At 65.3% G+C, this 115,343-nt stretch carries 97 protein-coding genes, 1 tRNA gene and 2 pseudogenes (2 of these 100 running past the window's edge); 35 read left to right on the forward strand and 65 right to left on the reverse strand.

Annotation, left to right across the window (positions count from 1 at the left end):
• Nucleotides 1–837 carry the 3' portion of a virulence factor gene (locus ACCQ16_RS06750; protein WP_218534242.1) on the forward strand. 537 nt of this gene lie to the left of the window's left edge, so only the last 837 of its 1,374 coding nucleotides appear in the window; the start codon falls outside the window, past its left edge; it ends in the stop codon at nt 835–837.
• Between the two features lie 292 nt (nt 838–1,129).
• Here ACCQ16_RS06750 and mprF read toward each other — a convergent pair whose 3' ends face one another.
• The gene (gene mprF, locus ACCQ16_RS06755) at nt 1,130–3,694 is read right to left on the reverse strand and encodes a bifunctional lysylphosphatidylglycerol flippase/synthetase MprF (RefSeq protein WP_014089718.1); all 2,565 of its coding nucleotides are present in this window, start codon (nt 3,692–3,694) and stop codon (nt 1,130–1,132) included.
• Between the two features lie 92 nt (nt 3,695–3,786).
• Here mprF and ACCQ16_RS06760 point away from each other — a divergent pair, with 92 nt between their 5' ends.
• Complete coding sequence (locus tag ACCQ16_RS06760; protein WP_318658815.1) at nt 3,787–4,665, forward strand: DUF998 domain-containing protein; 879 nt, start codon at nt 3,787–3,789, stop codon at nt 4,663–4,665.
• A 10-nt stretch (nt 4,666–4,675) separates the two neighbouring features.
• A complete protein-coding gene (locus ACCQ16_RS06765) occupies nt 4,676–5,023 on the forward strand; it encodes a RidA family protein (protein ID WP_008578235.1) in 348 nt (115 codons plus the stop codon).
• Nucleotides 5,024–5,179: 156 nt separating this feature from the next.
• On the opposite strand, the gene ACCQ16_RS06770 is transcribed toward ACCQ16_RS06765, so the two are convergent.
• From ACCQ16_RS06770 to gloA2, 18 genes are all read right to left on the reverse strand, one after another.
• A complete protein-coding gene (locus ACCQ16_RS06770) occupies nt 5,180–6,250 on the reverse strand; it encodes an SAM-dependent methyltransferase (RefSeq protein WP_029819003.1) in 1,071 nt (356 codons plus the stop codon).
• Nucleotides 6,251–6,267: 17 nt separating this feature from the next.
• Nucleotides 6,268–7,050 carry a DUF1295 domain-containing protein gene (locus ACCQ16_RS06775; RefSeq protein ID WP_277572868.1) on the reverse strand — a complete coding sequence of 261 codons (783 nt, stop codon included), beginning with the start codon at nt 7,048–7,050 and terminating at the stop codon, nt 6,268–6,270.
• Nucleotides 7,047–7,592 (reverse strand): DUF2878 domain-containing protein, encoded by a 546-nt coding sequence (locus tag ACCQ16_RS06780; protein WP_008578238.1) that lies wholly within the window; start codon nt 7,590–7,592, stop codon nt 7,047–7,049. Before ACCQ16_RS06780 ends, ACCQ16_RS06775 begins: the two co-directional genes overlap by 4 nt.
• Nucleotides 7,589–8,884: an SAM-dependent methyltransferase gene (locus ACCQ16_RS06785; protein ID WP_008578239.1), complete on the reverse strand. Its 1,296-nt coding sequence runs from the start codon at nt 8,882–8,884 to the stop codon at nt 7,589–7,591. The genes ACCQ16_RS06780 and ACCQ16_RS06785 overlap by 4 nt, the downstream gene beginning before the upstream one ends.
• Nucleotides 8,881–9,765 (reverse strand): DUF1365 domain-containing protein, encoded by an 885-nt coding sequence (locus ACCQ16_RS06790; protein WP_071117415.1) that lies wholly within the window; start codon nt 9,763–9,765, stop codon nt 8,881–8,883. Before ACCQ16_RS06790 ends, ACCQ16_RS06785 begins: the two co-directional genes overlap by 4 nt.
• Nucleotides 9,765–11,015 (reverse strand): NAD(P)/FAD-dependent oxidoreductase, encoded by a 1,251-nt coding sequence (locus ACCQ16_RS06795; protein ID WP_008578241.1) that lies wholly within the window; start codon nt 11,013–11,015, stop codon nt 9,765–9,767. Before ACCQ16_RS06795 ends, ACCQ16_RS06790 begins: the two co-directional genes overlap by 1 nt.
• Entirely contained in the window at nt 11,012–12,010 is a 999-nt protein-coding gene (locus tag ACCQ16_RS06800) for an acyl-CoA desaturase (RefSeq protein WP_057680918.1), read from the reverse strand. Before ACCQ16_RS06800 ends, ACCQ16_RS06795 begins: the two co-directional genes overlap by 4 nt.
• Before the next feature lie 222 nt (nt 12,011–12,232).
• Nucleotides 12,233–13,066: an anti-sigma factor gene (locus ACCQ16_RS06805; RefSeq protein WP_008578243.1), complete on the reverse strand. Its 834-nt coding sequence runs from the start codon at nt 13,064–13,066 to the stop codon at nt 12,233–12,235.
• Nucleotides 13,063–13,626 (reverse strand): sigma-70 family RNA polymerase sigma factor, encoded by a 564-nt coding sequence (locus ACCQ16_RS06810; protein ID WP_008578244.1) that lies wholly within the window; start codon nt 13,624–13,626, stop codon nt 13,063–13,065. Before ACCQ16_RS06810 ends, ACCQ16_RS06805 begins: the two co-directional genes overlap by 4 nt.
• A gap of 58 nt (nt 13,627–13,684) precedes the next feature.
• Nucleotides 13,685–14,053: a hypothetical protein gene (locus ACCQ16_RS06815; RefSeq protein ID WP_008578245.1), complete on the reverse strand. Its 369-nt coding sequence runs from the start codon at nt 14,051–14,053 to the stop codon at nt 13,685–13,687.
• A gap of 85 nt (nt 14,054–14,138) precedes the next feature.
• On the reverse strand, nt 14,139–14,927 hold the full coding sequence (locus ACCQ16_RS06820; RefSeq protein ID WP_033479578.1) for a hypothetical protein: 789 nt from the start codon (nt 14,925–14,927) through the stop codon (nt 14,139–14,141).
• A gap of 612 nt (nt 14,928–15,539) precedes the next feature.
• A complete protein-coding gene (rnfB, locus tag ACCQ16_RS06825) occupies nt 15,540–15,968 on the reverse strand; it encodes an Rnf electron transport complex subunit RnfB (protein ID WP_008578248.1) in 429 nt (142 codons plus the stop codon).
• Between the two features lies 1 nt (nt 15,969).
• Nucleotides 15,970–16,560: an HAD family hydrolase gene (locus tag ACCQ16_RS06830; protein ID WP_008578249.1), complete on the reverse strand. Its 591-nt coding sequence runs from the start codon at nt 16,558–16,560 to the stop codon at nt 15,970–15,972.
• Between the two features lie 374 nt (nt 16,561–16,934).
• On the reverse strand, nt 16,935–19,019 hold the full coding sequence (gene metG / locus ACCQ16_RS06835; RefSeq protein ID WP_014089726.1) for a methionine--tRNA ligase: 2,085 nt from the start codon (nt 19,017–19,019) through the stop codon (nt 16,935–16,937).
• A gap of 246 nt (nt 19,020–19,265) precedes the next feature.
• Nucleotides 19,266–19,715 (reverse strand): DUF2147 domain-containing protein, encoded by a 450-nt coding sequence (locus tag ACCQ16_RS06840; RefSeq protein WP_003485424.1) that lies wholly within the window; start codon nt 19,713–19,715, stop codon nt 19,266–19,268.
• A gap of 89 nt (nt 19,716–19,804) precedes the next feature.
• On the reverse strand, nt 19,805–20,368 hold the full coding sequence (locus ACCQ16_RS06845; protein ID WP_109290638.1) for a hypothetical protein: 564 nt from the start codon (nt 20,366–20,368) through the stop codon (nt 19,805–19,807).
• Nucleotides 20,358–20,903 carry a hypothetical protein gene (locus tag ACCQ16_RS06850; protein WP_041469517.1) on the reverse strand — a complete coding sequence of 182 codons (546 nt, stop codon included), beginning with the start codon at nt 20,901–20,903 and terminating at the stop codon, nt 20,358–20,360. Before ACCQ16_RS06850 ends, ACCQ16_RS06845 begins: the two co-directional genes overlap by 11 nt.
• A 202-nt stretch (nt 20,904–21,105) precedes the next feature.
• A complete protein-coding gene (gene gloA2, locus ACCQ16_RS06855; RefSeq protein WP_008578253.1) occupies nt 21,106–21,495 on the reverse strand; it encodes an SMU1112c/YaeR family gloxylase I-like metalloprotein in 390 nt (129 codons plus the stop codon).
• Nucleotides 21,496–22,071: 576 nt separating this feature from the next.
• On the opposite strand from gloA2, the gene ACCQ16_RS06860 reads away from it, so the two are divergent.
• From ACCQ16_RS06860 to mmuM, 4 genes and pseudogenes are all read left to right on the forward strand, one after another.
• Nucleotides 22,072–22,752 carry a hypothetical protein gene (locus ACCQ16_RS06860; protein ID WP_277572869.1) on the forward strand — a complete coding sequence of 227 codons (681 nt, stop codon included), beginning with the start codon at nt 22,072–22,074 and terminating at the stop codon, nt 22,750–22,752.
• Nucleotides 22,753–22,808: 56 nt separating this feature from the next.
• Complete coding sequence (locus tag ACCQ16_RS06865; RefSeq protein WP_014089730.1) at nt 22,809–23,234, forward strand: hypothetical protein; 426 nt, start codon at nt 22,809–22,811, stop codon at nt 23,232–23,234.
• Nucleotides 23,235–23,374: 140 nt separating this feature from the next.
• Complete coding sequence (gene mmuP, locus ACCQ16_RS06870) at nt 23,375–24,772, forward strand: S-methylmethionine permease (RefSeq protein WP_136733870.1); 1,398 nt, start codon at nt 23,375–23,377, stop codon at nt 24,770–24,772.
• A pseudogene (mmuM, locus tag ACCQ16_RS06875) lies at nt 24,769–25,734 on the forward strand (homocysteine S-methyltransferase). The gene mmuP and the pseudogene mmuM overlap by 4 nt, the downstream one beginning before the upstream one ends.
• 80 nt (nt 25,735–25,814) lie before the next feature.
• On the opposite strand, the gene ACCQ16_RS06880 reads toward mmuM, so the two are convergent.
• From ACCQ16_RS06880 to ACCQ16_RS06890, 3 genes are all read right to left on the reverse strand, one after another.
• Complete coding sequence (locus ACCQ16_RS06880; RefSeq protein ID WP_008578259.1) at nt 25,815–27,752, reverse strand: DUF885 domain-containing protein; 1,938 nt, start codon at nt 27,750–27,752, stop codon at nt 25,815–25,817.
• 275 nt (nt 27,753–28,027) lie between these two features.
• A complete protein-coding gene (locus ACCQ16_RS06885; RefSeq protein WP_011346879.1) occupies nt 28,028–28,804 on the reverse strand; it encodes a queuosine precursor transporter in 777 nt (258 codons plus the stop codon).
• Between the two features lie 4 nt (nt 28,805–28,808).
• Nucleotides 28,809–29,483: a DUF502 domain-containing protein gene (locus tag ACCQ16_RS06890; RefSeq protein ID WP_011050890.1), complete on the reverse strand. Its 675-nt coding sequence runs from the start codon at nt 29,481–29,483 to the stop codon at nt 28,809–28,811.
• Between the two features lie 436 nt (nt 29,484–29,919).
• Here ACCQ16_RS06890 and ACCQ16_RS06895 point away from each other — a divergent pair, with 436 nt between their 5' ends.
• On the forward strand, nt 29,920–31,296 hold the full coding sequence (locus tag ACCQ16_RS06895) for a hypothetical protein (RefSeq protein WP_218195523.1): 1,377 nt from the start codon (nt 29,920–29,922) through the stop codon (nt 31,294–31,296).
• Between the two features lie 422 nt (nt 31,297–31,718).
• Here ACCQ16_RS06895 and ACCQ16_RS06900 read toward each other — a convergent pair whose 3' ends face one another.
• Nucleotides 31,719–33,272, reverse strand: a complete 1,554-nt coding sequence (locus ACCQ16_RS06900; protein WP_008578263.1) for an alginate export family protein — start codon at nt 33,270–33,272, stop codon at nt 31,719–31,721.
• Between the two features lie 372 nt (nt 33,273–33,644).
• On the opposite strand from ACCQ16_RS06900, the gene ACCQ16_RS06905 reads away from it, so the two are divergent.
• Nucleotides 33,645–34,007 carry a PadR family transcriptional regulator gene (locus tag ACCQ16_RS06905; protein ID WP_008578264.1) on the forward strand — a complete coding sequence of 121 codons (363 nt, stop codon included), beginning with the start codon at nt 33,645–33,647 and terminating at the stop codon, nt 34,005–34,007.
• Nucleotides 34,004–34,921, forward strand: coding sequence for a sensor domain-containing protein (locus ACCQ16_RS06910; protein ID WP_014089737.1), 918 nt, complete (start codon nt 34,004–34,006; stop codon nt 34,919–34,921). The genes ACCQ16_RS06905 and ACCQ16_RS06910 overlap by 4 nt, the downstream gene beginning before the upstream one ends.
• A 128-nt stretch (nt 34,922–35,049) precedes the next feature.
• Here the strand turns inward: ACCQ16_RS06910 and ACCQ16_RS06915 are convergent, their stop codons facing one another.
• Both ACCQ16_RS06915 and ACCQ16_RS06920 read right to left on the reverse strand, forming a co-directional pair.
• Nucleotides 35,050–36,393 carry a polyhydroxyalkanoate depolymerase gene (locus ACCQ16_RS06915; protein ID WP_008578266.1) on the reverse strand — a complete coding sequence of 448 codons (1,344 nt, stop codon included), beginning with the start codon at nt 36,391–36,393 and terminating at the stop codon, nt 35,050–35,052.
• 273 nt (nt 36,394–36,666) lie between these two features.
• A complete protein-coding gene (locus ACCQ16_RS06920) occupies nt 36,667–37,269 on the reverse strand; it encodes a methyltransferase (protein WP_011346883.1) in 603 nt (200 codons plus the stop codon).
• A 73-nt stretch (nt 37,270–37,342) separates the two neighbouring features.
• On the opposite strand from ACCQ16_RS06920, the gene ACCQ16_RS06925 reads away from it, so the two are divergent.
• Nucleotides 37,343–37,789, forward strand: coding sequence for a HemJ family protein (locus tag ACCQ16_RS06925; RefSeq protein ID WP_008578268.1), 447 nt, complete (start codon nt 37,343–37,345; stop codon nt 37,787–37,789).
• Nucleotides 37,790–37,993: 204 nt separating this feature from the next.
• On the opposite strand, the pseudogene ACCQ16_RS06930 reads toward ACCQ16_RS06925, so the two are convergent.
• From ACCQ16_RS06930 to lpxD, 9 genes and pseudogenes are all read right to left on the reverse strand, one after another.
• Nucleotides 37,994–38,508 (reverse strand): annotated as a pseudogene (locus tag ACCQ16_RS06930) (hypothetical protein).
• Nucleotides 38,509–38,532: 24 nt separating this feature from the next.
• On the reverse strand, nt 38,533–39,288 hold the full coding sequence (locus tag ACCQ16_RS06935) for a tetratricopeptide repeat protein (protein ID WP_011346885.1): 756 nt from the start codon (nt 39,286–39,288) through the stop codon (nt 38,533–38,535).
• Nucleotides 39,289–39,345: 57 nt separating this feature from the next.
• The gene (locus tag ACCQ16_RS06940) at nt 39,346–40,305 is read right to left on the reverse strand and encodes an acetyl-CoA carboxylase carboxyltransferase subunit alpha (RefSeq protein ID WP_008578271.1); all 960 of its coding nucleotides are present in this window, start codon (nt 40,303–40,305) and stop codon (nt 39,346–39,348) included.
• Nucleotides 40,306–40,488: 183 nt separating this feature from the next.
• Nucleotides 40,489–44,079 carry a DNA polymerase III subunit alpha gene (gene dnaE, locus ACCQ16_RS06945; protein ID WP_008578273.1) on the reverse strand — a complete coding sequence of 1,197 codons (3,591 nt, stop codon included), beginning with the start codon at nt 44,077–44,079 and terminating at the stop codon, nt 40,489–40,491.
• A 217-nt stretch (nt 44,080–44,296) separates the two neighbouring features.
• Nucleotides 44,297–45,034, reverse strand: a complete 738-nt coding sequence (gene rnhB / locus ACCQ16_RS06950) for a ribonuclease HII (protein WP_277572870.1) — start codon at nt 45,032–45,034, stop codon at nt 44,297–44,299.
• The gene (gene lpxB / locus ACCQ16_RS06955; RefSeq protein ID WP_277572871.1) at nt 45,031–46,317 is read right to left on the reverse strand and encodes a lipid-A-disaccharide synthase; all 1,287 of its coding nucleotides are present in this window, start codon (nt 46,315–46,317) and stop codon (nt 45,031–45,033) included. The genes rnhB and lpxB overlap by 4 nt, the downstream gene beginning before the upstream one ends.
• Before the next feature lie 29 nt (nt 46,318–46,346).
• On the reverse strand, nt 46,347–47,138 hold the full coding sequence (gene lpxA, locus ACCQ16_RS06960) for an acyl-ACP--UDP-N-acetylglucosamine O-acyltransferase (protein ID WP_011346889.1): 792 nt from the start codon (nt 47,136–47,138) through the stop codon (nt 46,347–46,349).
• Between the two features lie 25 nt (nt 47,139–47,163).
• Nucleotides 47,164–47,622: a 3-hydroxyacyl-ACP dehydratase FabZ gene (gene fabZ / locus ACCQ16_RS06965; protein WP_003485378.1), complete on the reverse strand. Its 459-nt coding sequence runs from the start codon at nt 47,620–47,622 to the stop codon at nt 47,164–47,166.
• A complete protein-coding gene (gene lpxD / locus ACCQ16_RS06970; protein ID WP_277572872.1) occupies nt 47,619–48,632 on the reverse strand; it encodes a UDP-3-O-(3-hydroxymyristoyl)glucosamine N-acyltransferase in 1,014 nt (337 codons plus the stop codon). Before lpxD ends, fabZ begins: the two co-directional genes overlap by 4 nt.
• A gap of 128 nt (nt 48,633–48,760) precedes the next feature.
• Between lpxD and ACCQ16_RS06975 the strand changes: the two genes are divergently transcribed.
• Nucleotides 48,761–48,952 (forward strand): hypothetical protein, encoded by a 192-nt coding sequence (locus ACCQ16_RS06975; protein ID WP_277572873.1) that lies wholly within the window; start codon nt 48,761–48,763, stop codon nt 48,950–48,952.
• A gap of 76 nt (nt 48,953–49,028) precedes the next feature.
• On the opposite strand, the gene bamA is transcribed toward ACCQ16_RS06975, so the two are convergent.
• From bamA to ACCQ16_RS07055, 16 genes are all read right to left on the reverse strand, one after another.
• On the reverse strand, nt 49,029–51,395 hold the full coding sequence (gene bamA / locus ACCQ16_RS06980; protein WP_008578281.1) for an outer membrane protein assembly factor BamA: 2,367 nt from the start codon (nt 51,393–51,395) through the stop codon (nt 49,029–49,031).
• A gap of 83 nt (nt 51,396–51,478) precedes the next feature.
• Nucleotides 51,479–52,825 (reverse strand): RIP metalloprotease RseP, encoded by a 1,347-nt coding sequence (gene rseP / locus ACCQ16_RS06985; RefSeq protein WP_014089747.1) that lies wholly within the window; start codon nt 52,823–52,825, stop codon nt 51,479–51,481.
• Nucleotides 52,826–52,851: 26 nt separating this feature from the next.
• Complete coding sequence (locus ACCQ16_RS06990) at nt 52,852–54,042, reverse strand: 1-deoxy-D-xylulose-5-phosphate reductoisomerase (protein WP_029819025.1); 1,191 nt, start codon at nt 54,040–54,042, stop codon at nt 52,852–52,854.
• Between the two features lie 2 nt (nt 54,043–54,044).
• Nucleotides 54,045–54,872, reverse strand: a complete 828-nt coding sequence (locus ACCQ16_RS06995) for a phosphatidate cytidylyltransferase (protein WP_277572874.1) — start codon at nt 54,870–54,872, stop codon at nt 54,045–54,047.
• Nucleotides 54,869–55,627, reverse strand: coding sequence for a polyprenyl diphosphate synthase (uppS, locus tag ACCQ16_RS07000; RefSeq protein WP_011346894.1), 759 nt, complete (start codon nt 55,625–55,627; stop codon nt 54,869–54,871). The genes ACCQ16_RS06995 and uppS overlap by 4 nt, the downstream gene beginning before the upstream one ends.
• A 17-nt stretch (nt 55,628–55,644) precedes the next feature.
• Nucleotides 55,645–56,202 (reverse strand): ribosome recycling factor, encoded by a 558-nt coding sequence (gene frr / locus ACCQ16_RS07005; RefSeq protein WP_005921623.1) that lies wholly within the window; start codon nt 56,200–56,202, stop codon nt 55,645–55,647.
• Between the two features lie 187 nt (nt 56,203–56,389).
• Nucleotides 56,390–57,112, reverse strand: a complete 723-nt coding sequence (pyrH, locus tag ACCQ16_RS07010; protein WP_005911727.1) for a UMP kinase — start codon at nt 57,110–57,112, stop codon at nt 56,390–56,392.
• 106 nt (nt 57,113–57,218) lie between these two features.
• Complete coding sequence (locus tag ACCQ16_RS07015) at nt 57,219–58,742, reverse strand: sensor domain-containing diguanylate cyclase (protein WP_277572875.1); 1,524 nt, start codon at nt 58,740–58,742, stop codon at nt 57,219–57,221.
• Between the two features lie 277 nt (nt 58,743–59,019).
• Nucleotides 59,020–59,898, reverse strand: coding sequence for a translation elongation factor Ts (tsf, locus tag ACCQ16_RS07020; protein ID WP_008578287.1), 879 nt, complete (start codon nt 59,896–59,898; stop codon nt 59,020–59,022).
• Nucleotides 59,899–60,067: 169 nt separating this feature from the next.
• Complete coding sequence (gene rpsB, locus ACCQ16_RS07025; RefSeq protein ID WP_011346896.1) at nt 60,068–60,865, reverse strand: 30S ribosomal protein S2; 798 nt, start codon at nt 60,863–60,865, stop codon at nt 60,068–60,070.
• 383 nt (nt 60,866–61,248) lie between these two features.
• Nucleotides 61,249–61,974, reverse strand: a complete 726-nt coding sequence (locus ACCQ16_RS07030) for a fimbrial biogenesis chaperone (RefSeq protein ID WP_029819029.1) — start codon at nt 61,972–61,974, stop codon at nt 61,249–61,251.
• A 2-nt stretch (nt 61,975–61,976) separates the two neighbouring features.
• Nucleotides 61,977–62,309, reverse strand: a complete 333-nt coding sequence (locus ACCQ16_RS07035) for a hypothetical protein (protein ID WP_029819030.1) — start codon at nt 62,307–62,309, stop codon at nt 61,977–61,979.
• A 48-nt stretch (nt 62,310–62,357) separates the two neighbouring features.
• On the reverse strand, nt 62,358–63,392 hold the full coding sequence (locus tag ACCQ16_RS07040) for a Csu type fimbrial protein (protein ID WP_277572876.1): 1,035 nt from the start codon (nt 63,390–63,392) through the stop codon (nt 62,358–62,360).
• Nucleotides 63,389–65,740, reverse strand: coding sequence for a fimbria/pilus outer membrane usher protein (locus tag ACCQ16_RS07045; RefSeq protein WP_277572877.1), 2,352 nt, complete (start codon nt 65,738–65,740; stop codon nt 63,389–63,391). Before ACCQ16_RS07045 ends, ACCQ16_RS07040 begins: the two co-directional genes overlap by 4 nt.
• Before the next feature lie 16 nt (nt 65,741–65,756).
• Nucleotides 65,757–66,527, reverse strand: a complete 771-nt coding sequence (locus tag ACCQ16_RS07050; protein WP_031421858.1) for a fimbrial biogenesis chaperone — start codon at nt 66,525–66,527, stop codon at nt 65,757–65,759.
• A gap of 8 nt (nt 66,528–66,535) precedes the next feature.
• Complete coding sequence (locus ACCQ16_RS07055) at nt 66,536–67,060, reverse strand: Csu type fimbrial protein (protein WP_005911736.1); 525 nt, start codon at nt 67,058–67,060, stop codon at nt 66,536–66,538.
• Nucleotides 67,061–67,377: 317 nt separating this feature from the next.
• Here ACCQ16_RS07055 and map point away from each other — a divergent pair, with 317 nt between their 5' ends.
• The 6 genes from map to asnB all read left to right on the forward strand — a co-directional run bounded on the left by map (nt 67,378) and on the right by asnB (nt 75,891).
• A complete protein-coding gene (map, locus tag ACCQ16_RS07060) occupies nt 67,378–68,154 on the forward strand; it encodes a type I methionyl aminopeptidase (RefSeq protein WP_008576697.1) in 777 nt (258 codons plus the stop codon).
• Nucleotides 68,151–70,760 (forward strand): [protein-PII] uridylyltransferase, encoded by a 2,610-nt coding sequence (locus ACCQ16_RS07065; protein ID WP_008576698.1) that lies wholly within the window; start codon nt 68,151–68,153, stop codon nt 70,758–70,760. The genes map and ACCQ16_RS07065 overlap by 4 nt, the downstream gene beginning before the upstream one ends.
• A 21-nt stretch (nt 70,761–70,781) precedes the next feature.
• Nucleotides 70,782–71,978 (forward strand): 2,3,4,5-tetrahydropyridine-2,6-dicarboxylate N-succinyltransferase, encoded by a 1,197-nt coding sequence (dapD, locus tag ACCQ16_RS07070; RefSeq protein ID WP_057680905.1) that lies wholly within the window; start codon nt 70,782–70,784, stop codon nt 71,976–71,978.
• A 192-nt stretch (nt 71,979–72,170) separates the two neighbouring features.
• Nucleotides 72,171–72,527 carry an arsenate reductase gene (locus tag ACCQ16_RS07075; protein ID WP_065628509.1) on the forward strand — a complete coding sequence of 119 codons (357 nt, stop codon included), beginning with the start codon at nt 72,171–72,173 and terminating at the stop codon, nt 72,525–72,527.
• A 245-nt stretch (nt 72,528–72,772) separates the two neighbouring features.
• Nucleotides 72,773–73,903: a succinyl-diaminopimelate desuccinylase gene (dapE, locus tag ACCQ16_RS07080; protein ID WP_011346903.1), complete on the forward strand. Its 1,131-nt coding sequence runs from the start codon at nt 72,773–72,775 to the stop codon at nt 73,901–73,903.
• A gap of 293 nt (nt 73,904–74,196) precedes the next feature.
• The gene (gene asnB, locus ACCQ16_RS07085) at nt 74,197–75,891 is read left to right on the forward strand and encodes an asparagine synthase B (protein ID WP_011346904.1); all 1,695 of its coding nucleotides are present in this window, start codon (nt 74,197–74,199) and stop codon (nt 75,889–75,891) included.
• Between the two features lie 67 nt (nt 75,892–75,958).
• Here the strand turns inward: asnB and hpaM are convergent, their stop codons facing one another.
• From hpaM to ACCQ16_RS07100, 3 genes are all read right to left on the reverse strand, one after another.
• Entirely contained in the window at nt 75,959–77,011 is a 1,053-nt protein-coding gene (gene hpaM / locus ACCQ16_RS07090; RefSeq protein ID WP_031421864.1) for a type III secretion-associated outer membrane-bound protein HpaM, read from the reverse strand.
• Nucleotides 77,012–77,452: 441 nt separating this feature from the next.
• Nucleotides 77,453–79,591, reverse strand: coding sequence for a TonB-dependent siderophore receptor (locus ACCQ16_RS07095; RefSeq protein WP_277572878.1), 2,139 nt, complete (start codon nt 79,589–79,591; stop codon nt 77,453–77,455).
• 421 nt (nt 79,592–80,012) lie between these two features.
• Entirely contained in the window at nt 80,013–82,427 is a 2,415-nt protein-coding gene (locus ACCQ16_RS07100) for a penicillin acylase family protein (protein WP_218489345.1), read from the reverse strand.
• Nucleotides 82,428–82,573: 146 nt separating this feature from the next.
• Here ACCQ16_RS07100 and bfr point away from each other — a divergent pair, with 146 nt between their 5' ends.
• Complete coding sequence (gene bfr / locus ACCQ16_RS07105) at nt 82,574–83,059, forward strand: bacterioferritin (protein WP_003485327.1); 486 nt, start codon at nt 82,574–82,576, stop codon at nt 83,057–83,059.
• 265 nt (nt 83,060–83,324) lie between these two features.
• Here the strand turns inward: bfr and ACCQ16_RS07110 are convergent, their stop codons facing one another.
• The 3 genes from ACCQ16_RS07110 to ACCQ16_RS07120 all read right to left on the reverse strand — a co-directional run bounded on the left by ACCQ16_RS07110 (nt 83,325) and on the right by ACCQ16_RS07120 (nt 87,708).
• On the reverse strand, nt 83,325–83,981 hold the full coding sequence (locus ACCQ16_RS07110) for a thiopurine S-methyltransferase (protein ID WP_065628714.1): 657 nt from the start codon (nt 83,979–83,981) through the stop codon (nt 83,325–83,327).
• Between the two features lie 570 nt (nt 83,982–84,551).
• A complete protein-coding gene (gene parC / locus ACCQ16_RS07115) occupies nt 84,552–86,795 on the reverse strand; it encodes a DNA topoisomerase IV subunit A (protein WP_127165958.1) in 2,244 nt (747 codons plus the stop codon).
• A 61-nt stretch (nt 86,796–86,856) separates the two neighbouring features.
• On the reverse strand, nt 86,857–87,708 hold the full coding sequence (locus tag ACCQ16_RS07120) for an AraC family transcriptional regulator (RefSeq protein ID WP_031421870.1): 852 nt from the start codon (nt 87,706–87,708) through the stop codon (nt 86,857–86,859).
• 122 nt (nt 87,709–87,830) lie between these two features.
• Here ACCQ16_RS07120 and ACCQ16_RS07125 point away from each other — a divergent pair, with 122 nt between their 5' ends.
• From ACCQ16_RS07125 to ACCQ16_RS07155, 7 genes are all read left to right on the forward strand, one after another.
• Nucleotides 87,831–88,271: a MarR family winged helix-turn-helix transcriptional regulator gene (locus ACCQ16_RS07125; protein ID WP_014089765.1), complete on the forward strand. Its 441-nt coding sequence runs from the start codon at nt 87,831–87,833 to the stop codon at nt 88,269–88,271.
• Between the two features lie 23 nt (nt 88,272–88,294).
• A complete protein-coding gene (locus ACCQ16_RS07130) occupies nt 88,295–89,785 on the forward strand; it encodes an AdeC/AdeK/OprM family multidrug efflux complex outer membrane factor (protein ID WP_277572939.1) in 1,491 nt (496 codons plus the stop codon).
• 10 nt (nt 89,786–89,795) lie between these two features.
• Nucleotides 89,796–90,989, forward strand: a complete 1,194-nt coding sequence (locus ACCQ16_RS07135; protein WP_071118078.1) for an HlyD family secretion protein — start codon at nt 89,796–89,798, stop codon at nt 90,987–90,989.
• A 6-nt stretch (nt 90,990–90,995) separates the two neighbouring features.
• Nucleotides 90,996–92,576: a DHA2 family efflux MFS transporter permease subunit gene (locus ACCQ16_RS07140; protein ID WP_014089768.1), complete on the forward strand. Its 1,581-nt coding sequence runs from the start codon at nt 90,996–90,998 to the stop codon at nt 92,574–92,576.
• Nucleotides 92,577–92,611: 35 nt separating this feature from the next.
• Nucleotides 92,612–92,950, forward strand: a complete 339-nt coding sequence (locus ACCQ16_RS07145; RefSeq protein ID WP_080721077.1) for a serine hydrolase — start codon at nt 92,612–92,614, stop codon at nt 92,948–92,950.
• A gap of 137 nt (nt 92,951–93,087) precedes the next feature.
• Entirely contained in the window at nt 93,088–93,549 is a 462-nt protein-coding gene (locus ACCQ16_RS07150; RefSeq protein ID WP_277572879.1) for a hypothetical protein, read from the forward strand.
• A 155-nt stretch (nt 93,550–93,704) separates the two neighbouring features.
• Nucleotides 93,705–94,124 (forward strand): STY0301 family protein, encoded by a 420-nt coding sequence (locus ACCQ16_RS07155; RefSeq protein WP_306460197.1) that lies wholly within the window; start codon nt 93,705–93,707, stop codon nt 94,122–94,124.
• A 131-nt stretch (nt 94,125–94,255) separates the two neighbouring features.
• Here the strand turns inward: ACCQ16_RS07155 and ACCQ16_RS07160 are convergent.
• The 3 genes from ACCQ16_RS07160 to ACCQ16_RS07170 form a co-directional block, all read right to left on the reverse strand.
• Nucleotides 94,256–94,342 (reverse strand) — tRNA-Leu (locus tag ACCQ16_RS07160).
• 141 nt (nt 94,343–94,483) lie between these two features.
• Nucleotides 94,484–96,673 (reverse strand): beta-glucosidase family protein, encoded by a 2,190-nt coding sequence (locus ACCQ16_RS07165; RefSeq protein WP_277572940.1) that lies wholly within the window; start codon nt 96,671–96,673, stop codon nt 94,484–94,486.
• Nucleotides 96,674–96,851: 178 nt separating this feature from the next.
• Nucleotides 96,852–98,621: a M14 family metallopeptidase gene (locus ACCQ16_RS07170; protein ID WP_277572880.1), complete on the reverse strand. Its 1,770-nt coding sequence runs from the start codon at nt 98,619–98,621 to the stop codon at nt 96,852–96,854.
• Nucleotides 98,622–98,979: 358 nt separating this feature from the next.
• On the opposite strand from ACCQ16_RS07170, the gene ACCQ16_RS07175 reads away from it, so the two are divergent.
• Both ACCQ16_RS07175 and ACCQ16_RS07180 read left to right on the forward strand, forming a co-directional pair.
• Nucleotides 98,980–100,545 carry a POT-type proton-dependent oligopeptide transporter gene (locus tag ACCQ16_RS07175; protein ID WP_218554181.1) on the forward strand — a complete coding sequence of 522 codons (1,566 nt, stop codon included), beginning with the start codon at nt 98,980–98,982 and terminating at the stop codon, nt 100,543–100,545.
• Between the two features lie 7 nt (nt 100,546–100,552).
• A complete protein-coding gene (locus ACCQ16_RS07180) occupies nt 100,553–101,161 on the forward strand; it encodes a rhomboid family intramembrane serine protease (RefSeq protein WP_003483519.1) in 609 nt (202 codons plus the stop codon).
• A 308-nt stretch (nt 101,162–101,469) separates the two neighbouring features.
• Here the strand turns inward: ACCQ16_RS07180 and ACCQ16_RS07185 are convergent, their stop codons facing one another.
• Nucleotides 101,470–101,658, reverse strand: coding sequence for a hypothetical protein (locus tag ACCQ16_RS07185; RefSeq protein ID WP_005911777.1), 189 nt, complete (start codon nt 101,656–101,658; stop codon nt 101,470–101,472).
• A gap of 227 nt (nt 101,659–101,885) precedes the next feature.
• On the opposite strand from ACCQ16_RS07185, the gene ACCQ16_RS07190 reads away from it, so the two are divergent.
• The 3 genes from ACCQ16_RS07190 to ACCQ16_RS07200 all read left to right on the forward strand — a co-directional run bounded on the left by ACCQ16_RS07190 (nt 101,886) and on the right by ACCQ16_RS07200 (nt 103,619).
• The gene (locus ACCQ16_RS07190; protein ID WP_011346920.1) at nt 101,886–102,155 is read left to right on the forward strand and encodes a GNAT family N-acetyltransferase; all 270 of its coding nucleotides are present in this window, start codon (nt 101,886–101,888) and stop codon (nt 102,153–102,155) included.
• Between the two features lie 51 nt (nt 102,156–102,206).
• Nucleotides 102,207–103,052, forward strand: coding sequence for a DUF3298 and DUF4163 domain-containing protein (locus ACCQ16_RS07195; protein WP_209260960.1), 846 nt, complete (start codon nt 102,207–102,209; stop codon nt 103,050–103,052).
• Between the two features lie 66 nt (nt 103,053–103,118).
• Nucleotides 103,119–103,619: a MarR family winged helix-turn-helix transcriptional regulator gene (locus tag ACCQ16_RS07200; RefSeq protein ID WP_008571407.1), complete on the forward strand. Its 501-nt coding sequence runs from the start codon at nt 103,119–103,121 to the stop codon at nt 103,617–103,619.
• Nucleotides 103,620–103,858: 239 nt separating this feature from the next.
• Here the strand turns inward: ACCQ16_RS07200 and ACCQ16_RS07205 are convergent, their stop codons facing one another.
• Nucleotides 103,859–106,057, reverse strand: coding sequence for a M3 family metallopeptidase (locus ACCQ16_RS07205; RefSeq protein WP_206516325.1), 2,199 nt, complete (start codon nt 106,055–106,057; stop codon nt 103,859–103,861).
• A gap of 373 nt (nt 106,058–106,430) precedes the next feature.
• Here ACCQ16_RS07205 and ACCQ16_RS07210 point away from each other — a divergent pair, with 373 nt between their 5' ends.
• On the forward strand, nt 106,431–106,916 hold the full coding sequence (locus tag ACCQ16_RS07210; RefSeq protein ID WP_057681601.1) for a glutathione peroxidase: 486 nt from the start codon (nt 106,431–106,433) through the stop codon (nt 106,914–106,916).
• 148 nt (nt 106,917–107,064) lie between these two features.
• Here ACCQ16_RS07210 and ACCQ16_RS07215 read toward each other — a convergent pair whose 3' ends face one another.
• On the reverse strand, nt 107,065–107,844 hold the full coding sequence (locus ACCQ16_RS07215) for a ferredoxin--NADP reductase (RefSeq protein ID WP_008571411.1): 780 nt from the start codon (nt 107,842–107,844) through the stop codon (nt 107,065–107,067).
• A gap of 198 nt (nt 107,845–108,042) precedes the next feature.
• Entirely contained in the window at nt 108,043–109,923 is a 1,881-nt protein-coding gene (locus ACCQ16_RS07220) for an ABC transporter ATP-binding protein (protein WP_277572881.1), read from the reverse strand.
• Nucleotides 109,924–110,221: 298 nt separating this feature from the next.
• On the opposite strand from ACCQ16_RS07220, the gene ACCQ16_RS07225 reads away from it, so the two are divergent.
• The 3 genes from ACCQ16_RS07225 to ACCQ16_RS07235 all read left to right on the forward strand — a co-directional run bounded on the left by ACCQ16_RS07225 (nt 110,222) and on the right by ACCQ16_RS07235 (nt 113,442).
• On the forward strand, nt 110,222–111,739 hold the full coding sequence (locus tag ACCQ16_RS07225; protein ID WP_031421890.1) for a fumarate hydratase: 1,518 nt from the start codon (nt 110,222–110,224) through the stop codon (nt 111,737–111,739).
• A 241-nt stretch (nt 111,740–111,980) separates the two neighbouring features.
• Nucleotides 111,981–112,616, forward strand: coding sequence for a glutathione S-transferase family protein (locus tag ACCQ16_RS07230; RefSeq protein ID WP_011346924.1), 636 nt, complete (start codon nt 111,981–111,983; stop codon nt 112,614–112,616).
• 187 nt (nt 112,617–112,803) lie between these two features.
• The gene (locus tag ACCQ16_RS07235; protein WP_029819060.1) at nt 112,804–113,442 is read left to right on the forward strand and encodes a carbonic anhydrase; all 639 of its coding nucleotides are present in this window, start codon (nt 112,804–112,806) and stop codon (nt 113,440–113,442) included.
• Nucleotides 113,443–113,823: 381 nt separating this feature from the next.
• On the opposite strand, the gene ACCQ16_RS07240 is transcribed toward ACCQ16_RS07235, so the two are convergent.
• Together ACCQ16_RS07240 and ACCQ16_RS07245 are read right to left on the reverse strand one after the other, a co-directional pair.
• Nucleotides 113,824–114,957: a phospholipase A gene (locus ACCQ16_RS07240; protein WP_029819061.1), complete on the reverse strand. Its 1,134-nt coding sequence runs from the start codon at nt 114,955–114,957 to the stop codon at nt 113,824–113,826.
• 258 nt (nt 114,958–115,215) lie between these two features.
• A protein-coding gene (locus ACCQ16_RS07245; protein WP_008577289.1) for a DUF456 domain-containing protein crosses the window boundary here: on the reverse strand, nt 115,216–115,343 show its 3' end. It continues 358 nt past the right edge of the window; 128 of the gene's 486 nt are visible here — the last part of the coding sequence; its start codon lies beyond the right edge, outside the window; the stop codon is at nt 115,216–115,218.

A 115,343-nucleotide genomic window follows, 5' to 3' on the forward strand; every position in this document is an offset into this window, starting at 1 on the left:
CCGTTGCAGATTCCCTGGGTGCTTGCCGCCAGCCAGGACAAACGCTGCCCGGCGGTTGCCGAAGAGGGTTTCCTCAAGCAGGTGCCGCAGGCGCGAACCTTCCGGCGCTCTGCCAAAGGCGACATCCTGCCCGGCCTGCGCGCCGCGGTGCGTTCGCTGGGCGAACAGAAGGGCGTGGCGTTGCCGCCGCCGCCGGGCGGTCTGGCGGATCTGCCGGTGGTGGAACTGCCGGCCAAGCCCGATGGCGACAGCGACGACGACACCTTCGTGATCTTCGTGTCCGGCGATGGCGGTTGGGCAGGCCTGGACGAAGAGGTAGCCGATGCACTCGCCGCGCAAGGCATTCCGGTGGTCGGCCTGGATTCGCTGCGTTACTTCTGGACCGAGCGCACCCCGCAAGGCTTTGCCGACGACCTGGATCGCATTGCCCGCATCTATGCGCAGCGCTGGGATCGCCAGCGCGTGGTACTGATCGGCTTTTCGCAGGGCGCCGACGTGCTGCCGGCGGCCATCAATAAACTGCCCGCTGCGACCAAGCAGAACCTGCGTATGACGGCGCTGCTGTCGGTCGGCAAGCTGGCCGACTACGAGTTCCACGTCAGCAACTGGCTGGGCTCGGACGACGAGGGCCTGCCGATCGCGCCGGAAGTACAGCGTCTGCCGGCCGGCACGACGGTGTGCATCTACGGCCAGGACGACGACGATGCGCTTTGCCCGAACCTGCCCGCAAACGTGGCCAAGCGGGTCGCACTGCCAGGCGATCACCATTTCAAGGGCGATTACACGACCCTGGCCAAGACGATCATGGACCAGTTGCACACGCTGTCGAAGCCGTAAGGCCGGACAGTGTTTGATCTGAGTGCGCCGACCGTGTCCTGGTCGGCGGCACGGTGCCGGGTCCGGAATCGCGACACGCTGTGAATCCATCCTTGGAAGCTCGATGGCGGCATCCATGCCGCCCCACATGCGCTGGCCCGCGGAGGTGGCACCGCGCTTTCACGGTCTGCGACCGCTGCTCCGCACACCAGGATTGCCGGAAACGGCGTGCTCCTGCGTTGTCAATCCGCTCCGGTGGGCGCCAGCAAAGGCGGCCGGACCTGCATGTTCGGCGCCAGCGTCGCGCGCGGGCTTACTCCTGCCGCCCAGGATCGGCCGAGATCAGGCGGGTGACATCCAGCAAGGCGGCCGGCAGATGCATGCCGCCGGGGGCGACCAGATAGCGTGGACGCCAGGTCGGGGCGAACTTCGACTTGAAGCGGCGTAGGCCGCTGAATCCGTAGAAACGCTCGCCGTGCCGCGCGACCAGGCTGGCGAAGCGGTTCCAGCGCCCGGCCAGGCGATGTTCGGCCAGGCCCGACAACGGTGCCATGCCCAGCGAGAACCGCGTGTAGCCGTTGGCCTGGCCCCACAGGAACAACTCGATGAACAGGAAGTCCATAGTGCCCTTCGGTGCCTGCGCGCTGTGCCGCATCAGGTCCACCGACAGTTCGCCGCCGGCCGGTGCCCACCACACGTTGGCAAATGCCACGATCTGGCCTTCGACCTCGGCCACCGCCACCGGGAAGCGACGCAGGTAATCCGGATCGAAGCTGCCCAGCGAAAAGCCTTTCTCTTCGCCGGATTTTTCTTCCAGCCATTGTTCCGACACCTCGGCCAGGCGCGGCAATACCTCCTCCACCTGTTCGGGCGGCAGCATGCGGAAGCTCAGGCCGCCGCGCTTGCCGCGGTTCCAGGCCTGGCGCAGGTCGGCGCGGTCGCGGCCTTCCAGGGTGAAACCCTCCAGCGGCACGATCGCCTCTTCGCCCAGCTTGACCAGGGTCAGGCCCATGTCGAGATAGGTCTGCCAGTAACGTTCGCCGACCTGGTAGAACACCGGGCGCAGGCCCATGTGGTCGGCCTCTTCGCGGAAGCGCCAGATCAGCGCGCACGCCACCTCCGGCGGACCGACCGGGTCGCCCATGGAAATCAACGAACCCCCATAGCGCTGCATCATCACAAAGCCACGGCGCTGCTCATCCAACAAAAACGCCTTGTCGCCGGTCAGCGCCAGGCAGGCCTGGGTATCGGTGCTGGTGGCCAGGATCGGTGCCAGCGTCTGCAGCGTCTGCGCATCGGCCGCCGGCATCGGCCTGCGCCCACCACGCAGCAGGCGCGCCATGCCGAACACGATCACGCCCACGCACAGGATCAGCGCGGCGCGCAATGCACGCGGCGCATTGGCCGAGGTGGCGAACTGCCACCACAGATCGTTGCTGTATTCGACATGGCTGTAGACGAAGAACAGCAGCCAGAACGTGGCCACCAGCACCAGGCCCAGGTTGCTCAGCCAGCGCCACGACCAGGCTTCGTCCAGCAGCGCGCCCTGGCGATAGAACTCGCGTCGCGCCGCCCACAGCGCAACCGCTGCCAGCGCCGCCGACAACGACACCGAGATATGGCTGCCGCGCAGCAGCGCCAACGGCGGCAGCAGCAAGCACACGCCCAGCGCCAGCACCCAGGCCGCATGGCTGCGGCGCTGCAGGCCCTGGCCGATCAGCAGCAGCATCATGCCGCCCAGGCTGACCAGCAGGTGCGAGGTTTCGATCAGCGGCAGCGGCGCCACTTCCTGGCGCGCGCGCGGTGTCGGCAGGGTGCCGTCGATCACCAGCGCGGCACCCACTGCAAACACCGCCAACGCCAGAATCTGCGGCAGCCACGGGCGCAGGGTCTTCCACACGGTGCGCGCGGTGCTGGCGCCGACGCGTACCGGCGCGCGCAGCCCGGAGGCGGCCGCCATGGCCACCGAGATCAGCAGTGGCACGATGTAGTACGTGACGCGGTAGGCCAGCGCCGCGGCCAGGACCGCGGCGGGAGTCACGTGCGGCAGCAGCTTGAGCAGGCTCCACTCGAACACGCCCAGGCCGGCCGGCACGGTGGAGATCAGCCCGGCCACCACGGCCACCAGCCAGATGCCGATGAAGCCGAAGTAGCCGGTACCGGGGTCCGGCGGCAGCAGCACGTAGAACGCGGCCGCGGCCAGGCCCAGTTCCACCACGCTCAGTGCGGTGACGCCCAGCACCGTGGTGCGGTCCGGTAACCAGAACCGGTGGGTGCGGATGCCGAACTCGCGGCCCTGTTTGCCGACCAGCGCCAGCATGGCGCCGTAGCCGACCAGCAGGGCGATGCCGGCGATGCGGATGGCCTGCGCGGTGATCGGCAACGCGCGCGCGGCCGCTTCCGGTTCCAGCAGCAATGCCAGACCCAGCAGCACCCAGGCCCCGAAGATGAAGCCCAGGGTGCTCATCAGCACCACCTGGCCAATCTCGGCCAGGGTCAGGCCCACGCTGCCGTAGCCGCGCAGTCGCACGGCGCCGCCGGTGAGTGCGGCAAAGCCCAATGTCTGCCCGACCGCATGCGCCATGAAGGCGGTGATGCCCACCCGTGCCGGATGCAGCTGCTTGCCGGTGCGCTTGAGCCCCACCCAGTCGAAGCCCACCAGGCACGCGTAGCTGCTCAGGCCGAGCAGCAGCGTCAGTGCGATCTGCCCCGCGCCCAGCGCACGGAACGCATGCCGGATCTGGCGGTAGCCGTGGTCGGTGAACTGCGACGACAGCGCATGCAGGGCCATCGCCAGGATCGCCAGGCTGATGATGACCGGCAAGGCGCGACGCCAACCGCTGGCGGACGTTTCGGAAGACGCGGGGGTATCCGTCATGAGGGCAACGGGATCTGCTGAAAGGGAAGGAGGGTGCATGCACGAGGTGTGCCGCGCGCGCGTTTGCAATGCATGGGCCGGTCGGGTTGAGGGTGCATGCAGCGTGGTTGCGAAGGTGCCGACATCCAGTGAACGCGTGGTTCGATCGTACCGACACAGTGTCCGTGCGGGCCGGCCGCGCGCATCATAGGGCAAAGCCGCACACGCGTGCCGAACGAACACGACAGGACAGCCATGACAGTTGGAAGGCAGACAGGCTGCTGATGCGCACTCCACCCGATTCCCCAACGTTTGCGCCGCACGCGCGGGCCATGCCGCCGCGCTGGAGCGGCCACGCCGGCCGCATCGCCGCCGCCGCGGGCATGGTCTTCATCGGGCTGGTGCTGGTGTTGCAATGGCTGCGCCGCGATCTCTGGTGGGTGGATGCGCAACTGAGCGCCTATCTGCACGGTCCGTATGGCCTGTTGCTGCGCACCGCCTACTGCCTGCTGGCCGCCAGCATGGCGTGGCTGGCGCTGGGGCTGTATGCGGCGTTGGCGCCGGCCGCGCGCAGCCGCACCGTGCTGGGCTTGTTCTGGATGGCGGCAGTGGGGCTGTGCATGGTCTCGATCGGAGACAGCTGGATGCCCGAGCTGGCGCCGGAGGCGGCCGCGATGGTGCATGTGTTGTCGGCGGATACGACGTTTCTGTGCGTGATTGCCGCGGTATTGCTGCAGGCGTGGTACTTCCGGGCCGATGTGCGGTGGCGTGCACACTTTCCTTCGGCCTTCCTGCTGGGCTGGGCAGCGTTTGCGGTGTTGCTGTTCCATGTCACCGTGACCAGCGCACCCCTGGGCATCAGCCAGAAGATCGCCATCGTGCTGATCGTGGCCTGGATGGTGCGCGCGGGCACCGTGTTGGCGCGCTGCGAGCGCGACGGGGCTGCACGTCTGCCGCATTCGCGGGACAATGCAGGGGTCAATCAACCCTAGGAAGCCTGAAATGCTGCAGCGATTCGATGCGGGTCCGCGTATGTCCGAAATGACCGTCCATGCCGGCGTGTGTTACCTGGCCGGCCAGATTGCCGAGGACACCAGCCAGGACATCACTGGGCAGACCCGGCAGGTGCTGGGCGAGATCGACAAGCTGCTGGCGCTGGCGGCCAGCGACAAGACCAAGATCCTGCGTGCAGAGATCTTCCTCGCCGACATCGCCGATTTCGATGGCATGAACAAGGCCTGGGACGAGTGGGTGCCGCACGGCTTCACGCCTGCCCGTGCCACCGTTGAAGCCAAGTTGGCGCGGCCGGAGTGGAAAGTGGAAATCGTGGTGACCGCTGCGGCGGGTTGATCGCGCCACTGGGTGCGGCGCTTGAAGCGGTACGCGCGATTTCACGCAGCGCTTCAGCGCAACCAAGTGACTGCTGCGCGGTTATCGCAGTGCACGCAAGCACGCGCGGTGCATGGTGGCCGGCAGTCATGTTCGCAACGGCTGCCGGCGGTGCAATCAACGTTTGACGAAGCGGTAATGCGCCACGCCCCACTCGCGGCCGTGGTCGTAGCCGAACAATTCCGCGCAGGCCAGCCAGAACATCCGCCAGCGCTGCCACCAACGCTGCGCGTCGTCGCCGTAGGTCTGCTTCAACAGCGGCATGATCTGGTCGCGGTGGCGGTCCTGGTTTTCCAGCCAGGCGTTGGCGGTCTTCTCGTAATGCTCGCCCGACAGCAGCCAACGTTGTTCGATCACCACATCCTGCTGGAAGTGCAGCAGGGTATCGGCCGCCGGCATCAGCCCGCCGGTGAAAAAATGCCGGCCCATCCAGTTGTCTTCGCCGGCCACTTCGAACGGGTAGGCCAGGTCGCGGTGGCAAAAAATGTGCACGAACAGCTTGCCGCCCGGTGCCAGCCAGCTGCCGACGCGTGCGAGCAGGTCGCGGTAGTTGCGCATGTGCTCGAACATTTCCACTGACACCACGCGATCGAAGTCGCCCGGTGGCAGGGTCAGCGCGTTGACGTCGGCAGTGATCACCTGCACGTTGCTCAGCCCGCGCACGCGGCACTGCTCCAGGATATGTGCGCGCTGCGGGCGCGAGTTGGACACCGCCGTGATGCTGGCGTTCGGATAGCGCTCGGCCATCCATAGGGTCAACGAGCCCCAGCCGCAGCCCAGTTCCAGGATGCGTTGACCATCGGCCAGTTCGGCGCGCTCGCCGTACAGCGCCAGCATGCGTTCTTCGGCGGCATCCAGATTGGGCGTGGTGGCATCCCAGTAGCAGCTGCTGTACTTGAGCCGGCGGCCCAGGCACAGGGTGAAGAACTGCGGCGGCAATTCGTAATGCTGGCGATTGGCCGCATCGGTTTCGATCGCGATCGCACTGGCCCGCAGGCTGTCGATGAAGGCGCGCTGCCGCTCGCCGTTGGCATCGGCATCGTTGCCTCGCTCATCGCGCAGGCGCTGCGCGCACAGTCGACGGATGCCGTGGCGCAAGACGGCGTCGGGCAGCACACCGGATTCGGCGAGCCGCGTGGCGAAGGCTTCTTCGGGCTGCGCGGAGGGCGGGACGATAACGGTAGACATGCAACTCTCCAGGCAAATCAGGACGAAGGGGGAAGCGGAAAGAACGCGCTGGTGCTGCGCTGGTACCGGGCATAGTCCTCGCCACGCGAGCGCAGCGCCTGCTGCTCGGTGTAAGGAATGCCGGTGAAGCGATACAGAAACACGAACATCACCACCGGCCCGAGCGCGCACAGCGCCACCGGCCACGGGCCGGCACCGACGGCCAGCGCCAGATACGCGAACCAGTGCACGAACTCGAAAAAATAATTGGGGTGGCGCGAATAACGCCACAGCCCGGCGCGACAGGTCTTGCCGCGATTGGCCGGGTTGGCCTTGTGCGCCGACAACTGCCGGTCCGCCAACGCCTCGCCACCGACCGCGATCAACCACACGACGATCGCGATGCCTGTCCATGCGCTCCATTCCGCGTCTGGGTTGCTCGCCGCGGCCAGGAACGGCACCGCGAACAGCACCACCACCCCGGCCTGCGCCAGGAAAAAACCGAGGAACTTGCTCTGGCTGCCGTTCCAATGTTCGCGCAACGCGCGGTACCGGCCGTCTTCATGCGGGTCGCCGAAGACGCGCACGCCCAGATGCAGCGCCAGACGCGCCCCCCACACGCCCCCGAGCACCGCCACCAGCACGCGCGGCAGCAGTGCGCCCTCGGACATCCACGCACAATACGGCGCAGCCACCGCCAGGCAACCCGCCCACAACACATCGACCGGGCCGGCGTTGCCGCTGCGACGCTGCCACAGCCAGCCGATCACCATCACCACGCTTGCGAACACGCCCACATGCAGCAGCGGCCAGGCATTCATTGCAGTTCTCCAGTGGGGTCATCGGGCAATGGTCGCGCCAGCCGGCGTGCATATAGCGACAACACGCCGCAGGCCACGCCCCAGCCGATGCCCACGGCAAGCACGGCATGCAGGTAAGGCGATTGAAATTCCACCGCGTGCCAGCTGCGTTGCGCCAGCCAGTACGAAAACGGCCCGAAGATGGCGCCCAGCAGCACCGCCAGCCACGGCCGCTGCATTGCCGTGGCCAGCGAATGGTTGAGGGTGAGCGCAAAGCCCAGCCACAACGCCAGGATCCACGGCGGCGCCAGCAGGCTGCCCGGCCACGGCGCGGCGTAGCGCACCCAATTGCCCGCTGCCAGCGTGGTGTCCAGCAGCAATCCCAGCGACAAGGCCGCCACCATCAACTGCACGTCGCCGGGCGCGCGTCGCGAAGGCCACAGCTGGTACAGCGCGAAGACCGCCAGCGCCAGCAGCGTTGGCCAGATGCGCGCATGCGCAGCGGAACCGACCGCGACCAGCCACAGCACCTGCAGGCCGAGGTAGTTGCCGAGCTGCTTCATGCGCCGGCAGTGAGGCCAGGCACGAACTGCGGCGGGCGTGCAGCGGGTTTGCTCAGCCACAAATGCACATCGCCGATCGAGCGTTCCAGAAAGCCGGCCTCGCAATAGGCCAGATAGAACTCCCACATGCGGATGAAGCGCTCGTCGTAGCCCAGCGCACGCACCTGCGGCAACTGCGCCATGAAGCGCTGGCGCCACGCGCGCAAGGTCAGCGCATAGCTCGGGCCGATGTCTTCCAGATTGAACAGGCGCAGATCGCTGGCGCGCGCGATCGCGCCGGTCATCGCCGCAACCGAAGGAATGAAGCTGCCCGGGAAGATATGCCGTTTGATGAAGTCCACCGAGTGCAGCGCCTGCTTGTAGCGGTGGTCTTCGATGGTGATGGCCTGGATCAGCGCTTCGCCATCGTCGGCCAGCAGGCTGCCGACCTTGGCGAAGTAGGTGTCCAGATACTGGTGGCCGATGGCTTCGATCATCTCGATCGAGACCACGCGGTCGAAGCGGCCTTCCAGGTCGCGGTAGTCGTGCAACAGCACCGTCACCCGATCGCTCAGGCCTGCCGCGGCGATGCGTTGGTTGGCCAGTTCGAACTGCTCGCGCGAAATGGTGGTGGTGGTGACGCGGCAGCCGTGTTCGCGTGCGGCGTGCAGCGCAAAGCCGCCCCAGCCGGTGCCGATCTCCAGCACATGATGGTGCGGCGCCAGGCGCAGTTTCTGGCAGATGCGTTCGAGCTTGCGGGTCGCCGCGCGCTCCAGTGCCGCCTCCCCCTGCGCCTCTTCGCCGTCGACAAAGATCGCCGACGAGTACATCAGGTTTTCATCCAGGAACAGCTTGAACAGCGGGTTGCCCAGGTCGTAGTGCGCGGCGATATTGCGCCGGCTGCCGCTGCGGGTATTGCGCGCAAACGCATGCAGGCTGCGCATGGCCCAGCCGCCCAGACGTGCGGTGCCGGTCTCCATCGCGTCCAGCCGCTCGCGGTTGCGCAGCAGCAGCCGCATCAACGCCACCAGGTCGTCGCACTGCCACTGCCCGTCCATATACGACTCGCCTGCACCGACACTGCCGTTGAGCGCCGCCTGGCGATAAAAGCCGGGGTCGATCACGCGCAGTTGCATCTGCAAGGCCTGCGCGCCCGTGGCCGTGCCAAGCGTGGTGACGGTGCCGGCTTCATGCAGCTGCAGCTGCCCGTCGCGCAATTGCCCAAGCGTGGCCAGCAGGCGCTTGCGCAGCAGGCGGTCCGTCCAGGAGGCCGCGCGCGGCGCAGCGTGATCGGGCAGGGACGTGGCGTTCATCGGGGTTCTCGCACAGGCGGGTGAGGGTGGTCGTGGACGGGGTTGCCGCGCAGCCACAGGCGCAAGGCCTGCCAGTGGATGGCAATCACCACCCACACCGTCATCAACGGATAAGCCAGCAACGTGCGCGCCAGGTTGCGCGCGGTGAGCGGTTGACGTTGCAGTACCAGGGTGGCGTCGAAGCGGCGCGTGCCGCTGTTGTCGAGGGCACCGCCAGCATCGTCGCCAACGGCGTCCAGCACATCCATGTGCACGCGCAACTGCGCATCCGGCACGCTGAAGCGCCAGTCGTAGCGGTGTTGCATGCCCATGAACGGCGAAACGTGGAAGCGCTTGTCGAAACGCCACGCATGCACGTCGCGATGCGTGCGCGCCTGCGCGACCGGCAGCACGTAGGTGTGGCGCTGCTGCCAGGGGGTGTTGGTGATTTCGGCCACGATCCAGCGCAGGCCGTCGTGGCGATCGAAGCAATAGTAGAAGCTGACCGGGTTGAACACGTGGCCGAAGTAACGCAGATGGGTCAGCAGCCGGATCGCGCCCTCGGGGCGCTCGCCGGTGTGCGTCTGCACGCAGTCGCGCACGGCCTGGTCCAGCGGAATGCGCGCATCGCCCAGATAGTCGCTGCGCCGGAACTGCGCCAGGTTGGCGCGCCCCACCGACCATAACCAGCGTCGTGCGAACACCTGATCCAGCTCGGACAGATCCAGGTACATCAGGAACAGGCGATGGCGAAAGTGCAGCGCCTTGGGCATGAAGCGCCGGTGCCGCACCCAGCCGGTGTAGATCGCGCTGCGCAACGGCGCCTCCACGCGACGGGCGCCGCTGCCCTCGGCAGGGGGCAACGGCACCGCGTCGTGGTGGGCGTCGCGCAGCAGCTGCATCACCAATGCACTCCCAGGCCATGCGCGACGTCCACGCCGCTGCGCAGGCCGTCTTCGTGGAAACCGAAGCCCCATGCGGCCCCGGCGAACCAGGTGTGTTGCACACCCTGGATCTCGGCCTTGCGCGCCTGTGCTGCCACTGCTGCGGCGTTCTGCACCGGGTGGCGATAGCGCATGCGCCGCAGCACCTTGCCCGGGTCGATCTCGTGATTGCGATTGAGGCTGACGATGAACGGCTGCGGTGACGCGATCGACTGCAGTGCGTTCATCCAGTAGCTCACCGTGCAGGCGGCATCCGGGTCGGCCGGCACGTGCGCGTTCCATGCTGCCCAGGCGCGCCGGTCGCGCGGCAGCACGCTGGCATCGGTGTGCAGCACGGTGTCGTTGTCCTGGTAGGTGATGCCACCGAGGATGTGGCGTTCGGCCGGCGTGGCGTCGCTGAGCAAACCCAGCGCATCGTCGGCATGGCAGGCCAGCACCACGTGGTCGAAATGTTCCTCGCAACGCGAGGCCTTCAGCACCACGCCATTGGGCGTGCGGCGGATTGCCTGGACCGGCGTGGACAGGCGCTCGATCACCTGCCAGCGCCGCCGCAGCGCACGCACATAGCTGTTGGACCCGCCCCGCACCACCTGCCACTGCGGGCGCCCGCTCAGTTGCAGCATGTGGTGATTGGCCATGAAGCCGATCAACTGGCCCATGGGGAATTCGAGAATGGTCTGCGAAGGCGAGGACCACAGCGCGGACGCCATCGGCACCAGGTGCTGGTCGCGGAATGCATCCGAGTAGCCGTGCCGCTGCAGATACGCGCCCAGCGTGCTGAAACGCTCGTCGCTGTGCAGCACCGCCGGTGCCTGGCGATAGAAGCGGCGCAGGTCGGCCAGCATGCCCCAGAAGCGCGGGCTGAGCAGGTTGCGGCGCTGGCAGAACAACCCGTTCAAGGTGCCGGCGTTGTATTCGAGCCCGCTGCGCGCGTCGTGGACCGAAAAGCTCATCGTGGTCGGCTGCGCGGCCACGTCCAGCTCGGCGAACATGCGCGTGAGCAGCGGGTAATGCTGCGGGTTGAACACGATGAAACCGCTATCCACCGCGTAACGCTGCCCCTCCAGCTCGATGTCGTGCGTGTGCGTATGCCCGCCCAGATAATCGGCTGCCTCGAAAAGGGTCACCTCGTAGCGCCGCGACAACAGCCACGCCGCGCCGAGGCCGGCGATTCCGCTGCCGACCACGGCAATCCTGCCCTCGCTCATCGTTTCACCCGTTCGGCGCGCTGGGTGAGCAGTTTCGGCATCGGCTTGAGGTCCCACACCAGCCCCACCCACGACATCGCGGTGAGTCCGTACCAGGTCGCGTCGTATTCCCACCATCGCAGTCCCTGGCGCGCCGAGCCGGGAAAGAAATGGTGATTGTTGTGCCAGCCTTCGCCGAAGGTGAGCAACGCCAGCAGCCAGTTGTTGCGGCTGTCGTCGCGGGTGTCGAAGCGCCGGCTGCCGAAACGATGCGCCAGCGAGTTGATGGTGAAGGTGGCATGGAACAACGCCACGGTGGAGATCACAAAGCCCCACACCAGCAACTGCGCACCGCTGGTCTTCAGCGCGGGCGCAGCCACTGCCAGCCAGTCGCCGAGCAGGTACAGCCCCAGCGCCAGCAGCACCGGCATCACGATGTCGAAGCGGTCCAGAAAGCGCAGTTCGGCGAAACGGCGTAGGTCGGGGATCACTTCCCAGTCGGTGCGGAAATTGCGCGGGGTCAGGAACCAGCCGGTATGGCTCCACCAGAAGCCGTGCTGCGCCGGTGAATGCGGATCGCGGCCGGTGTCGGTATGCCGATGGTGGTTGCGATGATGCGCCGCCCACCACAACGGCCCGCGCTGCACGCAGGTGGCCCCGATGGCGGCAAAGACGAATTGCAGTACGCGCGACGTCTTGAACGCGCGGTGCGAGAAGTAGCGGTGATAAAAGCCGGTGAGTGCGAACATGCGCAGCGCGTACAGCGCCACTGCCATGCCCACCGCGAACCAGGATGCACCGACCCAGAACACCGCCAGGCAGGCCAGGTGCAGGGCGATGAAGGGCACGGCACGTAGCCAGTCGATGCGATCGGCACGCGCTTCGTCCAGGGGCTCGTCGGCTTGCGAATCCACCCAGCGACGCAGACTGCCGACGCGTGCGGCCAGGCCGCCACGCGGTGGTGCGGTGGCGGGCTGGGGCGCTGCGGCGTGAGGGTCCAGGCCAGTGCTCGGCACGCGTGATTCTCCATAGGTAGTCGTGACCCAGTACGGACGCTGCCGGCAAACAGATGCACCAGCCCGCTTGATCGTCGCACGCATGGGTGGGGTTCGCTTGGCGTCGCGAATGAATCGCGCAGCTGCGCACACATTGCCCGCGCCAGGGACGTCCGGCGCGGATGAGGCTGTTTTGGAGAGCCCCGCCTGCGAGTGCACGCAAGCGAGGTTAGGCGCGCTGGATCAGGGAGCCATCGCCAGCGTGCTGATGCCGCCCTTGGCCACCACGGTGCCGGTGGCAACGCCACCGGGCGCGCCACCCGGCGGCTCCAGCGTGACGGCCAGAATGGCCTCGTTGCTCAACATGGGCATCAACTGATCGGGAATCTGCGCACGGCGTGCACGTTGATCGTCGAAGGTGCCCATCGAATGCGCCTTGCCGTCGGGGGTGATCAGCCACAGCTCCGGCACCTTGTCGGCGGTGGCGGTGCGGTCCAGCGGCGTCACCGTGATGGTGTGCTTGTCGGCGTCCATCAAGGCCACATAACCCGGGCGACCGTCTTCGGTGGCCAGGGTCGAGGTCATGGCGATCCCGGTCGCGGCAGGCGGATTGGTCGCAGGCGGGGTGACCGGGGTCTGCACCACTTCGCCGGTTGACGGCGGCTGCACCGGTGCCGGCGGCGTGCGCACGTTGAGCAGGGCGAGCACGCAGACCGCGGCAGTGGCCAGGCCGCCGACGCTGGCCCAGCGCCAGAACCGCACGTTGTTCCACAACGGGGCCGCGGGCGCGGTCGTGCTGACCGGCGCTGCAGACGGCACCGCGCGCAAGGGCGTATCGAAGCCCAGCGCCTGGCGTACGCGTACCCACACCTGATCCGGTGGCGTCTGCGCCACGATTTCCTCCAGCAGCGGCGCCAGCAGTTCCTGCCACTGCAGCACTGCCTGGGCGAACTGGCCGTCGGTGGCAATGCGTTGTTCGGCCGCCAGGCGTTCTTCTGCGCTCAACAGGCCAAGCACGTATTCGCCAGCCAGCACGTCGCGTGGCGGTTCCTGGTCGATGGGAAAGGGCGTACTCATCGTTCCAGACATGCCTTGAGTTTGGCCAGACCCCGACGGATCCAGCTCTTGACCGTGCCGATCGGCGTATCGGTGCGCGCGGCGAGTTCTTCGTAGGTGATGCCTTCGAAGAACGCCGTGCGAATCAACTCGCTGCGTGGCGGTTCCAGTTCGGCCAGGCAGTGATCGATGCGCCGGCGCGTGCTGGCGCGCTCGGTGCGATCCAGCGGCGAGGCATCGCTGGATCGCAGTTCGCCGGCATCGTCCAGCGCCACGTTGCGGCGCTGCGGCGCGTTGGCGCGCAGATGGTCGATGGCCTTGTTGCGCGCGATCATCGCCAGCCACGTGAGCCCGCGTGCGCGGTTCGGGTCGAACTGCCCGGCCTTGTGCCAGATCAGCGTGAACACGTCCTGCAGCACCTCTTCGGCTTCGGCACGTTGCGGGATCATCCGCAGGCACACGCCGAACAGCTTGGCGGAGGTCTGCCGATACAGCGCTTCGAAAGCATGCCGGTCGCCGCCCGCGGTGGCGGTCAGCAGGCGTCCGGTCTCATCGTCGTCGTGGCCAGGAATGGCACTCATGCGGTCGGGCGTTGGGTGAGGTGGGGGCGATGCTACCGGACTGGGCCGAGCGTGTCTTTCACTTGCGCTGGAACCACAGCAGCACCGCGGCGAGCAACAACAGGATCTCCACCCCGGCAAGCGCAACAGTGGGTGCGGAGACCGGCCACAAGCGCGAGAGCGAGACGCTGCGGAACAGCACGATGGGAACATAGAACGCCAGGGCGACCACCAGGCCGGTGCGGGCTTGGTCGATCCAGGCGAAGTAGCCGAACAGGAACGCCATGCCCAGCTGCAGCCCGCCGTAGATGACCAGATACTCCGATTGCCCGGCCGGCGAGAGCTGGGTATAGCCCACTGCCGTTGCGGTCTTGGCCGGAGAGAGCGTGCACCACACCGCCAGGACGACGTAGAGCACTGCATTGATCCAGAGATAGGCTTTTGCCACGGCGGTGCTCCTGTAGGGGGAATGGGTGCCCGGGCCGTTGTACGCAAGCGCGCGTGGTCGGACGTGAAGATGGCGCGGGCGTGTTTCATGGGGCGCTGCACGAGGTGGCCAGCGGTTGCTCGCGCGCGTCGCGCAATTCCTCGGCACTGGCCGCCCGCGCGGGGGTGTCCGGAAAGACGATGCGCACGCGCGGATAGCGGCCGTTCGCATCGCGCAGATTGCCGACCCCGCGGAACTCGAGCAGCCGCTTGTCGGCGAGCGAATAACGCACCTCCAGCGATGGCACTGCCGCGCCGTACCAGGCATCCAGGCTGATGCGGAAGCGCCGCTGGCCGGCAGCATCGCCCAGGCGTTCGACCCGGAAGCCCAACTGCCGCTGCAGGCTGGGCAGCACGAAGTCCACCTGTTGCGGCGCACGCGCAATGGCGTCCCACTGCTCGCGCAGGTAGGCGTCGAACCCGGCATCGATCACCCGCGCGCCGCCGCCAGACGGCAGCGTGGTGCGGCGTTCGGGTTTGCCCGGGGCGAGCTGGTACATTTCGCGGACGCCGTCGCGTTGGCGTACGCCTTCGCGATATCCGTCGCGTCCATCGATCAGGCTGAAATCAGGCGAGCTGCCGCCGCCGTCGACCTGTTTGCGCGCAAACGCCCGCCCGTCCGGGCAGCGGTACAGCACCAGCCGCCCGCCATCGTCGAGCAACCAGTGCGACTCGCGATACCGCAACGCGCCGTTGTCGCCATCGAAGGCATCGCCGTCCACCCGCGTCACCGCGCCTGCGCCGAGCGGCAGGCTGCCGAGTACCAGCAGCAACAACGGCCGAATCGGCCGGCAACGGACGGTGAGCGCGGCGAGGGTGGCGGCAAGTGGACGCATCGGCAGATCCTCGATGGGGTGCCTACCAATACGGGCGCGGCCGCAGCACGGATGCGCCGGCTGCGTCAGGACGTTCCTGACGGCGGGGTGGTGGGCGCTGGCGTGGCTGGCTTGGGAGTGGTTGGCGACAGTGCTGCAGCGGCACGGCCTCGTGTGGCAACCGGTGGTCTTGCCGCCATGGGCGAGCGAGAGTGACGGCAAGCGTGGTGGCATATGCCACGGCGCGCGCGTGGTGCAACGTTTCCAACGGTGGGCGCATGCGCGCGCAGCGCGATCAGGTCGCGCAGTCCGCGGTGGCTCGCGGCCACCGCTCCGCAGCGTGGCGCATCGACATGTCGGTGGCACACGTTTGCATGCGCATGCGACTGGCGCGCAGCCAAACGCGGTTGTAACCCGGAGATTCGGACCAATGCCAACCCGCTTGCGGCGGTGCCGATGTTCTTGATGCCTGCCTTCCAACCTGCATGCGGCAGGCCACTGATCGATCGGGGCATCGCCTGCCTGTCGCGCAGTTCGAAATCCGCCTTTCGCAGCTGGTGGTCATGCTGGACTGCGCGCCGATCCATGAACATGCAGGCATCGACTGGACGCGGTATCGCGCTGACCGCAGCCTCAGCCGGTCGGATGCAACTCGATGCAATCCACCGGGCACGCCGGCAGACACAGTTCGCAACCGGTACACAACGGTGCGATCACCGTGTGCATGTGCTTGGCGCCGCCGACGATGGCATCCACCGGGCAGGCCTGGATGCACTTGGTGCAGCCGATGCAGTCGGCTTCCACGATCCAGGCCACCTGCGGCAGTTTGTGTGCGCCGCGACTGCGATCGTAGGGACGTGCAGGCACGCCCAGCACCTGCGCCAAGGCGCGTGCCCCGGCATCGCCGCCGGGCGGGCAGTGATCGATCGTCGCCTGGCCATCTGCCATCGCCTGCGCGTACGGACGACAGCCGTCATACCCGCATTGCCCGCATTGGGTCTGCGGCAGCAGGCGGTCGAGGCGTTCGACCAGATCGGGTGCAGGGGCGGACGTCGCGGCCATTTCAGTGCAGCAGATGCCCGCGATACCAGCGTTGTTGCGCAAGCGCGAGCATCGGTTTGTCTTCGCGGCTGTCGCCATAGGCGTGCACGCAGTCGTACCGATGCAAGTCGTATTGACTGCAAATCCGCGCGACCTTGTGCGGCCCGCAATCGCCGTCGGCATAGCGCCCGCTCAGCACACCTGCAGCGTGTTCCAGCCGATTGCAGATCAGCGACAACCCATGCTGGGTACACCACGGTTGCAGATACAGATCCAGCGACGCCGACACCAGCACCACTTCATGTCCCTGCGCCTGATGCCAGTCGATGCGTTGCATCATCTCGCCGCGCAGCATGCCTGGCAGCGCGGTGCGCGCGTATTCGGCGCCATGCGCGTCCATCTCATCGAGCGAGCGGCCGCTGAAAACCAGCCGCGTCACCCGCGCGCGCAGTGCGGCGGCAGACACCACGCCCATCCGGAACCCCAGCACCCATGGCCCCGCCTGCCATCTGGCCGCCGCAACCTGCGCCGGCGTTGCCACCTTGCGCAGAAAACGGCCATAGCTGTCGCAGGTGGTGATGGTGTGGTCGAAGTCGAACAGGGCCAGGTGCATTGGGGCGTGGATGGTGGATTGGAGTTGGTTGAAGCCGTGCCGGATGTCCCTTCTCCCACCGGGACATTGTCCTCCTTCATGGGGGAGAAGGTGCCCCGCAGGGGCGGGTGAGGGTACGAGCGAAGCCACGTGCAGTGACAACCACACCAGAGCTTCGCCCCGGACCCTCACCCAACCCCTCTCCTGCAGAAGAGGGGCTTGAGAGCGTGCTGTTCGCGCATCCCTCATCAGTTCGTGTTTCCAATACGTTTTGTCAGCCTCTCAAGCTCACATCGGTGTGTGTGGATGTCGGGTATGGCGATTCTCAAGCTCGCAATCAGCAGACCTTGCAGACTCCGCTTTTACGATTCCCGATTTCCGATTCCCCAATCCCATCACCTGACCGGCATGCCCGGCTGTGCGCCGCTGTCGGCATCCAGCAGCGCCAGCGCGCCGCCGTCGAAGCCGGCCGACAAGATCATGCCTTCGCTGATGCCAAAACGCATCTTGCGCGGGGCCAGGTTGGCAATGAACACCACGCTGCGGCCGACCAGTGCGTCCGGCTCGCCGTAGCTGGCGCGAATGCCGGAGAAGATCTGCCGCTTGCCCAATTCACCGGCGTCCAGTTCGAAACGCAGCAACTTGTCCGAGCCTTCCACGAATTCGCACACCAGCACCTTGCCGATGCGCAGGTCGAGCTTGGCGAAGTCATCCATGCTGATGAAGCCGGGATTGGTGCTTTGGGATTCGGGATTCGCAACGGCGGCAGGCTTTGCGTCGGCCCTGCTCGGTGCGGGCTTGGTGGTTGCAGCCGGTGCCGCAGGTGCGGCCATCGTGTCTTTGGAAGCGTCGGTCATGGCGTCGATCAGTTTGGGGTCGATACGGGTAAACAGGGCGGTGTAGGGCTGGATCGTGTGCGCTGTCAGCGGGCGGACCACGTCTTCCCAACTGGTCATCGGCGCCGACAGGAAGGCTTCGGCTTCGGCGCAGGTGCGCGGCAGGATCGGCTTGAGCGCGGCCACCAGGATGCGGAACAGGTTCAGGCCCTGCGTGCAGACCGACTGCAGCTGCGCATCGGCGCCGTCCTGCTTGGCGATCACCCACGGCTTGGTGTCGTCGATGTACTTGTTGGCCTCGTCGGCCAGCGCCATGGTCTGGCGGATCGCGCTGGCCGCGTCGTTGCGCTCGTAGGCCTCGCGGATCGGCGCCAGCGCGGCGACGAAGCGGTCGTACTGGTCGGCATCGGGTAGCGCATCAGCCAGCTTGCCGTCGAAGCGCTTGCCGATGAAGCCCGCGCAGCGGCTGGCCAGGTTGACGAACTTGCCGACCAGGTCCGCATTCACCCGCGCGATGAAATCGCCCAGGTTGAGGTCCAGGTCGTCCACGCCGCCGGAAGACTTGGCCGCGAAGTAGTAACGCAGCGCCTCCGGCTCCAGGCCGACATCCAGGAAGGTCCGCGCCATGACGAAGGTGCCGCGCGACTTGGACATCTTGGCACCGTCCACCGTCAGGTAGCCATTGACGTGCAGGCGGGTCGGCGCGCGGTGGCCAGTGCCGTGCAGCACCGCCGGCCAGAACAGGCCGTGGAAATTGACGATGTCCTTGCCGATGAAGTGATGCAGCTCGGTCTGGGTGCCGGCCACCAGATGCGAGGCGAAGTCCTCGCCCATCTGCGCGCACAGCGTCTTGAAGCTGCACAGGTAGCCGATCGGCGCATCCAGCCACACGTAGAAATACTTGCCAGGCTGTCCGGGAATCTGGAAGCCGAAATACGGCGCATCGCGCGAAATATCCCAGGCGCGCAGGCCGCCCTCGGCATCCAGCCACTCCTTGAGCTTGGCCTTGACCCCGGGCAATGCCACGTCGCCAGCCAGCCACTCACGCAGGAATCCGTCGAAATGGCCCACTTCGAAGAAGAAATGCTCCGAATCGCGCAGTTCCGGGGTGGCACCTGAAATCACCGACTTCGGTTCCTTCAGCTCGGTGGGCGCATAGGTGGCGCCGCACACTTCGCAGTTGTCGCCGTACTGGTCGGGGCTGCCGCAGTTGGGGCAGATGCCCTTGATGTAGCGGTCCGGCAGGAACATGCCCTTGGCCGTATCGTAGAACTGCGCCACCGAGCGGCGGCTGATGTGGCCGGCGGCCTCCAGCTTGGCGTAGAAGGCTTCGGTGAGCTCGCGATTGACCGGCGAATTGGTCGAATCGTAATGGTCGAAGGTCACGCCGAACGCGGCGAAATCGCGCTCGTGGCTGGCCTGGATGTTGGCGATGAAGGCTTCCGGGGTCACCCCGGCCTTCTCTGCAGCCAGCATGATCGGCGTGCCATGGGTGTCGTCGGCACAGACGAACCAGGTCTTGTCGCCGCGCAACCGGCGCGCGCGCACCCAGATATCGGCCTGGATGTAGCCGACCAGATGGCCAAGATGCAGCGGGCCATTGGCGTAGGGCAGGGCAGTAGTGACGAGTGCGGTGCGGGTCATGGCGGGCGTAATGCGGGGGACGCGCGATTATCGCATTAGTCGTGAGCCGGGATTGGGGATTGGGGATTCGTCAAAGCAGGATCAAGCCGCCTGCCTGTCGAGCCGCGCGGCGTTAGCCATCTCTGCAGCAGCGGCAGCCGTTGATCCTGCTTGCAGGCAAGCCCCAAAATGCGCCTGTGCACAAAAAAGGGCGCCCCGAAGGACGCCCGCTCTTGCAAATCCCGAATCACCAATCTCGAATCCCGATTACTCACGCACCCACGTCTGGGTACGGCCCAGCGCTTCGATGCCGACGTAGCCGCGCATCTGCAGCTTCTTGCCGCCGTCGGTGAGGGTGATCTTGGACTTGTAGGTCTTGCCCTTGGCCGGGTCGAGTACCGAACCACCGCTCCACACTGCGGTGCCGTCGGGCTTGAGGCCCCACAGGATGGTCATGCCCTTGATCGGCTTGCCCTTGAGTGCGCCGTCGCACTTGTCGCAGACCGGGTTGGGCCCCTTGGACGACTGCAGGATCTCGACCACCTTGCCGCTCAGCGTGCCATTGGCGGCCTGCTCGATCTGCACCACCGACTTGGGCTTGCCGGTTTCATCGTCGATGGTCGTCCAGCGGCCCACCGGCGAATCGGCCGCATGGGCCATCAGCGAAGCGGCCGCCAGCGGCAGCGCGAGCAACAGGGTCTTGAAGGTCTTGCGCATGGTTCCCCTCCCAGGGTTTGCTAGGGCCGCCGTCGGCGGCCTGATCGCGAATGTATACCGTGGGGTATGGTGCGGGAAAGTCAGGGCGTTCAGTTTGAAACGGGGCAACGCGATGCCGCCACCGTCTGCTCGGCCATGAGGCGTGTTCGTCCCTGCTGGGTGACGATGCGGAACATCTCCACCTCGCACTGCTGCCCTTGCAACAGGAGGGTGGCGACATAATCCTGGCCGGCCTCAGGGACAAAGCTGCGGCTTACGGTACATAGCGGTGCGTTCACTACGCAGCGGTTGTCCATGCAGCCACCTGCCGACAGCGACAGGGTGAGCGGCTCGCCTGCCTTGACCTGCGTTTCAGTCACGTAGCGTCCTCCGCTGACGGCAACGGCAGGTATCCCTATCTTCTGCCCCGTGCCCGTGCCGAACGGACCGGGCCGCGAGCTTGGCGCAATTCCGGCGCCACGGATCGCTCCGCCGACGCATGTGCGGTTTGGATAAAGCACGGGTGCGGGTCGTTCGGTGACCAAGCGGATACGCGCACGCGGCCCATCGCGTGGCTCATCGAAGGTCGACAAGGAAATCGACGCGCTGCGCGTCATCCCACAACCGGCCAGAAGCGCGACCAGTGCCGTGATCAGGATGCGTCTAGTCGGCATGGCACTCGCCTGAAATCGGAACAACTTCCAAATCTGCCGGGGCAAGGCCGGTCTTTTCGTCGATGACGGTAAGCAGGCAGCGTTGATCATCATAGAGCTGGCTAGCGACATAGTGCTCGCCAGGCGCGGGCGTGAATGTCACCAGGTTGGTGCAATTGTTTGTGGTCAGGCTCCGACGACGCGAGTCGAGCGTTTGCACCATTCGTGCACGTAAAAACAGCTGTCTGTCGGGGACAACCGAATACGCCTCGCGAGACTGATTGTTGCTCAACTTCCCGAGCACGCCGTTGACGGGCGGCGTCAGTGCGCCCAGAAATCCGCCATGGCCACCCTTTGCGCAGCTGGCATCGTCGAAAACATCGAAGTATTGGACCGGCTCGATGGGTATCGGGTTGGGCCTGGTGGGCTTGGCCAGCGACAGGGTGGCGAACGGCTCGCCAGGTTTTGGCGCGACATAGCGCTTGGGGAAAAGAAAACCGCAGCCGGCAAGTACGATCGCCACGGCTACAACGATGCGCAAGATGAAATGAAACATGCGTCAGGTCCGGCATGGCGTACGTTGTCTGTGCCGCATCCATGCCTGCGACGCCACCGCGGCGACATGACGCCAGCCTCTTGATAACGGCCGCTCGTCCCTGCGCTTGAGTCACGCGGTCGATACCTTTGCGAGGCGAAGGTCGGCGTATGACTCAACGGGTACGCGTGCCTCGCTGCACTACGGTTCCGTCAGGCATACGCTAGCCGACCTCGTACAACTCCAGCGGCAGCTCGTCCGGATCTGCAAAAAAGGTAAAGCGGCGGCCGGTGTATTCGTCGATGCGGATGTCTTCGGTGGCCACGCCGGATGCATTGAGGTGCGCAACCGCGCTGTCCAGATCTGCGACGCGAAACGCAAGGTGGCGCAGCCCTTGGGCTTCAGGGCGGCTGGGGCGTGCCGGGGCAGCGGGGAACGAGAACAACTCGATCTGTCCGCCATCGGGCAGCGCCAGATCCAGCTTCCACGAATCGCGCGCCTGTCGGTAATGCTCGTCGAGCACGCGCAGGCCCAGGATCTGGCAATAGAACCGTTTGGAACGCGCGTAGTCGCCGGCGATGATCGCCACATGGTGGATGCCGGCGAGCATCATGCCGCGCTCCGGCGCATTGACGTTGACCGGCCGGGCAGTGCCGGCGCGCTCGACGGCGCCTCGCATGCAGATGGCAGGCGCCCGTCCGCGATGCAGGACGCAGCACCGCTATCGCACGCAGCGTGCTGTGGCCTTGGCAGATTTGTGGGCAGGCAGTGCACGGATGCTTGCGCAGATGGAAGGTAATGGTGCGGCATGTCAGAGGACCAGCAGAAACCAATCGGCAGCATAACCGCCCGAGCGTTAGCCGCAGGTCCTGTTTCACCGCGCGCCTACGCATGGCTGTGCCGGTCTGCGCGCGTTTGGCAGGATGGCCGATCGACATCGGGCGGGGTTATGCAATGCGCGTGACGCAGCGCTCCGTGCGTGCACATCGAAGACCACCGCACGGCTGACGCGCGCATGGCGCCAGCACAGACGTGCAGCGCCAACATCCTCCGCGTGGCAGGCCGATCTCAGGGGTTTGCCGATGGGCTGCACTGTCGCCGCCACCGATGCTGGACACCGATGTCGCACCGGCGCGCGTTTGCATGACGCGGCCGCGGCATCGTCCTTCCATGCCAACCGAGCCTGCCCATGTCCATTCTTGCGTTCCAGCCGCAGCATCTCAAATCCATCCCCCAGGGCGTGCATGTGATCCGGCACCCGGCCGGCACGCTGCCCGATCGCGACGCCATCGTCGCGGCCTTGCCGCGCACCGAGCAGGGCACGCCGCAGTTGCATTACGACACGCTGTGGATCGGCGGCGGCCACGGCGATGTCGACAACCAAGGAGCACCGACCAAGTTAAACGACTGCACAGGTGTCGAAAAGGTCACGAGCTTCATCGAGGATCTGGTCACCATCGGCATCCGCACGCCGGCGCTGGTCGTCGATAGCTGCTTTTCGCTGGCCTGGCTGCCGCAATTTGCTCCCCTGCTCACCGAGGACGGCATGTTTGCCGGCTGGTCGTGCATCTGCAGCGTCAATCGCCTCGAACTGCTGACATCGCACCGGTTGCCGGCGCTGGTGGAGCAGATCGAGATCAATATGGGCACGGCGACGTCCAGCCAGGTGGTCTACATCGCACGTGATCGGTTGCTGATCAGCTATGCGCAGTTGACCGAGAGCGTGGAGGTTAAGGCCGCCGATCTCACCGATGCCCAGGTAACCCTCGCCCGCGTCGGCAAGGCGACCTGGCAGGGCAGGCCGCTGATCGCCACCGACCAGCGCATCGAGGACCGCACGCGGTTCATCGAACGCCTGCACCAACTCTGACCGGCCCGGCACCGTCGCCCATCCGGTCATCCACCCGACACCAGAGGACTTTCTCCATGACCACCTACACCAACAACGGCACCGGCACGTTCGGCAGTGCCAGCAACGCGATCCGCAAGCATGTGCTCGACGACTACCTGGCGGCGAAGATCGCCAACCATCTCGGCATCCGCCGCAGCGATGTCAACGACGGTACCGTGATCCAAGTCCCCGCCAACTACGCCAACAGCGAAGGCGTGATTTCGGGCATGGAACTGGTCAAAGGCCTGCGTGTGGACCTGCAGCGCGCGCAGGCCCACGACGGTAATACCTACGCAACCTGGCAGGTGCAGTGGGGCACCGGCAGCAACGGCAAAACCGGCGGTGCCTATGCCGGCGTGTTGATGCGAGTGGCGACCGACTTCACATTCGCCGAGTTTCGCAAAGCGATGAGCGAGAGCTTCGGCTACATACCGGGCGCCTATTGCCGGCTCGATCCCTGACCGGCACGGCGAACGAACCGATCGGCAGCATCACCGCCCGCCAGTCAGAGGCGGGCCCTCGCCCACGGCTGGCTTGCGCACGGCTGTGCCCGTCTGGCTGCGCGTGGCAGGATAAAGCTTCCCCCCGATCAGATGCACCCATGCCCGAATCGTCGTCTGCCACCGCGCCGCAGTTCCAGCGCAGCATGCAGGTGCGCCATCTGGTGATGCTGTCGCTGGGCGGCGTGATCGGCACCGGCCTGTTTTTCAACACCGGGTACATCATTGCCAGGACCGGCGCGCTTGGCACGGTACTGGCGTATCTGATCGGCGCACTGGTGGTGTACCTGGTGATGCAATGCCTGGGCGAGCTGGCGGTGGCGATGCCGCAAACCGGTGCGTTTCACGTGTATGCCGCGCGTTACCTCGGCCCGGCGACCGGCTACGTGGTGGCGTGGTTGTACTGGTTGACCTGGACGGTGGCATTGGGCTCGAGCCTGACTGCCGCAGCGTTCTGCATGCAGTACTGGTTTCCGCACAGTCCGGCGTGGCCCTGGTGCCTGCTGTTCTGCGCGCTGATCTTCGGCCTGAATACAGTCTCGGCGCGCTGGTTTGCCGAAGGCGAGTTCTGGTTTTCGTTGATCAAGGTGGTCACCATCCTGGTATTCATCGTGCTTGGCGGCGCGGCGGTGATCGGTCTGTTGCCGTTGGCCGATGGTTCGCCCGCACCGGGGCTGCGCCATCTGCGCGCCGAGGGCTGGTTTGCGCATGGCGCGCTGCCGATCTTGATGACGATGGTGGCGGTGAATTTCGCATTTTCCGGCACCGAGTTGATCGGTGTGGCGGCCGGCGAAACCGCCCAGCCTGCACGCGCGATTCCGCTGGCAATCCGCACCACGCTGGTGCGGCTGGTGGTGCTATTCGTCGGCACGGTGCTGGTGCTTGCGGCGCTGCTTCCCGCCAAACAAGCGGCGGTGGAAACCAGCCCGTTCGTGCGCGCCTTCGAGCTGTTGGGCATTCCATATGCAGCCGACATCTTGAATGCGGTGATCCTCACCGCGATCCTGTCGGCGGCCAATTCCGGTCTGTATGCGGCCGCGCGCATGCTGTGGTCGTTGGCCAACGAAGGCACGTTGCCGAGCGGCCTGGCGCGCCTGACCGGCCGCGGCATTCCACTGCGTGCCGTGTCGCTGAGCATGCTGGGCGGCTTGCTGGCGCTGCTCACCGGCGTGTATGCGCCAGAGACGGTGTTCGTTGCGATCTCGGCGGTCTCGGGATTCGCGGTCGTGGTGGTGTGGCTGAGCATCTGCGCGGCGCATTACCGTTTCCGTCGCCAACTGCTGCGCGATGGCGCTGCGCTGGAAACGTTGGCGTATCGCGCGCCGTGGTACCCATGGACCCCAATTCTGGGCTTTTCGCTGTGTCTGCTCGCCTGCATCGGCCTGGCATTTGATCCGCAGCAGCGCATTGCGCTGTGGTGCGGTGTTCCGTTCGTCGCGCTGTGCTATGGCGCCTACGCACTGACTCAATGGCTTGCGGCCCGGAGACTGCACGCATGACGATTCTTCCACGCCAGCCGCGCGCCAACGCACCTTTCAGCCAGGCCTTGCAGCACGATGGCTATGTGGTGCTGGATGGCGCGCTGGCCACCGAGCTGGAACAGCGCGGCTGCGATCTCAACGATGCGCTGTGGTCGGCGCGCGTGCTGATGGAGCAGCCGGAGCTGATCTATCAGGTGCATCGCGACTACTTCGCTGCCGGTGCGCAATGCGCGATCACCGCCAGTTATCAGGCCACGCCGCTGGGATTTGCCGCACGCGGACTGGATGCTGCGCAAGCGCAGGCGTTGATCGCTCGCAGCGTGGCGCTGGCGGCGCAGGCGCGTGCCGATCATCTGACCCTGCACCCGTAGGCGGCGCCGCTGTGGGTGGCCGGCTCGGTGGGGCCGTATGGCGCGTATCTGGCCGATGGCTCGGAATATCGTGGCGACTACGTGCTGCCGATCGAGCAGTTGATGGATTTCCATCGCCCGCGCATCGCCGCGCTGGCCGAGGCGGGCGTGGATCTGCTGGCTTGCGAGACGTTGCCATCGGCCAGCGAAATCGTGGCGCTGCGGCAGTTACTGCAACACGAATTTCCGCAGCTGCATGCCTGGTTTTCCTTCACCTTGCGCGATGCGGCGCATCTGAGCGACGGCACGCCGCTGGCGCAGGTGGTGCCGGCGCTGGATGCCTGCGCGCAGGTGATTGCGGTGGGCATCAACTGCATTGCACTGGATCAGGCGAGCGCTGCATTGCACAGCCTTGCGGCGCTGACTGCGCTGCCGCTGGTGGTGTACCCGAACTCGGGCGAGCACTACGACGCCAGCGACAAGCGCTGGCATGCCGGTCACGGGGCTGCGCTCACGTTGGCCGACCAGCATGCGCACTGGCTGGCGGCTGGCGCGCGCTTGATCGGTGGCTGCTGCCGCACCGCACCGCGCGATATCGCCGCGCTGGCGGCGGCGCGTGCGCTGGGCTGACCCGACCTGCGAACGCGCGCGCATCGAAGGCCTACCCGCAGTAACGGGTCAGCAGCGTCCAACTACCGTAGCCGTACGCTTTATCCCTTCTGCGTGGCGATCCAGCGCTGGATCTTGTCCTGCAAGATATCCAGCGGCACCGAGCCGTCCTTGAGTACTTCGGTGTGGAAGGCGCGGACATCGAAGCGTGGGCCCAGCTCGCGCTGCGCCTGCTCGCGCAATTGCGCAATCTTCATCTCGCCCACCTTGTAGGCCAGCGCCTGGCCGGGGATGGCCATGTAGCGGTCGACCTCGGCTTCGGCATCGGCGCGGCTCATGGCGGAGTTGTCCACCATGTAGTCGATGGCCTGGCTACGCGTCCAGCCCTTGCTGTGCAGGCCGGTGTCGGTGACCAGGCGAATCGAGCGCCACAAGGCGTTCTGCAGATAGCCGTAGTAGTTGTAGGGGTCGTCATACAGCCCTAGCTCGCGGCCAAGCGATTCGGCATACAGGCCCCAGCCTTCGATGTAGGCGGTCTCACCGCCCAGGCGGCGGAACTTGGGCAGGTCGGTCAACTGCTGCTGCAACCCCAGCTGGTAGTGGTGGCCGGGCACCGCTTCGTGCAGGTACAGGCTCTCGGCCTCCCAGGTCTTGCGTGAAGGCAGGTCCGAGGTGTTGACGTAGAAGATGCCCGGCGTGCTGCCGTCGCCGCTTGGGCGCATGTACGAGCCGCTGGCGGCCGATTGCGCACGCTGCGGTTCCACCGCACGAACTTCCAGCGCCGGCATGCCCTGGGTGTTGAACAGCCGCGGCACCGCCAGCTGCACGCGGCCCTGCAGGCTGCGGTACGTGCCCAGCAACTCGGTGTCGCTGCGGAAGCCGAAGCGCCGGTCGGTCTGCATGAACTTGTAGAACTTGGGCAGGTTGCCGCGGAATTTGACCTGTTTGGCCACTGCCTGGATTTCTCCCTGCAGGCGAGCGACCTCATCCAGGCCGATCTGATGCACCTGTTCCGGGGTCAAATCCGTGGTGGTGCTCTGGCGTACGTCATAGGCGTACCACGCCGCGCCATTGGGCAATGCCGCCAGTCCATCGCTATCGCGGCAGGCGGGCAGGTATTCGGTGGCGATGAAGCCGCGCAACGCGCGGTAGGCCGGCATGATGCGCACTTCGATCATGCGCTTGTACTCGGCAGTGATGCGCTGCTTGTCGGCCTCGGGCATGTCGGCGGGCAGGTTGCGCACCGGCCCCCAGAACAGGCTGTCTTCGGCATTGCGCGCGATGATCGCGTCCAGCTGCGGCAGCACCTTCTGCATCAGCACCTTGGGCTGCACCACGCCGGCCTGCATGCCGGCACGCATGTTGGCGATGGCCTGCTCGAACAGGTCGGGAATGCCGAGCGCACGCCGCGACCAGTTGTCGTAATCCTTGACCGTCTTGAACGGCTGCGCGCCGGTGCCCGAGCCCAGCACCACCGCAATGCTGGCGATGTTGTAGAACTGGTTGATCGGCAGCATCCAGCTGGGAAACTGCTCGGCGGCCAGTGCGCTGCGCGCATCGCGCACGAAGATCTGGTAACTGAGCAGGTCCTGCCCACTCAGCCCATCGGGCCCCAGCGCCTCGGCCTTGCCTAGCCACAGTACGGTGAAATCGTGCGATTGCTGGCGGAATGCCGGCGACAGGAAGTTCGGCAACTGGTCGTTGTAGCGGCTCTCGCCCTGGAAGGTGGCCTGCAGCGGGTTGAGCTTGAGTGAGGCGTCCCAGTACTGGTCGTACAGCAGGTTGAGCTGCTGCGCCTTGGTCAGCACCACCGGCGCGGCCACCGTGCGTGGCCTGACCTTGGCGGCCTTGCTGCCCTTGCCCTTGGTGCTTTTGGCTGCCGGCTTGGCGGTCTTCTTGCCTTTGCTCGCCTTCGCGCGCGTTTGCGTGGTCTGTGCCTTGGCGGTCTTCTTCTTGGCCGCATCGGCCGGCGCCGCCAGCGACAGGCTCACGAGGGCGGCCATGGCCAGGGACAGCAGGCGGGAAAAGCTGAGGGGCATTACCGGCTCCGGAAACAAGCGAGCGGGGAGCTTGCCCGATCCGCACGGTTACGGCCACCCATTGGGGGCATACCGCCTATCGGCAATTCATGCGGCGCATGGGCGCGGTGCTGCGCCCGGGGTGATGTGTTGCGCTGCGACATGGCCGGCAAGGCTGCGTCCAAGTCACACCGCGGTGGGCTGGCTCGCAGCGCCGCGATCAGGACCACTGGCGGCCAGACGTTGCCGCCGCAACCCATTGCGTTGCGATGACCCTGGCTGGGAGACAGCCCGGCTCAGTCGGCAGCGGCTTCTTCGCGCAGCTGCTCGGCACGCTCGGCGCCCAGGTACGCGGTGATGCCGCGGCGTGCCAGATACAGCAGCGGGATCAGTAAGACCGCAAAGCCCATCTTGTAGATGTAGTTGAGCGTGCTCACCGCCAGGAACTGGTCGATCGACCAATGCTGCGGGCCGAGCACGAAGGCGATATAGATCACCACGAAGCTGTCCACCACCTGCGAGACCGCAGTGGAGCCGGTGGCGCGCAGCCACACGTGTTTTTCGCCAGTGACGCGACGGATGCGGTGAAACACCGAGACATCGATCAACTGGCTGAACAGGAATGCCACCAGCGAGCCGCCGATGGTCCACAGCCCTTGTCCGAACACTGCCGCAAATGCGGCCTGGTAATCGGGCACCCCCTGGCTCTGCGCCGCAGTGACCCACCAGCCCGCCGGCGCCAGCGCAATGGCCGCGAAGGCGAACACGAAGCCATAGCCGATCAGCACCACCGCCACCCACGAGATGAAACGCACCCCGCGGCTGCCGAAGAACTCGTTGATGGTGTCGGTCATGATGAACACGATCGGCCACAGCAAGGTGCCGGCGGTGAAGCTGAGCGAGCCGCGCTGGCCGAACAGATTCCAGTTCAGTGGCGCAATGCCGAGCGTGTCTTCCAACGCGAAGATCTTGACGCCAATGAACTCGGCCAGCGCCGCGTTGACGCAGAAGAAGGCCGCCAGTGCGATGAACAGGCGGACCGCACGATCGTCGAGGGTGCGCACATGGGACATGGTGTCAGCGATCCGCAGTCCGGGTGAAGGGAACCGATTCGGGCGCCACGGCGCCACCGGAAATGATGAAGCTCATTGCCTGATCCACGCTCCAGTCGGTGGGCGTGAGCAGTTCCACCGGCACGATTTCCAGGTAGCCGGAGGTGGGGTTGGGCGTGGTGGGCACGTAGACCGCGGCCAGCTCGCGGCCGGTGCCCTGTTCCTTGATCACGCGGGTGACCAGGCCCACCGATTTCATGTCGCGATGTGGGAAATCGATCAGCACCACGCGCTGGGTGCTGCCGGGCTGGGTCTGCAAAATGTCCAGCAGCTTGCGCGCGCTGTCGTAGACCACGCTGGCCAGCGGAATGCGCCGCATGATGGCCTCGAACCAGCGCAGCAAGCGCTGGCCGATCACGCGCCGGCTCAGGATCCCGACGAACAGGATGACTGCTACCGTGGCGATCAACGCGATGGTGTTCTGCACCCACAGCGCCTTGAACCAGCCCAGGTAATCGGGGAACGAGGCAGCGATGCGTTCGGACAGCGGCACCACCCACGGGCTGCTGATGCCCGAAAGCAGCGAGAAAACGAACTTCACCACCACCCAGGTCAACCAGACCGGCAGCAAGGTGAGCAACCCGGTCAGAAAGACCCGTTGCAGGGAAGGGCGGACGTGGGGAGTGGGGGATTCGGACATCGCCATAGTGTAGGCATTCGGCCACGCTCGGTGGAGCTGGGGGCGGGGTTTGGCAGCAGGCATTCGCGATTGGCAAGAGTGTTTCGCGTGCCGCGATCCGCTGCAATCCCATGATTCCTGTACTCATCTCGACACAGACCTGGCGGCACCCGCAGCCCAGCGGCAGCGGGCAACCCGTACGGCTCGTACAGCCCTCCTGCCGTTGGGAACCATGGCGCGCAGCGCGGATGAAAGGTGGGGCGAGGTCTGCCAGCACCCGGATTCTTTCAACTACTTATTGAGACCACCGCCCATCGCCAGCGCGCGGTGTCATTGCCCAACGTTGCGCGGGCCGCCAGACACACGGTTGCCGATGGTCTGTAGCCCCAAGGCACGCGATGCGTCTATGCCCATCGCAGGCCTGCGCAGATGGCACTAAGATGCGCAGCTCCCAGGGATGGATCTTTCGCACGTGCTCGCCAAATTTCTCAAAGCCGCCTTGCTCGGTGTCTGCATCCTGATCGCAGCGGTGCTGGCGCTGTATACGGTCTCCAGGCATTGGCCGATTCCCGAATCGCAGCGTGAGGCGTTGGCGCAGCTGCGCCAGCCGCTTCCACCGTTGCGCGGGAGCAACATGTTCGGGGCGCTGTGGTCGTTGTCGTACGCGATTCCCGAGGCGCAGCGCGAGACAGTGCTGGCGCAAGACCTCGCGCGATTCAATCGGTTGCCGGAGCATGCGGCATTCCAAAGCGCCGCTGCAGGCTATCGGCGCTTGCCAGGTTGGCCATCCGGCGCGCCTGCGCTATGCATGGCCAGCGCTGGCGGATGCTTGCAGCGCGTGCGCGAACAACCGCAGGCCTATGCCGCTGCGCTGGCCGCACAGGCACCGATGCTGGCGCGGATGCGGGCGTTGGCGCAACACGCCGACTACCGCAGCCCGTTCCGTCCACGCGCCGATACGCCGTTGCCCGAACTGCCGCGCATGTCCTTGTCGATGACGGCCAGCGCCTTGGACTTTGTCCAGGGGCGCACCACCCAGGCCTTGTCCGGTGTCTGCACCGATGCGCAGGTGGCCCGTGTCCTGATGCGCAGTAGCGACAATCTGGCGATCACGATGATCGGCGCGGCGATGTTGCGCGGCAATGCGCACCTGTTTGCCGACATGCTGGCCGAATTGCCGGCGCAGCATCCGCTGCCCGCGCAATGCGCCGCTGCCTTTGCGCCGCTGCCGGTGGATGAGATCGCGCTGTGTCACGCATTGCACGGTGAATCGCGGATGGTGTTTGCGATGCTGCAGGAGGATGCGTTGACGCAAGGCAGCCAATCGTCCTGGCAAGACCGCTTCCCGTTACGGTTGCTGGACGACGAACGCACCCAGGCCTTGCTGGCGCCCACCTTTACCTGGGCCTGCAGCGCGCCGGTGCGGACCTTGCTGGCGCAGGATCGGCCGGTTCCGCAAACGCTGATCCCGCTGCCCCAGACCGCATCGGTGGCCTGCATCGCCAATGCAACCGGGTGTTTGCTGGCGAGCGTGTCGCATCCGGACTACGTCAACTATCAGCACAAGATGCAGGACACCGCCGCTGCATTGCGCGCGCTGTCGGCGCTGCAGTGGTTGCGCGACCATCCTGCGCCGACAACGCCGCTGGCGCAGCAGATCGCCGCGCTACCGCCTGCGTTGCGTGGACAGGTGCGCCCGCTAGGCACCGGAAACGACGGCAAGAGCCTGACGCTTCGGCAGTACGCACGACCGGAGGGCGTGGCGGGCAATGATCGCTGGCCGTTGCCAGGCAGTGCGATCGCGGCCACACAGGCAGCCTCAGCGGCTCACTAAAACAAGACGCCTTCCGCATCGCCAGGCGCAGGTCGCAGCGCTGGTGCAGGCGGTCTGCGCTTGCATGCGCAATGCTTGCATCCGCAGCGGCTGCCTGGCGACCTCCGACGGATAGCAGTCAATCGGATCGAGCAGTCGCCAGGTGCGCTCGGAGGCGCGCATGTATCAGCGTGCGTGGCAATGCCGATGCGAAGCATCGGCCACGCCTGCCTGGTATCTGCGCAGTGGTGCGTTGGTTGCCTGAAGCGGCCGGAGGTCAGGACGACCTTACGCCTTGAATGCAGCGCGCGCGTCTGTGTCTGCCTTGTTCGCTGTCATCGGCATGCCCGCACGTAAAAAACAACATGCCGCGTCCTTGCGGGACGCGGCATGTGATGATGCCACTGCCTATTGGGGATGCATGGCGCACCCAACGGCTGTGGTCAGAAGCGGAAGTTCAACCAGCCCATCACAAAGGTCGAATCGCCGTAGCCGGCCTTCTCCAACGCCGGCCCGGCCATCAGATGTTCGGCGCGGAAGGTCACCGACCAGTTCGGGTCGATGTTCCAGGTGGCGTTGATGCGCGGCATGGTGCCGATGCGGCGCTCGCCGGTGTTCTGGGTGCGTGCGTAGGCGCGTGCCTGGTTGTTGTAGATCGCATCGCTGGTGGTCTGGCGCCACAGCGTTTCCCACTCCAGGTTCACGGTGAGCTTGGAGGTCGGCGAAAACGTCAACGTCGGTGCAGCCGTGACCAGGTTTACCGGGCCGAAGAACGTGGCCCAGCTGAAGTAGATCGTGTTGCCGTACAGGAAGTTGTTGTTGCGCAACGTGCCGGTGCCGGAGGTGCCGCCGCCACCGGAGGCGATTTCGCTATGGAAGCCCAGGCGCGGCTTCCAGCCCGATTCGCTCAGCGACCAGGCATTGGAGGTGCTGGCCATGTAGGCGCGCAGGTCGCGTCCACCGAAGCTGCCGCGCTGCACGGTCACGAACGAATCGGTGCGCAGCTTGCCCACATTGCCCCACAGGCGCAGGCCGTAGTAATTGCGGTTTTCTTCCGCGGTCTGGCGGCCCCACACCTGGTTGTCGTTGCGGAACTGATAGAAGAACGGCTCCAGGTACATCGGCTTGGCAGTCGCCAGGCGGTAGCCACCGACCACGCCGCGGAAGTGCCGCGAGCGGTCGATGCGATCATCGCCGAGGCCTTCGGTGCCATCGATGTTGAAATTGAAATCGAACAGGTCAACACGTGTCCTGTCGCCAATTGCCCAGGCGCGCGCGCCGTTGAAGGTCACGAAGATATCGGTGTTGTCGCGCAGCGCCATCAGCGTGGTCGGGCCATCGACGAACACCTGGCGGCCGACGCGCAAGCCGGTGTCGGCGCTGCCGATCCGGCCTTTCACGTCGAAGAACACCTGCTGCAGGATCGCGTTGTTTTCCTGGGTGCCGGTCTTGGTGCCTTCGTTGCGCCCGTCCAGGCTGCCATGCGCCAATTCCGTGTACAGACGGAAGTGCTCGCCCACATGGAAGTCGGCGCCGAAGAAGGCGCGCAGCAGATACTGCTGCTGCGAATGGCTGCCGGGAATCAGTCCCGGATTGGTGATGGTATTGCTGCGCACGCGCAACTCGTTGCTGAGCGACACATACACATCGCCGTCGTCGTTGAGCGGGATGTACTTGAGCGGATCGAACGGACTCTTGCGCTTGGACGGGTCCTTCAGATACGACCAGTCTTCGGCCCAGCGCACCTGCCACATGTTGCCGCCTTGTTTGGCACCCCAACCCTGCGCTTCGAGCGGATAGCCCTTGGCGGTTGCCGGTGCGGCGGTGACCGGCGCTTTGGCCGGCTCGGCGACCGCCTGCTCGGCATTGGTCGGCGCCGGCTGCACCTGCGCCAGGCCAAGGCCCGGCAGCGCCAACCCGATCGCAAGGCACAGGCGCCGTGTGGCACCAAAGGAAGTATCAGCCATGGCCGGCTGCGCCAAGCGTGTCATTTGCATCGTATTCCCCATCGAAAGTGAAAACCCCTAGGCGAAAGGTATCGGCAGGGGGGACACCGACTGTAGTAAAGCCGTGCCAGAAAGGCAGTAACCCAAAGGTTCTAAGCTCATGAACGCACTGGGTTTACGCAGGCGGGCGCTAGCGGGGCGGGGAGTCGGGATTCGGTATTGGGGATTCGCAACGGCGGCGCTGCGTTTTGCGGTGGAGTTCGCTGCGATGCTGACAATTACTCACACAAGCTGGCGACCACGCCTTTGTTCTTGCTTTCGCGAATCTCCAATCCCGACTCCCCAATCCCGCCCGTGACTACCGGCACATTCACTATAGCTAGGTTCTACATAGCATCACCTTCAACCTAGCGGAGATGGCCGATGAGCGAGCCGGATATCCACCTACGCAAATTTCAGAAGGAACTGAGTGCGGGCACCGTGTCGCTGGCCTTGCTGGCTGTCCTGGCGCAGGCCGATGCACCGCTGTACGGCTACCTCATTGCCAAGCGGCTCGAGCGTCTGGAGGGCGTGCTCAGCGGCAAGCAGAGTGCCCTGTACCCGGTGCTGCGCAATCTGGAGGGGGCCGGGTTGCTGCACAGCCATGTCGAACCCTCGGCCTCCGGGCCGCCGCGGCGGTATTACCGCATCACCGACAGCGGGCGTGACTGCCTGCGCGACTGGACCGCCGCCTGGCGTGCCACCCGAGATTCCGTTGATTCCGTGCTGGAGGGGACCCACTCATGAACACAATTGCACAGGCCCACCCGTTGCCGACCACCATTGGCGATTATCTGCTGCAGCTGCGCCAGGCGCTGTCCGGGGCAGATCCGGCAATGATCCAGGACGCGCTGTACGACGCCGAAGAGTATCTGCGTTCCGAACTGGCAGAACAGCAAGGCAAGAGCGAGGCCGAGGTCATTGCTGGCGTGGCCAGCAGCTACGGCGCCCCGGAGGAAGTGGCAGAGATCTACCGCGAAACCGAAGTGACCGTGGCACGCGCACTGCGCCCCCCGGTGCCACCGCAGCGGGCATCGTGGATCGGCACGTTCTTCGGCGTGGCTGCCGACCCGCGCACCTATGGCGCATTGTTCTACATGCTGCTGTCACTGCTCACCGGGGTGTTCTATTTCACCTGGGTCGTGACCGGCGCCAGCCTGTCGGTGGGGATGCTGATCCTGATCATCGGCGTGCCGCTGCTGGTGTTGTTCTTCGGCTCGGTGCGGGTGTTGTCGCTGGTGGAAGGCCGCGTGGTCGAGACGTTGCTGGGCGTGCGCATGCCGCGTCGCCCCCAACACCCGGGCCTGCAAGGCGGTTGGCTGCAGCGCATCGGCGCGATGTTCACCGACGCGCGGACCTGGAGCACGATGCTGTACTTCCTGCTGATGCTGCCGCTGGGCATTGTGTATTTCACCGTGTTTTGCACGCTGCTATCGCTGTCGTTGGGCCTGGCCGCTTCACCGATCGCGGCGTTGTTCGACAAGGTCGCTGTGCTGACCTGGGATGGCGTGGACATCACCAGCGCCTGGCTGACGCTGCCGTTGTTCGCGGTGGGCGTGCTGTTGTTGTTCGTTACGCTGCATCTGGCACGCGCGTTCGGCAAGCTGCACGGCATGTTCGCCAAGCAACTGCTGGTCAGGAGCGGAGAGGCGGCTGCGTGATGCGACTGGCCTAGATGTCAGCGTGCGCAGGTCGATGGTGCTGCTTGCCGCTGGCATGACGCGCTGTGGCGGTTGCACGCAGATCGAGATGAAAATCCCCGGCATTGCCGGGGATTTTCTTGGGTAACTCAGGCGCGTTTGCCGCGCTTGCGGATCGGGGTCACGGTGGCCAGGTCGCGGCTACCGACCGGATCCGCATCGTAGCGCGCGATGAATTCGCGCACCTGCGGATACACCACCTCGCGCCAGCGGCGGCCGCTGAAAATGCCGTAATGACCGGCGCCTTCCACGACCAGGTGACGACGATGCGCCGCATCGATGCCGGTGCACAGATCGTGCACCGCCTCGGTCTGGCCGAGGCCGGCGATGTCGTCCAGTTCGCCTTCGATGCTCAGCAGCGCGGTATTGCGGATCGCCGATGGCTTGACCAGTTGGCCGTCCACTTTCCACTTGCCCTGGGGCAGCAAAAACTCCTGAAACACCACGCGGATGGTGTCCAGGTAATACTCGGCCGGCATGTCGAGCACGGCGTTGTATTCGTCGTAGAACTGCCGGTGCGCTTGCGCATCCTGCAGGTCGCCCTTGACCAGGTCGGTGTAGAAATCCCAGTGCGACATCACGTGCCGGTTGGGGTTCATCGACAGGAAGCCGGCGTGCTGCAGGAAGCCCGGATACACCTGGCGGCCATGGCCCGGATACGGGAACGGCACCGTGTGGATCAGGTTGTTCTGGAACCACTCGATGCCGTTTTCCGTGGCCAGGTTGTTGACCTGGGTGGGGCTACGACGCGCATCGATCGGACCGCCCATCATCACCAGCGAGCGCGGGGTGGGCTCGTCGTTGCTGGCCATCAGCGACACTGCCGCCAGCACCGGCACGGTGGGCTGGCACACGCTCACCACATGCAGGCGCTCGGCGCCGATGTGGCGGATGAACTCCTGGATATAGGTGATGTAGTCCTCGAGCCGGAACGCGCCGGCCTCCAGCGGCACCATGCGCGCATCCACCCAATCGGTCACGTAGACCTTGTGGTTGCGCAGCAGGGTGCGCACGGTGTCGCGCAGCAACGTGGCGTGGTGGCCGGACAACGGCGCAACCACCAGCACGGCGGGCTGCTCCTTCATCTTGCCGATCAGTTCGACGTGGTCGCTGAAACGCTTGAAGCGCAGTAACCGGCAGAACGGCTTGCTCAGCACTTCGCGTTCGATGATCGGCAGCGAATGGCCGTCGACCTCGACATCGTCGAGCGCCCAGGCCGGCTTTTCGTATTCCTTGCCCAGACGGTGGAACAGCTCGTTGCTGGCGGCCATACGCTCGGCGCCCGGGAGCGAGGCCCACAGGCTGTCGGGGTCGGAAAACATCTTGGCGTTCGCCTGGGCCTGATGCACCCAGGGGGCTAGCAGATTGCGGGTCAGCTCATGCAGTTGATAAAGCATTCCACCCATCCGTGCGGTTTTGCTGCCGCGCAGCATACCGGTTTTGGCGCATTTGCACCTTAATGGGGCTGCGGACGGTTGAGGCTGTCACGGCTTTGTGGCAGCGATTTCTGGAAGGCAAGCGCCTTGACTGCGGGGCGGGACGACAGGCCCTGCGCACCACCTGACGCGCATCTTTGAGCGCCCCGCCACAAGCGCGGGCAGGGGCGCGGAGCGGGGGAGAAGGTGCTGGGCGATCTCCCTCCACGCAGCGATGGCTCCAGGCGACGCGATACCCCACGCGCTGCTCGCTGGCAGCCACCATCCCGCTCAGCCGCGCTCCAGCGCCGATGCCTGGTCAGCCAGCTGCGGCGACAGCCAGCAGTGCGACCCCAGCGCAGCGAAGCCCACGCTGGCGAAGCGCTTGCGATACCAGCGCGCCGGTCGCGCCTGGAAACCGTCGTGATCGCCCTCGAACGCATCTTCTTCGGCGAAGGCTTCCAGAAACGCCACGCCTGCGCACATCTCGGCCAATCCAGGCAGGCCCTGGTTGAATTCGCGGGTGGGCACGTAATGCAGCACGTCCGAGCAGATCAGCAAGTCCACCGGTGCGCACGGGCGCAACCAGGCGAAGTCGCCGAAGCGGGCGGGGTGGATCTGGCGGCTGCGGCCATAACGCTGCACCGCATAGGCGCTGCTGTCGAAACCCAGATAGCTCAGCTTCGGCCGCAACGCCAACAACGGCGCGCGCCACGCGGCCTCGCCGCAGCCGACGTCGAGCACGCTGCGGATCGGTCGTTCCAGGTAGTACTCGGCCTGTGCGACGGCGAGTGCGACCTTGCGTCGCAGGCGCGCGGGATCGGCCAGGCCGGCATCGCGATACCAGCGGCGGAAATAGTGGGCGTCGTATTGTTTGGGAGCGGACTGCTGCATGGGCTTGGCTGCTTTCGCGCGCGCGGATAGGTGAAAATGCGGGCCATCCTACGCGAGCCAGCGGAGCCAGCGCATGACCCTGTATTTGTGGATCAAGACCTTCCATCTGTTGTTCGTGATCGCCTGGATGGCCGCGGTGTTCTACCTGCCGCGCATTCTGGTCAACATCGCCGAAGCCGGCAGCGACACCGCGGTGCGCGCGCGCCTGGTGTTGATGGGGCGGCGGCTCTACACATTCGGCCACAGCATGCTCGGTCTGGCGCTGCTGCTGGGCGCGGTGCTATGGCAGGGCTACCGGGTCATTCCGGATTTCCCGACGATGGTCGCTGGCGGCTGGTTGCACGCCAAGCTGTTTGCCGTGGCCTTGATTCTGGCCCACTACATCGTGTCCGGCCGCTGGGTCAAAGGCGCCGAACAGGGGCGTGCAGTGCCCAGCGGGCGGGCGTTGCGCTGGTTCAATGAAGCACCGGTGATCCTGCTGGTCGGCGTGATCTGGCTGGTGCTGGCCAAGCCGTTCTGAGCGCATTGCGCACCGCATCTACGCACGCCCGACGGCTTCGGCGCGCAGGTGCCCACAGCTGCCACTGCTAAAAATGCGGGGCATTCCGGTGTCCCACCGCAAATGCCTGCGGTGCTTCATGGTGGGACGGCCAGTGATGTCGCCATGTGCGCGCCAGAGCAAGGGTCGATGAATCCGGCAGGCCGCGCTAGGGCGCATATGAATTCATGCGCCGGTCGGGTGTGGCTTGAGCAGCATCTCCAGATACCGTTTCTGGTGTCCGGCAAATCCCTTTTTGCCGTACAGCGCGTGAATTTTGCCGAAGGCAGCGCAGGCACGTGCCTCATCGCCGAGCTGCAGCATCGCCTCGCCTTCGGTCATCAGCACAAGATGATCGGTGTGGTCTGGGTCGTCGTACATCAGCGCCATCACCTCGATCCATCGATGCACGTTTTCCTGATCGTGCAGGTCGGCGTAATCCTGGACGAAACCTGCAGACAGGCTTTGCGGGTAATAGTCCCAGTTCGCCTTGGGTTCGGGGATCAGCGCCCACGCCTGTAATCCCAGGGCGAGCGATTCCGCCAGGGCGCCGCTGCGAAACCGCTGTGTGGATTGCTCCAGCAGATGATCGATCTCGGCTTTCAGAACTGCCTCGATTTCAGGCTTCCTTTGCACGTTGATGGCCTTGATCAGGTGCCGAGCGATTCGTTGCCGAGCGATTCAATGCATGTAACCTGCAGCTGCGAGCGTCTTGTCGGCGGCCCTCAGGCGCTGGTGTCCAGCTCGCGCAGGCCCTTGCGTGCCAGGTCGACCCAGGCGCGTTGCTCGCGTTGGTAATGCTTGGGCGAGGCGGCGGCGTGACGCAGCACCTGTTCGTACACCGCCCTGGCCTGGTCATTGCGTGCGATGCGCTGCAGCAGTTGTGCATAGCGCACGCGCGCTTCTTCGCCCGGATAGCCTTGGGCCAGCGTTTCGTACTCGTGCAGCGCAGCCTCGGTGTCGCCGCTGCCTTCGACCGCGCGTGCATACAGCAGATGCCCGTCATGCGAGCGGAAGCTGGGATTGGCCGCGATCAAGGCATCCAGGGTCTGCCGCGTCTGCTGTGGCTGGCCCAGCCCGAACTGGGCCTTGGCCAGACCGAGCATCAGGTGCGGATCATCGCGATACAAGCCGCGCAACGCGCCCTGGTAATGCTCGGCGGCCTGGGCGTAATCGCCGCGCGCCAGCAAGGTCTCTGCGAGCTGGCGGCGATTTTCCGGAGTGTCGGCCACATCCAGTCGGCGCGAGGCATCGCGCTGTTCGCGTTGCGGATCCAGGGTGCTGCGCACGCGCTTGAGGCGACGGCGTGCATTGGGGTCGTTGCGCAGATCGGGGATGACCGCCACGCACACATAGACCAGCACCGCCAGCAGCGAAAACGCCAGCAGCAGGAAGATCCAGTACAGGGGCCGCCCGCTGCGCACGACGTGGACGCAGCAGGCGGCTTGCAGCAGCAGCGAGATCAGCAGGAGCGGAGACATGCGGGTGTGGCGTCCTTTCCATGGCCGCGCGCTGGGCGCGGCCGGCCATCGTGCGAATCAATGCCCTTCGTAGGCACCATAGCTGCGCAGGCGCTCGTAGCGCTGCTGCAGCAACGCATCCACTGGAATCTTTTCCAGCGCGTCCAGCTCGTTGAGCAGCACCGCTTTCAGGCGCTTGCCCATCTGTTCGGGATTGCGATGCGCACCGCCGGTGGGTTCACGGATCACCTTGTCGACCAGGCCCAGGCCCTTCAGGCGCTTGGCGGTCAGGCCGAGCTGTTCGGCGGCGTCCTTGGCCTTGGCCGCGTCCTTCCACAGGATCGAGGCGCAGCCTTCCGGCGAAATCACCGAATAGGTGCCGTATTCCAGCATCAGGGTGCGGTCGCCCACACCGATGGCCAGCGCGCCGCCGGAGCCGCCTTCGCCGATGACGGTGCAGATCACCGGAATTTTCAGCTCGGCCATTTCCAGCAGGTTGCGCGCGATCGCCTCGCTCTGGCCGCGCTCTTCGGCGCCGATGCCAGGGTAGGCGCCGGGGGTGTCGATGAAGGTCAGCAGCGGCAGGCGGAAGCGCTCGGCCAGCTTCATCAGGCGCAAGGCCTTGCGGTAGCCCTCCGGGCGCGGCATACCGAAGTTGCGCGCCACCTTGGTCTTGGTGTCGCGGCCCTTCTGGTGGCCGATGATCACCACCGGGCGCCCGTCGATGCGGCCCAGGCCACCGACGATGGCCTTGTCGTCGGCATAGGCGCGGTCGCCGGCCAACTCCTGGAATTCGTCGCAGATGGTGTCGATGTAGTCCAGCGTGTACGGGCGCTGCGGATGACGCGCCAGCTGCGAGACCTGCCAGGCCGACAGATCGCGGAAGATCTGCGCGGTGCGCACGCGCAGCTTGTCGCGCAGCGCCCGCACCTCGGTCTCCACGTTGACCGCAGGCCCGGTACTGGCCTTGCGCAGTTCCTGGATCTTTGCTTCCAGATCGGCGATGGGTTGCTCGAAGTCGAGGTAGTTAGGATTCATGCAATGGCGTCGTCAACGTAAGGCGGGGAGTGTAGCTGAAGCGGTGTGGCTGGCCCGTACGCAGCCGTGCGGTTGCATTGCCGGGATTGGGGATTGGGGATTCGCAAGAGCACTATCGCGGCTTCGACGTGCCAGTAGACTGCCGTTACAAATCCCCAATCTCCAATCCCCAATCCCGGCCCCTCACGCCCACGGCGGGCTGTACTTGATCTTCACCGTCCGCACCGCCGGGTCTGCGCGCAGGCCGTCCATCAGCTGCTGGTCGATGCGCACCGAGTGGTTGCCGTTGAGGTCGAGCATGCCGGCCACGCCGCCGCTGGGCGCGCGTAGCAGCAAGTCCAGGCGCAGGGGCGTCTTGCCGGGGCGGTGCTTGGCCAGCAGGGCGTCGATGCGCTTGAAGGCCTGCTTTTCGCGCAGGTCCAGGCGCAGCGACAGCCGCTGCGCGTGGTCGGCGCAGATCTGCTCGTAGTCCCAGCACTGGCGGATGCGCAGGCTGTAGCCGCCGTTGAATTCGTCCTCGCGCAGGCCGCCCTTGACGATCAGGATGCGGTCGCGGGTGAGCAGGTGGCCGAACTCGGCCATCGCGTCGGAGAACGCGCTGCATTCGACCCGGCCGCGGCCGTCTTCGAGCTGCACGAACACCTGGCTGTCGCCCTTGCGGCGTACGCCGACCACCTGGCCGGCCAGGATCGCGCTCACTTCCGGCCGCCAGGCGCGTTTTTCGCCATCGCCACCGCCCCCACCGCCGCCACGTTGTTGCGAGGCCAGGATCTTTTCCAGCGCACCCAGGTCGCAGCCAACCAGCTCGCGCACTTCTTCGCGGTGCGGGTCGAACGGGTGGCCGCTGAGATAGAAGCCCAGCGTTTCGCGCTCGCCGGTGAGCAGCTGGCCCAACGGCCATTCCTTGCTTTCGGGCAGGTCCAGGCGCATTGCCGGGGCGCTCGGGTCCGGCCCGCCGAACAGCGAGTTCTGCCCGGAGGCGCGTTCACGCGCCATCTGCTCGGTGGCCTTCATCACCTCGGGCAGCTGCAGCATCAGCGAGGCGCGGTTCTTGCCCAGCCCATCCATCGCGCCGGCATTGATCATGGCTTCCAGCGTGCGCCGGTTGAGCTTTGCGGTGCCCACGCGCGTGCAGAAATCCAGCAGCGTGGTGTAGGGACCGCCGCGCTGGCGTTCTTCGACGATCGCCTCGCAGGCGCCCTGGCCGACGCCCTTGATCGCGCCCAGGCCGTACTGGATGGTGTCCGGGCTGGCGGCCTCGAACATGTAGGCCGATTCGTTGACGCGCGGCGGCTTGACGGTGAGGCCGAGGTTGCGCACTTCATCGAGAAAGCCGACCACCTTGTCGGTGTTGTCCATGTCAGAGGACAGCGTGGCGGCCATGAATTCGGCCGGGTAATGCCGTTTCAGCCACGCGGTCTGGTAGCTGACCAACGCGTAGGCGGCGGCGTGCGACTTGTTGAAGCCGTAGCCGGCGAACTTCTCCATCAGGTCGAAGATTTCGTCGGCCTTGGCTGCGCTCACGCCGCCCTTGGCCGCACCTTCGCGGAAGATTTCGCGGTGCTTGGCCATTTCGGCCGGCACCTTCTTGCCCATCGCGCGACGCAGCAGGTCGGCGCCGCCCAGCGAATAGTCGCCGACGATCTGCGCCATCTGCATCACCTGCTCCTGATACACCATGATGCCGTAGGTGTCTTTCAGGATGACTTCGGTGCGCGGATCGGGGTAGACGATCTCCTGCTGGCCGTGCTTGCGCGCGTTGAAGTCCGGGATCAGGTCCATCGGGCCGGGACGGTACAGCGACACCAGCGCGATCAGGTCCTCGAAGCGGTCCGGGCGCGCGTCCTTGAGCAGGCGGCGCATGCCCGAGGATTCGAACTGGAACACCGCACCGGTATTGCCCGAGGCGAACACGCCCTTGTAGGTGGGCACGTCGTCGAGCGGAATGGCGGTGATGTCCACCGGGTCGATGCCGGCGCGCGCGTGGCGCACGTTGATCGCCTTGACCGCCCAATCGATGATGGTCAGCGTGCGCAGGCCGAGGAAGTCGAACTTCACCAGGCCCACCGCTTCGACGTCGTCCTTGTCGAACTGGGTCACCGGGTTCTTGCCGCGGCCGTCCTCGTCGTGTTCGGCGAACAGCGGGCAGAACTCGGAGAGTGGATCGGGGGCGATCACCACGCCGCCGGCGTGCTTGCCGGCGTTGCGGGTGAGGTCTTCGAGCTGGCGCGCCAGGTCCATCAGGTCGCGTACGTCGTCTTCGACCTGGTAGCGCTGGATCAGGTCCGGCGAGGCCATCTCCGAGTCCTTGCCTTCGCCCATCGCGTCCTTGAGCGTGATGCCCAGGATGTTGGGGATCAGCTTGGCCACGCTGTCCACCAGCCCATACGAGAAGCCCAGCACGCGCCCGGCATCGCGCACCACCGCCTTGGCGGCCATGGTGCCGTAGGTGATGATCTGGCTGACGCGTTCGCGGCCGTATTTGCGCGCCACGTAGTCGATGACTTCGTCGCGGCGGTCCATGCAGAAGTCGATGTCGAAGTCGGGCATCGACACGCGCTCTGGATTCAAAAAGCGCTCGAACAGCAGGTTGTAGGGCAGTGGGTCCAGGTCGGTGATCTGCAGCGCCCAGGCCACCAGCGAGCCGGCACCGGAACCGCGGCCCGGGCCGATCGGAATGCCCTGGTTTTTGCCCCACTGGATGAAGTCGGCCACGATCAGGAAGTAGCCGGGAAAGCCCATCTTGATGATGGTGTCCAGCTCGAATTCGAGCCGGTCCACATAGTCCTGGCGGGTCTTGCCCGGCGCGATCGGGTTCTTTTCCAGGCGTGCGGCCAGACCCTGTCGCGACTGGCTGCGGATCCAGCTGTCCAGCGTCTCGTCTTCCGGCACCGGGTAGGCGGGCAGGAAGTAGGTGCCCAGGCGCATCTCGATGTTGCAGCGCTGCGCCAGCGCGTGGGTGTTGTCGATGGCGTCGGGGATGTCGGCGAACAGCGCCGCCATCTCCTCGCTGGACTTCATGTACTGCTGGTCGCTGTACTCGCGCGGGCGCTTGGGGTCGTCGAGCACGCGGCCGGAGGAAATGCAGACGCGCGCTTCGTGCGCATTGAAGTCGCTGGCGTACAAAAAACGCACGTCGTTGCTGGCCACTACCGGCAGCCCGCGCACGCCCGCGGCGTGCAGGGCGAACTGGTTGAAGCGTTCTTCGCCCTCGCGCCCGGTGCGGGTCAGTTCCAGGTGCAGGCCATCGCCGAACACGCGCTGCCAGTCGGCCAGCTGTTGCTCGGCCAGGTCCGCGCGGCCCTCGTTGAACAGGCGCCCGGCCAGGCTGTCGCGGCCGGCCAGCGCAAACAGGTTGGCGTGCCCGGCCTGCAGCCATTCCGGATGGATCGCCACGCCGCCTTCGGGGCGGTGGCCTTCCATCCAGGCGCGGGTGAGCAGTCGCGACAGGCTCAGGTAGCCCTCGCGGTCGCGGCACAGCAGGGTCATGCGCCAGGGCGTCATGTCCGGGGTGGCGATCATCACATCGGCGCCGGCGATCGGCTTGATGCCCACGCCTTCGGCCGCCTTGTAGAACTTGACCAGCGCGAACAGGTTGTTGAGGTCGGTGACCGCCAGCGCGGGCATGTCGAGTTCGACTGCCCGGCTCAGCAGGTTGGCCTGCTTGGCCTTTTTCGGGTCAGCCTGATCCGGTTTCTCGGGCACACGGATGGTGGAATCCGCCAGCGAGAACTCGGTGTGGACGTGCAGATGGACGAAGCGGGAAGTGGACATGCGGGACCGGAATAATGCGCGGTCAGGGTACCGGCGGGGGCGGGGGCGAACAAGGCTTGACAGCTGGGGGCGGGACCTGGGGACCTGCCAGGCTTGAGGAGCCGGGACCCGGCACCGGGGACCCGGGAAAGCAAAGCGGGAAGACGTAGCGGGACGCCACTCGTCGTTTCTTTGCTGTTGCTGTGCTGGTGCTTTTCCGGGTCCCGGGTCCCGACCTCTAAAGCGGCACCACCAACCGGCCCATCTGCAGCTGTTCCGGGTCCCGGGTCCCGGGCCCCGGGTTGCGGCCTTCCAGCGCCAGGCGCACCGGCGCAAAGCTGCGCCGGTGCTGGGGGCATGGCCCGTGGGTTTGCAACGCGGCCAGATGCACCGGCGTGCTGTAGCCCTTGTGCTGATCGAAGCGATATTCCGGGTGCCGCGTGTGCAGTTCGTGCATCAGCCGGTCGCGCGTCACCTTGGCCACGATCGAGGCGGCCATGATGGCGCGGTCCAGCGCGTCGCCACCGATCAATGCCTCGGCCGGGCAGGGCAGGCCTTTGGGCACACGGTTGCCATCGATGCGCGCGAACCCGGCCACATGCGCCACGCCTTCCACCGCGCGCCGCATGCCGAGCATGGTCGCTTGGTAGATATTGATGCGGTCGATCTCTTCGCTGTGGATCAACACCACCGACCACGCCAGCGCCCGGTCGACGATGCGCGCATACAGCTGCTCGCGCCGCTCGGCCGTGAGCTGCTTGGAATCGTCCAGCCCATTGATGCGTGGTTTGCCGGGGTCGAACACCACGGCCGCCACGGCCACCGGACCGGCCAGCGGGCCGCGGCCAGCTTCGTCGACGCCGGCGATCAAACGCCGGGATTCGACATTCGGGATTTGGGATTGGTCAAACAAGGGCGACTGGCGCGCCTCAGCGTCGGCGCTATCGGCTTGGGTGCCTAAAGCAATGATTTTCATGCCTTCGCTCCTGCCGAATCCCCAATCCCGACCTCCGAATCCCTGCCTTCCAGCAGCCCGGCCACCGCATCCGCTGCCCGCGCCGACGCGTCGCGGCGCAACTGCGCATGCAGGGCCAGGTAGCGCGGTTGCAGGGAGGCGACCTTGTCGGGGTGTTTGAACCAGTCCAGCAGCGCCACGCACAGGCGCTCGGGGGTGCAGTCGTCCTGCATCAGTTCCGGCGCCAGGTCGTCATTGGCCAGGATATTGGGCAGGGCGTAGCGGTTGACCTTGAGCAGGCCCAGCAGCTTGACGATGCGGTAGGTGAGCGGTGCGACCTTGTAGCCCACCACCATCGGGCGCTTGACCAGCATCGCTTCCAGCGTGGCGGTGCCGGAGGCCAGCAGCACCACGTCGGCGGCCAGCATCGCAGTGCGTGCCTGGCCGTCGAGCAGGTGGGAGCGCATCACCGGCAGCGACGAGCGTGAGAGCTGCTCGGCCAGCAGTTGCTTGCAGCCCGGATTGGCGGCCGGTACCAGCACGTGCAGGTTGGGCAGGTGCTCGGACACCAGCCATGCGGCCTGGAAAAAGGTGTCGCCGAGCCGGCTGATTTCGCCGTGCCGGCTGCCCGGCAACACTGCCAGGACGGTGCTGGAGGCGGACAGGCCCAGCGTTGCGCGCGCCGCTGCGCGGTCGGCCTGGTAGGCGATATCGTCGGCCATCGGGTGGCCGACAAAACGGGCGTCCACGCCATGCCTGGCGTAGATCGGCGGTTCCATCGGAAACAGGCACAGCACCAGATCGGCGCTGACGCCGATTTTTTCGGCACGCTTCTCGCGCCACGCCCACACCGACGGGCTGACGTAGTGCACGGTCTTGATCCCGCGCTGCTTGAGCCAGCGTTCCACCGGGAGGTTGAAATCCGGCGCGTCGATGCCGATGAACACGTCCGGCTTCCACGCCAGCACCCGCTCGCGGAACGCGCTGCGCAGCTTGAGCAGGCGCGGCAAATGCCGCAGCACCTCGGTCAGGCCCATCACCGCCAGCTCGCTGGCATCGAACCAGGTCTGGCAACCGACCCCACGCATCGCATCGCCACCGATGCCGACGAATTCGGCATTCGGATAGCGCAGCCGCAGCTGCTCGATCAGTCCCGCGCCCAGGATGTCGCCAGAGGCCTCGCCAGCGATCAGCGCGATGCGGGGAGGGCGCGCATGCGCGCCGGGAATGGGGAGTGGGGAATGGGGAATCGGCAGCGCAGTCGGGTCGCTGCCGACCGACGCGCCGTTGCGCTGACCGTCCACGATTCCCGACTCCCGATTCCCGATTCCCTTCATCGTAACAACGGCCGTTCTGCCGCTTCGATGAACTCGAGCATGCCGCGCACATCCTCGCTGCTCTTGGCCTGTTCGGCCAGCTGCAGCTTGGCATCGGCCAGCGGCAGGCCGGCCACGTACAGCGTACGGTAGGCGCGCTTGATCGCGGTGATGCGTTCGGCGTCGAAACCGCGACGCTTGAGCCCTTCGCTATTGATGCCGCGCGGACGCCCCAGCGAGTCGCTGCCCACCATGGTGAACGGCGGGACGTCGCCATTGGTCAGCGCGCCCATGCCCAGGAAGGCATGCGCGCCGATGCGGCAAAACTGATGCGCGCCGGCAAAGCCGCTGATGATCACGTAGTCGCCCACGGTGACGTGGCCGGCCAGAGTGGTGTTGTTGGAAAACACGCAGTGGTTGCCCACGTGGCAGTCGTGCGCCACGTGCGTATAGGCCAGCATCCAGTTGTCGTTGCCGACCACGGTGACGCCGCCGCCGCCGCCGGTGCCGCGATTGATGGTGACGAATTCGCGGATCACGTTGCCGTCGCCGATCACCAGTTCGGTGCGCTCGCCAGCGTACTTCTTGTCCTGCGGTTCGCCGCCGATCGCGGCGTGGCCGATGAAGCGGTTGTTGCGACCGATCCGGGTCGGGCCGTGGATCGAGCAGTGTGGCCCCACCTCGGTGCCCGCCCCGATCTGCACATCGGCGCCGATCAACGAGAAGGCGCCGACGCGGACGTCGTCTGCCAGCGTTGCCGATGGATCGATGACCGCCGTCGGATGAATCAAAGGTGTTGAATCGCGCATCGTGTCTTACTCCGAAAGCGGGTGATTACCTGGCGCCGGCGCACATCACCTCGGCACTGGCCACCACTTCGCCATCGACCTTGGCTTCGCCGTAGAAGCATCCCACGTTGCGGATCAGGCGCTTCATCTGCACTTCCATGATCAATACGTCACCCGGGACCACCTGCTTGTTGAAGCGGGCCTTGTCCACCTTGACCATATAGAACAGCTGCGACAAGGCATCGCGGCCCAGACCGAGCTGGGTCATCACGCCGCCGACCTGCGCCAGCGCCTCGATGATCAGCACGCCAGGCATCACCGGGCGGTTCGGAAAATGGCCCTGGAAGAACGGCTCGTTGATGCTGACGTTCTTCTGCGCCACGATCCACTTGGTTTCAAGATCGAGTTCGAGGATGCGGTCGACCAGCAGAAACGGGTAACGGTGCGGGAGCAGCGTCTGGATTTGACTGACGTCGATCGGCAGTTCGTAAACGTGGTGGCTCATTCTTTCTCCTTGCCCACAGCCAGGATGCGCCTAGCGAGCACATCAAGCTGCTTGAAGCGCGCGGCGTTTTTGCGCCACGTGCGATTGTCGGTGAGAGGGGTGCCGGACGAATACTCGCCCGGCTCATGGATGGAATTACGCACGACAGACTTGCCGGTGATCACCACCTTGTCGCAGATCTCCAGGTGGCCGACCACGCCGACATGCCCGCCAAGCAGGCAATAACGGCCGATCTTGGCGCTACCGGCAATGCCGGTGCAGCCGGCGATCGCACTGTGCGCGCCGATGCGGCAGTTGTGCGCGATCTGCACCAGGTTGTCCACGCGCACGTCTTCTTCCAGCACGGTGTCTTCCAGCGCACCGCGGTCGATGCAGGTATTGGCACCGATTTCGCAGTCGTCGCCGATCACCACACCGCCGAGCTGGGGCACCTTGATCCAGTGCCCGGCATCCATGGCCAGGCCGAAGCCGTCGGCGCCGATCACCGCGCCGGGATGGATGCGCACCCGCTTGCCCAACCGCACGCGCGTGACCAAGGTGACGCGGTCGAGCAGTTCGGTGCCCTCGTCCACCACGCAGTCCTCGCCGATGATGCTGCCGGTGCCGATCACGCAGCCATCGCCCACGCGGCTACGCGCACCGATGCTGACGAACGGACCGACACGGGCGGTGGCCGAGACCTGGGCGGTCGGGTCGATCACCGCAGAGGCATGGATGCCCGGTTCGCGCACCGGTGCCACGTCGAACAGCGCGGCGATCTTGGCGAATGCGGTATACGGATCCTTGGCGACCAGCGCGGTGCCCTTGGCGGCGTCGGCATCGTCGGCACGCAACACCACGACGGCGGCCTGGGTGTCGGCCAGTTGCGGACGATAGCGCGGGTTGGACAGGAAGCTCAGCTGGCCTGCGCCTGCATGGGCCAGGGTGGCGACGCCGCTGACTTCGGTGGTGCCGTCACCGACGACGGTCAACCCGAATTGTTCGGCAATCGCACTGGCGGTCAATCGCATCAGGGTAAACCTCGCGTAAACGGTAGGTGGCTGGTTTAACAGGGGGAAAACGTCGCCAAAAGTTGGCTAAACAGTCGAGCGTATTGCTTGCCGGGCCGCAACGAAGCGGCGAACCCAGGAAGAAACATATGAAAACTGTTCTCTCCATTTTCGGTAGCGTGATCCTGCTGGGCGCAGTCACCAGTGCATCGGCCGACGATTTCGCGCAGCAGCGCACCAACGCGCTGAGCTTCTGGTACCAGCAGGTGCAATGCGTGGACGCATCCGATTGGGGCGCCACCGCCACCTGCCTGGGCAATGTCTGGAACAACTACTTCTAAAGCTGTTTCATACCAGGGTGTTCAAACAACAATGGCGGCCCGGGCGTCCGGGCCGCCATTGTTTCGCGTGCCAATCTTAGAACTGGCCGCCGAAGGTGAACTGCAGACGCTCGATCTCGTCGTTGTCTTCCTTCTTCAGCGGGAATGCGTAGCTGATCGAAATGGGGCCGACAGGCGCGCGCCACAACAGCGCCACACCGGTAGAGGCGCGCAACTCGTTGGCCTTGAAGTTGTCCACCCCGTTGTACACGTTACCGAAGTCGACGAATGCCGAAACGCGCGCCGACGGGCTGTCGAACAGCTTGGGGAAATACATTTCCACCGAGCCCACCGTCTTGAACGAGCCACCCAACGGCTGGCCGCGGGTAAAGCCATTGATCGCTTCCGAACGCGGGCCCAGGGTGTTGTCTTCGAAGCCACGAACCGAATTGGTGCCGCCGGCGTAGAAGTTCTCGTAGAACGGCAGGCCGGTGGCGGTGACCGTGCGGGTGCTGCCATCCGGGTTGGTCAGCACGCGGGTGCTGTCCTTCCCGTAACTGTCGCCGTAGCCCAGTTCGAAGCGCGTGTTCAACACCAGCGCCGGAATGATCGGCCAGTAGTTGGAGATCTGGTAGTTGAGCTTGTAGTACTCGACCGTGGAGCCGGGCAGGGTGGTCTCCAGGCCCACGCGTTGGTACATGCCGCGGGTCGGCATGAAGAAGTCGTTGCGGGTGTCGCGTGCCCAGCCCAGCTCCGTGCGCCAGGCATGGAAGGTGCGCGTGCCGATCGCATTGATGTAGTCGATGATCGCCTGCGGTGTGGTGCCCGCGAAGGTCGTGATCTGGTTGCTGTCGATACCCACCATCGCCGAGACGGTGTCGTTTTCGGTGATCGGCACGCCGAACACCACCTGCGCCGAACCATTCTTGCTGTTGAACTGTGCGGTATTGAAGTCCGAGTAATCCAGCGCGCGCCAGGACAGGTTGTAGCCCAGCGATACGCCGTCGTCGGTAAAGAACGGATTGGTGTAGGAGAACGCGTAGCGTTGCTGGTAGCTGCTGCGCGAAGCCTCCACTGCCACGCGGTTACCGCCACCCAGGAAGTTGTTCTGCGACAACTGCACCGAGGTGGTCACACCGAAGCTCTGCGAGTAGCCCAGGCCGAACACGAAGCTGCCGGAGGTGGTCTCCTTGACGTTGTAGACCACGTCGACCTGGTCGTTGCTGCCGGGCACCGCGGGCGTTTCCACGTCCACGCTTTCGAAGTAGCCCAACCGCTGCAGGCGGATCTTGGAACGGTCGATCGCCGCCTGCGAGTACCAAGTGTTCTCGAACTGGCGCATTTCGCGGCGCAAGACCTCGTCGGAGGTGCGGCTGTTGCCCTTGTAGAGGATACGGCGCACGGTCACGCGCGGGCCGGGCACCACCTGCAGGTTCACTGCCACGGTGCGGTCTTCGCGGTTCGGCGTCGGGATCGGGTTGACCTTGGCGAACGCGTAGCCGACGTTGCTCAGCGTGTTGGTGATCGCATCGGAGGTGTACTCCAGCAATGCACGCGAGAAGATGTCGCCGGCCTTGGGGATCACCAGGCGCTCGATGTCGGCCTGCGGCAGCACGGTGTCGCCGGTCACCTTGATTTCGGAAATCTTGTACTGCTCGCCCTCGGTGACGCCGGCGCTGATGAACATATCGCGCTTGTCGGGGCTGATCGAGACCTGGGTGGAGTCGATGCTGAAGTCGACATAGCCGCGGTCCAGGTACCAGGAGTTGAGCTTTTCCAGGTCGCCGGACATCTTTTCCTTGGAGTACTGGTCGTCGCGGCGGTACCACGAGGCCCAGTTGTGCTCCTTGGATTCCCAGTTGTCCAGGATGTCCTCGTTGGCGAACTTTTCCGTACCGATCAGGTTGACGTGGCGGATCTTGGCCGCCTTGCCTTCCTTGATCGCGATGGCCACGTCGACGCGGTTACGGTCCAGCGGACTCACCGTCGGGGTGATTTCCACGTTGTACTTGCCGCGGTTGTTGTACTGGCGGGTCAGTTCCTGGGTCACGCGGTCCAGGCTCAGGCGATCGAAGGTGCCGCCCTCGGACAGGCCGATGTCACCCAGGCCCTTGAGCAGTTCCTCGGACTTGATGTCCTTGTTGCCGGTCACGGTGAGCTTGTTGATCGCCGGGCGCTCCTTGACCGTGATCACCAGGATGTTGCCCTGGCGGTCCAGCTGCACGTCCTCGAAGAAGCCGGTGCGGTAGAGCGCACGGATCGCGTCGGCCACCTTGGCATCGTCCACGGTGTCGCCGCGGTTCACCGGCAGATAGGTGAATACGGTGCCGGAGGCGATGCGCTGCAGGCCGTCGACGCGGATGTCGCTGGCAACGAACGGCTCGACGGCCAGAGCAACGGCCGGCAGGCTGAGGCCGGCGGCAAGAGCGAGGGCAAGCAGGCGGCGAGTGGGAAGACGCGTCATGTCACATCCGGTTGGAGTCGTATTCGGGTGTTGCTGGATGCCGGCGTATGACGACGACAACAGGCGGAAAGAGTGGAGCAGCTTCATCGTGGAACCAGGCCGAGGATGTCGTTGTAGAACGCCAGTCCCATCAACCCGGCCAGGACCGCCAGGCCGACGTATTGTCCGGCAATCATGGCCCGTTCGCTGATCGGGCTGCCCTTGATCAACTCGATAAGGTAATACAGCAGATGCCCACCGTCCAAGATCGGGATGGGCATCAGGTTGATGATCGCAAGGCTGAGCGACAGCAATCCGAGGAAATACAGGAACCAGTCGAGCCCGCGTTCGGCCGAGGCGTTGGCGGCACGCGCAATGGTGACCGGGCCGGAGATGTTCTTGACCGAGGCCTGGCCGGTCAGCATGCGCTTCATCATGCCCAGCGAGTCGGCGGTCATCCGGCCGGTTTCGCGGATCGCGGCCGGCACGGCGGCGAACAGCCCGTACTGCTGGCGGCTGTCGTATTCCGGAGCCGGCGCGGCGGCCGGACGCACGCCGATCATCCATTGGCCCTGCGGCGACTTGCGCGGGGCAATCTCCAGCGCCAGCCGGTCTTCGCCGCGCGCCACCTCGATCATGCCCGGCCCGCCGTGGGCGCCCAACGCCTGAACTTGCGGAATGATGTCTTCGGCCGAGCGGATCGGCTGGCCGTCGATGGCCACGATGCGGTCGCCCGGCTTGAGCAGGCCATCGGCCACCGAGCCCTTCACCACTTCGGCAATCACCGGTGGCTGCAGCATGAACTGCCAGCCGATGCCGGCCAGTGCGGCCACGCGGCGTTCGTCGAAACCGACCGGCAGCTGCGACAAGCGCAAGGTGTGCTCACTGCTGCCCGCAGCGTCAGAGGCGGTCAGGACGCGGACATCGCGCCTGTCCATTGCCGCAGTGGTGAGCTGCATGCTGGCATCGCTCCAGCTGCTCACGCTGCGACCGTCGATGCGCACGATGCGCTCGCCCGGGCCCAGCCCGGCCTCGGCGGCCAGGCCATCGGCCCGACCAATGGTTGCCGAATAATCCTGCTTGCCTACCACGAACATCGCCCACAGCATCGCCATGCACAGCAACAGGTTGGCAATGGGACCGGCTGCGACGATCGCGATGCGCTGCCACACGGTCTTGCGATTGAAGGCTTGGCCCTGCTCGGCCGGATGCACGTCGCCTTCGCGCTCGTCGAGCATTTTGACGTAGCCGCCCAGCGGAATCGCGGCAACCACGAACTCGGTGCCGTGGCGGTTGCGGCGCATCCACAGCGGTTTGCCGAAGCCCACCGAAAAGCGCAGCACCTTGACGCCGCAGCGCCGCGCGACCCAGAAATGCCCGAATTCGTGAAAGGTCACCAACACGCCCAGGCTGACGATCATCCACCAGACCGAACCGATGAAATCACCCATGTGTGCAGCTCGCGTGCGTGGAACGATCAGGCATGAAGGGCGTGGTGGGCGAGGGCGCGTTCAGTGATTTGCCGGGCTTGCGCATCGGCAAAAAGCAGGGTGTCGAGGGAATCGGCATTGTGCCGCGGGAGCGTTGTCAGTGTGTGTTCGACCAACGCAGGGATCGCTAGGAAACCCACCTGGCCCTGAAGAAAGGCTGAAACAGCCACTTCATTGGCCGCGTTCAGGATTGCCGGGGCGGTGCCGCCGGCCCGTAACGCGTCCCAGGCCAGGCGCAGACATGGGAACGCGGCGGTGTCGGGGGCCTCGAAATCCAGCCGGCCCTGGCGAAGCAGGTCCAGCCCGCCGACGCCGGAGTCGACCCGCTCCGGCCAGGCCAAGCCTACCGCCAAGGTGGTGCGCATGTCTGGCAGGCCAAGCTGGGCAAGCGTGGAGCCGTCGACGAATTCCACCAGCGAATGCACCAGGCTCTGCGGATGCACCAGCACATCGATCTGCTCGCCTGGCAGTCCGAACAGGTGATGCGCCTCGATGACTTCCAGGCCCTTGTTCATCAGGGTTGCCGAATCCACCGAGATCTTCGGGCCCATCGACCACTTGGGATGCGCCACTGCCTGCGCGGGCGTGACTGCGGCAAGTGCCGCGCGGTCGCGGCCGCGGAACGGGCCACCGGAGGCAGTCAGGATGACCCGGCGCACGCCGCGGCTGGCGTCGCAGGAGCGCAGGCACTGGAAGATGGCGCTGTGTTCGCTGTCGATCGGAATGATTTCAGCGCCGGCGGCGGCTGCGGTGCGGGTCAGCAGCTCGCCGGCCAGCACCAGCGATTCCTTATTGGCCAGCAACAGACGCTTGCCGGCGCGCGCTGCCGCCAGCGTAGACGGCAGCCCGGCCGCACCCACGATCGCCGCCACCACGGTGTCGCACGCATCGCCGCTCGCCAGTGCGTCCAACGCCTCGGCGCCGGCGTGCGCCTGGGTCGCCAGGCCCAGCGCGCGCAGGCCATCGCGCAGCGCGGGATACAGCGCTGCATCGGCAATCACCGCATGCGCAGGCCGGTGGGTGGCGCACAGCGCCAGCAGCTCATCGACCTTGCTGCCGGCCGACAGCACGCTGGCGCGCAGCCGCTCGGGGTGGCGCGCGATCACGTCCAGTGCCGATGCGCCGATCGAGCCGGTGGCGCCGAACACGGCGACCTGACGGAGAGAGGAGCCAGCCATGCCTAGAATCCGAGAATTTCCTTGCCGAGTGCGAACACCGGCAGGGCAGCGAGCACGCCATCGATGCGGTCCAGCACGCCGCCATGGCCCGGAATCAGCGTGCCCGAGTCCTTGGCGCCGGCGTGGCGCTTGAGCAGGCTTTCGAACAGGTCGCCCAGCACCGATGCCAGCACCGCCAGTGCGGAGACCAGCACCAGCTGCGGCACATGTGCCAGCGTCAGCCCGGCCAGCCAGCCGAATGCGCAGGCAACCGCAATGCCGGCGAGCAGGCCTCCGAGCAACCCTTCGATGGTCTTGTTGGGGCTGACCCGCGGCGCCAGCTTGTGTTTGCCGAACGCGCGGCCGGCGAAGTAGGCACCGGAGTCAGCCGCCCACACCATGGTCAGCGCGGTCAGCAACCACAGGTTGCCCTTGTCCGGGCTGGCATGCAGCAGCACCAGCGCTGCCCATGCCGGCAGCACCGCCAGGGTGCCGGCGGCCAGCTTGAGTGCGCGCGCCTGGCCGTTGCCATGATCGGCGCCGAAGGTGAAAAAGCGCAGCCACAGCAGCGCCAACAGCCACCACGCCACGCCGACCAGCGACGCAATCTGAAACAGCACCATCGAGCCGGCCGAGGCCCACACCATCAGCACCATGAGCAGCAGGTTGAGCGTCAAAAGCACGGTGCGCGGCAGGCTGTCGTCGATCCCGGAGAGCTTGAGCCACTCCCACAGGCCGGTCAGTAACAGGACCGCCGCCAGCGCTGCCAGCCATTGGGTGGGCAGCAGCACGATCGCGCAAATCGCGAGCGGCGCCATGATCAGCGCGGCAATCACGCGAGTCTTGGTCATGCGGAGGAGCTCTCCGTCGCCTTGTCGGCGATCTGTGCGCTGGTCAGGCCGAAGCGGCGTTCACGCCCGGCAAAGTCGTCCAGCGCTTGCTGCAGCACGCCGGCATCGAACTCCGGCCACAGGGTTTCGGTGAACCACAGCTCGGTGTAAGCCAGCTGCCACAACAGGAAATTGCTGATGCGGGTGTCGCCACCGGTGCGGATGAACAGGTCCGGCGCGGGCAGGTCGGCCAGGGCGACCCGGCTGGACAGCAGCGCTTCGTCGATCTGCTCTGGCTGCAGGCGGCCGGCAGCGACGTCTTCGGCCAATGCGCGGGCAGCCGCTGCGATGTCCTGGCGGCCGCCGTAGCTGGCTGCGATGCTCAGCACCAGCCGCGAGTTCGTTGCGGTGCTGCGCTCGGCGCCGGCCATGCGCTCGCGCAATGGTGCGGCAAAGCGGCTGCGGTCGCCGATGAAGCGCACCTGCACGCCACGTCGCTGCAGTTCTTCGACCTCGCGGTCGAGCGCATGCAGGAACAGCTTCATCAGCGCGTCGACCTCATCCTGCGGACGGCCCCAGTTTTCACTGGAAAACGCGAACAGGGTCAGCGCCGACACGCCTTTTTCCAGGCAGAAATCGATCGTGCGATTGACCGCGCGCGCGCCGGCGCGATGGCCGATCATGCGCGGACGCCGCCGACGCTGCGCCCAACGCCCATTGCCATCCATGATGATGGCGATGTGGCGCGGCACAGCAGCAGAAGGGACTGGATGCATGGCAGGCGATGCCACGATCAGACCGTCATCAATTCCTGTTCCTTGCCCTTGACGACCTCATCCACGTCCTTGATGGCCTTGTCGGTGAGCTTCTGGATATCGTCCTCAGCGCTGCGGGCTTCGTCTTCGGTGACGGCCTTGTCCTTGAGCAGATCCTTGACCTGCTGGTTGGCGTCGCGGCGGATGTTGCGAATGGCGACCTTGCTATCTTCGCCCTCGCCATGCACGGACTTGCTGAGCTCCTTGCGGCGCTCCTCGGTCAGCGGCGGCAGGTTCAGGCGGATCACGGTGCCGACCACGGTCGGGGTCAGGCCCAGATCCGAAGCGTAAATGGCTTTTTCCACGTCCTTGATCATGCCCTTGTCGAACAGGCTGATGACCAGCGAGCGGCCTTCGGACACGCTGATGCTGGCAACCTGATTCAGGGGCGTATCGGCGCCGTAGGCCTTGACCTTGATACCGTCCAGCAGCGCCGGCGAGGCACGGCCGGTGCGGATGGTGGTGAGGGAATGGCGCAGAGCATCGATGCTCTTGGTCATGCGCGTCTGCGCGTCTTGTTTGATCTGGGTGAGCATCGCCGGAATCCGTGTGGAGCTGAATCCGGGGATTATAGCCGGGACTGGGGTTTCACGACTCGCGGGCCGTCAGCACCCGCGCAGCCGGTTCACTTGGCGCCACTTTTCACGCCGGGCGCCGGGTTGGAGATCGCTGTGCAGCCTGCGGCCATGCGCTCTTGCGATTCCCCAATCCCGATTCCCGACCTCAGCTGCGGCCCTGCACCAACGTGCCGATCTGCTCGCCGTGCAGGATGCGCAGCAGCACGCCCGGTTCGCTCATGCCGAAGATGCGCAGCGGCAGGTCGCTGTCGCGCGCCAGTGCGAAGGCGGCGGTATCCATCACTTCCAGGCCCTGCAGGATCACCTGGTCGTAGGTCAGGCTGTCGTAGCGCACCGCATCGGTGTGCTTCTTCGGGTCCTTGTCGTACACGCCGTCGACCTTGGTTGCCTTGAGCAGCAGGTCGGCACCGATCTCGATCGCGCGCAGCGCTGCGCCCGAGTCGGTGGTGAAGAACGGGTTGCCGGTGCCGGCGGCGAAGATCGCGATGCGGCCCTTCTCCAGGTGACGGATCGCGCGGCGACGGATGAAGTCTTCGCAGACATCGTTGATCTTGATGGCGCTCATCACGCGCACCTTGGCGCCGAGCTTTTCCAGCGCATCCTGCATCGCCAGCGCGTTGATCACCGTGGCCAGCATGCCCATGTGGTCGCCGGTGACGCGGTCCATGCCGCTGGCAGCCAGGCCGGCGCCGCGGAAGATGTTGCCACCGCCGATCACCAGCGCCACCTGCGCGCCGGCCTGCTGGGCTTCGATCACTTCATGCGCCAGGCGATTGATGACCTTGGGGTCGATGCCGTAATCCCCGTCCCCCATCAGCGCCTCCCCGGAAAGTTTGAGAAGAATGCGGCGATAGGAAAGTTCGGACATGGGGAAACCTCGGGGGTGGGGGATCGGCAAACGCCGGCAATTCTAGCGGAAGCCTGTCACCTGGCGTGGTAAAAATTCCTTTGTTGGCAGTGGCGTGACCGGTTGCTCAATGCGCGCGCGGGTTCGGCGGCGTTGGTACATCGGTCGCATCGTACGCGGTGACGCGGTTGCGGCCGCGATGCTTGGAGCGATACAGCGTGCTGTCGGCGGCCTGCAACAAATGGTCGATGCTGTCGAACTGGCGCTCGGCACCGCCGTGCGTGGCAAGACCCGCAGAGAAGGTGATATGCAATGGGCCGCCCTGCAGTTGCGCCATCGGCGTACGCGCGGTTTCGGCCAGGATGCGTTCGATCACCATCAGCGCCGCATCGGCAGGTGTATTGGGCAGGATCACCAGGAATTCTTCGCCGCCGTAGCGCGCCACCAGGTCGCTGGTGCGCACCATGCGTTGCAGCGTTTGCGCGAAATTGCGCAACACTTCATCGCCGACCAGATGTCCGTGCGCATCGTTGACGCGCTTGAAGTCGTCCAGGTCGATGAAGGCGATCGACAGCGGCCAGCCCTGGCGCGAGGCCAGTTCGAACTCATGCGTCAGCGCGGTACCGAGCTGATGCCGATTGAATACCCCGGTCAACGCATCGCGGCTGGCCTGTTCGGCCAGATGACGCATGCGGTTTTCCGATTCGTCGGCATGCCGGCGCGCTTCGGCCACGTCCTGCAATTCGCGCAGACTGCGCAGCATCGCCAGTTCACGCGCCTGCTCGAAGATCATCTGGATGTGCTCGGGCTGCGGCACGCGGATGTCGAACAGCGCCTCCAGTTCCGGCAGCGATTCGGCGATGCGTTCGATCACTTTTTCGAAGCGTTCGGCATCGAGCTCCAGCACGTCCTGCGCCTGCTGCTGCGCATGTTCGGTTGCAGTGACCGCGCTGGCCGAGAGCCAGATATCGGCCAGGCGCCCGGATAGCGCCACGCAGGCCATGAACGGTTCCAGGCCTGCCGGTTCTTCTTCGCTCTGCGCAATCGCATTCTGCAGATACGGCGGCAGCTGCCACTGATGCGCCAGCCAGGCGCCGACTTCGGCATGCGTGGCGCCCAGCTGTTCGCGTTCGGCAACCAGCAGCGCGGTGTTGTCGGCGGCCTGTTCCAGCAGCGGCCCGTATAGATCGGGCGCGCCCTGCAGCAGGGCCAGCTTGCCGATGTCCTGCAGCAGGCCCGCCAGCATCAATTCTTCGGGTTTGCGGATGCCGTAGGCCTGGCCGAGGATGCGACTGGCCAGCGCGCATAGGCCGGCGCGGCGCCAGATGCGCTCGTGCAAGGGGTGGGCGATGAAGGTGCTGCGCACGCCGTGCACCATCGAAAAGCCCAGTGCCAGGCTCAAGGTCGCGTTGAGGCCGAGCATGGTCAGCGCCTGGCCGAGATTGTCGATGCGGCGGCGACTGGCGTAGAGCGGCGAATTGGCCACCCGCAGCATACGTGCGCTCAATGCCATGTCCACGCCGATGACCTTGGCCGTGGTGGTCATGTCCACGTCCGGATCCTGCGCAAGTTCGATGATGCGCAACGCAACGCCGGGCGGCGAGGGCAGGTTACGGCAGTAGTGCAGGGCGGCCTGGAGATCTGGTTGCATGAGTCATCGCCAACAGTGGCCACAAGCATACAGCTGCGGTCGTTGAGTAGGGCGCGCCATGCTCCGCCATCGCCGCGCCACAAAACATGCGTGATGGAACGCCAGAGCCTGGTCGGCATCTTCAGGTAACGGCAATGCCGATGACATCTGTAGAGTTGAGGCCGCTTGCCGCCGTGCCGGATGCGTTCGCTTCAGGTTCGCGCCAGTGTGCGGATGCGCGAGCGACAGGCAAAAAAAAGCCGCGGCATGCCGCGGCTTTTTTTCCGAGCGGGGAAGATCAGGCCAGGCCGGCCTGCTTCATCACTTCGGCGGCGTAGTCTTCCACCACCTTCTCGATGCCTTCGCCAACGGCCAGGCGCTGGAAGCCGATCACGTCGGCGCCGGCGGCCTTGACTGCCTGCTCGACGGTCTGGTCGGTGTTGAGCACGTACGGCTGGCCGTACAGCGTCACTTCGTTGACGATCTTGCTGATCTTGCCGCTGATGATCTTTTCCAGAATCTCGGCCGGCTTGGCCTTGTCCTTTTCGGACATCTTGGCCAGTTCGATTTCCTTTTCCTTGGCAACGAATTCGGCTGGAACGTCGGAGGCCTTGACGTGCGGCGGGTTCATCGCCGCAATGTGCATGGCGATGCCGCGCGCCAGCTCGATGTCGCCACCCTTCAGTTCGACCAGCACGCCGATACGGCCGCCGTGCACATAGGCCGCGACGTTGTTGGCGCTGTCGATACGGACCAGGCGACGCACCTGCAGGTTTTCGCCGACCTTGGCGATCACCGCAGCGCGACGCTCTTCGATGGTCTCGCCGCTGTCGAGCTTGACGCTCTTGAGCGCTTCGGCATCGGCAGCGTCCGAGTTCAGTGCGGCATTGGCCACGACCTCGGTGAAGGCCAGGAAGTTTTCGTCCTTGGCGACGAAGTCGGTCTCGGAATTGACTTCGACCAGCACGGCCTTGCCGCCGGCCTGGGCGGTGGCGATGCGGCCTTCGGCGGCGACGCGGTCAGCCTTCTTGTCGGCCTTGGCCAGGCCCGACTTGCGCAGCCACTCGGCCGCGGCGTCGATGTCGCCTGCGTTTTCGACGAGTGCCTTCTTGCACTCCATCATGCCGGCGCCGGTGCGCTCGCGCAGTTCCTTGACCAGGGAAGCAGTGATTTCCATGGAATTACCTCATATGGACGAATGCGTGCGGCGGAAGCGATTCCGCCAGTAGGAGACGGTGCGGCATGCCGCCGCCCCCGTAGATGTATGCAGTAGCCTCAGCGACGGAGCGCGAGGGCGCCGTCGGGACTGCGGCCGCACAGCATGGTGCGGCCGCATTGCACGCCGATTACTCGGCGGCGTCAGCCTTCTTGTCGCCCTTCTTGGCCGGAGCGCGACGGCCCTTGCCTTCGTCGGCGGACTCGGCCGAGAACTCTTCTTCGCGCACCGAAGCGGAGTTCGGCGCAGCCGCCTTGCCTTCCAGCACGGCGTCGGCAGCGGCGCGTGCGTACAGCTGCACGGCGCGAATGGCGTCGTCGTTGCCCGGGATGGCGTAGTCGACCAGGGCCGGATCGTAGTTGGTGTCAACCACGGCGATCACCGGAATGCCGAGCTTCTTGGCTTCCTTGATGGCGATGTCTTCATGGCCGATATCGATCACGAAGATCGCATCGGGCAGGCGGTTCATTTCCTTGATGCCACCGAGCGAGGCGTCCAGCTTTTCGCGCTCGCGACGCAGGCCCAGCACTTCGTGCTTGACCAGCTTGTCGAAGGTGCCGTCGGTTTCAGCGGCTTCCAGTTCCTTCAGGCGGGCAACCGACTGCTTGACGGTGCGGAAGTTGGTCAGCGTGCCGCCCAGCCAGCGCTGGGTCATGAACGGCATGTTGCAACGCTCGGCTTCTTCCTTGATGGACTCGCGCGCGCTGCGCTTGGTGCCCAGGAACAGCACGGTGCCGCGCTTCTGCGCAACCGAGGAGAGGAAGTTCATCGCGTCGTTGAAGAGCGGAACGGTCTTCTCGAGGTTGATGATGTGGATCTTGCCGCGCGCGCCGAAGATGTACGGCGCCATCTTGGGGTTCCAGTAGCGGGTCTGGTGGCCGAAATGGACGCCGGCTTCCAGCATCTGACGCATGGTGACTTGGGGCATTGAAAAAACTCCTGATAGCGGAATCGCCGTGCGCGGCTTGTGGTTGAAAAGTCCGCACATGGATGTGCGGGCTGTTGCGAGGGGCTCGCATCAAAACGCACACGATTCCGGGGTTGGGCTTCCCTGTTGCCTCCGCGACGAACCCTGTGTGAGGGCACCCCGGCGCGGATGGCGGCAGCAGGTGTGAATTCGTCGGTGACGTCCGACGTGGACGACGCAATGCGCAAGAGACGCAAAACAGCCGGCGGAGTATAGCTGGCGAGTGGGCGTGGCGCAATTGGCGGGAATCGGGAATCGGGATCGGGAATCGGAGAGCCTGGTTCGCTTGGGCCTTCACCAGCCCACGATCAGCTAGCGCAATCGGCTTGACCCATTCCCAATTCTCAATTCCCGATTCCCGGCTCCAGCGCCAACGTGCTTTCGATATCGCTGTTGATACGCGCCACGAAGCGGCCGCTGCCTGCGGGCAGGTTGGCGGGCAGGGCCCATTGGCGGGTCTGGCCGGGGAGGACGTAGCCGGCCAGGTCGCCGCGGATATTGCGGCGGGTGCCGCCGGCATCGATATAGGCCAGGTCGGCCAGGCGCGCATGGCTGGAGCCGGAATTGTGGATACGCAACGCGCGCTGGCTGCCGTGCCCGGCCAGGCTGGCGTGCAACGCCGGTTGCGCTGCGCTGGCCTGGCTGGGCTGTGCAAACACCGGGGTGGAATAACGCAGCAGGTCGGTCTCGTTGCCGATCGCGTGCTGGGTCACCACGAGCCGGTAGCTGTCTTCGGCCTGCGTGGGGCTGGGGCCGAGGCGGATCACGCGCAACAGCTGCCGGCCTTGCGACGGAATTTCGAAGTGCGACGGGCTGACCGTGACGCCGGTGGCTGGCTCGAGGAGTTCGCGCTCACCGTCCTGGCGCCAGCGGTAGAGCTTGGCGTCGGCACGCCAGGGTTGCGCGGCCTGGTTGTAGAGCCAGACCGTTGCCTGGTCGCTGTCGGCCGGGATGTGCGCGGTGGTCGGCGCGATGGCGATCTCGGCAGCACTGGCGGCCCCGCTTGCTGCCATACAGCCCAGGGCCAGGGCCCAGGCCAACAGATCGCGAAGGTGGCGAGCAGTGGCCATGCTCAGAACGCGATGGTGGTGATGCGCGCGCTGCCGGCGGGCAGCGGCCCGGCAAGCGCGCTGGCGTCCTGGCCGGTGCTGGTGACGGTGGGTGCCTCATTGCTGCTGGGCGGCTCGGCGATCGCCATCGGCGTGCCCCTGGAGCAACTGGCGCGCGGCGGCGCGGTACGCAATTCGCAACCGCTGAGCAGACGCAGGCCGATGTGGAGCGTGGAATTTTCCGGCCCCCGCGCGGTGGCTGCGTTCGCGGCGGCAGACGTCGCGGCGCAAGCGAGAGCAGCCAGGGCCAAGCGCTTCAGGAAGGTGACCTGCGTCATGGAGGCAATCGTTTGCATTGGAGACGTAACAAATAGCGACGCCCCCGATACGAACTTTATTAACTGTCAGTAAGTGATGGAGACGGTCACCGTGTCGGTATAGGCGCCGGCAATCGGCAGTTGTGGGGCCGGCGCACGGCCATAGACGGTGACCGTCTGGGTGGTGCCATTGCCGGTGCCTGCCAGCGTATCCACCCCGATGACGGTGCCCCACCGATTACTGCGACCGGTATTGCTGTAGAGCTCGTAATTGATGTAATTGGCGCTGCTGGCGTGGCGCATTCGCCGCACGCTGCCGCTGGCATTGCTGCCATTGTCCAGGCCGATATTCCAGGCGGTGCGGTTGGTGCAGGCCAGGCTGATGGTGGAGGTGCGATCGATGGCGGTGTCGATGCTGCCGGCAATGCTGCCGAAGTCCAGGTCGGTGGTGACGTAGGCATTGCAGCGTGCCGGCACGGTGGCCGAGGCAGTGAACGGGAAGGCGTTGCTGGCAGTCTTGGAGCCGGTGCCGCCTGCCGTGCAACTGCTCGGCAGCGAGGGTACCCCGATGATGCTTTCGTTGTAGGAGTAGCGCAGCACGGTGTCGGCGCCACCAAAGCTGCTGGTGTGGTTTCCGACCGAAAGGATCTGGTTGGCCGGAATCCGCCCATACACGGTGATGGTGGCGGTCTGCGAGCCGCCGGTGATGACCGGCACGTTGTAGGACAGTGTCAACGTGCGCGGCGAGGGAGCCGCCGACCCGGTGGCGCCCCAGATCTGCGTGCGGGTTGCCTCGCTGTAGATCTGGAAATCCAGGCTGTCGCTGGTGGAGTTGAGCATGCGACGAGGGGCATACACGCCGCTGCTGGCACTGCCGGGGCCAAGGTCCAGGCAGAGGCTGACTTGTGCGTAGCCCAGCACGCTGAGCGCGGCAGTCGCGCAGGAAACGTTGAGTGTTGCCACTGCATCGGTGGTGCCGTTGGCCGCCACGTTGCCAAATGCCAACGGTGTGCCGAGGGTGACGGTGCAGGTGGTCTCCGCGTGCGCCCGCTCGCTGCGCCCAAGCCACACCATCGCGATCGTCAGCGCGAGCATCAGGCGCCAAAGCGTGGACATGCTCATGGCGTGGTCTGCTCAGGGATGCACTGCAGCGGCCCCACCCGCGGAATGCCGCCCGGATCGGCGGGATACGCGAACTGCGCCACGCAACGGCCCTCGGGCAGGTCGACCAGGATGCGGTTGTCGCGTTGCAGATTGTCCAGATAGGTTTCGCCGTCGTAGCCGACCACCACGCGTTCGGTACTGCCGTCGCGCTGCACCACGCTGCCCACGGGCAGCGGCGCGCCGCGCGCGTCGTGCAGCACGATGATGGCGGCGCGCACGCGGGTAATGCCGAAGCGTACCGCCACGCCGGATTGCTGGCGTGGTGTCACCGTGGTGTCGACACGGTCCACGCGCAGGTCTGCCGGCAGGCTCAAGGTGTCGATGGAGAGCTGGTTGCGCTGCCACGATTGCAACGGCGTCACCAGCAGGGTGCCGCGCGCGTCGGTGACTCCGATCAAGCGGTTTTCCAGGCGGACCGGAATGCCGGGCTGGCCGTCGGTGGAGACCACCGCGAACGCGTCCTGGATATCGCGCGCGGCGAAGGTGCGGCCATTCATCCACACCAGGCTGCCGCTGGCGCTGGCATAGCCGAAGCTGTCGCCGTCCTGGGTTGCGGCGCCGAGGTTGTAGCGGCCGACCCGGTTCAACCAGCCCAGTTCGGCCAGCCCGCCGCTGGCGTCGTCGCCGGCACGGCCTTGCAGGCGCCAGCCGATGCCGCCCAGATCGCCATCGCCAGGCAGCGGCTGGCTGACGTCGGCCACCAGGCCGGTACGCTCGCCGTTGCGCTGCATCGATGCGCTGGCCTGACGCACTTCGCCGAAGGTGGTCGACAGCGACAGGTACAGGCTGCGATCGCTGGAGACATCCAGATTCTGATTGCCCGACAGATTGGCCGCCCAGTTGCGCCCGAAGCTGCGCGACCAGAACACGCTCGCATAGCGCGAGGTATCGCCTTGCGGATAGCTCAGCCGCACATAGCTGGTGCCGAGCGAGCCGATCGGGTCGACGTTGACCCCGAGTGCTGCGCGGTCGCTGACGCGCGCTGGCAGGGCGCCTTGCAGTGCGCCCAGGTCGCGATAATCGCCATGGGTGCGCTGGCTGCCCAGATTGACGTTGAAACGCCGGTTGTTCCAGGCGTAGCCCAGCACGTACTGGCCGCCCCGTAGCGCGTCCATCCGGCTGTGCGCGTAGGCGGCATTGACCACACCGCCCACGCCAAGCAGCCACACGCCGCCTGCGCCTGCGTTGATCACGCCGCCGCCAGTTTCGGCATGCGCTTCGATCGTGAAATCGTCGCGCAGGCCTTTGCGAAAGGTGGCGCTGGCCACACGGCGTCGGTCGTAGGAAAACGATCGCACGCCGTAGTCGCGGCGCAGATGGCCGATGCCGGCCGACCATTCGGAAATGCCGCGCGCCAGCAACTGCGGTGTGCCATAGAACGCGAAATCCAGCCGACGCACGCGTCCGAACGCATCGGTCACCACGATCTGCGCCTGGCCGGTGCCGCTGATGCCCGGTTGCGCGGCCAGCTGAAACGGGCCGGCCGGCACCTGGCCGCTGTACTGGCGCAAGCCGTCCACATACAGCTCGACGGTGGAAGGCACTGCCGCTTCGCCGAGAAAGCTCGGCGTTGGCGTCAGCACCCGATACGGTTGCAAGGCGTAATTGCGGCCGATCTGCACGCCGCCCAGGCGGATCGAGCGGCTCCAGTCGACAAAGCCGCTATAGAAATCGCCCACGCTGAGGCTGGTGGCGCTGTCCGGGAAATCCATCTGCCAGGCACTGTCCAGACGCACCGCTTCGCTGCGCCAGCGTTTGTCCTGGGGGCGGTCGTAGCCCAGGAAGACCGCGGTGGTATCGACCATGCCGCGCCCGATGCCGAACGCGCGCACTTCGGTGGCCAGCGACGCGCTGCTGACGCCGGCATTGCGGGTGGCATACAGGTCGTAATTGAGCAGCATGCCGGGCGATGCAGTGGCGCTGGGCGGGGCCACTTCTTCGGCTTTGAGCACCGTGGTGGACAACGACAGCTGCGCCAGCGGCGCCTGCAGCGCCAGCCGCTGCAGCGCCGCGTCGTAGCGCACTTCCACGTCGGGCAGGCGGTCCAGATCGACCAATTCGCCAGGCACGCGGTCGGCCAGGATGAAGCCGAGTTTGCGCAGGGTTTCCACCGAGCCGCGTAGCCGCCCGTCGACCAGTTCGAATGGTGCCAAGCCGCGGTCGGCCTGGTTCAAGGTCACGTCCAGATACAGCGTTTGCGGCTGTGGCGTAGCGCTGGGTGGCGGCTGATCGGGAAGCGACGTCACATCGGCCAGATCGCCGGCTGCGGCGCTGCCCAGGCAACTGGCGGTCGCAAGGAGCGTCATCGCCAGCCGCGCCGCATCAAGGCGCCGTCGGCGCGGCCAACAAGATACGTTCGTCAGCCTCACCATTGATCCTTGCGATGATGGTGCCGCGGCCGAACTGCGCCAGCGGCGCACCCAGCGACCAACGCATGGTCTGCCCGGGCAGTACATAACCGACCAAGCCGTTCAACGCGGTCTTGGTTGCGCCATCGACCTGGTGCCGCAGGTCGGCGACCTGCGCATGGCCGGTGCCGGTATTGCTGATCTGGATCTGCGCCTTGCCATCGCTGCCGGCAACCACCTGCGCGCTCAGGGTCGGCGAAGGTTCGGTGTTGCCGGGCGGCAGCAGGAAGATCGGCACCGAATAACGCAGCACGAACTGCATGCCTTTGCGGTCGGCATCGGCACTGGGCAGCTCGTCGACGATGATGCGGTAACACTGCTCCTGCCCGCTCGGGGCAGGCCCGGCACGGATGACCCGGATCAACTGGCGCTCGCCAGCGGCCAGCGTGCGCATCGGCGGGCTGACCAGCAGATCCTGGGTGGGGTCGAGCTGATCCTGCCCATCGCGCTGGGTCCAGCGATAGGCGCGGGTCTGCACCTGGACCGGCGCGCTGCCGCTGTTGCTCAGCCACAGGCCGTCGGCGGTCTGCTGGGCGCTCAGGCTCAGCGATGTGGGTGCCAACTGCAGGCTGGCGGCATGCGCCGGCGTCGGCACGGCGCCGTTGGTCATGACCAGCGTCATCGCCAGCCCGGCCGACATCAGCCAGGCAGGTAAACGTGACAACGGGCGGTGATGCACAGGCATGCGCGGGCTCAATAGACGATCGTGGCAGTGATCGTGTCCTGGTAACTACCGGTCGCAGGATTGTTGGCCGACGGGTTGGTCACGCGGCCGTAGACCGGGTAGACCTGGTTCAGGCCGGTGGCGGTGCGGCTGAGCGTGTTGGTGCCGGTGGTGCTGCCCCAGACCGTGCTGCGGCCCAGATCCTGGTAGAGCTGGTAGGCGATGTAGTTGTTGGTGGTCACCAGCGCGTCGGTATTTTTCATGCGGCGGGTGGTGACGTCGTTGGCAGTCCCGGCATTGCTGCCCGCGCTCAGTGCGATGTTGTACGGCGTCAATGCGGTGCACTGGGCCGTCACGCTGCCGTTGGCGTCCGCATTGGCGGTCGAGGTCGAGAGTACCGAGCCGAAGTCGACGTCCGTGGCGGATGCGGCGGTGATCGTGCAGGCCTTGGTGACCGCGATCTTGACGTTGAAGGTGGTGGTGTCTGCCGCGCTCGCCATGCCAATGGTCGAAAGCAGGCCGAGCGATAGCAGGACAGGGCGGACAGTACGCATGGACATTTCCTTGACCGTTCTGGTCATTGATGACGCGACGAGTCGTCGCCTTCCCTGCAATGCATCAGCTGTGCCAAACATAACGCCGAATTCACACGCTATCTAGCTGTCCTGACTCGCTTTATTGGCAAAAGTGCGATGTCCTACGGATGACTTCGTCAAGATGTTTCTTGACGCCGTGTGCACGGGGTCACGCATGAATAGGCGGCTGCGCCGGTTTTCCGCTGTGCGGTCCGCTTGAGGCCAGTCGTTGCGTCCGCAAAAAAGCGCGTGCGCTGGTCGTTCAGATTCAGCCCGGATCGGCGATAATCGTGGCCATGAGCGTCAATCTGAAAACCAAAGAAGAAATCGAACTGATGCGTGTCGCCGGCCGCTTGGCCGCCGAGGTGCTCGATGTGGTGGCGCCGCACGTGAAGCCGGGCGTGACCACTGCCGAGCTGGACCGCATCTGCCATGACCACATCGTCAACGTGCAGGGCACCATCCCCGCCAATGTCGGCTATCGCGGCTTCCCCAAGAGCGTGTGTACCTCGGTCAACAACGTGATCTGTCACGGCATCCCGAGTGCAGCCAAGGTGTTGAAGGATGGCGACATCGTCAATATCGACGTCACCGTCATCAAGGACGGCTGGCACGGCGACACCAGCCGCATGTACTACGTCGGCACCCCGTCGGTGATGGCCAAGCGCTTGGTCGAAACGACATATGAAGCGATGTGGCGCGGCATCCGGGCGGTCAAGCCGGGCGCCACGCTGGGCGATGTGGGCCATGCCATCCAGAAGTTCGCCGAAGCCGAGCGCTTCAGCGTGGTACGCGATTACTGCGGCCACGGCATCGGCAAGGTGTATCACGACGAGCCGCAGGTCATGCATTACGGCCGTCCGGGCGAAGGGCTGGTGCTCAAGCCGGGCATGACCTTCACCATCGAGCCGATGATCAACGAAGGCACCTATCACCATAAGACGCTGCCGGACGGCTGGACCGTGGTCACCAAGGACCGCAAGTTGTCTGCGCAGTGGGAGCACATGGTTGCGGTGACCGAAGACGGCGTGGATGTGTTGACGCTGTCGGCCAATTCGCCCGCGCCGGTATGACCGACACGCCGGCGGAGCGACCCGACCCGGGCGTCGCCGGCGACGCGGACTGGGCCGCGCAGGCCCGTCCGCTGCTGGTGCATGCGGACATGCGCCTGTGCAAACGCTTCGATCAGGGCGAGCCGATCGAGCGTCTGGTCGCGCTGCGCGCACGCGCGGTCGACCAATTGATGCGCAATGCCTGGATGCGCTGTATTCCGGCCGACAGCGGTTTGTCGCTGCATGCGGTCGGCGGCTATGGGCGCGGCGAATTGTTTCCGCGCTCGGACGTGGATGTGCTGGTGCTGGGCGACACCGCCGCGCAACAGCAGCACGAGCAGGCCCTGGCACGCTTGTTCGCGCTGCTGTGGGATGTGGGCCTGCCGATCAGTCACGCGGTGCGCTCGCCAGCGCAGTGCACCGCTGCGGCGGCGGACCAGACCGTGCTCACTGCCTTGATCGAATCGCGCGCACTGGTGGCCGACGGCCAGGCGCGTGCTGCGCTGGCCACGGCGATCGCGCCGCCGCAGGTGTGGCCGCCGCGCGATTTCTTCCAGGCCAAGCGCGAGGAATTGCTGGCGCGCCATCAGCGCTTCGGCGACACCGCCGATAATCTCGAGCCGGATATCAAGGACGGCCCCGGCGGTCTGCGCGATCTGCAGACGCTGGGCTGGATGGCCTTGCGCGCGTTCGGGGTCAAGGACCTGGAGGCCTTGGTCGGGCTGGGCCATGTCGGCTTCGACGAGGCCGCCGCGTTGCGTCGCGAGCGCGAAGAACTTGCCCGTCTGCGTTTCGGCCTGCACATCGTGGCCAACCGGCCGGAAGAGCGCCTGCGGTTCGATTACCAAAAGACCCTGGCCGAACGGTTGGGGTTCGCCGACGACCCGGAAAGCCTGGGCGTGGAAAAAATGATGCAGCGCTTTTATCGCAGCGCTGCACTGATCCGCCGCATCAGCGACCGCTTGTTGCAGCGCTTCGAAGAACAGTTCGATGGCGAAGCGACGCCGGAGCCGCTGGGCGGCGGCTTCAGCCTGCGCCGCGGCTATCTGGCTGCCGACGCCGAGAGCTGGCCGGACGGCGATGTGCTGCAGGTGTTCGCGCTGTTTGCGCAATGGGCCGCGCATCGCGAGGTGCGCGGACTGCATTCGCTGACCGCGCGCGCGCTGGCCGAGGTCCTGCGCGATCTGCCGGCGTACGACATTGCCGATGCAACGGCCCGGGAACGCTTCATGGCGTTGCTGCGCGGCCCGCGTGCGGTGGAAACGCTCAATCGCATGGCGCGGCTGGGCGTGCTGGGCCAGTGGATTCCGGCATTCGCCAGCGTTTCCGGGCGCATGCAGTTCGACCTGTTCCATGTCTATACGGTGGACCAGCACACCTTGATGGTGCTGCGGAACATCGCGCTGTTTGCCGCCGGCCGTGCCGACGAGCGTTTCTCCATCGCCCATGAAGTCTGGCCGCGTCTGCGCAAGCCGGAACTGCTGTTGCTGGCGGGCCTGTTCCACGACATCGCCAAGGGCCGCGGCGGCGATCATTCGGAACTGGGCGCGGTGGATGCGCGCGCGTTCTGCCTGGCGCATCGCTTGAGCGAAGGCGATACCGAGCTGGTGACCTGGCTGGTGGAGCAGCACTTGCGCATGTCGGTCACCGCGCAGAAGCAGGACATTTCCGACCCGGAGGTAATTCACCGTTTTGCGACGTTGGTGGGCACACGTGAGCGTCTGGACTATTTGTACCTGCTCACCTGCGCCGATATTGCCGGCACCAGTCCCAAGCTGTGGAACGCCTGGAAAGACCGGCTGTTGGCGGATCTGTATTTCGCCGCGCGTCGCGCGTTGCGCGAAGGCCTGGAACACCCGCCGCCGCGTGAGGAACGGCTACGCGAAGCGCGCGAATCGGCGCGTACCTTGATGCAGGCGCAGGGGCACGATGACGTCACCATCGACCGGCAGTTCGCCGGCATGCCGGACGAGAATTTCCTGCGCTTCCGTCCCGAGCAATTGGCTTGGCAGGCGGCCTCGCTGATCGAAGTGGAGATCGGCCAGACCCTGGTCAAGGCGCGTCGCGCGGTGCCGGACAACGACGCACTGGAAGTGTTCGTGTATTCGCCGGACCGCGATGGGCTGTTTGCGGCCATCGTGGCCACGCTCGATCGCAAGGGCTACGGCATCCATCGCGCACGTGTGCTGGATGCGCCACACGATGCAATCTTCGACGTGTTCGAAGTGTTGCCGCAGGAGACCTATGCCGACGGCGACCCGCAGCGGCTGGCGGCAACGCTGCGTCAGGTGTTGGCAGGCGATCTGCACAAGGTGCGCCCGGCGCGCCGCGCAGTGCCGCGCCAGTTGCGCCATTTCCGCTTCGCACCGCGGGTGGAATTCAGCGAAAGCGCCGGCGGCCGCCGCACCCGCATCAGTCTGGTCGCACCCGACCGCCCCGGCCTGCTCGCCGATGTCGCGCACGTGTTGCGCATGCAGCACCTGCGCGTGCACGACGCGCGTATCGCCACCTTCGGCGAGCGTGCCGAAGACCAGTTCCAGATCACCGACGAGCATGACCGCCCGTTGTCCGAATCCGCCCGGCAGGCCTTGCGCGATGCGCTGTGCGCCTGCCTTGACCCTGTCTAGCTAGCAACTCCGGAGACCCCCATGGCCACCAGCAAGAAGACCGCGCGCAAGCAGAGCGCGACCACCCCCACCGCAGCGTCCAAGCGCGCGAGTGCAACGGCCAAGGCCGCCAAGGTGCCGGCTGTTGCCGCTTCCAAGCCAGGTGTTGGCGTCGGCAAGCAGGGCGCGGCAGCTGGCGCTGTCGGCAAAAAGGCTGCTGCATCTGATGCGGCAAGCCCGAAAACCGCTGCAAGGAAGACTGGCGGCAAGTCCGCGACGTCCGCTGCACCGCGCGTGGCCAAGCAGCCGACCAAGGTGGTTGCTGCACCGGCCGCAAAGAAGGCTGCGGCGGCAAAGAAGCTGCCGATTGCAGAGCAGGCCGTGCACAGCGCCGCAACGCAGGTCGGCAGCGACGAACTCAAACTGGGCATCGAAAGCGCATTCGAACGGCGCGCCACGCTGACCATGGACGAGATCGACGGTTCCACCCGTGCCATTGTCAATCGCGTGATCGACGGACTGGAAAGCGGGCAGTTTCGCGTCGCCGAGCCGGACGGGCAGGGCGGCTGGACCGTCAACGAGTGGCTGAAAAAAGCGGTGCTGCTGTATTTCCGCGTCAACGAGATGGCGGTGATCGAAGCGCAGCCGGCGCCGTTCTGGGACAAGGTGGAATCGCGCTTTGCCGGCTTCCATGAAGCCGAATTCCGCAAGGCCGGCGTGCGCGTGGTGCCGGGTGCGGTGGCGCGTCGCGGCAGTTACTTCGGCAAGGACGTGGTGCTGATGCCGAGTTTCACCAACATCGGCGCCTATGTCGGTGAAGGCACCATGGTCGATACCTGGGCCACCGTGGGGTCGTGCGCGCAGATCGGCAAGCACTGCCATTTGTCCGGCGGCGCCGGCATCGGCGGCGTGCTCGAACCGCTGCAGGCCAGCCCCACCATCATCGAAGATCACTGCTTTATCGGCGCACGCTCGGAAGTGGTGGAAGGCGTGGTCATCGGGCACCACAGCGTGATCGGCATGGGCGTGTTCATCGGCCAGAGCACACGCATCTACAACCGCGCTACCGGCGAGATTTCCTATGGCTATGTGCCGCCGTACAGCGTGGTGGTGTCCGGGCAGCTGCCCTCCAAGGACGGCTCGCACTCGCTGTATTGCGCGGTGATCGTCAAGCAGGTGGACGCCAAGACGCGCAGCAAGACCAGCGTCAACGAACTGTTGCGTGGTTTGGCGGATTAATCCGCTTCGCAGCGGCAACAGATGACGCGCAGCGCCGGTCGAGGGTGTGCCTTTGGCACTCTCGGCCGCTGCGATGACACGCGCGTCCAAGCGCGCTTGTGAGATCGCCTGTCGGTCGCGTTGCACGCAGTTTTATCGCACCCCCTTTCGAGAAGTAAGGGGCTCTGCACACCGCTTTTTGGGATATTTCGCATGACCACGCTCTACGGACTCAAAAACTGCGATACCTGCAAGAAAGCCGCCAAGTGGCTGGATCGTTTTGGTGTGGCGTATACGTTTGTCGACTATCGCGATCACAAGCCGGAGCCGGAGACTCTGGCGGCGTGGGCGCAGCAGGTCGGTGGATTCGATGTGTTGATCAACAAGTCTTCGACCACCTGGCGGCAGTTGCCGGACAACCGCAAGGCGGCGGGCAGTGCGGCCGAATGGAAGCTGTTGCTGCGCGAGTACCCGCAGCTGATCCGGCGGCCGCTTGTCATCACCGACGAGGGCGCGCTGCATCAGGGCTTTTCCGACAACGGCTTCAAGAAGCTATTCGGCGTTGGCTAAGCGACTGCGGTTTTCGATGGTGCTGCGGACGGTGTTACCGATATCGTCGTGATACGTGATGTCTCGCATGTTGATCGCGCGCTCATCGGCCGGGCAAGCCGTTCGACCTCGCGCCGGCAATGACGCGACGACTGCCTGCAAACCGGTTAGCTTCCACCACTGCAAGTGCGTTCAAGCCACGCCGATCGATGCAGACACGATCCCTCCATCAACGCCGCGCTGCGGCCCTACTGCGGTGACGTTTCATGAGCGATGTGCTGGAGTTGACCTGTGACCTCATTGCACGTGCCTCGGTAACGCCGGCGGATGCCGGTTGCCAGGCCGCAATTGCGCAGCGCCTGCGCGCAGCCGGCTTCGGCTGCGAGCACTTGCGCCTGGGCGAGGTCGAGAATCTGTGGGCAACCCATGGCAGCGGTGCGCCGGTGCTGGTATTGCTCGGGCATACCGATGTGGTGCCGCCGGGCCCGCGCGAGGCGTGGACCAGCGACCCGTTCGATCCGCAGATCCGCGACGGCGTGTTGTATGGGCGTGGTGCAGCGGACATGAAAGGCAGCGTGGCCGCCTTCGTGGTCGCCGCAGAGCAATTCGTCGCTGCACACCCAACGCACTCCGGCACGCTGGCGGTGCTGTTGACCTCGGACGAAGAGGGCGATGCCATCGATGGCGTGCGCCGGGTTGCCGAGGTGTTTCGCGAACGCGGGCAAACGATCGACTGGTGCATCACCGGCGAACCGTCGTCCACCGAGCGCCTGGGCGATCTGTTGCGCGTGGGCCGTCGCGGCAGCCTGTCCGGCACGTTGACCGTGAAGGGTGTGCAGGGGCATGTGGCGTATCCGCACAAGGCGCGCAACCCCATCCATCTGGCAGCGCCTGCGCTGGCCGAACTGGTGGCGCGGCAATGGGACGACGGCTTCGAAAGCTTTCCGCCCACCAGCCTGCAACTTTCCAACATCCACGCCGGCACCGGCGCCAATAACGTGATTCCTGGCGAGCTGCAGGTGGCCTTCAATCTGCGCTATACGCCACACTGGGACGCGCCGCGCCTGGAAGCCGAAATCACCGCGCTGCTCGATCGGCATGCGCTGGACTACACGCTGCGCTGGCACCGCAGCGGCGAGCCGTTCTATACCCCGGAAGGGCGGTTGCGCAGCGTCGCGCGTGAGGTCCTGGGGGAGTTCGCCGGTGCGCCGCCGGAAGAAAGCACCGGGGGCGGCACCTCCGATGCGCGGTTCATTGCGCCACTGGGTGCGCAATGCATCGAAGTGGGCCCGGTCAATGCCAGCATCCACCAGGTCGACGAGCATGTGCGCGTCGCCGACCTGCAGGCGCTACCGGCGCTGTACCGCACGTTGATCGAGCGCCTGCTGGTCGAGTGAGCGGGCCACGCAGACGCCGTCGTTGCCACTGAAACAGTTGCGCCGGTACCACCGAACCGTTAGCGTCGCCGACATGGTCCTTCGCCTCGCCAACCTCAATAACGCCAACCGCAGCAATCTGCGCGCGAATAATCGTGCGCGGCCGATGCGGATCTGCGACTAGGCGACGTCCACCAAGCGCCCAGGAACCAGAAAAACCCGCATCGGCCGATGCGGGTTTTTTTATGGGCGTCAATCCATGCAGCACGCTCTCACCCGGCCGCCACCCCCCGCAGTTCTTCAGGAGTGTTTCCATGTGTTCCATCTTCGGTATTTTCGGCCTGCAACCCGGTGACGACCTGCAGGCGCTGCGCCGGCAGGCGCTGGAATGTTCGCAGCGGCAGCGTCATCGCGGGCCCGACTGGAGCGGCGTCTACGTAGATACCGGTGCCATCCTGGTGCACGAGCGCCTGGCCATCGTCGATCCGGCCGGAGGCTCGCAACCGTTGCTCTCCGATGACGGGCAGCTCGCCTTGGCGGTCAATGGCGAGATCTACAACCACCGCGAACTCAAGGCGGAGCTGCTGCAGCCGTACGCATTCCAGACCGGCTCCGATTGCGAGGTGATCAATGCGCTGTATCGCGAAGATACGCCGGCCTCCTATCTCAACCGCCTCAACGGCATCTTTGCATTCGCGCTGTGGGACAAGACGGAAGGGCGCGTCATCATCGCGCGCGACCCGATCGGCGTGGTGCCGCTGTACTGGGGACACGACCGCGAAGGCCGTTTGCGTGTGGCCTCGGAACTGAAATCGCTGGTGGACGACTGCGCCGATGCAGCGCAGTTTCCGCCGGGCCATTGGTACGACAGCGCCACCGGCGCACTGAGCCGTTACTACGAGCGCGCCTGGCGCCACTATGACGCGGTGGAAGGTGTACAGGTGCAACTGCAGGAATTGCGCGAAGCATTCGAGCGCGCCGTGCACCGTCAGCTCATGACCGATGTGCCGTACGGTGTGCTGCTGTCCGGTGGACTGGATTCTTCGCTGGTTGCGGCCGTTGCCGCGCGCTATGCCCGTCACCGCATCGAAGAAAACGACACCACCGAAGCCTGGTGGCCGCGCCTGCACTCGTTCGCGATCGGCTTGAAAGGCTCGCCGGATCTGGCCGCCGCCGAAGTGGCCGCCGCGGCGCTCGGCACCGTGCATCACGGCTTCGAATACACCTTCGACGAAGGCCTGGATGCATTGCCCGACGTCATTCGCCACATCGAAACCTATGACGTCACCACCATTCGCGCCTCCACGCCGATGTTCTTGCTGGCGCGGCGGATCAAGGCAATGGGCGTCAAGATGGTGCTTTCCGGCGAAGGCAGCGACGAGATCTTCGGCGGCTACCTGTATTTCCATAAGGCGCCGAACGCGCGCGAATTCCACGAAGAGCTGGTCCGCAAGCTCGACGCGCTCAACAACTACGATTGCCTGCGCGCGAACAAGTCGATGATGGCCTGGGGCGTAGAGCCACGCGTGCCGTTCCTGGACCGCGAATTCCTGGATGTGGCGATGCGCATGGATGCCAGGTTCAAGATGATCGACAAGACCAGCGGTGGGGCAGCGCGCATGGAGAAGGGCGTACTGCGCGAGGCATTTGCCGGCTATCTGCCCGAATCGATCCTGTGGCGTCAGAAAGAGCAGTTCAGCGACGGCGTGGGCTACGGCTGGATCGACGGGCTGAAGGCGCATGCACAGGCGCAGGTGAGCGACCGCGAACTCGCCGCCGCCGACCGGCGCTACCCGGTCAATCCGCCGCAGACCAAGGAGGCGTATTTCTACCGCAGCTTGTTCGAGCAGTTTTTCCCCGGTCAGGCGGCGGCGGAAACCGTGCCGGGCGGCAAGTCGATTGCCTGTTCGTCGCCAACGGCGATTGCCTGGGATGCAAGTTTTGCCGCGATGGCCGACCCATCGGGCCGCGCGATTGCCGGGGTGCACGCGCAGGCGCTGGCTTCGTAAGGCTGCAGTCACTGCAGCGGCCGGCATGCATCGCTGCACGGCCGGCCGCTGTGTTGATCGGCGCGTCTTATTGCTCGTGACGCACGCAGTACCCATAGCGCTGCGGATCGATATCCACACCGGCCATGTCGGCCTGGTTGTTGCGCCATAGGTTCGGCTTGAAGTCGGCCGACGTGCAGTTGGCCGCGCGGTCCACGCCGATGGTGTAGGTAAATGGCGTGTTGGCGAAACGGTTGTTCTCGAACACGTTGTCCTGGCTCATGCTGTTGTCCCAGCACAAAATTTCCGGGGTGCGATAACGAATCGCGCAGGCCAGAAACACGCCGGCCACCTTGTTGCCGTCGAATTGATTGTTGCTGAAGCGATTGCGCCGCGCATCGGAGAGATAGATGCCCTGGCTGCCGTTGCGCTCGAAACGGTTGTTGCGGATCTCGCTGTCTTCCAGGTGTTCGGTGGTCAAGCCGGCGGCCACGTTGTCGTGGATGTAGTTGTTGACCATCGTGACCTTGGCGGTGCGGTTGAACGAGACGCCGTCCCAGATTGCGCCGGACACATCGTTGTTTTCGATGGTGATCTCGCGGGTGTCGTACTCGCTCAGCAGGCACGCGCTGCGGCACTTGTTGACCTGCAGGCCTGCAAGCCGGATGCCTTGCCCGGACCGCACCACCACCGCGCTGTTGCTCAGGTAGGGGCGCTCGGGCATGAACTCCTTGTCGCCTGTGCTCGCTACGATCTGCATGTCTTCGATGCTGACGTTGCGGATCACACCGGTGGGCTGCTGGTTTTCGTAATCGCCAACCACCAGCACCGGCTGCTGCACGCCGTCGGCCATGCGCACGATGGTGCTGGGGCCCTGGCCGCGCAAGGTGAAGTTGCCGCGATGGATCGACACCAAGCCGTTGAGCGGGAACTCGCCCTTTTCCAGGCAAAGTACCGTGGGCTTGTCGCTTTGCGGCAGTTTGTCGATGGCTTTCTGCAGGTCCTGGCCAGGACGTACCTTGGCAGTGCATGCGGCCACGGGCGCATCCGGCGGGCCGGATTTGGCTGGCGGCGCTGCCGTGCAGGCAGTCGCAAACATCAGTGGCAACAGGGCGGAAACGGAGCGGGCAAGCAAAGGCATGCGGATTCCGGTCAGTGGGGGAAGGAGGGCGATGTGCGGAGCAAGACTCCACATTCGCGACGGGCTCTAGTGTGTCCCACCGAACGTTAAGTTCCAGCCCATGCGCAGCCGCGCGATTCGGCGCAGGTTCATTACGTTGCCGCAGTCGAGGCTGCCTTGAACACACCGCACGGTCGGCTTGGCTGACCTGCATCACATTGCGCACGCTGTGTCGTCAGCGTGCGATTCGTCTTGCGTCGAACGTCTTGGCGCCTTCAAGCGACGGCTGCGGCCGTTTCCAGGTGTTTTGCGCATGTAACTTGCACACCGAGCCAGACGCGGTTTGTCGTTCCAAACAGGAGAGACACGTGTCTTGAGCGGGTGGCGAACGCAGGCACGCTGCGCTATTTGCGTTGCCGTCGCAGCGGGCCGGCGGCGCGCCACCGATCCGCTGCGCGCTGGTCAGAAGCTGTAAGCCAGCTGCGCGTAAAGGCGACGCGGCTCGCCGGGGAAGTGCCCGGCGCGCGTATTGAAACCGCTCACTGCATACACCTTGTCGAACAGGTTCTTGACGTTGATCTGCAGCTTCCACGCGTTCCATTGCGTCTGCCAGCTGATGTCGTAGATGGCGTACGGTTTGACGCGTTGCCCATCCAGGCTGACGCGTTCGCCCACGTAGTCGGCACCGAAGGCGATCGCCGAGCGCCAGGCGGGCAGGTCGTAGCGTGTCCACAAGCCAAAAGTGTTGCGCGGTGCATTGGCGAAGCGATCGCCAGAGGCATTGGTGATGCCGTTGGTGCCGGCATCGAGCACGCGTGCATCGTTGTAGGCATAAGTGAGATTGAGCACCCAACGTTCGGTCAGGTCGGCCAGCAGGTCGACTTCCAGCCCTTCGCTGCGCACCAAGCCAAGCGCGGAGAGTTGATTGACGCCGTCGACGACGCGCCCGTTCGCCTGCACGATGTTGCTACGCTCGATGCGATACAGCGCCGTGTTGAGGGTGAGCCCGCCATCGTTGAGCGCAGTCTTCAGGCCCACTTCCCATTGGGTGCTGCGTTCCGGTGCGAACGGGCCGCCCACGCTGCTGTCCTGGTTGGCCGCGTCCTGCGGCAGGAAGCCGCTGGCATAGCTTGCGTAGGCATTGATGCCGTCGCGCAACACGACGGTGCTGCCGACGCGCCAACTGCGATCGTTGCCGGTGACGCGCGAACCAGTCAGCAGGTCGTCGTCCTTGAAGCCGTCCCAGCGTAGCCCGGCCATTGCATACCAGCGCGGCGTCAGCGTGAGTTCGTCCTGCAGATATGCACCGTAGCGTTGACTGCGCGTGCTGGTGGCGCGCCAGGGCAGGGCATCCAAGCCGTAGTCGTAGAAGCCGCTGCGGCCGTACACCGGGTTGAACAAATCGATGCCGGGCACCGGGCCACGTACGCGTCCGGTGTCGGCGGTGTTGGCGGTTTGCGCGCGGAAATCCGCGTCCAGGCGGTAGTAGTCCGCGCCCATCAGCAACGTGTGGTCGATTGCCCCGGTACTGGTGCGGAATATCGCGTTGACGTTGCTGGAGATCGCATCGTTGTCGCGGTATTGATTGCGCAGCTGCCGGGTCATCCACTCGGCGGTACCGTCGCGATCGCGGTCGATCAACCCCATTGGCTCGTGATAGATCTGATGCTCCTGGTTCTTGAACCAGCGCAGCGCCATGTCCACCTCCCACGCGCTGGACGGCGCAAACCGATATTGCGCAAGCGCCACCTTGGCGCGCATGTCCAGGAAATCTGTGGGTTCGTTGTGGTTCCAGCGCCGGTCGGTGAGGAAGTTGCCGGCGTTATCGACCGGCACGCCGCGCAAGCGGTTGCCGCCCAGGTTTTGGGTGATGTCGGTGTATTGCAGGGTGAGCTCGCCGGTATCGCCCAGATCGAAGGCCACCGACGCATCGCCGATCTGGCTCTGGCTGTCGGTATTCCAACGAAATCCGTCTTCGCCATCGGCATAGGCGCCGATGCGGTACCGGATGCGGCCATCTGCGCGCGCAGGGCCGGTGGCCTCGAACGAGGCTGCACCGAAGGATTGATTGCCCAGCTGCAGCTCGATGCGTCGGGCCGCCTGATGAGCGGGTTTGCGCGTGACATAGTTGATCACACCCCCGGGTTCGCCACCGCCGTACAGCGCACCGGCTGGACCCTTGAGCACTTCCACACGCTCGATGTTGAACAGTTGCGGCACCGAGAACCCGGCATACGGGTCGCCACGCAGGCCGTCGTACAGCACGTTTTCCTGGCGGAAGCCGCGCAAGGTCACACCGGCATAGCTGAAGAAGCTGATGCCACTGATGCTGCGATACAGATCGGTGATCTGCCGCGCAGCCTGGTCGTCGATCAACTCGCGCGGCAGCACCTGCACCGACTGCGGCACCAGTGCCAGCGGGGTATCGGTGCGCGTGGCAACAGCTGCGTCTTCGGACTTGTAGAGCGTCTGCGCACGGCCGATGACATCCACGCCATCCAGCTCGGTCACGGCTGGCGTGGTGGTGTGTTGAGCGAAGGCGGGCAGGGTGTGCAGAGCGAGCGCAGCGGCGAGCGCGGTGACAAGAAGCGTGGGGCGCATTGGTCACTAATGGGAATGGTTATCAAATGCATCTTAGCATGATGTGTTTGCTTGATCACGGAGGTGGCCGGGTGTGGGGCGCCCTGTTTGGTGGCAGATGCGCGCGCACCTGTGCGGATGCAGACATGCGACGCGAAGATGCGGAGCCCTGAAATGGAGGCATGAGTGCGCAGCTTCCCCTCTCCTGCCGGAATATTGTCCTGCTGCACGGGTGAGAAGGTGCCCGAAGGGCGGATGAGGGTACGTGCGAAGCCTCATGGGCGCGCACGCAGGGTCACATCACGCACTCTTCCAATCGTGCGTGATGGCCGTACCCTCACCCCACCCCCTCTCCCGAGGGGAGAGGCGCCTGAAGCGGCGATGCTGTTGACGTCTTCGTCCTGCTTCGCTGCACGCTGCGCAGCCGCGTTGCCGCCCGCTGTTACTGCGGATGCAATTGCAGCGTGTACCGCGTGGCAGTGGGCAAGAATGGTGTGGGTCTGCCATGCACCCAATCGTCGTGCCCTGCGCCCCAGAACGGCGAGAGCGGGTGGCCGCTCTGGCCGCCGGGCATGTGCACGATGCCGTCCTGCTCGTGGCCGGGCGAAACCACCATGCGCTCGGAGGCGCCAAAGCCCGGGCCTTGCACACGTGGCATGTCGCGGTCGCCCGGCAGTTGATCGGGCGGCATGCAGAGCCAGCGCTTGGCCAGGGCGGGCAGGGCACGCGCGATGGGGTGGCAGATGGCAGCGGTGTTGCGCTGGCCCCAGGTGTGCTGGCCGCGCGGTTCGCTTTGTGCGTCTTCTGCAATCACCTCTGACTGCGCACTGCGCGCAGCATCGTCGAGCAACTGGTCCCAGCTTGCGGCGGTGGGCGGTAACAGGTGGGCCGGGCGCTGTTGCAGCAACGGCCAAACGACGCCCTCCAGTTGCGCGCGACGCGGCGGCAGGAACTCCTCGCCAAGTGCGGCTTTTGCCGGGGCCAATAGGCCGGCTTCCACCGCTTCGATGGTCTTGTTGCGGAATTCGCGCACGATGCGATAGCTGGCCGAGCCAGTCGATGCGTGCCCGTCCCAGTCGCGCGTGGCATGTGCAATCTGTTGCAGTGCCGGGTCCTTGCTGTGCTCGACCACGCTACGCAGCAGTTGCCACCATCGCGTAAGCAGCACGGCGCGATCGTCGAGCTGGATGGCGAGCAGATCGCGTTCGTTGAAGCGCTGCTTTGCGAAAAGATCATCGCGAATCTGCTGGGCACGCGCGCCAAGGTCGTAACCTGCGTTGCCAAGCGTGGCCAGTTGCTGCGCATCGACGATACGGTTGTTGGCGGTCCAGAGCCGGTGCGACGGTGGATCGATCAACGCAGGCGCAGCATCGCTGCGCAGCGACCATGGCAGGCAGGTGCCCGACATCGGCGCTGCAGCCGGTTCTGCAGGTGCGCCGGATGCTGCCTCAGGGACGGGCGTCGATGTCGCCAGTTCGGCAATCCCGCTCGGGCCGCACCCGGCATTGCGGGCGGGGCGCGCGCCGATCAGCCGCCAGGCGATGCGCCCGCTGCGATCGGCAAGCAGCAGGTTCTGCGCCGGAATGCCGGAGCGGTCGGCCACCGCGAACGCCGCCTGCAGATCGCCCGCCGTGCTCATCTGCGCGAAGTCCAACCGGATCGCACCGGGCAACTGCGCCACCCAGCGCAATGCCAGCGCGCTGCCGTCGGCGTTGACGTGCAGCAGCGGTCCCCACGCCGCTTCGCGGACCTCGAACTGCACCGGCGCTGCGCCCGCCACGCGGATGGTTTCCACATGCCTGGTCAGTGCTTGCGGGTGACCCGGCGTGGGTGCAGGAATGCGCGCGAAATCCGCGGTGTCGATATAGCTGTTGGTAAATGCCCAAGCCACGTGCCCATTGCTGCCCACGACCACCGCCGGCAAACCCGGCAGGGTGAATCCGGTGACATCCACCTTGCCCTCGGGCGCATTGCTGTCTGCATAGCGCAGGCGTGCGCGGAACCAGATATTGGGCGCGCGCAGGCCCAGGTGCATGTCGTCGGCAACGATGGCGCGGCCGTCGGCGGTGAGGCTGCCGTCTACCGCGAAGTTGTTGCTGCCCGGTGTCGGCGTTTCCGCGTGGGGCGCGGCAGGCCGATGCGGTAGACGCCGTAGATCCAGCGTGGTCGCATCCGGCAAGCTGGCATCGCCCTGCGGCTCCCCGAACAACGGCGCGTCCCAACTGGAGCCCTGGTGGTCGAGCAGTGCCGCCAGCGCAGGCGGCACCACGGCACGGATGCGCGCGGCGGCCAGCTCGGTCTGGTTATCGCTGTCCTGCAGGTCCGCGTACATCGCAAGGCCGGTGAGGATGGAGTCGTCCAGCGTCCATGCGCGCGGTGTCTGGCGCAGCAGCAGATAGGGCCAGGGCCGTACGCGCAGTGCCGCCAGTCCTGCGTTGACGCCATCGGTATATGCTTGCAATGCAGCGTGCTGGCTGCCGGTGGCGATGTCCAGGCTGGCCTGCACGCGGGCACGCAGGCGATGCACGCGGTTGCGCTTGTCCAGGTCCACGGCCTTGGCGCCAAACAGCTCGGACAACTCGCCGGCCGGTGCGCGGCGCATCAGATCCATCTCGAAATAGCGTTCCTGCGCATGCACGTAGCCGAGCGCGCGCATCGCATCGAGCTGGTTTGCTGCATCGATGGTGACCACGCCCAGCCGGTCGCGCTGCACGCTGACCGGCGCAGCCAGGCCGCTGAGCGCGCTGTCGCCGTCCAACTGCGGCAGGCTGCCGCGCATCAACAGATACAGCCCCAGGCTGGCCGCCAGGACCAGCAACACGATTCCCAGCAGCAGCCGGCCCAGCCATTTACGCATTGTCGGTTCCTTGGACCCCGGTGAAGTGTGGCCGGCGGACATGACCGTGGCGGGTCCGGCCGCAAGCGCAACTGAAAGTGATTCCGATTAGATCATTGCCGGGCGGCTTAGGGCACCATGCGCGCATTGCGTCGCTGGAGCACACCATGAAAGGCCATCCCGAAGTCGTCGATTACCTCAAGCAGCTGCTGCGCGGCGAATTGGCGGCGCGCGATCAATATTTCCTGCATTCGCGCCGGTACGAGGATCAGGGTCTGATGGCGCTGTACGAGCGCATCAACCATGAAATGGAAGAGGAGACCGAGCACGCCGACGCGCTGCTGCGGCGCATCCTGTTCCTGGAAGGCGATCCGGACATGCGCCCGGCCGAATTCACCCCGGGCAAGACCGTGGTCGAAATGCTGGAACGCGACCTGGTGGTCGAGTACGAAGTGCGCGCTGCGCTCGCTGCCGGCATGAAGCTGTGCGAAGAACATGGCGACTATGTCAGCCGCGATGTGCTGCTCAAGCAGCTGCAGGACACCGAAGAAGATCATGCGTGGTGGCTGGAGCAGCAGCTTGGCCTGATCAAGCGCATTGGACTGGAGTTGTATCAGACCTCCAAGATCGACAAGGGTCACGTCGCCGGTTGAGCCGGCAACGCCGCTGCGCAGTCGCTTGGATGGCTGACGCAGCGTGAACCGGCTCGGCATGGAATACGCGTGCCTAGCCATTCCCACTATGCTCTGTGCGGCCTGCCTGCCACTCCTGCAGCTGGCTGCAGGATTCCGTTTTGTCGCGTTTTGCTGCAGAACGACCGCATGGCGCAATGCCGCGCTGTTCTGATCCGCCACCCACGCTTGCCGCATGCAGACATGCAATTGCCACGTGATGGGCGTGCAGCGCCCGACGGCCGTTTCAGCGGCGTTGCAGGCGATAGACAGCCGTCGATAACCCGGTGACGCCCTCATCGCGGAAGCGTGGTTCCTGATCGAGGATGTCGCGGTGTTCCAGCTGGTCTAACTGCCAGGCGGCATCGAAAAGTGCATGCACGTGCGTTGCGTCCACCGAGAACGGCGGGCCGGCCTTTTCAGCCTGCGGATATTCCAGGGTGATCAGCAGACCGCGGCAGTGTGTGGGCAACGGCGCGTAGACCGTTTGCAGGTAATGCTGGCGCAGTTCGGCCGGTAGCGCGACCAGTGCGGCGCGGTCGTAGACGGCCGTGCAGTCGGCCAGCGCGCTGGCGTCCAGCGCGAATGCATCGCCGCAGATGATCTCGATCGGGCCGGCGATGAAATGCTCGCCAGCAGCGCTGCTGTGACGCTGCGGTTGAAGGCCCGCCTCATCGAAGAACTGCGTCACCGCCAGCGGGGACAGCTCCACGCCAAGCACGCGATGGCCTTGCGCCGCCAGCCAATGCATATCCAGCGTCTTGCCGCACAGTGGCACCAGCACGCGCGCTTCCTTCGGCAGATCCAGTGCGTGCCAGTGCTTTTGCAGCAGCGGCAACACCTCTTGCTGATGAAAGCCGGTGTGTCCCAGCTGCCAACGTTCCAACCAGAAATTCGTGTCCATGCGTTGCCTTGTCAGTGGCTGTCCCCACTGTGGTCATGTGAGCGTGGGGCGTGGCGCGTTCTGAAGCGGTGCGCGGCGTTGGCTGTGCGTTTGCGACTGCATCTTTGCGCCTGGATGAGAATACTTGATGCCAGTGCATCAGCAGTTTTATTGCCTGCAATGCCCCAGGTGTGCGGACGCCTGGTTGCGTTGCACGGGAGCAGTAGGGGGGGCAACGTCCTGCAGCGGAGGCGTGGCGCGTTGAAGGAGGATAAATTCCTCCGCCAGGGCAGACTCCTGCGCGTGTTGGGCCGCCCCAGCAGCCTGAGGCGACCGTAGTCCCCACCGCGCCGCTGCGCGCCGGACGAGTGAATTGCCGTCTCCTACTGCACCTCCAACCCGTCCACCTTCTGCCGCGCCCCAGCAGCCTGAGGCGACCGCAGTCCCCACCGCGCCGCTGCGCGCCGGGCGACTGAATTGCCGTCTCCTACTGCACCTCCAACCCGTCCACCTTCTGCCGCGCCCCAGCAGCCTGAGGCGACCGCAGTCCCCACCGCGCCGCTGCGCGCCGGGCGAGTGAATTGCCGTCTCCTACTGCACCTCCAACCCGTCCACCTTCTGCCACCCACGTGGCAACAACGATCCACGGCTCGCACGCGCACCCACATACGTATCCAGGTCCTTGAACGACAGGCTCATGGTGCGTGCGCCGCTGCGCACCAGCAGCGTGTTGCCTGGTGCGACCGCCACCACGGCCACCACGCGTTCGGTGCCGAGCTTGGCCTTGGGGATCTCGATGATCTTGTTGCCTTTGCCCTTGTCCAGCTCGGGCACGTCGGTGGCCGGCACCGCCAGCAGATTGCCGGCACTGGTCACGGCGACGATGCGGTCGGTTTGCGGGTTGCTTACTTGGGCCGGCGTCAGCACATGCGAGCCGGTGGTGAGATTGAGCATTGCCTTGCCGGCCTTGTTGCGGCCGGTGAGGTTTTCGAAACGGGTGACGAAGCCGTAGCCGTGCGAGGATGCCAGCACGAAGCGGGTGGCGTTGTCGGCGCTGGCCATGACCTGGAACGCCGCGCCCGAGGCCGGCGAGAAACGTCCGGTCAACGGTTCGCCATTGCCACGCGCCGAGGGCAGGGTGTGCACGGCGGTGGAATAGGCGCGGCCATCCGAATCCAGGAACGCCACCTGATGCGTGCTGCGGCTGCGCACTGCCGCCAGCAGGCCATCGCCTTCGCGGTAGGACATGCCCGCAGGATCCACCTCGTGGCCCTTGGCTGCCCGCACCCAGCCCTTCTCTGATAGCACCACGGTCATCGGTTCGCTGGCCACCATTTCGGTTTCGTCGATGGCCTGCGCGGCGCCACGCTGCACCAGCGGCGAACGCCGCGCATCGCCGAACTTCTTGGCATCGGCAGTCAGTTCGTCCTTGATCAGCTTCTTCAGCTTGGTCTTGCTTTCCAGGATCGCCATGAGCTGCGCGCGTTCCTTGGCGAGTGCTTCCTGTTCGCCGCGGATCTTCATTTCCTCCAGGCGCGCCAGTTGGCGCAGCTTGGTTTCCAGAATGTATTCGGCCTGTTCTTCGCTCAGCGCGAAGCGCGAGATCAGCACCGGCTTGGGTTCGTCTTCGCTGCGGACGATGCGGATCACTTCGTCCAGGTTGAGGAAGGCGATCAACAAGCCTTCCAACAGGTGCAGGCGACGCTCGACCTTCTGCAGGCGATGGTTGAGGCGGCGGGTCACCGTATCGCTGCGGAAGCTCAGCCATTCGCTCAGCAGGTGCTTGAGGTTCTTGACCTGCGGGCGGCCATCCAGACCGATCACGTTGAGGTTGACGCGGTAGCTGCGCTCAAGATCGGTGGTGACGAACAGGTGGCCCATCAGCTGTTCGGCATCGACGCGATTGGAGCGCGGCACCAGCACCACCCGCACCGGGCTGGTGTGGTCGGACTCGTCGCGGATGTCTTCCAGCCATGGCAGCTTCTTGGCGCGCATCTGCTGGGCGATCTGCTCGATCACCTTGGACGGGGAGACCTGGTAGGGCAGCGCGTCGATGACGATGTTGGCGTGCTCTTTCTTGTAGGTGGCGCGCGCGCGTACGCTGCCGTGACCGGTTTCGTAGATGTTCCGCAGGTCCGCAGCCGGGGTGATGATCTCGGCGGTGGTCGGGTAATCCGGGCCCAGCACGTGCTCGCACAGGTCGGCGACGCTGGCATCGGGATCATCGAGTAGCCGCAGCAGCGCGCTGACGATCTCGTTGAGGTTGTGCGGCGGCACGTCGGTGGCCATGCCGACGGCAATGCCGGTGGTGCCGTTGAGCAGCAGGTGCGGCAGGCGTGCCGGCAACCAGGTGGGCTCTTCCAGGGTGCCGTCGAAGTTGGGCGCCCAATCGGTGGTGCCCTGGCCAAGCTCGCCCAGCAGCACTTCGGCGATCGGGGTCAGCTTGGACTCGGTGTAGCGCATCGCTGCAAACGACTTGGGGTCGTCGGTGGAGCCGAAGTTGCCCTGGCCTTCGATCAGCGGATAACGGTACGAGAACGGCTGCGCCATCAGTACCAGCGCCTCATAGCAGGCACTGTCGCCATGCGGGTGGTACTTACCAATCACATCGCCCACGGTACGCGCGGATTTCTTCGGCTTGGCGGCGGCGTTCAGGCCCAGCTCGCTCATCGCGTAGACGATGCGGCGCTGCACCGGCTTCAGGCCGTCACCCAGGAACGGCAGGGCGCGGTCGAGCACCACGTACATCGAGTAGTCGAGATAGGCGCGTTCGGCGTATTCGCGCAGCGGCAGCTGTTCAAAGCCGTGGAAGGTGGGGCGGGTCAGATCGGTCATGTAAAGCCAGGTCCTGCGTGAAGAGGAACCCGCGCCGGGGCGCGGGCTCGAAGAGCGCCGATTATCCGGATGCGGCGGGGGATGCCAAGCCGCGCGCATGCGGGCCGGCCAGATAACGGGTGGGCGGGGCGCCGAAATGGCGATGGAACACGCTGACGAAGGCGCTGGGGCTGCTGTAGCCAAGCTGGTCGGCAACCTGCGCCACCGCGTGGCCCTGGCTCAGCCGCCGCAGGCCTTCGGTCAGCCGTGCCTGCTGCCGCCACTGCGCAAAACTCAGGCCGGTCTCGTCGCGGAAATGCCGGCTCAGGCTGCGCGGCGACAATCCGCCCCAGTCGGCCCAGGCGTCGAGCGGGCGCGGGTCGGCGGGCGTATCGAGCAACTGGCGGGCGATCCGCAGCAGCCGGCGGTCGGCCGGCATCGGCAGGTGTAGGTGGTCGATCTGCACCTGGCATAGCTCGTCCAGCAGCACTGCGGCCAGGCGTTGCTGGGCGGCATCCAGCGGCTGATCCAGTGGCCAGTCGGCGGCCCGCATGATGGCCTCGCGGGCCAGCCCGGTCAGCCGGATCACCCCGCCTTGCGCAGGCAGGGCGGCGCAGGCATCCGGCCGCACAATCACGCCCCACCCGCGCATCGGCCCGGCCAGCTCCACGGTGTGCTGCTGCCCGGGCGGCATCCAGCCGGCGCAGCCCGGCGGCAGCGACAGGGCACCCTGTTCGGTATGTACGGTGAGCACGCCATGCTCCACATACATCAGCTGGCCGCGGACATGCGCGTGCCAGGCAGTTTCCGGCGCCCACACCTCGCGCAGCTCCGCCAGGAACGCGATCAGCACCGGCCCATCGGCCCTTTCGAAGCTGGCGCGTACGCCTGGCGGCAGGGCATCGATCTGGGTTGGCGGGTTTTCGATACTCATTGGCCGAATTGTATTACCGAGCCAGCGCACGCGCCGCGTAAGGTGGCGATCCTTGCGAGCGGTTTAATCCCTGGCGGGATAATTGCGTTGACAAATATATTTTTCGGAACAAAATGTGCGGCATGAATGTTTCGTCTTCCGCCACACCGTCGTTCGGCCTGTTGCTGCGTCAGGTGCGCGATGCGCTGATGCGCCAGCTCGATGCCGAGATGAAGGGCGAACTGCCCGATTTCGGTTTCAGCCACTACGTGGGCCTGAAGATCCTGGCGGTGCGCTCCCCGTGCACGGCCAACGAACTGGCGCTGGCGCTGGACCAGACCCCGAGCGCGGTGACCCGCCTGCTCGACAAGCTTGAAGCGCTGGGCGCGGTGCGGCGTGAGCCGCATGCGCAAGACCGGCGCGCGCTGCAGATCGTCATGACCGAGCAAGGCGTGGCGCTGTGGGAGCGGTTGCGCCTGCGCGGCGAACGCGCCATCGAGCACGGCCTGCGCGACCTGTCCGCGGCCGAGCGCGAACTTCTTACCTCACTTCTTATCCGTGTCCGCGATGCACTCAACTCATGAACGCTGCTAGTTCCCCGACCCAGATGCTGCGCCCGCGCTCGATGCGCCTGGCGCGGCCGCTCGTTATCACCGCCCTGGCATTGGCGTTGGCCGCCTGCGCCAGCAGCCGTGGGCTGAATCCGCAAGGCGCCGTGCTGGATCCGAGCACGCTGCATGCAGAGCGCACCCTGGCGCAGCAAACCACGTTGAGTCCGGCCGCGTGGCCGGCCAGCGATTGGTGGCGCGCGCTGGGCGATGCGCAGCTGGACGCGCTGATCGCCGAAGGCCTGCAGCACAGTCCCAGCCTCGCTGCGGCGGATGCGCGCCTGCATCAGGCGCAGGCGCGTATCGGCACTGCGCAGGCCGAGCGCGGCCCCAGCCTGTCGGCGTCCGGCGGCTACACCGGCCTGCAGCTACCTGAATCGATGGTCGGCGAAGAGCTCGGCGGCAGCTACGGCGGCAGCGCGCAGGTCGTGCTGGATTTCCGCTACGGCATCGATCTGTGGGGCGGCAAGCGCAGCGCGTGGGAAGCGGCGGTCGACCAGGCGCATGCGGCCGAAGTGGATGCGCAGGCGGCACGCTTGAATCTGTCGTCTGCGATTGCCGAAGGCTATGCACAGCTCGCGTACGCGTGGAGCCTGCACGACCTGGCCAACGACGAATTGAGCCGTGCGCAGAAGACCCTGGAGCTGACCCGGCAACGCCGCAGCGCCGGCATCGACAGCGAGTTGCAGGTGCGCCAGGCGCAAGCGCGCGTGCCGGCCGCGCAGCAGCAGCTGCAATCGGCGCAGCAGCAGATCGACGAAGCCCGCACCGCGCTGGCGGCCTTGGTCGGGCAGGGCCCGGATCGCGGTTTGGACATCGCCCGTCCCGTACTCGGCGCGGGCATCGCCACGCAGTTGCCGAGCATGCTGCCGGCCGACCTGCTGGGTCGTCGGCCTGACGTGGTGGCGGCACGCTGGCGCGTGGAGGCGGCCGACAAGGACATCGCAGTCGCCAAGACCCGCTTCTATCCCAGCCTCAACCTCACCGCGCTGGGCGGTGTGATCAACCCGGATGTCGGCAAGCTGCTGGAAAGCGGCTCGGTGTTCGGGCTGGTCGCGCCGGCGCTGAGCCTGCCGATCTTCGACGGCGGCAAGCTGCGCGCCAATCTGGCCGGCAGCGACGCGCAATACGAGCTGGCCGTGGCCGACTACAACCAGAAAGTGATCTCTGCGCTGCGCGAAGTGGCCGACCAGGTCACCGCCGTGCGTTCGCTGGAGCAACGCGCGCAGGCGCAGAACGATGCCGTGCAGACCGCCACGGCCGCCTTCGATCTGGCCCAGCAGCGTTACCGCGCCGGCATCGGCAGCTATCTGGAAGTGCTCAGCGTACAGGAGCAGTTGCTCCTCGCACGCCAACGCATGGCCGGGCTGCAGTCGCAACAACTTCTGGCCTCGGTGAGGTTGCAGCGTGCGCTGGGCGGCGGATTCACGCCGGAACCCGCACGCGACACCGCCCACGCCGCGCCCACTTCCGCACAACCGAATTCCTGAGACATCGACGATGAGCCAGACGACTTCAACTTCTCCTCAACCCGCACCGGCCGCGCCCAGCAAGCGCCGCGCTGCGCTGCGCATCGTGGCCATTGTGGTGATCCTGGCGATCATCGGTCTGGTGGTGTGGTACTTCCTGGTCGGCCGTTGGCACGAAGACACCGACGATGCGTATGTGCAGGGCAACCAGGTGCAGATCACCCCGATGGTGGGCGGTACCGTGGTCAGCATCGGCGCCGAAGACGGCATGCGTGTGGAGCGCGGCCAGTTGCTGGTGCAGCTGGATCCGGCCGACACCGAGGTCGCCTTGCAGCAGGCCGAAGCCAACCTGGCCAAGACCGTGCGTCAGGTGCGCGGTCTGTATCGCACCGTGGAAGGTGCGCAAGCGGAGTTGTCCGCTCGCGAAGTCACGCTGCGCAGTGCGCGCTCGGACTTCGCACGGCGTAAGAATCTGGCCGCCACCGGCGCGATCTCCAACGAAGAACTGGCGCATGCCCGCGACGAACTGGCCGCCGCCGAAGCGGCCGTAAGCGGCTCGCGCGAGAGCTTGGAGCGTAACCGAGCGTTGGTGGACGACAGCGCGGTGGCCAACCAGCCGGACGTGCAGACCGCCGCCGCACAACTGCGTCAGGCGTATTTGAATCATGCGCGCACCGGCGTGGTGGCGCCGGTGTCCGGCTATGTCGCACGGCGTTCGGCGCAGGTGGGTCAGCGCGTGCAGCCGGGCAGCGTGTTGATGGCGGTGGTGCCGCTGGAGCAGGTGTGGGTGGAAGCCAATTTCAAGGAAACCCAGCTCAAGCACATGCGCCTGGGCCAGGAGGTGGAACTGCATTCTGATCTGTACGGCGGCGGCGTGAGCTACACCGGCCGTATCCAGAGCCTGGGCCTGGGCACCGGCAGCGCCTTCTCGCTGTTGCCGGCGCAAAACGCCAGCGGTAACTGGATCAAGATCGTGCAGCGCGTGCCGGTGCGCATTGCAGTGGATTCCAAGCAGCTGGCCAGCAATCCGCTGCGGATTGGCCTGTCGATGAAGGTCGATGTGAACCTGCACGATCAGCAGGGCAGCGTGCTGCCGACCAAGGTCGCCAACGGCGCGGTGTTTTCCACCGACGTGTATGCGCAGCAGCTCAAGGCTGCCGACGCCGACATCCAACGCATCATCCAGGACAACCTGCCCTCGCAGGCTGCCAGCAAGGCGGGCTAAGCCACCATGTCTTCGCAAGCTCCCACCGCGCCCGGCGGCCCGGCGGCACCGGCGCCGGCCGCCGGATTTCGCCCGGCCAGCGTGGCGTTGTGCACCGTGGGCCTGGCCATGGCCTCGTTCATGCAGGTGCTGGACACCACCATCGCCAACGTCTCGCTGCCGACCATCGCCGGGAACCTCGGCGCCAGTTCGCAGCAGGCTACCTGGGTGATCACCTCGTTCGCCGTCAGCACTGCCATTGCGCTGCCGCTGACCGGTTGGTTGAGTCGCCGGTTTGGCGAAACCAAGTTGTTCGTGTGGTCCACGCTGGCGTTCACCATTGCCTCGCTGCTGTGCGGCCTGGCGCAGAGCATGGGGATGCTGGTGGTGGCGCGCGCGCTGCAAGGATTCGTTGCCGGCCCGATGTATCCCATCACCCAGAGTCTGCTGGTGTCGATCTATCCGCGCGAAAAACGCGGACAGGCGCTGGCGTTGCTGGCGATGATTACCGTGGTGGCCCCGATCGCCGGGCCGATTCTCGGCGGCTGGATCACCGACAACTACAGCTGGGAATGGATCTTCCTGATCAACGTGCCGCTGGGCGTGATCGCCAGCAGTATCGTGGGTTCGCAATTGCGGCATCGCCCCGAACAGCTCGAAAAGCCGCGCATGGACTACATCGGCCTGATCCTGCTGGTGGTTGGCGTGGGCGCCCTGCAGTTGGTGCTGGATCTGGGCAATGACGAGGACTGGTTCTCTTCCGACAAGATCGTGGTGCTGGCCTGCATCGCGGCAGTGGCGCTGGTGGTGTTCGTGATCTGGGAGTTGACCGACAAGGATCCCATCGTCGATCTCAAGCTGTTCCGGCATCGCAATTTCCGCGCCGGCACCTTGGCGATGGTGGTCGCATATGCCGCGTTCTTCAGCGTGAGCCTGCTGATCCCGCAATGGCTGCAGCGCGATATGGGTTACACCGCGATCTGGGCCGGCCTTGCGACTGCGCCGATCGGCATCCTGCCGGTGCTGATGACGCCATTCGTGGGTAAATACGCGCTGCGCTTCGACCTGCGCATGCTGGCGACCATCGCCTTTATCTTCATGTCCTTCACCAGCTTCTTCCGCTCCAATTTCAACCTGCAGGTGGACTTCGGCCATGTGGCCACGATCCAGTTGGTGATGGGCGTAGGCGTGGCATTGTTCTTCATGCCGGTGTTGCAGATCCTGTTGTCGGATCTGGATGGCCGCGAGATCGCGGCGGGTTCGGGCCTGGCCACATTCCTGCGCACGCTGGGCGGGAGTTTCGCCGCGTCGTTGACGACCTACCTGTGGGCACGCCGTACCCAGGTGCACCACGCGCACATTACCGAGCACATTTCGGTGTACACGCCCGGCATGCAGGAGCAGGTGACCGCGATGGGGCAGGGCGACCTGCAACGCGGCGCGGCATCGCTCAATAACATGATCAACCACCAGGCTTCGCAGATGGGCTTCAACGACATCTTCTATCTGCTTGGATGGACCTTCCTGGCGATCATCTTCTTCCTGTGGCTGGCAAAGCCGCCGTTCGGTGCCGGCGCCGGGAGCGCGGCAGCAGCAGGGGGGCACTGAGCCCTTCTGTCCAGAGCGTTACAGCATCGTCGGCGGTGTCTGTGGTGCACAACGGCAAGCCGCTATTTCGCGTCGTCGATGGGCTTGCCGATCTGGACACCACACAGCCAGCGACGCCGGAGCAGCTCTTTGCCGCGTTCTCGGTGGGCAAGCGGTTCGTTTGGCGTCGGTGCCATCTCGAAAAACACGCATCGCCTTTCCGCTGCACTCGCCGGCTGATGGCGACATGCGGGCATTTGCCCATGCGCTACGCACCGAAAACGCCGGTGCTGCAGACCAGCTTAGGGCGGGGCGTCAACACGGCCGGATCCACCATTGGTTGGCAGCGTGAGGGCGGCTCTCATGCGCGCACGATGGGCCGCTTGCGCAGGTAAGGTGCCAGGCGATCTCGCAGGGGTTGGGGTAGCATGCGTCGCTGCCGCTAGCGCGGTCCTGTTTTTTCCGCGAGGGCCACGCGCGGCGTCGTGCGCGGGCATGCCGCCTGCGTTTTTCATCACACAAGGAAGCTTCGATGATGTTTCGATCCTCATGCCGTCGCGTCTGTGCGACGACATTGCTCATTCCACTCCTTGGCATCGCTGCCGTTGCGCAGACGCAGGCCGCGGCCGCACGTCCGGAGGTGGCCAAGCAAGCCAAGGCGTATAGCTCCAGCGATGGCGTCAAGGTGTCGACCTTGCGTTACGGCCCGCGCGAAAAGAATCAGGCGCTGATGCAGGTGACCGGTGCCGACAGCGAGATCGACGACAAGATCCTGCTGGCAACGACGGCCGCCACGCAAAAGGACACCCGCTACACGGTTCAGCTGAAAGGCCGTCCGTATGTGCTGCTGATCCTCGACGAAGGTGGTGGCGAGTTGTACCTGCCAGGTGCGGCGAAGCCGGCGCGCGTCGGCTATGACGCCGGTGTGTCGGAGCAGATCAATCCCGAGCATTATCTGACCGATTATCTTGAGCAGATGGCCGGCAGCAAGTAAGCCACGCGACGCGCTGCAGGCCAGCGTGGCCAGGTCTGCAGCGCGGTCTGGTTTCAAAACGCGGCAATGTTGCCGCTTCGTACGGTGCAGTTGCACGCAAGGGGTTTGCGATCATGGCAGGGACGTCGTTCGTTGGATCATTGCGGTGCATAACGGTGCTTCTCGCACCGGTGCTTGCCTTGCCTGCCTTGGCCGAACCCACATTGCAGTGCCCGGCCGCGTTGCACATCACCGATGGCACCTTGCAGAGCCCGGACCTGCCGGTGGGCGCGCAGCTCGGCGTCGACCCGCACCAGGCGCTGCGGTTAGCGTCGATTGGCGTGTATTCGGGCCACCCCCGCGAGCGTGCCGCACTGGTGCCGCGCAACGCGGAAGCAGCGCAGCCGCGTGGCGTGGCGCACTGGGTCTGGCGTTTCGATGATGCAGACCCGCACGGCACCTATGTGGTTTGCGCGTACGGTGAGGCAGTGCAGGTGTCCCTGCGCATCAGCGATGACGCACGCACCTGCACAGGCACCTTGCGCAGCGACCCCATGCCCGCAGCCGAGCGGAGCGCATCCTTCGACTGCCAGTAGCGCGCCCGACCCGATGGCCGAGCAGGCGGCAGCGCACTGTCGATCAGCGCAGCGCGCTGCCCAGCCCAGGGGATCGCCCAAACGCAAAAAACCCCGCCGAAGCGAGGTTTTTTACGATCTACCGTGAGTCGTGGTGCCCAGGAGAGGACTCGAACCTCCACGAAGTTGCTCCCGCTAGCACCTGAAGCTAGTGCGTCTACCAATTCCGCCACCTGGGCGACTCAGGGGGCGAATTGTGCAAGCTGCGCGCGAGGCTGTCAACGCACCCGGCACATTTTTTTCGTCGCCCGTACGCAGTATGGCAACCGAACCGGCCTGATGGTGGCGCACGCACGGGTTAGTGCATGCGCCACATGCGCTCACGGCAACTGTGCCGCCTGCAGCGTGACCTGGGCAGTTTGCACCGGCTCGCTCGCCGAGCGCGCCAGTTGCACGCGGTACGTGCCTGCGGCGATCGTCCAGCGACGTGCCTGGGCATCGAAGTCGGCCAGGGTCCTGGGCTCTGCCACCACCTGCACGCTGCGTTTTTCGCCGGGCTTTAGCGTGAGCTTCTGCCAGCCGATCAGGCGCAGCGGGGTGGCGTGGCCGTCGGGCAGGGTGACGTAGAGCTGCGGCACGGCGGCGCCTTCGCGCGAGCCGGTGTTTTCCACCTCGAATCTGGCGGTGAGCTGGCTGCCGCTTGCCTCCACCTGCAGCCCGCCCATGCGGAACTGCGTGTACGACAGGCCGTGGCCGAATGGGTAGCGTGGTGTCAGCTTGCGCGCGGCGAACCACTTGTAACCGACGTTGGCGCCTTCGATGGCGTAGTCGATGGTGTCTTCGCCCGGCTTGGCCGGCTTGAAGCCCAGCCCCGGAATCGACGGGCGCGGCAGCTGCGATTCGTCCACCGGCCAGGTCACCGGCAGGTGGCCGGAGGGATTCACCGCGCCGGTCAGCAGGTTGGCGATCGCCTCACCGCCACCGATGCCCGGATACCACGCCTGCAGCACCGCCGGCACGCGCTCGGCCCACGGCATGCGCACCGGTCCGTTGGTTTCCAGTACCACGGTGGTCTTGGGGTTTGCTTTGGCCACCGCTTCGATCAACGCGTCCTGGTTGTCGGGCAAGCGCATATCCGGCAAGTCCACCGATTCGGCCGCCCACTGGGTGGCGAACACGATCGCCACATCGGCCGCCTTGGCGGCGCGTGCGGCAGCGGCGCGGTCGATGCCGTCTACATAATCGATCTGCGCGTTCGGCAATGCCGCGCGCAGCGCCTGCAGCGGCGAAGACGGGTGGATGATCACCGGGCCGGGCCAGGTGGTCGGGGTGATGCCGGGCACCGCGTTGCCGCCGTTGATGGTGTAGTCCACGCGCGAGGAGCCGCCGCCGGACATCACGCCCTTGTCGGCGTAGCCACCGATCACGGCAATGCGGCGCACGTCGTTGGATAACGGCAATGTGGCTTGCTCGTTACGCAGCAAGACGCTGCCTTCTTCGGCCACTTGCTGCGCAGCCAACAGACCGGCCTTGCCGTCGATGGGTTGGCGCTGGGTCGGGTAATCGAAGGCGCCATGCGCGAACAGGCTGCGCAACACGCGCTTGACCATGTCGTCGAAGCGCGCGCGCGGCACCACGCCGGCAGACACCGCCATGCGCAGCGGCGTATCGAAAAACACCGCCGCGTCGAACACTTCGCCAGCCGACTGTTGATCCAGCCCGGCCAACGCCGCCTTGGAGCCGCTATGCACGCCGCCCCAATCGGACATCACATAACCGGGGTATTTCCATTCCTGCTTGAGCACCTGGTTGAGCAGGTAATCGTGCTCGCAACCATAGATGCCGTTGATCTTGTTGTACGAACACATCACCGAGGCCGGGTCGCCGATCTTCAGCGCAATCTCGAAGGCCAGCAGGTCCGATTCGTGCATCGCCTGCTCGCCGATCTGCGCGCTATGAAAGTTGCGCCTTGTTTCCATATCGTTGAGTGCGAAGTGCTTCATCGTGGACAGCACATGCTCGCTTTGCACGCCGCGAATCGATTCGCCGACCATGGTGCCGGCCAGCAACGGGTCTTCACCGGCGTATTCGAAGTTGCGCCCATTACGCGGGTCGCGCTGCAGATTGACGCTGCCGGCGAGCAACACGTTGAAGCCTTGCTGCCAGGATTCGCGCCCCATGGTCTTGCCGCCGGTATACGCCAGTTGCCTGTTCCAGCTCGATGCGGTCGACGGTCCGGATGGCATCGCGGTGGCGTAGTCGCCCTTGCGGATGCCGCCGGGGTTGGTCACGCCCACGCCGGCATCGGCCAGTTGCTGGGCGGGAATGCCCAGGCGCGCAATGCCGGGAACGTAGCCGGCCGAACCGAGCGCGCCTTCGGGCTTGGGAATCTTGTCGGTGCCCAGGCCGAAATAGCTGCGCAGCATCTGGAATTTTTCATCCTCGCTCATCTGCGCCAGCAGGCGGTCGGCGCGCTGGTCCGGGGTCAATGCAGTGTCCATCCACGGCTGCGAAGAGGGCGCGCCTTGCGCAACTGCCAGCGGCGCGGTCAGGGCGATGCCCAAGCCCATCACGACCGCCAGGACCAGGGGGCGCGGAGGGTATTTGCGGACTGTAAACGGTTTCATATCGAGCTGTGGCACGGAATATCCTTGTGGTGCTGGGTCAAAACATATGAGAGGGGCACTAAGTGCCCACGTCTGGAAGGCGCGGTGATGCCGCGCCGACGCGTGCAGAATCGGCAGGCGGCTAGAAGTCGGTCTGCGCGGTGCGGAGTACCGGGTAGAGCTGGTAGCGCTCATCCCAGGATGCGTGGCGCTTGGCAAAAAATTCCAGCCGCGCCTGCGGGTTGTTGGAAAAGTCCGGATCGCTGGCGATGCGCTGTTCGAACTGCGCCTTCAACGCGGCATCGTTGGCGAGCATGTCGCGCGCCACCTCTTCGGCGACGTAGGCTTCCATGTATTCCTTGCGCTCGAACGCGGTATTGAAAAAGCCCCACTGCAGCAGCGAATCCGGCGCCTGCGGTTCCAGGATCGCCATCACCAGGCGCGCCTTGGGTTGGGCGATCGGCACGAACAACGAGCCGGCCGGCACGCTGCGGGTTTCATTGCGCCACTGCCCGCTGAGTTCCACTGTCTGGTGGCTTTCGTTGGAGCGTGCTGCAAACTTGACCGCGTCGGCGCGGAAGGTTTGCACCGGCCGCTGCGCCGCAGTGCCGATGGTCGTGAATTGGATGCCATGCAGGCGCAGTTTTTCGCCCACCAGGGCGGCTTGCGCAGCCGGGACCAGGTAGCCGCCGCGTGGCGCGTCCACCACCACATCGGGCTTGATCTGGTCGCGCAGTGGCACCTTCCAGACTTGCGGCTTGCTTTCGTCGTAGTGCGTCATCAGTGCCCCGGAAATCGGCGACGGTGTGCGCGTATACGCATAGCCACGAAACGCAACGGTGCGTGCGTCTGGGCCCGCAGCGAAGCTCAACGGTTCGGTCGTGCCGGCCAAACGCGTGGCGCGCTGATCGGCAGCCAATGCATCGGCGCGCCACTGCGTGCCATGGCGTGCGGCCTGCTGCAACACCGAGACGATGGCATTGCGGGTGATCCGCACACGGGTGGGGTAATCCTTCCACGAATGCGTTTCCACCAGCATGCCGAAGCGGTTGCGTAGCAGGAAATAGCCGTGCGAAAAGCGTGGCGGCGACACATCATCGGCAAAGCCGGAACTGGGGTCGTCTTCGTGCACGAAGGACGGGTAGTACGGCAGCGGCAACGAGCCCTGTTTTTTCAGATCGGCGAGCACTGCGTCGCGCCAGCGTGTGCCATCGCGCTGCAAGCCCGCATCGCCGGCATGCACCGGTTCCACCTGCACCGAGACGTCGTGCTCGAACTTGGCGCCGTCGGTGACGTGCAGGTCTACATACATCAACGGGTCCCATTGCTGCACCAGTTGCAGCATGGCCTGCATTTCCGGCGCGTCGGCCTTGACGTAATCGCGGTTGAGATTGAGGTTCTGCGCGGTGGTGCGCCAGCCCATCTGTTCGGGACCGCGCTGGTTGGGGCGGTTCCAGGCACCGAAGCGCTCATGCCCATCGACGTTGAATACCGGCACGAACACCCACACCAGCTTGTCCAGCACGCCATGGCCGGCCTTGCCATCGAGCAACTCGCGCAGGGCCAGAAAGCCCGCATCCTTGCCATCGATCTCGCCGGCATGGATGCCGCCCTGGACCAAAACCACCGGCAGCTTGCGTTGCGCGGCCGATTGCGCGTCGAGTGCGCCACTGGTGGAGACGATCAAGGCCTTCATCGGCCTGCCCTCGGGCGTGGTGCCGAACTGGATGCAACGCACCGCCTGCGGGTAGCGCTGCGCAAACGCATCGCACAGTGCAATGACTTCGTCGTAGCGGCCGGTCTGGATGAAACCGCTGCGCTCTGCCTGGGTGGTCAGCGGCGCGGCAGCCAGCGCGGCGGGGGCGGAAGTCAGCAGCAACAGGCTCAGGGCAAGGCGAGTGAAGCGGGGCATCCAGCGGTCCAGTGTTCCAGGAAAACGTTTGCAATGTAGCCGAGCCGGCGTGCAAGGCCAATCTGCACTGCGTCATGGTCTTGCTGTGATCGGTGCCAAGCGTGGGTTTCACCCGGACACGCTGCGGCTTTCCCTTGATCGGGCGAGCAACATTCGAGGAGGCGCAGGCTACGCGGCTGCCGTGCAACGCTTGGCGCCATGGCGTTGTCGGCCAACCTGGACGACACCGATCACGCTGGGCGAGGTCCGCCAGCTGCGTCCGCTGAGCTCCTGCGTCCGACATGTTCGGGCGGGCAATGGCGGCCGGCGGGCGGGCGCCGGTACGATAGGGCCTGTTTTCAGCACGACCGGACTGCCTTTGACCACCTCCATCTCGCCAGGCGCTTCTGCCGGGGCGCGGCTGCCGCGCCAGATTCCTTTCATCATCGGCAACGAGGCCTGCGAGCGTTTCAGCTTCTACGGCATGCGCAACATCCTGGTGCAGTTCCTGATCACCTCGCTGTTGCTGCAGGAAATCAGCGGGCCAGGGCGCGAAGCCGAGGCCAAGCACATCCTGCACAGTTTCATGATCGGGGTGTATTTCTTCCCGTTGCTGGGCGGTTGGCTGGCCGACCGCTTTTTCGGCAAGTACAACACCATCCTGTGGTTCAGCCTGGTGTATTGCGCCGGGCATGCCTGCCTTGCGCTGTTTGAGGGCAGCCGCGACGGATTTTTTCTGGGTCTGGGCCTGATCGCGCTGGGCGCAGGTGGCATCAAGCCGCTGGTGGCCTCGTTCATGGGCGACCAGTTCGACCAGTCCAACAAGCACTTGGCCAAGGTGGTGTTCGACGCCTTCTACTGGATCATCAACTTCGGCTCGCTGTTCGCCTCGCTGCTGATTCCGCTGGCGCTGAAGAATCTTGGCCCGGCCTGGGCATTCGGCATTCCAGGGATCCTGATGTTCGTGGCCACGCTGGTGTTCTGGCTGGGGCGCAAGCGCTATGTCTTGGTGCCGCTGCCGCCGAAGGACCCGCATGGGTTCGGCGCGGTGGTGCGCACTGCGTTATTGACGTACGCGCCCGGGCAGGGGCGTCCGGGCTTGATGCTGGCGGTCGTCTCGGTGTTGCTGGCGCTGGCCGGCTTCGCGCTGGTCGAGCAATTGGGCATCGTCGTGTGCCTGTGCATTGCGCTGGTGTTGTTGCTGGCCGGGATCGGCGGCGGGACCTGGTGGCAGCTAGAACGTGCGCGTGGCACCCATCCGGATGTTGCGGTGGAAGGCGTGCGTGCGCTGTTGCGGGTGTTGGTGATCTTTGCGCTGGTGACGCCGTTCTTTTCGTTGTTCGACCAGAAGGCCTCGACCTGGGTGCTGCAGGGGCGCGAAATGACCATGCCAGCCTGGTTCACCGCTTCCCAGATGCAGGCGCTCAATCCGCTGCTGGTGATGCTGCTGATCCCCTTCAACAACCTGGTGCTGTACCCGCTGTTGCGCCGTGGTGGCTGGGAGCCGACCCCCTTGCGCCGCATGACCAGCGGCATCGCCTTCAGTGGCGTGGCTTGGGTGGCGGTAGGCGCGATCCAGATGGTGATGGACGGTGGCGAGCCGATGCACATCGCCTGGCAGATCCTGCCGTACGCACTGCTCACCTTCGGCGAGGTGCTGGTGTCGGCCACCGGCATCGAGTTCGCCTACAGCCAGGCGCCGACGTCGATGAAGGGCGTGGTGATGAGTTTCTGGTATCTCACTACCACCGTCGGCAATCTATGGGTGCTGCTGTCCAACGTGGCGGTGCGCAATGCGACGGTGACTGCGCATATCGCCGATACTGGGCTCAGTGAAGCGGCCTTCTTGATGTTCTTCTTCGCGGCCTTCGCGTTCCTGGCGGCACTTGCCTTCGGCTTGTACGCACGCCGGTATCGCATGGTCGACAATTACCGTACTGCCTGAGGTCTGCATGATTACCCTGATCCTGATCGCCATCACCGGCATCGTCTCGTGGATGGCGTTCAACAATCGCAAGTTGAGCGACCGGCTGATCCTGTGGCCGCCGGCGGTAGACAAGCACAAGCAATACGATCGCCTGGTGACCTATGGCTTCATCCACGCCGATCTGGGGCACCTGATCTTCAACATGATCACGCTGTTCTTCTTCGGCCGGGTGATCGAGAACGTGATGGCCCAGCTCACCGGCAGCGTGCTGACCTATCCGCTGTTCTATCTGGCCGCACTGGTGGTCTCGATCCTGCCCAGCTACCTGAAGAACCAGAAGAATCCGAATTACCTCAGCCTGGGCGCATCCGGTGCGGTGTCGGCTGTGCTGTTTGCCTTCATCCTACTGCAACCGTGGACGATCATCCTGGTGCTGTTCATTCCGGCCCCGGCGATTCTCTACGCGGTGTTCTATGTGGGCTACAGCCTGTGGATGGACCGCCGCGGCGGCGATCGCATCAACCACAGCGCGCATCTGGCTGGCGCTGCGTTCGGCGTGATGTTCATGCTGATCATGGAACCGCGCGTGTGGCAGGTGTTCCTGGAGCAGCTGTCCAACCCGCGCTTCGGCTGAGCGCGGCCGGCGATGGTGACGCTCGCCCAAGCTCAACGCGCTGGACGCTGCCGCGGTTAGAAAGTGAACTTTTGTGCGCGGCCAGCGTGTCCCTTCTGCAGGCCGAACGCGTGGTTGCCAGCTAGCGCGATGGGATGCCCGACGACTGCCGGCGTGTACGGACCGGAGCGTTTTAGGAAGCGGGTGAAAAGCCGCCCCGATACGGCCGAGCCATGTCAGACCCGCGCGATGGCACGGTCGCGACAGACGTGTTGGATGGGATCAACGACTGCACAGCGGATGAGACCGCTGCGCAGCGATGCGCCAGCTCAGGCTGCGTTGCGTTCCTGATCGGCGCTGGATGCCACGCCGTAGGCCTGCTGCAGGCGCTCGTACACCGTATCGTTGAGCTGCGTGAAATCCGGATTGTGGGTGTCGCCCTTGAGAGCGAACTGGAACAAGCCCTCCAGCAACGAGCTGTCGCTGTCTGCGCTGTGTCCTGCCGAATCGTTGTTCATGCGGTGGCTCCCTCGTAGGTAAGGCGAAGACGTCGCTGCTTCCGCACACCGGTTGCCGCGATTGCCTTCGGGTCAGCTATCGGCGCTCCCCGGGCGAACTTGAGGGCGCGTTGCGCAAGCTGCGCAGCCGATCACACCATCGATTCACTTTCACGCAGGCGCGGCATCGCGCTGGTCACACTGCGCCTTACTTCTTGCTGGCGCAGAACTTGAGAGAGGCGTCGACAGTGCACGCAGAACACGATCCGGACCGGCAGCGTTTCAACATAGACACCGATGGACATCACGCCGAGCTGGCCTATCGGCGCGAGGGTGAGATCATGACCATCACGCACACGCAGGTGCCGGACGCGATCAGCGGACACGGCGTTGCCGCGGCATTGGTCGAGGACGCTTTGACATTCGCACGGCAGCACGGTTTGAAGGTGATTCCGGCGTGCAGCTATGCCGATGCATATCTGCGGCGACATCCGCAGTATCACGATCTGCTGGCCTGACCAGCAGCGGTTCTTTTCGTAACACGATGCATATCAGGGGAGCGGGTGGTAATGGGGCGGTTGCTTGGATTCAAGGCAGTGCAGGGCTTGCTGGTGCTGGCCGTGTTGGCAGGGTGTACGCAGCGCGCACCGACAACGGCAGAGCCAAGTGCGCCAGCAGCCGATGCGGCGCCCGCGGCGGCGCCGCCTGCAGAGCCGATTGTCGTACAGAGCGGTCCGCTGGAAGATGTGATCGAACATGCACCGGCCTACATGGTGGGCATCAGCTATCCGCGCGGGCTGGATGCATATCCGGAACTCACTGCGCTCATTCGCGGCTATGCGCAGGATGCGCGTGCCGAACTGATGCAGGCGGTCTCCGGCCTGGGCAACGACAAGCCGCCGGCGCCGTATGAGCTGTCGTTGGCATTCGAAACCGTGTTGCAAACCCCGGACCTGATCGTGATTTCCGCCGACGGCAGCAGGTACACCGGCGGTGCGCATGGCGAGCCGCTGGTGGCGCGCTTCGTCTGGTTGGTCAAGGAGCGCAAGCAATTGACCGCACAAGCGCTGATTCCGGATCCGGCAGGCTGGGAAAAGATCGGCCGGGAGGTCGCGGCGCAATTGCATGCAGCAGCGACCCAGCGTGTCCAGCAAGATCGCGTGCCGATAGAAGAGCAGGCTGAGCAGGTGGCTTCGGCCGATCGCATGATTGCCGAAGGCACCGCCGCGCAGGCGGAGAATTTTGCACAGTTCGTACCGGTATTGAATGCAAATGGGCAGATCACTGCCGTGCGCTTTGTATTTGCGCCCTATCAGGTTGGTCCCTACTCGGATGGCACGCAGATGGCAGAGGTCGCTGCCTCCACATTATTGCCTTCGGTCGCACCGGAATATGTACATCTCTTCGCGCGCTGAGGTGTCGCATCGCGCATGATGTGATTGAATGGCCCGGCCATTCAGCAACGTACTTCAACGGGTGATATGAGTAGTTTCGATCCAACCGCAAGTCGCGTGGACCACACCTGCGTGCGTTATCCGGCGTTCCCGCGGGAGCCGGCAATATTGGTGAGACTGATCAAGCATCTCTACAAGCGCCTGCATACGCTCGGGTGCGTGCGACTCAAGCCTTATGGCCTCAGTCCGCCGGAATACGAGATCTTGATGATGCTCTATGGCACACCGGAGCAATCGATCACTCCGACCGAGGTGGCCGAAGCCGCCAGCGAAAAGCCGGCCAACATCACCCGGCTGACCGATCAACTGTGCGAGAAAGGCCTGATCTCGCGCACCAGCAGCCCCGAGGATCGGCGCAAGATCGTACTGACGCTGCAGCCCGCAGGCTCGGCCTTGATCGAAAGCCTGTTGCCCGATGCCTGCACGCTGTTGCATGCAGAGACCGCCAGCATGAGCGAGGCCGAGCAGTTGCGTCTGGAGAAGCTGCTGAAAAAGCTGCTGGATGGCGTGGACGCGGTCGAACTCTAAGCACTGCGCGTTGCGCGTTGCGCGTGCGATAAGGCGTTGCAAACCCAGCCAGCAAAAGGCCGCCCTGATCGCTCAGGGCGGCGTGTCGGCTCATCGGTCCTCAAACAAGCACTTGCCGATACCATCGCGAGCAGCTGGATGTCGCGTCTGGTGTGCGAGATCGGCATGCCCGCAGGGGACATGCCGATCCTGTTGCCAAGCACGCGGCCCGATGATCGCGCGCAGGTCGTGCAGCCGATCTACGGCTTGGACTGCGGCGATTCCGGAGTGGCACCATCGCCGCCTTGCGCGCTGAGACCGCGCTTTTCGAGCAGCGGCTCGATCTGCGGCGCATGCCCGGCAAAGTTCTGGAACAGCTCCATCGCATCCACGCTACCGCCGCGCGAAAGCAGGGTCTTGCGGAAACGATCGCCATTGGCGCGGCTCAGGCCACCGTGCTGCTTGAACCACTGCTGGGTGTTGGCGTCCAGCACTTCCGACCAGATGTAGGCGTAGTAGCCTGCCGCGTAACCGCCCATGATGTGGCTGAAATACGGGGTCTTGTAGCGCGGCGGCACCGGCGCGTAGGCAATGCCGTCCTGCTGCAGCGCCTTGGCTTCGAATGCCATCACGCCGGCGGCGTCCGGTACCTGGCTGGCGCTGACCTGGTGCCAGTTCTGATCCAGCATCGCCGCACCCAGGTATTCGGTGGTGGCAAAGCCCTGGTTGAACTTGGATGCGGCAATCACCTTGTCCAGCAATGCCTGCGGCATCGGGGTGCCGTTCTGGTAATGCTTGGCGTAGTTCTTCAGGATGGATGGTTCGTCGGCCCACATTTCGTTGACCTGCGAGGGGAACTCGACGAAGTCGCGCGGCACGCTGGTGCCGGAGAAATACGGGTATTTGACGTCGGAGAACATGCCGTGCAGCGCATGCCCGAACTCATGGAACATGGTGGTCACTTCATCCCAGGTCAGCAGCGTCGGCTGGCCGGCCGGCGGCTTGGGAATGTTGAGGTGATTGGCCACCACCGGCTTGAAGCCGGTCAGCTCCGACTGCGACACATAGGAGTTCATCCATGCGCCACCGCGCTTGGATTCGCGCGCATACATGTCGGCAATGAAGATCGCCAGCTGCTTGCCGTCGGCGTCGAACACGTCGTAGACGGTGATGTCGTCGCGGTAGGTCGGCAGGTCGGTGCGCTGTTTGAAAGTCAGGCCATATTCCTGAGTGGCCGCATAGAACACGCCGTTTTCCAGCACGTTCTTCAGTTCGAAGTACGGCTTGAGCTGGGATTCGTCGAAATTGTACTTGGCCTGGCGCACCTTCTCGCTGTAGTAGGCCCAATCCCAGGCTTCCAGCTTGAACGTCGGCTTGCGCGCGGCCTTTTGTTCCTTGTCGATCATGGCCTGCAGATCGGCGGCTTCGCGCTTGGCATTGGCCACCGCGGCCGGCGCCAGTTTGCCCAGCATCGCGTTGACCGCTTCGGGCGTCTTGGCGGTCTGGTTTTCCAGCGAGTAGGCGGCATAGGTGGGGAAGCCCAGCAGCTTGGCCTTGTCGGCGCGCAGCTTCATGATGCGCGACACCAGCGCGGTGTTGTCGTACTGGCCGCCGTGGCTGCCGCGCGACACCGAGGCGTCGTAGATCCTCTTGCGCAGCTCGCGATTCTTCAGCTGGGTCAGCGGCGGCTGGCCGGTGGTGTTGAGCAAGGCGATGACGTACTTGCCATCGAGCTTGCGCGCCTTGGCCGCTTCGGCGGCGGCGGCAATCTGCTCCTGCGACAAACCGTCCAGCTGCTTGACGTCGTCCACGACCACAGCGGCAGCATTCACTTCGGCCAGCACGTTCTGGCTGAAGGTGGTGCCCAGGTTGGCCAGCTCGGCATTCATGGCCTTGAGCGTGGTCTTGTCGGCGTCGGAGAGCTTGGCGCCGTCGCGCACGAAGTCGCTGTAGTACTTCTCGACCAGGCGCACGCCTTGCGCATCCAGCCCCAGCGTGGCGCGTTGGTCGTACAAGGTCTGGATGCGTGCGAACAGCTTGCCGTTGAGCGAAATCGCATCGCGGTGCGCTGCGAACTTCGCCGAATAGTCGGCCTGCAACTTCTTGCGTGCGTCGTTGGTGTCTGCGCCCACCAGATTGAAGAACACCGTGGTGGCGCGGTCGAGCGTGGCGCCGCTCTTTTCCAGCGCGATGATGGTGTTGTCGAAGCTGGGCTTGGCTTTCTGGTTGGCGATTTTTTCCACTTCCTTCAACTGTTCGGCCATGCCGGCATCGAAGGCAGGTGCGAAATCGCTGTCCTTAATTTTGTCGAACTGCGGGTAATGCAGCGGCAGCGTGCTGTCGGCAAAAAAGGGATTGGCTTGGGTGGCGGCCTGCGTGGCAGCGGGGGCGGCGATGCTGTAGGACGGCATGGCAAGTCCCAGGGAGGCGGCCAGGGCAAAAGCGAGACGGGTGGTCAAGAGAGTTGCTCCAAAGTGCGAACCGCCGAGGCTAACCCAGCCCGTCGGGACAGGCGTGTGACAAAAGGCATGGCTGCCAAGCCAAGGTGACGCGATCAGGCGGGCACAACCGTTGCTCGCCCTGCAATCGCGCGAGTCGATGCAAGCTGGGCCTGTACCGCCGCCGACAGTGTGCCCGTCGCACTTTGTGGCAGTACGAGCTAGCGGTCTTCGGGCGACCTCGGCGAGCTGCCGGGGCGTCTGCTTGACGATCCCGGCGTGTCGCGCGGCAGGCGATCTGCCGCACGACTGCCCTTCGCAATCTTTCCCCGCCGCATGGCCGTCGTGCAGGCGGCTACGGTACGCTGCCCGTCTCGCACACTGCAGGGCAACCATGAGCGACATCTCCACCTTCGCCTTCACCGACCTGGAAGGTCGCACCCAGTCGATGCGCGATTACGCCGGCAACGTCCTGCTGGTGGTCAATGTTGCCTCCAAGTGCGGGTTTACGCCGCAATACGCGGGGCTGCAGGCGCTGTGGCAGCGTTATCGCGAACGTGGGCTGGTGGTGATCGGCTTTCCGTGCGATCAGTTCGGCCATCAGGAGCCGGGCGATGCGGCGCAGATCCGCCAGTTCTGCTCGCTCGACTATGCGGTGGATTTTCCGCTGGCAGCAAAAATCGAGGTCAACGGCAACGGAGCGCATCCGCTGTGGCAATGGCTCAAGCACGAACAACGCGGTGTGCTCGGATCCGAAGCGATCAAGTGGAACTTCACCAAGTTCCTGGTCGGCCGCGACGGCCGCGTACTGGAACGTTATGCGCCCACCACCAAGCCGGAAGTGTTGGCCGCCGACATCGAGCGCGCGCTGGGCGCATGATCCGGCAGGGCATGGGAGTGGAACCGTAGGAGCGCACCCGGGCGCGACGAAGCTTTCCCGGTAACGCCTGGTCGCGCCCGAGTGCGCTCCTACGATCTCGGGTTCTTCAGATGAAACGCCGCGCCGCGCGGGTCTTGCACGCGTCGCATCACTTTTCGACGAATGCACGCTCAAACACGTAATGCCCCGGCGTGCCGATGCGCGGCGAGGTCTGGAAACCGCGGCTATCGAGCAGGGTGCGCAGGTCGGCCAGCATCTGCGGGCTGCCGCAGATCATGAAGCGGTCGTTGGCCGGATCCAGTGTCGGCAACCCGAGTGTCTGCTGCATGCGCCCATCGGCCATCAGCTCGGTCAAACGGCCTTGGTTGGCGAAGGCTTCGCGCGTGACCGCCGGGTAGTACAGCAATTTCTCGCGCAGCAGGTCGCCGAGGAATTCATGCTGCGGCAATTCGCGTTCGAAGTAATCGCGATAGGCCAGATCCTGCACGAACCGCACGCCCTGGGTGAGGATCACCTTGTCGAAACGCTCGTAGGTTTCCGGGTCCTTGATGATCGACAGCCACGGCGCCAGACCAGTACCGGTGCCCAGCAGATACAGGTTGCGCCCGGGGTGCAGGTCGCTGATCAGCAGCGTGCCGGTGGGCTTCTTGCCGACCAGCACCTTGTCGCCGGGCTGGATGTGCTGCAGCCGCGAGGTCAGCGGGCCGTCCGGCACCTTGATGCTGAAGAACTCCAGATGTTCTTCCCAATTGGCACTGGCGATCGAATACGCACGCAGCAACGGACGCGTTTCGGTTTCCAGCCCGATCATCACGAACTGCCCGTTTTCGAAACGGAAGCCGGCATCACGGGTCGTGGTGAAGCTGAAGTAGGCATCGGTCCAATGACGGACCTCAAGCACCGTTTCGGCGCCAAAAGCGGAAGACATACCGGTCCTGTCGTGGGAGGAGTACGCACCAATTCTACCTCAAGCTGGCCAAATGAGATGAACTCTCATTTGGGTGCGGGGATTCGGGAGTCGGGATTGGGGATTCGCAATTCGCAAGAGCAGATCCTGGATCCTGAGCGCGCCGGGCTCGCGGATGAGCCGGCAGCTTTTACCAATCCCCAATCCCGAATCCCTGCCTCACCGATACCCCGCCGCCTGCAATTCGAACAATTCCGCATACCGGCCGCCCTGCGCCATCAGCTCTTCGTGGGTGCCGTTGGCCTCGATGCGGCCAGCAGCCAGCACCAGAATGCGGTCGGCCATGCGCACGCTGGAGAAGCGGTGCGAGATCAGCACGGCGGTGCGGTTGTCCGACAGCTCCTTGAAGCGCTGGAACACCTCGAATTCGCTGCGCGCATCCAGCGCGGCGGTGGGTTCGTCCAGGATCATCAGCTGCGCATCGCGCATGTAGGCGCGGGCGATGGCGATCTTCTGCCATTGCCCGCCGGACAGATCCACGCTGTTCTTGAAACGCCGCCCGATCAGCTGGTTGTAACCGTCGGGCAGGCTGTCGATCAGCTCGCCGGCCATCGCGCGTTGCGCGGCGGCGCGGATGCGTGGTGTGTCGTCCATCGCGTCCACCTGGCCCACGCCGATGTTTTCGCCAACGCTCAGGTGATAGCGCACGAAGTCCTGGAAGATCACGCCGAGGTTGGCGCGCAGGTCGTCCAGGTCGTAGTCGCGCAAGTCCTGACCATCGAGCAGGATGCGGCCTTCGTCGGGGTCGTAGAGCCGGGCCAGCAGCTTGACCAGGGTGGTCTTGCCGGCGCCGTTTTCGCCGACCAGCGCCAGCACTTCACCGGCGCGCAGTTCGAAATCCAGGTGCCGCACCGTCCACTGTTCCGCGTCCGGGTAGCGGAAGCCGACGTCTTCGAACACGAAGCCCTGGCGGATCGGGCGTGGCACCGGCAGTGCGTTCGGGCGCGAGCGGATTTCCGGCACGATGTTGAAAAACGAATACAGATCGTCCAGATACAGCGCCTGGCCTGCGACCTGCGAAAAGCCGATCAGCAAGCCTTCCAGCAATTGCCGCAGGCGCAGGAAACTGCCGGCCAGGAAGGTCAGGTCGCCGATGCTGAAGTCGCCGCGCACCGTGCGCCAGGCGATGTAGCCGTAGGCCATGTAGTAGCCCAATGTGCCGAGCGCGGCCAGCAGCGCTCCCCACATTGCGCGCTTGCGTGCCAGCGCACGGTTGGCCTGGAAGAACTTGTCGGCCAGCCGGCGGTAGCGCGCGATCAGGAAGCGGTGCAGGTTGAGGATCTTGACTTCCTTGGCCGTCTCCACGCTGGCGCCGACCTGGCGCAGGTAATCGAGCTGGCGCCGTTCCGGCGTCCACTGGAAGTTGAGCGAATAGCCGAGCGCATTGAAATGCGCCTCGCCGATGAAGGCCGGAATCAACGCGACCGCCAGCAGCACGATCAACCAGGGTGCATAGACCACCAGGCCCACCGCCAGGCTGATCACGGTAATGGCGTCCTGCACCTGGCCGAACAGCTGGCTCATCAGGTTCATGCGGTTCATGGTCTGGCGTCGCGCGCGATCCAGCTTGTCCTGCCGGTCCGGGTCTTCGAAATCCTCCAGATCCAGCTGCGCGGCATGTTCCATCAGACGCACGCTGGCAGCGTTGTTGAACAACTCCGACAGCAGCGCATCGGCATAGCCGACCAGCCGGCCGAGCAGGTCCGAGCCGATCGCCAACGCCAGTTCCAGCGCCAGCAGTTCCAGTAGCCGGTTCAGGCGGCCGCTGCCCAGGGCCTGCGCAAACGAGTCGAATGCCGACGGCTGGCCGACCAGGTGGATCGCCTCGTCGATGATCAATTTGCCGATGTACAGCGTCGCCACCGGCATCAGCGCGCGCAGCACGCGCAAGCCGATGCTGCTGGCACTCAGCCAGCGGCTGGTCTGCCAGATCTGCTGCAGGAACGGCGGTAGATTGCGCAGCGCATCCAGGCGCTCGCGCAGGGTAGGGCCGGTACGGGGAGCGGCAGGCGCAGTGGCGCCGGAACGGGAAGCTGACATCGCGCTAGTGTGCCGCGCCCGGCGTGGGCGCGGGGTGTTGGCTGGCGGCAGGAAAGGCCAGGGCCCGCGCGCAGGCGCGGGCTCGCCTTGGCGCACAGGGCTCACCGCCAGCCGGTGCGCCGGCAACGGTCCGTGGACTCGTCGCTTGCCATCACCGCAGCACGGCCGCAGCGCTGCGCCGACGACGACCGGCCAAAGACCGCATCAGTCAATCGTAGCGATAGACGCCGCCGCCGGACGCGCCTGCGGTTTGCTCTAAAATGCCCGGATTGCACCCCCGCCAGCCGTAGAGCCAGCCGTGACCTCGATCAAGCAGGAAGACCTCATCCAGTCCGTCGCCGATGCGCTGCAGTACATCAGCTACTACCACCCGGTCGACTACATCAAGAATTTGTCCGCCGCCTACGAGCGCGAAGAATCGCCGGCCGCCAAGGACGCCATTGCGCAGATCCTGATCAATTCGCGCATGTGCGCCGAGGGCCACCGCCCGATCTGCCAGGACACCGGCATCGTCACCGTGTTCCTGGAAATCGGCATGCACGTGCGCTGGGACGACGCCACCATGGGTGTGGAAGACATGGTCAACGAAGGCGTGCGCCGTGCCTACAACCATCCCGACAACAAGCTGCGCGCCAGCGTGCTGGCCGATCCGGCCGGCAAACGCACCAACACCCGCGACAACACGCCGGCAGTGGTCAACACCAAGATCGTGCCCGGCCACCATGTGGAAGTGATCGTCGCGGCCAAGGGCGGCGGTTCGGAGGCCAAGAGCAAGTTCGCCATGCTCAATCCGTCCGATTCCATCGTCGATTGGGTGCTCAAGACCGTGCCGACCATGGGCGCCGGCTGGTGCCCGCCGGGCATGCTCGGTATCGGTATCGGTGGCACCGCCGAAAAGGCGATGCTGCTGGCCAAGGAAGCGTTGATGGAACCGATCGACATCGTCGACCTGCAGGCGCGCGGCGCCTCCAACCGTGCCGAAGAGCTGCGGCTTGAGCTGTACGAGAAGGTCAATGCGCTGGGCATCGGCGCGCAAGGCCTGGGTGGCCTGACCACCGTGCTGGACATCAAGGTCAAGGATTATCCGACCCATGCCGCCAACCTGCCGGTGGCGCTGATCCCCAACTGCGCCGCCACCCGCCATGCGCATTTCACCCTGGATGGCAGCGGCCCGGTGATGCTGGATCCGCCGTCGCTGGAAGACTGGCCCAAGCTCACCTACAACCCGACCAATGCGCGCCGGGTGAACCTGGACACCATCACCCGCGAGGAAGTGGCCAGCTTCAAGCCGGGCGAGACGATCCTGCTCAACGGCAAGCTGCTGACCGGCCGCGATGCCGCGCACAAGCGCATGATCGACATGCTCAACCGCGGCGAAACCCTGCCGGTGGATTTCACCAATCGCTTCATCTACTACGTCGGCCCGGTCGATCCGGTGCGCGACGAAGTCGTCGGCCCGGCTGGCCCGACCACCGCCACGCGCATGGACAAATTCACCAGGCAGATGCTGGAGCAGACCGGCCTGCTCGGCATGGTCGGCAAGTCCGAGCGTGGCGATGCGGCGATCGAGGCGATCCGCGACAACAAGGCCGTCTACCTGATGGCGGTCGGTGGTTCTGCGTATCTGGTGTCCAAGGCGATCAAGGCCGCCCGCGTGCTGGCGTTCGAGGACCTCGGCATGGAGGCGATCTACGAATTCGAGGTCAAGGACATGCCAGTGACGGTCGCGGTGGATTCCAGCGGCGAGTCGGTGCACAAGACCGGCCCGCGGCAATGGCAGTCGCGCATCGGCAAGATTCCGGTGGTGGTGGAGTAACGGCGGCGATCGAGCCGGCTGCACCGCCGTTGCGCGGATGTGGCCGGTGCCGGTGAGCTGCAGGGACGATGCGCGCATGCGGCATCGTGTGGAGGGCGTCGTGATGTCGGTGCGCGCGCCGGCGCAGCGGTGATTGCACCACACAGGTCTTCGACAGCCCGGTAAAAACAACCACAATCGCCGTGAGCCGCGCAGGCTTTGCCCGCCTCGCGCGCCTGTTCCTACGGATCCCGGAGCCCGCATGGTCGCCACGCTGTACCACTCCCCCAGCACCGCAGCGTTGGTGGTGCATTGGCTGCTGATCGAACTGGATATTCCGCACGCACTGCACCCGCTGGATTTCGAACGCGGCGAGCACAAATCGCCGCAGTATCTGGCGCTCAACCCCGCCGGCGTGGTGCCCACGCTGGTGCTCGATGGTCAAGTGCTCACGGAAGCCGCAGCCATCGTGCTGCAGCTGGCCGATCTGCATCCGCAGGCCGGGCTGGCCCCGGCAGTCGGCACGCCGGAGCGTGCGGCGTACTACAAGTGGATGTTCTTCTGCGCCAACACCCTGCAGCCGGCGTACCGCGCCTGGTTCTACCCGAGCGAGCCGGCCGGGGCCGGGCAGGCCGAGGCGGCGCAGATGCACGCCCGCCGCAAGCTCGAAGCGGCCTGGACCCAGGTCGATGCGCATCTGCAGGCCCACGGCCCATATCTGCTCGGCAAAACCGTGTCTGCGGCCGACTTCATGCTGACCATGCTGATGCGCTGGTCGCGCAACATGCCGCGGCCGACCGATACCTGGCCTGCGCTGCGGGCGCATGCAATGCGGATGAAGGCGCGCCCAGCGTTCCAGGAAACCTATCGCCGGGAGGGCCTGACGGACTGGACCTGAACCTGCGCCCGCGGACTGCGTCTTTTGATCGCAGACGCTCCATCCGGCCCGTTTGGTCGCGTCCGCCACATAGTACGATCGCGTCACCAACCACAGAGCAGGGGGCTCGTCCATGTCGCATTCCGCATTGCGTCGAAAATTGCTTCAGTGCGCCTGTTGCGCGCCGATCGCGGCCGCTGCCGCATCCCTGCCGTTCGCCTTGCGCGCGGCGCCGTCCAAGAAAACCGATTTGAATGCCGAGCAGGCGCTGCAGATTCTGCGTGACGGCAACAACGCGTTCGTCGAAAACCGCCCCAAGAAAGTGATCTCCGACAGCAAGCGCCGCCTGGAGCTTGCGCTGGGCCAGACCCCGTTCGTCATCCTGGTGTCGTGCTCGGATTCGCGCGTGCCGCCGGAGTTGCTGTTCGGCCGCGGCCTGGGCGAAATGTTTATCGTCCGCAACGCCGGCAATACTGTCGACACCACCGCGCTCGGTTCGATCGAATATGCGGTCAGCCAGCTCGGCGTGCCGCTGGTGGTGGTGATGGGCCACGAAAGCTGCGGTGCGGTGGCGGCGGCAGTGTCGGTCGTGGAGAACAACACGTTCTTCCCGGGCGCAATCGGCTCGATGATCGAGCCGATCGTTCCGGCGGTGCTGACCGCCAAGGCCAAGGGCGGTACCGACCTGCTGGCCGACTCGGTCAAGGCCAACGTCAAACGTACCGTCGACCGCTTGCGCGCGGCATCGGAGCCTGCGTTGCTCGAACCATTGCGTGCCGGCAACGTGCGCGTGGTCGGTGCGTACTACACCTTGCAGGACGGCAAGGTGGACTTTTTCGACGTCTGAGGCGATTGCAAGAAAGCCGCGGCAATAGCGGTGTTGCCGCAGCTGTGGGGAGTCCCAAGCGTCTTGCAAACAGGGTTTGAAAGAACATGAAAGCCGGCATGCACGCATGCCGGCTTTTTGATTGGATTGACTCGGTGCGGCGTGTCGATTAACTCCGGCGCATGATGCGACGGGACCGCGACGTACGCGAATTCAGCTGACATCAGCGCCGGTCATGAGTTGCCGCAACTAGTCGCCGCGCCGACAGCGGCTCACAAAACGTAGTGGAGTCGCCAGCCACGAGGATGGCGCACAGGAATGGCAGTGTACGAGTCGTACATGCCATTCCGCGCACCGGCCGAATGCGGCTGGCGGTGAATGCAGTAGTTTTGTGAGCTGCGCTTAGAACCACTCCAGCAATGACACGCCCACACCGATATAGGTTGCCTTGTGGTTGTAGTCGATCATGCTTTCGCCGTAGCCATCGAATACCTGCACATGGCCGCGCAACAGGTTGGTGATGGGGAAGCCGTAGTCCAGCTGTACCGAACCGTGCGAGCGGTCGCCGCCACGCAGCGAATGGCGTGCGATCAGCGCGAATTCGTGACCATCCTTGTTGTACACCAGCGTCGCATCGCCGCGGCCCATGTAATCCTCGATATCAGGATTGTTGTCGTCGGCGCGGTCTTCCTTGATGCGGAACCACGGGCGCAGTGTCAGCGCCCAGTTCTCCCGATCCAGCCCGAAGTTCAGGATCACCCGATTCCACGAGCGCGACAGCGGGTCGGCGCGCCCGTTGGACATGTGATTGAGGCTGATGCCGCTCATGCGGCCCTTCCAGCCGAAGATGCTGTAGTTGTTGCGAAAGACCAGCATCGCTTCGGGCTCGTAATTGGTCTCGCGGAACGGGCGCGACGCATCGGCGTTGTAGGCCTGCCAGCGCGAGCTCTGGGTGTAGCCCATCCAGATATCGCCGTTGTCGCCGAACAGGTCTTCCACCACCTTGGTCTTGAAGCTGAGCTGGAACTTGAGCTCGGTGCTGTCCAGCTGTTGCGGCGTGTTGACCGAGTTGGCCGGATTGGGCGACTGCGGGGTGCGGTTGGTGTCGCTGGTCCAGAATGCCGGCAACAGGTATACCGGCTTGTAGCCGCGCAGTTGGAAGGTGCCCAGCTTGGAGTCCTTGGCCAGTTCCCAGCGTCGGTCCAGCAAGGAGCCACGGCCGGCATTGGCCACGGCTTCTTCTTTCGGTTGGTCCTGGCCGTCGGCGCGGAAGAAGTCGCCGACCCGGCTGATGGTGCGCGTATCGTCGGGCTTGGCCTCCTTCTGCTTGGCCAATTGCGCGGCGGCATCTGCCTCCGCGGTTTGCTGCGGCGTGTAGCCCAGTGCCTTGTCGTAGCAGGCCAGGCGAGCGGCATCGGACGTCACCGAGGTGCAGGCTTGCGGCGAGGCCGGCTGCGGTGCGATTTCCTGCGCATGGGCCAATGGCGCGGCGGCCAGTGCGATCAGCATCAGGGGGCGGGTGTGGTGCTTGGACATGGGCAGTCTGGCCGAGGGAAAGGCGCCAGGCAGGCGCAGAGATGCGCAGCTTAACGGTCGCGTCTGCATACGCCGTGTGTACACGGCGACATAACATTCGATCGAATCCGGTCGCTCAGTCTGTGCCTGCGACGTGTTGCCGTAGAGCGGGTATGCGCATGGAATGTGGCTGTCACGCGTCAGCGGAGTGAGCGCATGTGGCTGTTACGCGCGTCCTGGACTAGGAGCGCGTCACCGCCGTGGAGCCGTTCCAGAGCCCTAGAAAAACCAGCCGATGGCGAACACGCCCAGCATGCACAGGCCAAGCGCCAGTTTGGTGGCGGTGCCGAGCATGATGCCCACCCAGGTCCCGAGACCGACCTTGGTGGCCTGGCCGGACTTGCGTG

The organism is Xanthomonas sp. NCPPB 1062, assembly GCF_041481705.2.
GTDB lineage: Bacteria > Pseudomonadota > Gammaproteobacteria > Xanthomonadales > Xanthomonadaceae > Xanthomonas > Xanthomonas euvesicatoria.

Coding starts and splice junctions, on each gene's coding strand:
- mprF (WP_014089718.1), bottom strand. CDS start 3,694: ATGACGGATACCCCCGCGTCTTCCGAAACGTCCGCCAGCGGTTGGCGT.
- ACCQ16_RS06765 (WP_008578235.1), top strand. CDS start 4,676: ATGCTGCAGCGATTCGATGCGGGTCCGCGTATGTCCGAAATGACCGTC.
- ACCQ16_RS06770 (WP_029819003.1), bottom strand. CDS start 6,250: ATGTCTACCGTTATCGTCCCGCCCTCCGCGCAGCCCGAAGAAGCCTTC.
- ACCQ16_RS06775 (WP_277572868.1), bottom strand. CDS start 7,050: ATGAATGCCTGGCCGCTGCTGCATGTGGGCGTGTTCGCAAGCGTGGTG.
- ACCQ16_RS06780 (WP_008578238.1), bottom strand. CDS start 7,592: ATGAAGCAGCTCGGCAACTACCTCGGCCTGCAGGTGCTGTGGCTGGTC.
- ACCQ16_RS06785 (WP_008578239.1), bottom strand. CDS start 8,884: ATGAACGCCACGTCCCTGCCCGATCACGCTGCGCCGCGCGCGGCCTCC.
- ACCQ16_RS06790 (WP_071117415.1), bottom strand. CDS start 9,765: ATGCAGCTGCTGCGCGACGCCCACCACGACGCGGTGCCGTTGCCCCCT.
- ACCQ16_RS06795 (WP_008578241.1), bottom strand. CDS start 11,015: ATGAGCGAGGGCAGGATTGCCGTGGTCGGCAGCGGAATCGCCGGCCTC.
- ACCQ16_RS06805 (WP_008578243.1), bottom strand. CDS start 13,066: ATGAGTACGCCCTTTCCCATCGACCAGGAACCGCCACGCGACGTGCTG.
- ACCQ16_RS06810 (WP_008578244.1), bottom strand. CDS start 13,626: ATGAGTGCCATTCCTGGCCACGACGACGATGAGACCGGACGCCTGCTG.
- ACCQ16_RS06820 (WP_033479578.1), bottom strand. CDS start 14,927: ATGCGTCCACTTGCCGCCACCCTCGCCGCGCTCACCGTCCGTTGCCGG.
- rnfB (WP_008578248.1), bottom strand. CDS start 15,968: ATGGCCGCGACGTCCGCCCCTGCACCCGATCTGGTCGAACGCCTCGAC.
- ACCQ16_RS06830 (WP_008578249.1), bottom strand. CDS start 16,560: ATGCACCTGGCCCTGTTCGACTTCGACCACACCATCACCACCTGCGAC.
- metG (WP_014089726.1), bottom strand. CDS start 19,019: ATGACCCGCACCGCACTCGTCACTACTGCCCTGCCCTACGCCAATGGC.
- ACCQ16_RS06840 (WP_003485424.1), bottom strand. CDS start 19,715: ATGCGCAAGACCTTCAAGACCCTGTTGCTCGCGCTGCCGCTGGCGGCC.
- ACCQ16_RS06845 (WP_109290638.1), bottom strand. CDS start 20,368: ATGCCGACTAGACGCATCCTGATCACGGCACTGGTCGCGCTTCTGGCC.
- ACCQ16_RS06850 (WP_041469517.1), bottom strand. CDS start 20,903: ATGTTTCATTTCATCTTGCGCATCGTTGTAGCCGTGGCGATCGTACTT.
- gloA2 (WP_008578253.1), bottom strand. CDS start 21,495: ATGATGCTCGCCGGCATCCACCATGTGGCGATCATCGCCGGCGACTAC.
- ACCQ16_RS06860 (WP_277572869.1), top strand. CDS start 22,072: ATGTCCATTCTTGCGTTCCAGCCGCAGCATCTCAAATCCATCCCCCAG.
- ACCQ16_RS06865 (WP_014089730.1), top strand. CDS start 22,809: ATGACCACCTACACCAACAACGGCACCGGCACGTTCGGCAGTGCCAGC.
- mmuP (WP_136733870.1), top strand. CDS start 23,375: ATGCCCGAATCGTCGTCTGCCACCGCGCCGCAGTTCCAGCGCAGCATG.
- ACCQ16_RS06880 (WP_008578259.1), bottom strand. CDS start 27,752: ATGCCCCTCAGCTTTTCCCGCCTGCTGTCCCTGGCCATGGCCGCCCTC.
- ACCQ16_RS06885 (WP_011346879.1), bottom strand. CDS start 28,804: ATGTCCCATGTGCGCACCCTCGACGATCGTGCGGTCCGCCTGTTCATC.
- ACCQ16_RS06890 (WP_011050890.1), bottom strand. CDS start 29,483: ATGTCCGAATCCCCCACTCCCCACGTCCGCCCTTCCCTGCAACGGGTC.
- ACCQ16_RS06895 (WP_218195523.1), top strand. CDS start 29,920: ATGGATCTTTCGCACGTGCTCGCCAAATTTCTCAAAGCCGCCTTGCTC.
- ACCQ16_RS06900 (WP_008578263.1), bottom strand. CDS start 33,272: ATGCAAATGACACGCTTGGCGCAGCCGGCCATGGCTGATACTTCCTTT.
- ACCQ16_RS06905 (WP_008578264.1), top strand. CDS start 33,645: ATGAGCGAGCCGGATATCCACCTACGCAAATTTCAGAAGGAACTGAGT.
- ACCQ16_RS06910 (WP_014089737.1), top strand. CDS start 34,004: ATGAACACAATTGCACAGGCCCACCCGTTGCCGACCACCATTGGCGAT.
- ACCQ16_RS06915 (WP_008578266.1), bottom strand. CDS start 36,393: ATGCTGCGCGGCAGCAAAACCGCACGGATGGGTGGAATGCTTTATCAA.
- ACCQ16_RS06920 (WP_011346883.1), bottom strand. CDS start 37,269: ATGCAGCAGTCCGCTCCCAAACAATACGACGCCCACTATTTCCGCCGC.
- ACCQ16_RS06925 (WP_008578268.1), top strand. CDS start 37,343: ATGACCCTGTATTTGTGGATCAAGACCTTCCATCTGTTGTTCGTGATC.
- ACCQ16_RS06935 (WP_011346885.1), bottom strand. CDS start 39,288: ATGTCTCCGCTCCTGCTGATCTCGCTGCTGCTGCAAGCCGCCTGCTGC.
- ACCQ16_RS06940 (WP_008578271.1), bottom strand. CDS start 40,305: ATGAATCCTAACTACCTCGACTTCGAGCAACCCATCGCCGATCTGGAA.
- dnaE (WP_008578273.1), bottom strand. CDS start 44,079: ATGTCCACTTCCCGCTTCGTCCATCTGCACGTCCACACCGAGTTCTCG.
- rnhB (WP_277572870.1), bottom strand. CDS start 45,034: ATGAAAATCATTGCTTTAGGCACCCAAGCCGATAGCGCCGACGCTGAG.
- lpxA (WP_011346889.1), bottom strand. CDS start 47,138: ATGCGCGATTCAACACCTTTGATTCATCCGACGGCGGTCATCGATCCA.
- fabZ (WP_003485378.1), bottom strand. CDS start 47,622: ATGAGCCACCACGTTTACGAACTGCCGATCGACGTCAGTCAAATCCAG.
- lpxD (WP_277572872.1), bottom strand. CDS start 48,632: ATGCGATTGACCGCCAGTGCGATTGCCGAACAATTCGGGTTGACCGTC.
- ACCQ16_RS06975 (WP_277572873.1), top strand. CDS start 48,761: ATGAAAACTGTTCTCTCCATTTTCGGTAGCGTGATCCTGCTGGGCGCA.
- bamA (WP_008578281.1), bottom strand. CDS start 51,395: ATGACGCGTCTTCCCACTCGCCGCCTGCTTGCCCTCGCTCTTGCCGCC.
- rseP (WP_014089747.1), bottom strand. CDS start 52,825: ATGGGTGATTTCATCGGTTCGGTCTGGTGGATGATCGTCAGCCTGGGC.
- ACCQ16_RS06990 (WP_029819025.1), bottom strand. CDS start 54,042: ATGGCTGGCTCCTCTCTCCGTCAGGTCGCCGTGTTCGGCGCCACCGGC.
- ACCQ16_RS06995 (WP_277572874.1), bottom strand. CDS start 54,872: ATGACCAAGACTCGCGTGATTGCCGCGCTGATCATGGCGCCGCTCGCG.
- uppS (WP_011346894.1), bottom strand. CDS start 55,627: ATGCATCCAGTCCCTTCTGCTGCTGTGCCGCGCCACATCGCCATCATC.
- frr (WP_005921623.1), bottom strand. CDS start 56,202: ATGCTCACCCAGATCAAACAAGACGCGCAGACGCGCATGACCAAGAGC.
- pyrH (WP_005911727.1), bottom strand. CDS start 57,112: ATGTCCGAACTTTCCTATCGCCGCATTCTTCTCAAACTTTCCGGGGAG.
- ACCQ16_RS07015 (WP_277572875.1), bottom strand. CDS start 58,742: ATGCAACCAGATCTCCAGGCCGCCCTGCACTACTGCCGTAACCTGCCC.
- tsf (WP_008578287.1), bottom strand. CDS start 59,898: ATGGAAATCACTGCTTCCCTGGTCAAGGAACTGCGCGAGCGCACCGGC.
- rpsB (WP_011346896.1), bottom strand. CDS start 60,865: ATGCCCCAAGTCACCATGCGTCAGATGCTGGAAGCCGGCGTCCATTTC.
- ACCQ16_RS07030 (WP_029819029.1), bottom strand. CDS start 61,974: ATGGCCACTGCTCGCCACCTTCGCGATCTGTTGGCCTGGGCCCTGGCC.
- ACCQ16_RS07035 (WP_029819030.1), bottom strand. CDS start 62,309: ATGCAAACGATTGCCTCCATGACGCAGGTCACCTTCCTGAAGCGCTTG.
- ACCQ16_RS07040 (WP_277572876.1), bottom strand. CDS start 63,392: ATGAGCATGTCCACGCTTTGGCGCCTGATGCTCGCGCTGACGATCGCG.
- ACCQ16_RS07045 (WP_277572877.1), bottom strand. CDS start 65,740: ATGACGCTCCTTGCGACCGCCAGTTGCCTGGGCAGCGCCGCAGCCGGC.
- ACCQ16_RS07050 (WP_031421858.1), bottom strand. CDS start 66,527: ATGCCTGTGCATCACCGCCCGTTGTCACGTTTACCTGCCTGGCTGATG.
- ACCQ16_RS07055 (WP_005911736.1), bottom strand. CDS start 67,060: ATGCGTACTGTCCGCCCTGTCCTGCTATCGCTCGGCCTGCTTTCGACC.
- map (WP_008576697.1), top strand. CDS start 67,378: ATGAGCGTCAATCTGAAAACCAAAGAAGAAATCGAACTGATGCGTGTC.
- ACCQ16_RS07065 (WP_008576698.1), top strand. CDS start 68,151: ATGACCGACACGCCGGCGGAGCGACCCGACCCGGGCGTCGCCGGCGAC.
- dapD (WP_057680905.1), top strand. CDS start 70,782: ATGGCCACCAGCAAGAAGACCGCGCGCAAGCAGAGCGCGACCACCCCC.
- ACCQ16_RS07075 (WP_065628509.1), top strand. CDS start 72,171: ATGACCACGCTCTACGGACTCAAAAACTGCGATACCTGCAAGAAAGCC.
- dapE (WP_011346903.1), top strand. CDS start 72,773: ATGAGCGATGTGCTGGAGTTGACCTGTGACCTCATTGCACGTGCCTCG.
- asnB (WP_011346904.1), top strand. CDS start 74,197: ATGTGTTCCATCTTCGGTATTTTCGGCCTGCAACCCGGTGACGACCTG.
- hpaM (WP_031421864.1), bottom strand. CDS start 77,011: ATGCCTTTGCTTGCCCGCTCCGTTTCCGCCCTGTTGCCACTGATGTTT.
- ACCQ16_RS07095 (WP_277572878.1), bottom strand. CDS start 79,591: ATGCGCCCCACGCTTCTTGTCACCGCGCTCGCCGCTGCGCTCGCTCTG.
- ACCQ16_RS07100 (WP_218489345.1), bottom strand. CDS start 82,427: ATGCGTAAATGGCTGGGCCGGCTGCTGCTGGGAATCGTGTTGCTGGTC.
- bfr (WP_003485327.1), top strand. CDS start 82,574: ATGAAAGGCCATCCCGAAGTCGTCGATTACCTCAAGCAGCTGCTGCGC.
- ACCQ16_RS07110 (WP_065628714.1), bottom strand. CDS start 83,981: ATGGACACGAATTTCTGGTTGGAACGTTGGCAGCTGGGACACACCGGC.
- parC (WP_127165958.1), bottom strand. CDS start 86,795: ATGACCGATCTGACCCGCCCCACCTTCCACGGCTTTGAACAGCTGCCG.
- ACCQ16_RS07120 (WP_031421870.1), bottom strand. CDS start 87,708: ATGAGTATCGAAAACCCGCCAACCCAGATCGATGCCCTGCCGCCAGGC.
- ACCQ16_RS07125 (WP_014089765.1), top strand. CDS start 87,831: ATGAATGTTTCGTCTTCCGCCACACCGTCGTTCGGCCTGTTGCTGCGT.
- ACCQ16_RS07130 (WP_277572939.1), top strand. CDS start 88,295: ATGCTGCGCCCGCGCTCGATGCGCCTGGCGCGGCCGCTCGTTATCACC.
- ACCQ16_RS07135 (WP_071118078.1), top strand. CDS start 89,796: ATGAGCCAGACGACTTCAACTTCTCCTCAACCCGCACCGGCCGCGCCC.
- ACCQ16_RS07140 (WP_014089768.1), top strand. CDS start 90,996: ATGTCTTCGCAAGCTCCCACCGCGCCCGGCGGCCCGGCGGCACCGGCG.
- ACCQ16_RS07150 (WP_277572879.1), top strand. CDS start 93,088: ATGATGTTTCGATCCTCATGCCGTCGCGTCTGTGCGACGACATTGCTC.
- ACCQ16_RS07165 (WP_277572940.1), bottom strand. CDS start 96,673: ATGGGCTTGGGCATCGCCCTGACCGCGCCGCTGGCAGTTGCGCAAGGC.
- ACCQ16_RS07170 (WP_277572880.1), bottom strand. CDS start 98,621: ATGCCCCGCTTCACTCGCCTTGCCCTGAGCCTGTTGCTGCTGACTTCC.
- ACCQ16_RS07180 (WP_003483519.1), top strand. CDS start 100,553: ATGATTACCCTGATCCTGATCGCCATCACCGGCATCGTCTCGTGGATG.
- ACCQ16_RS07185 (WP_005911777.1), bottom strand. CDS start 101,658: ATGAACAACGATTCGGCAGGACACAGCGCAGACAGCGACAGCTCGTTG.
- ACCQ16_RS07195 (WP_209260960.1), top strand. CDS start 102,207: ATGGGGCGGTTGCTTGGATTCAAGGCAGTGCAGGGCTTGCTGGTGCTG.
- ACCQ16_RS07200 (WP_008571407.1), top strand. CDS start 103,119: ATGAGTAGTTTCGATCCAACCGCAAGTCGCGTGGACCACACCTGCGTG.
- ACCQ16_RS07210 (WP_057681601.1), top strand. CDS start 106,431: ATGAGCGACATCTCCACCTTCGCCTTCACCGACCTGGAAGGTCGCACC.
- ACCQ16_RS07215 (WP_008571411.1), bottom strand. CDS start 107,844: ATGTCTTCCGCTTTTGGCGCCGAAACGGTGCTTGAGGTCCGTCATTGG.
- ACCQ16_RS07220 (WP_277572881.1), bottom strand. CDS start 109,923: ATGTCAGCTTCCCGTTCCGGCGCCACTGCGCCTGCCGCTCCCCGTACC.
- ACCQ16_RS07230 (WP_011346924.1), top strand. CDS start 111,981: ATGGTCGCCACGCTGTACCACTCCCCCAGCACCGCAGCGTTGGTGGTG.
- ACCQ16_RS07240 (WP_029819061.1), bottom strand. CDS start 114,957: ATGTCCAAGCACCACACCCGCCCCCTGATGCTGATCGCACTGGCCGCC.